123 protein-coding genes, 1 pseudogene and 1 riboswitch (2 of these 125 running past the window's edge) are annotated in these 110,805 nt (G+C 60.9%); of the genes and pseudogenes, 84 read left to right on the top strand and 40 right to left on the bottom strand.

Annotated features, from left to right (window positions below):
• Together rlmN and OEG84_RS14980 are read right to left on the bottom strand one after the other, a co-directional pair.
• Positions 1–504 carry the 5' portion of a dual-specificity RNA methyltransferase RlmN gene (gene rlmN, locus OEG84_RS14985; RefSeq protein ID WP_267656195.1) on the bottom strand. Its footprint begins 732 nt before the window's first position, so the window shows 504 of its 1,236 coding nt (coding positions 1–504); its start codon is at positions 502–504; its stop codon lies beyond the left edge, outside the window.
• A 40-nt stretch (positions 505–544) separates the two neighbouring features.
• Positions 545–805, bottom strand: coding sequence for a hypothetical protein (locus OEG84_RS14980; RefSeq protein ID WP_267654496.1), 261 nt, complete (start codon positions 803–805; stop codon positions 545–547).
• Positions 806–903: 98 nt separating this feature from the next.
• Between OEG84_RS14980 and OEG84_RS14975 the strand changes: the two genes are divergently transcribed.
• Positions 904–1,596, top strand: coding sequence for a helix-turn-helix transcriptional regulator (locus OEG84_RS14975; protein ID WP_267654495.1), 693 nt, complete (start codon positions 904–906; stop codon positions 1,594–1,596).
• A 25-nt stretch (positions 1,597–1,621) separates the two neighbouring features.
• On the opposite strand, the gene OEG84_RS14970 is transcribed toward OEG84_RS14975, so the two are convergent.
• From OEG84_RS14970 to OEG84_RS14960, 3 genes are all read right to left on the bottom strand, one after another.
• Positions 1,622–2,005 (bottom strand): hypothetical protein, encoded by a 384-nt coding sequence (locus OEG84_RS14970; RefSeq protein WP_267654494.1) that lies wholly within the window; start codon positions 2,003–2,005, stop codon positions 1,622–1,624.
• Between the two features lie 19 nt (positions 2,006–2,024).
• Positions 2,025–2,177 carry a hypothetical protein gene (locus tag OEG84_RS14965; RefSeq protein ID WP_267654493.1) on the bottom strand — a complete coding sequence of 51 codons (153 nt, stop codon included), beginning with the start codon at positions 2,175–2,177 and terminating at the stop codon, positions 2,025–2,027.
• A 168-nt stretch (positions 2,178–2,345) separates the two neighbouring features.
• The gene (locus tag OEG84_RS14960) at positions 2,346–2,918 is read right to left on the bottom strand and encodes a TetR/AcrR family transcriptional regulator (RefSeq protein ID WP_267654492.1); all 573 of its coding nucleotides are present in this window, start codon (positions 2,916–2,918) and stop codon (positions 2,346–2,348) included.
• 80 nt (positions 2,919–2,998) lie between these two features.
• Here OEG84_RS14960 and OEG84_RS14955 point away from each other — a divergent pair, with 80 nt between their 5' ends.
• The gene (locus tag OEG84_RS14955) at positions 2,999–3,403 is read left to right on the top strand and encodes a DUF8051 family protein (RefSeq protein WP_267654491.1); all 405 of its coding nucleotides are present in this window, start codon (positions 2,999–3,001) and stop codon (positions 3,401–3,403) included.
• Between the two features lie 85 nt (positions 3,404–3,488).
• On the opposite strand, the gene OEG84_RS14950 is transcribed toward OEG84_RS14955, so the two are convergent.
• The gene (locus tag OEG84_RS14950; protein WP_267654490.1) at positions 3,489–3,992 is read right to left on the bottom strand and encodes an invasion associated locus B family protein; all 504 of its coding nucleotides are present in this window, start codon (positions 3,990–3,992) and stop codon (positions 3,489–3,491) included.
• Positions 3,993–4,282: 290 nt separating this feature from the next.
• Here OEG84_RS14950 and OEG84_RS14945 point away from each other — a divergent pair, with 290 nt between their 5' ends.
• Entirely contained in the window at positions 4,283–4,858 is a 576-nt protein-coding gene (locus OEG84_RS14945) for a sigma-70 family RNA polymerase sigma factor (RefSeq protein ID WP_267654489.1), read from the top strand.
• Positions 4,859–4,919: 61 nt separating this feature from the next.
• Here the strand turns inward: OEG84_RS14945 and OEG84_RS14940 are convergent, their stop codons facing one another.
• Complete coding sequence (locus OEG84_RS14940; RefSeq protein WP_267654488.1) at positions 4,920–5,315, bottom strand: YkvA family protein; 396 nt, start codon at positions 5,313–5,315, stop codon at positions 4,920–4,922.
• Between the two features lie 59 nt (positions 5,316–5,374).
• A complete protein-coding gene (locus tag OEG84_RS14935) occupies positions 5,375–5,686 on the bottom strand; it encodes a 4a-hydroxytetrahydrobiopterin dehydratase (protein WP_267654487.1) in 312 nt (103 codons plus the stop codon).
• Positions 5,687–5,719: 33 nt separating this feature from the next.
• Here OEG84_RS14935 and OEG84_RS14930 point away from each other — a divergent pair, with 33 nt between their 5' ends.
• A complete protein-coding gene (locus tag OEG84_RS14930) occupies positions 5,720–6,241 on the top strand; it encodes a low molecular weight protein-tyrosine-phosphatase (protein WP_267654486.1) in 522 nt (173 codons plus the stop codon).
• Here OEG84_RS14930 and thpR read toward each other — a convergent pair.
• Together thpR and OEG84_RS14920 are read right to left on the bottom strand one after the other, a co-directional pair.
• On the bottom strand, positions 6,169–6,759 hold the full coding sequence (gene thpR, locus OEG84_RS14925) for an RNA 2',3'-cyclic phosphodiesterase (RefSeq protein ID WP_267654485.1): 591 nt from the start codon (positions 6,757–6,759) through the stop codon (positions 6,169–6,171). The genes OEG84_RS14930 and thpR overlap by 73 nt on opposite strands.
• A gap of 180 nt (positions 6,760–6,939) precedes the next feature.
• Positions 6,940–7,581 carry an arylesterase gene (locus tag OEG84_RS14920; RefSeq protein ID WP_267654484.1) on the bottom strand — a complete coding sequence of 214 codons (642 nt, stop codon included), beginning with the start codon at positions 7,579–7,581 and terminating at the stop codon, positions 6,940–6,942.
• Positions 7,582–7,652: 71 nt separating this feature from the next.
• On the opposite strand from OEG84_RS14920, the gene OEG84_RS14915 reads away from it, so the two are divergent.
• From OEG84_RS14915 to OEG84_RS14900, 4 genes are all read left to right on the top strand, one after another.
• The gene (locus OEG84_RS14915) at positions 7,653–8,363 is read left to right on the top strand and encodes an ABC transporter ATP-binding protein (protein ID WP_267654483.1); all 711 of its coding nucleotides are present in this window, start codon (positions 7,653–7,655) and stop codon (positions 8,361–8,363) included.
• Positions 8,363–10,918, top strand: a complete 2,556-nt coding sequence (locus OEG84_RS14910; protein ID WP_267654482.1) for an ABC transporter permease — start codon at positions 8,363–8,365, stop codon at positions 10,916–10,918. Before OEG84_RS14915 ends, OEG84_RS14910 begins: the two co-directional genes overlap by 1 nt.
• A gap of 182 nt (positions 10,919–11,100) precedes the next feature.
• On the top strand, positions 11,101–11,877 hold the full coding sequence (locus OEG84_RS14905; RefSeq protein ID WP_267654481.1) for a Bax inhibitor-1/YccA family protein: 777 nt from the start codon (positions 11,101–11,103) through the stop codon (positions 11,875–11,877).
• Between the two features lie 109 nt (positions 11,878–11,986).
• Positions 11,987–12,538, top strand: a complete 552-nt coding sequence (locus OEG84_RS14900; protein WP_267654480.1) for a GNAT family N-acetyltransferase — start codon at positions 11,987–11,989, stop codon at positions 12,536–12,538.
• Positions 12,539–12,630: 92 nt separating this feature from the next.
• On the opposite strand, the gene OEG84_RS14895 is transcribed toward OEG84_RS14900, so the two are convergent.
• The 3 genes from OEG84_RS14895 to acnA form a co-directional block, all read right to left on the bottom strand.
• Complete coding sequence (locus OEG84_RS14895; protein ID WP_267654479.1) at positions 12,631–13,029, bottom strand: DUF2794 domain-containing protein; 399 nt, start codon at positions 13,027–13,029, stop codon at positions 12,631–12,633.
• Positions 13,030–13,425: 396 nt separating this feature from the next.
• The gene (locus OEG84_RS14890) at positions 13,426–14,184 is read right to left on the bottom strand and encodes a DUF1223 domain-containing protein (RefSeq protein ID WP_267654478.1); all 759 of its coding nucleotides are present in this window, start codon (positions 14,182–14,184) and stop codon (positions 13,426–13,428) included.
• A gap of 159 nt (positions 14,185–14,343) precedes the next feature.
• A complete protein-coding gene (gene acnA, locus OEG84_RS14885; RefSeq protein WP_267654477.1) occupies positions 14,344–17,034 on the bottom strand; it encodes an aconitate hydratase AcnA in 2,691 nt (896 codons plus the stop codon).
• 269 nt (positions 17,035–17,303) lie between these two features.
• Between acnA and ccmA the strand changes: the two genes are divergently transcribed.
• The 10 genes from ccmA (at position 17,304) to OEG84_RS14835 (ending at position 24,351) form a co-directional block, all read left to right on the top strand.
• Positions 17,304–17,966, top strand: coding sequence for a heme ABC exporter ATP-binding protein CcmA (ccmA, locus tag OEG84_RS14880; RefSeq protein ID WP_425602918.1), 663 nt, complete (start codon positions 17,304–17,306; stop codon positions 17,964–17,966).
• The gene (gene ccmB / locus OEG84_RS14875; RefSeq protein ID WP_267654476.1) at positions 17,963–18,625 is read left to right on the top strand and encodes a heme exporter protein CcmB; all 663 of its coding nucleotides are present in this window, start codon (positions 17,963–17,965) and stop codon (positions 18,623–18,625) included. The genes ccmA and ccmB overlap by 4 nt, the downstream gene beginning before the upstream one ends.
• A 44-nt stretch (positions 18,626–18,669) precedes the next feature.
• The gene (locus OEG84_RS14870) at positions 18,670–19,425 is read left to right on the top strand and encodes a heme ABC transporter permease (protein WP_267654475.1); all 756 of its coding nucleotides are present in this window, start codon (positions 18,670–18,672) and stop codon (positions 19,423–19,425) included.
• Between the two features lie 16 nt (positions 19,426–19,441).
• Positions 19,442–19,615, top strand: a complete 174-nt coding sequence (ccmD, locus tag OEG84_RS14865; protein WP_267656193.1) for a heme exporter protein CcmD — start codon at positions 19,442–19,444, stop codon at positions 19,613–19,615.
• Positions 19,612–20,205 carry a DsbE family thiol:disulfide interchange protein gene (locus OEG84_RS14860; RefSeq protein ID WP_267654474.1) on the top strand — a complete coding sequence of 198 codons (594 nt, stop codon included), beginning with the start codon at positions 19,612–19,614 and terminating at the stop codon, positions 20,203–20,205. Before ccmD ends, OEG84_RS14860 begins: the two co-directional genes overlap by 4 nt.
• 71 nt (positions 20,206–20,276) lie before the next feature.
• Entirely contained in the window at positions 20,277–20,810 is a 534-nt protein-coding gene (locus tag OEG84_RS14855) for an NUDIX hydrolase (RefSeq protein WP_267654473.1), read from the top strand.
• Between the two features lie 364 nt (positions 20,811–21,174).
• Complete coding sequence (locus OEG84_RS14850; protein ID WP_267654472.1) at positions 21,175–22,485, top strand: bifunctional helix-turn-helix transcriptional regulator/alpha/beta hydrolase; 1,311 nt, start codon at positions 21,175–21,177, stop codon at positions 22,483–22,485.
• On the top strand, positions 22,458–22,955 hold the full coding sequence (locus OEG84_RS14845) for a hypothetical protein (RefSeq protein WP_267654471.1): 498 nt from the start codon (positions 22,458–22,460) through the stop codon (positions 22,953–22,955). Before OEG84_RS14850 ends, OEG84_RS14845 begins: the two co-directional genes overlap by 28 nt.
• A 66-nt stretch (positions 22,956–23,021) precedes the next feature.
• On the top strand, positions 23,022–23,381 hold the full coding sequence (locus OEG84_RS14840) for a BA14K family protein (protein WP_267654470.1): 360 nt from the start codon (positions 23,022–23,024) through the stop codon (positions 23,379–23,381).
• Positions 23,382–23,502: 121 nt separating this feature from the next.
• Positions 23,503–24,351 (top strand): hypothetical protein, encoded by an 849-nt coding sequence (locus OEG84_RS14835; protein ID WP_267654469.1) that lies wholly within the window; start codon positions 23,503–23,505, stop codon positions 24,349–24,351.
• Positions 24,352–24,438: 87 nt separating this feature from the next.
• Here the strand turns inward: OEG84_RS14835 and OEG84_RS14830 are convergent, their stop codons facing one another.
• The 7 genes from OEG84_RS14830 to blaOXA all read right to left on the bottom strand — a co-directional run bounded on the left by OEG84_RS14830 (position 24,439) and on the right by blaOXA (position 31,566).
• Positions 24,439–25,164, bottom strand: a complete 726-nt coding sequence (locus OEG84_RS14830; RefSeq protein ID WP_267654468.1) for a septation protein A — start codon at positions 25,162–25,164, stop codon at positions 24,439–24,441.
• The gene (ftsY, locus tag OEG84_RS14825; protein WP_267654467.1) at positions 25,161–26,717 is read right to left on the bottom strand and encodes a signal recognition particle-docking protein FtsY; all 1,557 of its coding nucleotides are present in this window, start codon (positions 26,715–26,717) and stop codon (positions 25,161–25,163) included. The genes OEG84_RS14830 and ftsY overlap by 4 nt, the downstream gene beginning before the upstream one ends.
• A gap of 42 nt (positions 26,718–26,759) precedes the next feature.
• Positions 26,760–28,070, bottom strand: a complete 1,311-nt coding sequence (gene mtaB / locus OEG84_RS14820) for a tRNA (N(6)-L-threonylcarbamoyladenosine(37)-C(2))-methylthiotransferase MtaB (protein WP_267654466.1) — start codon at positions 28,068–28,070, stop codon at positions 26,760–26,762.
• Positions 28,067–28,945: a diaminopimelate epimerase gene (gene dapF, locus OEG84_RS14815; protein ID WP_267654465.1), complete on the bottom strand. Its 879-nt coding sequence runs from the start codon at positions 28,943–28,945 to the stop codon at positions 28,067–28,069. Before dapF ends, mtaB begins: the two co-directional genes overlap by 4 nt.
• A 139-nt stretch (positions 28,946–29,084) precedes the next feature.
• Complete coding sequence (locus OEG84_RS14810; RefSeq protein WP_267654464.1) at positions 29,085–29,390, bottom strand: hypothetical protein; 306 nt, start codon at positions 29,388–29,390, stop codon at positions 29,085–29,087.
• A gap of 216 nt (positions 29,391–29,606) precedes the next feature.
• Positions 29,607–30,686, bottom strand: coding sequence for an MBL fold metallo-hydrolase (locus OEG84_RS14805; protein ID WP_267654463.1), 1,080 nt, complete (start codon positions 30,684–30,686; stop codon positions 29,607–29,609).
• 76 nt (positions 30,687–30,762) lie between these two features.
• Positions 30,763–31,566 (bottom strand): class D beta-lactamase, encoded by an 804-nt coding sequence (gene blaOXA, locus OEG84_RS14800; RefSeq protein ID WP_267654462.1) that lies wholly within the window; start codon positions 31,564–31,566, stop codon positions 30,763–30,765.
• Positions 31,567–31,776: 210 nt separating this feature from the next.
• Here blaOXA and OEG84_RS14795 point away from each other — a divergent pair, with 210 nt between their 5' ends.
• A complete protein-coding gene (locus OEG84_RS14795; protein ID WP_267654461.1) occupies positions 31,777–32,205 on the top strand; it encodes a hypothetical protein in 429 nt (142 codons plus the stop codon).
• Between the two features lie 163 nt (positions 32,206–32,368).
• Here OEG84_RS14795 and OEG84_RS14790 read toward each other — a convergent pair whose 3' ends face one another.
• Positions 32,369–32,809: a hypothetical protein gene (locus tag OEG84_RS14790; protein ID WP_267656317.1), complete on the bottom strand. Its 441-nt coding sequence runs from the start codon at positions 32,807–32,809 to the stop codon at positions 32,369–32,371.
• Between OEG84_RS14790 and OEG84_RS14785 the strand changes: the two genes are divergently transcribed.
• The 8 genes from OEG84_RS14785 to OEG84_RS14750 all read left to right on the top strand — a co-directional run bounded on the left by OEG84_RS14785 (position 32,706) and on the right by OEG84_RS14750 (position 41,118).
• On the top strand, positions 32,706–33,590 hold the full coding sequence (locus tag OEG84_RS14785; RefSeq protein ID WP_267656192.1) for a histidine kinase N-terminal 7TM domain-containing protein: 885 nt from the start codon (positions 32,706–32,708) through the stop codon (positions 33,588–33,590). The two genes, OEG84_RS14790 and OEG84_RS14785, sit on opposite strands and share 104 nt — an antisense overlap.
• A gap of 76 nt (positions 33,591–33,666) precedes the next feature.
• Positions 33,667–34,704, top strand: coding sequence for an IS110 family RNA-guided transposase (locus OEG84_RS14780; RefSeq protein WP_267656191.1), 1,038 nt, complete (start codon positions 33,667–33,669; stop codon positions 34,702–34,704).
• A gap of 266 nt (positions 34,705–34,970) precedes the next feature.
• Positions 34,971–35,666: a GGDEF domain-containing protein gene (locus OEG84_RS14775; RefSeq protein WP_267654460.1), complete on the top strand. Its 696-nt coding sequence runs from the start codon at positions 34,971–34,973 to the stop codon at positions 35,664–35,666.
• A gap of 257 nt (positions 35,667–35,923) precedes the next feature.
• Positions 35,924–36,037, top strand: a riboswitch (TPP riboswitch).
• The gene (locus OEG84_RS14770; protein ID WP_267654459.1) at positions 36,032–36,640 is read left to right on the top strand and encodes a YkoF family thiamine/hydroxymethylpyrimidine-binding protein; all 609 of its coding nucleotides are present in this window, start codon (positions 36,032–36,034) and stop codon (positions 36,638–36,640) included. Its footprint overlaps the riboswitch before it by 6 nt.
• Before the next feature lie 73 nt (positions 36,641–36,713).
• Positions 36,714–37,478, top strand: a complete 765-nt coding sequence (locus tag OEG84_RS14765; RefSeq protein ID WP_267656190.1) for an ABC transporter permease — start codon at positions 36,714–36,716, stop codon at positions 37,476–37,478.
• Positions 37,475–38,224, top strand: coding sequence for an ABC transporter ATP-binding protein (locus tag OEG84_RS14760; protein WP_267654458.1), 750 nt, complete (start codon positions 37,475–37,477; stop codon positions 38,222–38,224). Before OEG84_RS14765 ends, OEG84_RS14760 begins: the two co-directional genes overlap by 4 nt.
• A gap of 2 nt (positions 38,225–38,226) precedes the next feature.
• Positions 38,227–39,210: an ABC transporter substrate-binding protein gene (locus OEG84_RS14755; RefSeq protein WP_267654457.1), complete on the top strand. Its 984-nt coding sequence runs from the start codon at positions 38,227–38,229 to the stop codon at positions 39,208–39,210.
• Positions 39,211–39,351: 141 nt separating this feature from the next.
• On the top strand, positions 39,352–41,118 hold the full coding sequence (locus OEG84_RS14750; RefSeq protein ID WP_324288213.1) for an SLC13 family permease: 1,767 nt from the start codon (positions 39,352–39,354) through the stop codon (positions 41,116–41,118).
• Positions 41,119–41,279: 161 nt separating this feature from the next.
• On the opposite strand, the gene OEG84_RS14745 is transcribed toward OEG84_RS14750, so the two are convergent.
• Both OEG84_RS14745 and trhA read right to left on the bottom strand, forming a co-directional pair.
• On the bottom strand, positions 41,280–41,471 hold the full coding sequence (locus tag OEG84_RS14745) for a hypothetical protein (protein ID WP_267654455.1): 192 nt from the start codon (positions 41,469–41,471) through the stop codon (positions 41,280–41,282).
• A gap of 123 nt (positions 41,472–41,594) precedes the next feature.
• A complete protein-coding gene (gene trhA / locus OEG84_RS14740; RefSeq protein WP_267654454.1) occupies positions 41,595–42,230 on the bottom strand; it encodes a PAQR family membrane homeostasis protein TrhA in 636 nt (211 codons plus the stop codon).
• Positions 42,231–42,738: 508 nt separating this feature from the next.
• Between trhA and tnpC the strand changes: the two genes are divergently transcribed.
• Positions 42,739–44,016, top strand: coding sequence for an IS66 family transposase (tnpC, locus tag OEG84_RS14735; RefSeq protein WP_267651873.1), 1,278 nt, complete (start codon positions 42,739–42,741; stop codon positions 44,014–44,016).
• 68 nt (positions 44,017–44,084) lie between these two features.
• Here the strand turns inward: tnpC and OEG84_RS14730 are convergent.
• Positions 44,085–44,345 (bottom strand): annotated as a pseudogene (locus OEG84_RS14730) (IS66 family transposase); the annotation flags it as partial.
• A 12-nt stretch (positions 44,346–44,357) separates the two neighbouring features.
• A complete protein-coding gene (locus tag OEG84_RS14725; protein ID WP_267654453.1) occupies positions 44,358–45,122 on the bottom strand; it encodes a GYF domain-containing protein in 765 nt (254 codons plus the stop codon).
• 608 nt (positions 45,123–45,730) lie between these two features.
• On the opposite strand from OEG84_RS14725, the gene ffh reads away from it, so the two are divergent.
• The 5 genes from ffh to trmD all read left to right on the top strand — a co-directional run bounded on the left by ffh (position 45,731) and on the right by trmD (position 49,561).
• Positions 45,731–47,308 carry a signal recognition particle protein gene (gene ffh, locus OEG84_RS14720; RefSeq protein ID WP_267654452.1) on the top strand — a complete coding sequence of 526 codons (1,578 nt, stop codon included), beginning with the start codon at positions 45,731–45,733 and terminating at the stop codon, positions 47,306–47,308.
• Between the two features lie 9 nt (positions 47,309–47,317).
• Positions 47,318–47,614 carry a chorismate mutase gene (locus OEG84_RS14715; RefSeq protein WP_267654451.1) on the top strand — a complete coding sequence of 99 codons (297 nt, stop codon included), beginning with the start codon at positions 47,318–47,320 and terminating at the stop codon, positions 47,612–47,614.
• A 77-nt stretch (positions 47,615–47,691) separates the two neighbouring features.
• Positions 47,692–48,099 (top strand): 30S ribosomal protein S16, encoded by a 408-nt coding sequence (gene rpsP, locus OEG84_RS14710; RefSeq protein WP_267654450.1) that lies wholly within the window; start codon positions 47,692–47,694, stop codon positions 48,097–48,099.
• A 134-nt stretch (positions 48,100–48,233) separates the two neighbouring features.
• Positions 48,234–48,812: a ribosome maturation factor RimM gene (gene rimM, locus OEG84_RS14705; protein ID WP_267654449.1), complete on the top strand. Its 579-nt coding sequence runs from the start codon at positions 48,234–48,236 to the stop codon at positions 48,810–48,812.
• Positions 48,812–49,561 (top strand): tRNA (guanosine(37)-N1)-methyltransferase TrmD, encoded by a 750-nt coding sequence (gene trmD / locus OEG84_RS14700; protein WP_267654448.1) that lies wholly within the window; start codon positions 48,812–48,814, stop codon positions 49,559–49,561. The genes rimM and trmD overlap by 1 nt, the downstream gene beginning before the upstream one ends.
• Here the strand turns inward: trmD and OEG84_RS14695 are convergent.
• Positions 49,546–50,289: a sulfite exporter TauE/SafE family protein gene (locus OEG84_RS14695; protein WP_267654447.1), complete on the bottom strand. Its 744-nt coding sequence runs from the start codon at positions 50,287–50,289 to the stop codon at positions 49,546–49,548. The genes trmD and OEG84_RS14695 overlap by 16 nt on opposite strands.
• A 277-nt stretch (positions 50,290–50,566) precedes the next feature.
• Between OEG84_RS14695 and rplS the strand changes: the two genes are divergently transcribed.
• The 11 genes from rplS to OEG84_RS14640 all read left to right on the top strand — a co-directional run bounded on the left by rplS (position 50,567) and on the right by OEG84_RS14640 (position 59,573).
• Positions 50,567–51,133 carry a 50S ribosomal protein L19 gene (rplS, locus tag OEG84_RS14690; RefSeq protein WP_267654446.1) on the top strand — a complete coding sequence of 189 codons (567 nt, stop codon included), beginning with the start codon at positions 50,567–50,569 and terminating at the stop codon, positions 51,131–51,133.
• A gap of 298 nt (positions 51,134–51,431) precedes the next feature.
• Positions 51,432–51,680, top strand: coding sequence for a flagellar basal body rod protein (locus OEG84_RS14685; RefSeq protein ID WP_267654445.1), 249 nt, complete (start codon positions 51,432–51,434; stop codon positions 51,678–51,680).
• 82 nt (positions 51,681–51,762) lie between these two features.
• A complete protein-coding gene (locus OEG84_RS14680) occupies positions 51,763–51,903 on the top strand; it encodes a hypothetical protein (protein ID WP_267654444.1) in 141 nt (46 codons plus the stop codon).
• Positions 51,904–53,092: 1,189 nt separating this feature from the next.
• Positions 53,093–53,905 (top strand): transporter substrate-binding domain-containing protein, encoded by an 813-nt coding sequence (locus tag OEG84_RS14675; protein WP_267654443.1) that lies wholly within the window; start codon positions 53,093–53,095, stop codon positions 53,903–53,905.
• An 8-nt stretch (positions 53,906–53,913) separates the two neighbouring features.
• The gene (locus OEG84_RS14670) at positions 53,914–54,423 is read left to right on the top strand and encodes a GNAT family N-acetyltransferase (RefSeq protein WP_267654442.1); all 510 of its coding nucleotides are present in this window, start codon (positions 53,914–53,916) and stop codon (positions 54,421–54,423) included.
• Positions 54,423–55,262, top strand: coding sequence for an amino acid ABC transporter permease (locus tag OEG84_RS14665; RefSeq protein ID WP_267654441.1), 840 nt, complete (start codon positions 54,423–54,425; stop codon positions 55,260–55,262). The genes OEG84_RS14670 and OEG84_RS14665 overlap by 1 nt, the downstream gene beginning before the upstream one ends.
• Positions 55,263–55,439: 177 nt before the next feature.
• Positions 55,440–56,303, top strand: a complete 864-nt coding sequence (locus OEG84_RS14660; protein WP_267654440.1) for a hypothetical protein — start codon at positions 55,440–55,442, stop codon at positions 56,301–56,303.
• 135 nt (positions 56,304–56,438) lie between these two features.
• Positions 56,439–56,714 (top strand): hypothetical protein, encoded by a 276-nt coding sequence (locus OEG84_RS14655; protein WP_267654439.1) that lies wholly within the window; start codon positions 56,439–56,441, stop codon positions 56,712–56,714.
• A gap of 242 nt (positions 56,715–56,956) precedes the next feature.
• Positions 56,957–57,193 (top strand): hypothetical protein, encoded by a 237-nt coding sequence (locus tag OEG84_RS14650; RefSeq protein ID WP_267654438.1) that lies wholly within the window; start codon positions 56,957–56,959, stop codon positions 57,191–57,193.
• Positions 57,194–57,478: 285 nt separating this feature from the next.
• Positions 57,479–58,888: a 3-isopropylmalate dehydratase large subunit gene (leuC, locus tag OEG84_RS14645; protein WP_267654437.1), complete on the top strand. Its 1,410-nt coding sequence runs from the start codon at positions 57,479–57,481 to the stop codon at positions 58,886–58,888.
• A 298-nt stretch (positions 58,889–59,186) separates the two neighbouring features.
• Positions 59,187–59,573, top strand: a complete 387-nt coding sequence (locus tag OEG84_RS14640) for a hypothetical protein (protein WP_267654436.1) — start codon at positions 59,187–59,189, stop codon at positions 59,571–59,573.
• A gap of 85 nt (positions 59,574–59,658) precedes the next feature.
• Here the strand turns inward: OEG84_RS14640 and OEG84_RS14635 are convergent, their stop codons facing one another.
• Entirely contained in the window at positions 59,659–60,105 is a 447-nt protein-coding gene (locus tag OEG84_RS14635; RefSeq protein ID WP_267654435.1) for a hypothetical protein, read from the bottom strand.
• A gap of 230 nt (positions 60,106–60,335) precedes the next feature.
• Here OEG84_RS14635 and OEG84_RS14630 point away from each other — a divergent pair, with 230 nt between their 5' ends.
• The 7 genes from OEG84_RS14630 (at position 60,336) to creD (ending at position 66,621) form a co-directional block, all read left to right on the top strand.
• The gene (locus OEG84_RS14630) at positions 60,336–60,800 is read left to right on the top strand and encodes a GNAT family N-acetyltransferase (protein ID WP_267654434.1); all 465 of its coding nucleotides are present in this window, start codon (positions 60,336–60,338) and stop codon (positions 60,798–60,800) included.
• 236 nt (positions 60,801–61,036) lie between these two features.
• A complete protein-coding gene (gene sdhC / locus OEG84_RS14625; RefSeq protein WP_267654433.1) occupies positions 61,037–61,432 on the top strand; it encodes a succinate dehydrogenase, cytochrome b556 subunit in 396 nt (131 codons plus the stop codon).
• 11 nt (positions 61,433–61,443) lie between these two features.
• Positions 61,444–61,824: a succinate dehydrogenase, hydrophobic membrane anchor protein gene (sdhD, locus tag OEG84_RS14620; protein ID WP_267654432.1), complete on the top strand. Its 381-nt coding sequence runs from the start codon at positions 61,444–61,446 to the stop codon at positions 61,822–61,824.
• Positions 61,825–61,836: 12 nt separating this feature from the next.
• Positions 61,837–63,672, top strand: coding sequence for a succinate dehydrogenase flavoprotein subunit (gene sdhA / locus OEG84_RS14615; RefSeq protein ID WP_267654431.1), 1,836 nt, complete (start codon positions 61,837–61,839; stop codon positions 63,670–63,672).
• Entirely contained in the window at positions 63,672–64,190 is a 519-nt protein-coding gene (locus tag OEG84_RS14610; RefSeq protein WP_267654430.1) for a hypothetical protein, read from the top strand. The genes sdhA and OEG84_RS14610 overlap by 1 nt, the downstream gene beginning before the upstream one ends.
• Before the next feature lie 9 nt (positions 64,191–64,199).
• A complete protein-coding gene (locus OEG84_RS14605) occupies positions 64,200–64,979 on the top strand; it encodes a succinate dehydrogenase iron-sulfur subunit (RefSeq protein ID WP_267654429.1) in 780 nt (259 codons plus the stop codon).
• A 259-nt stretch (positions 64,980–65,238) separates the two neighbouring features.
• A complete protein-coding gene (creD, locus tag OEG84_RS14600) occupies positions 65,239–66,621 on the top strand; it encodes a cell envelope integrity protein CreD (protein WP_267654428.1) in 1,383 nt (460 codons plus the stop codon).
• 23 nt (positions 66,622–66,644) lie between these two features.
• On the opposite strand, the gene OEG84_RS14595 is transcribed toward creD, so the two are convergent.
• Both OEG84_RS14595 and OEG84_RS14590 read right to left on the bottom strand, forming a co-directional pair.
• Complete coding sequence (locus OEG84_RS14595; protein WP_267654427.1) at positions 66,645–67,790, bottom strand: trans-sulfuration enzyme family protein; 1,146 nt, start codon at positions 67,788–67,790, stop codon at positions 66,645–66,647.
• A 122-nt stretch (positions 67,791–67,912) separates the two neighbouring features.
• Complete coding sequence (locus OEG84_RS14590) at positions 67,913–68,893, bottom strand: NAD(P)-dependent alcohol dehydrogenase (RefSeq protein ID WP_267654426.1); 981 nt, start codon at positions 68,891–68,893, stop codon at positions 67,913–67,915.
• An 87-nt stretch (positions 68,894–68,980) separates the two neighbouring features.
• Between OEG84_RS14590 and OEG84_RS14585 the strand changes: the two genes are divergently transcribed.
• The 17 genes from OEG84_RS14585 to OEG84_RS14505 all read left to right on the top strand — a co-directional run bounded on the left by OEG84_RS14585 (position 68,981) and on the right by OEG84_RS14505 (position 86,754).
• Positions 68,981–69,898 (top strand): LysR family transcriptional regulator, encoded by a 918-nt coding sequence (locus OEG84_RS14585; protein WP_267654425.1) that lies wholly within the window; start codon positions 68,981–68,983, stop codon positions 69,896–69,898.
• Positions 69,899–70,043: 145 nt separating this feature from the next.
• Entirely contained in the window at positions 70,044–71,114 is a 1,071-nt protein-coding gene (locus OEG84_RS14580) for an NAD-dependent epimerase/dehydratase family protein (RefSeq protein ID WP_267654424.1), read from the top strand.
• A 119-nt stretch (positions 71,115–71,233) separates the two neighbouring features.
• Positions 71,234–72,571, top strand: coding sequence for an MFS transporter (locus OEG84_RS14575; RefSeq protein ID WP_267654423.1), 1,338 nt, complete (start codon positions 71,234–71,236; stop codon positions 72,569–72,571).
• Positions 72,572–72,663: 92 nt separating this feature from the next.
• Positions 72,664–73,005, top strand: coding sequence for a carboxymuconolactone decarboxylase family protein (locus tag OEG84_RS14570; protein WP_267654422.1), 342 nt, complete (start codon positions 72,664–72,666; stop codon positions 73,003–73,005).
• A gap of 81 nt (positions 73,006–73,086) precedes the next feature.
• Positions 73,087–73,689, top strand: a complete 603-nt coding sequence (gene msrA / locus OEG84_RS14565) for a peptide-methionine (S)-S-oxide reductase MsrA (RefSeq protein ID WP_267654421.1) — start codon at positions 73,087–73,089, stop codon at positions 73,687–73,689.
• A 96-nt stretch (positions 73,690–73,785) separates the two neighbouring features.
• Positions 73,786–74,229: a VOC family protein gene (locus OEG84_RS14560; protein ID WP_267654420.1), complete on the top strand. Its 444-nt coding sequence runs from the start codon at positions 73,786–73,788 to the stop codon at positions 74,227–74,229.
• Between the two features lie 165 nt (positions 74,230–74,394).
• Complete coding sequence (locus tag OEG84_RS14555; protein WP_267654419.1) at positions 74,395–74,916, top strand: protease inhibitor Inh/omp19 family protein; 522 nt, start codon at positions 74,395–74,397, stop codon at positions 74,914–74,916.
• 38 nt (positions 74,917–74,954) lie between these two features.
• Positions 74,955–76,130, top strand: coding sequence for a cell division protein ZapE (zapE, locus tag OEG84_RS14550; protein WP_267654418.1), 1,176 nt, complete (start codon positions 74,955–74,957; stop codon positions 76,128–76,130).
• A 160-nt stretch (positions 76,131–76,290) separates the two neighbouring features.
• Positions 76,291–77,253, top strand: a complete 963-nt coding sequence (gene mdh, locus OEG84_RS14545; protein ID WP_267654417.1) for a malate dehydrogenase — start codon at positions 76,291–76,293, stop codon at positions 77,251–77,253.
• 36 nt (positions 77,254–77,289) lie between these two features.
• The gene (gene sucC, locus OEG84_RS14540) at positions 77,290–78,486 is read left to right on the top strand and encodes an ADP-forming succinate--CoA ligase subunit beta (protein ID WP_267654416.1); all 1,197 of its coding nucleotides are present in this window, start codon (positions 77,290–77,292) and stop codon (positions 78,484–78,486) included.
• 3 nt (positions 78,487–78,489) lie between these two features.
• Positions 78,490–79,392, top strand: a complete 903-nt coding sequence (sucD, locus tag OEG84_RS14535) for a succinate--CoA ligase subunit alpha (protein ID WP_267654415.1) — start codon at positions 78,490–78,492, stop codon at positions 79,390–79,392.
• A 17-nt stretch (positions 79,393–79,409) separates the two neighbouring features.
• Positions 79,410–79,820 carry a nuclear transport factor 2 family protein gene (locus OEG84_RS14530; RefSeq protein WP_267654414.1) on the top strand — a complete coding sequence of 137 codons (411 nt, stop codon included), beginning with the start codon at positions 79,410–79,412 and terminating at the stop codon, positions 79,818–79,820.
• Positions 79,821–79,886: 66 nt separating this feature from the next.
• Positions 79,887–82,877 (top strand): 2-oxoglutarate dehydrogenase E1 component, encoded by a 2,991-nt coding sequence (locus OEG84_RS14525; RefSeq protein WP_267654413.1) that lies wholly within the window; start codon positions 79,887–79,889, stop codon positions 82,875–82,877.
• Between the two features lie 57 nt (positions 82,878–82,934).
• The gene (odhB, locus tag OEG84_RS14520) at positions 82,935–84,161 is read left to right on the top strand and encodes a 2-oxoglutarate dehydrogenase complex dihydrolipoyllysine-residue succinyltransferase (RefSeq protein WP_267654412.1); all 1,227 of its coding nucleotides are present in this window, start codon (positions 82,935–82,937) and stop codon (positions 84,159–84,161) included.
• 12 nt (positions 84,162–84,173) lie between these two features.
• Positions 84,174–84,698 (top strand): hypothetical protein, encoded by a 525-nt coding sequence (locus OEG84_RS14515; RefSeq protein WP_267654411.1) that lies wholly within the window; start codon positions 84,174–84,176, stop codon positions 84,696–84,698.
• A 106-nt stretch (positions 84,699–84,804) separates the two neighbouring features.
• Positions 84,805–86,247: a dihydrolipoyl dehydrogenase gene (lpdA, locus tag OEG84_RS14510; RefSeq protein ID WP_267654410.1), complete on the top strand. Its 1,443-nt coding sequence runs from the start codon at positions 84,805–84,807 to the stop codon at positions 86,245–86,247.
• Positions 86,248–86,277: 30 nt separating this feature from the next.
• Positions 86,278–86,754: a DUF2867 domain-containing protein gene (locus OEG84_RS14505; protein WP_267654409.1), complete on the top strand. Its 477-nt coding sequence runs from the start codon at positions 86,278–86,280 to the stop codon at positions 86,752–86,754.
• 99 nt (positions 86,755–86,853) lie between these two features.
• Here OEG84_RS14505 and OEG84_RS14500 read toward each other — a convergent pair whose 3' ends face one another.
• The 3 genes from OEG84_RS14500 to OEG84_RS14490 form a co-directional block, all read right to left on the bottom strand.
• Positions 86,854–87,201 carry a hypothetical protein gene (locus tag OEG84_RS14500; RefSeq protein WP_267654408.1) on the bottom strand — a complete coding sequence of 116 codons (348 nt, stop codon included), beginning with the start codon at positions 87,199–87,201 and terminating at the stop codon, positions 86,854–86,856.
• 204 nt (positions 87,202–87,405) lie between these two features.
• A complete protein-coding gene (locus OEG84_RS14495; RefSeq protein ID WP_425602917.1) occupies positions 87,406–88,461 on the bottom strand; it encodes a TraB/GumN family protein in 1,056 nt (351 codons plus the stop codon).
• Between the two features lie 251 nt (positions 88,462–88,712).
• Positions 88,713–89,648 carry a tyrosine recombinase XerC gene (locus OEG84_RS14490; protein WP_267654406.1) on the bottom strand — a complete coding sequence of 312 codons (936 nt, stop codon included), beginning with the start codon at positions 89,646–89,648 and terminating at the stop codon, positions 88,713–88,715.
• A gap of 165 nt (positions 89,649–89,813) precedes the next feature.
• Here OEG84_RS14490 and OEG84_RS14485 point away from each other — a divergent pair, with 165 nt between their 5' ends.
• A complete protein-coding gene (locus tag OEG84_RS14485) occupies positions 89,814–90,722 on the top strand; it encodes a 1-acyl-sn-glycerol-3-phosphate acyltransferase (protein ID WP_267654405.1) in 909 nt (302 codons plus the stop codon).
• A gap of 43 nt (positions 90,723–90,765) precedes the next feature.
• Here the strand turns inward: OEG84_RS14485 and fsa are convergent, their stop codons facing one another.
• On the bottom strand, positions 90,766–91,419 hold the full coding sequence (gene fsa / locus OEG84_RS14480) for a fructose-6-phosphate aldolase (protein ID WP_267654404.1): 654 nt from the start codon (positions 91,417–91,419) through the stop codon (positions 90,766–90,768).
• A gap of 96 nt (positions 91,420–91,515) precedes the next feature.
• Between fsa and OEG84_RS14475 the strand changes: the two genes are divergently transcribed.
• The 5 genes from OEG84_RS14475 (at position 91,516) to OEG84_RS14455 (ending at position 96,025) form a co-directional block, all read left to right on the top strand.
• Positions 91,516–93,720, top strand: a complete 2,205-nt coding sequence (locus OEG84_RS14475; protein ID WP_267654403.1) for a primosomal protein N' — start codon at positions 91,516–91,518, stop codon at positions 93,718–93,720.
• Between the two features lie 251 nt (positions 93,721–93,971).
• Positions 93,972–94,259, top strand: a complete 288-nt coding sequence (locus OEG84_RS14470; protein ID WP_267654402.1) for an ArsR/SmtB family transcription factor — start codon at positions 93,972–93,974, stop codon at positions 94,257–94,259.
• A complete protein-coding gene (locus OEG84_RS14465; RefSeq protein WP_267654401.1) occupies positions 94,256–95,314 on the top strand; it encodes a permease in 1,059 nt (352 codons plus the stop codon). Before OEG84_RS14470 ends, OEG84_RS14465 begins: the two co-directional genes overlap by 4 nt.
• Before the next feature lie 36 nt (positions 95,315–95,350).
• Positions 95,351–95,587: a thioredoxin family protein gene (locus OEG84_RS14460; RefSeq protein ID WP_267654400.1), complete on the top strand. Its 237-nt coding sequence runs from the start codon at positions 95,351–95,353 to the stop codon at positions 95,585–95,587.
• Between the two features lie 33 nt (positions 95,588–95,620).
• Complete coding sequence (locus tag OEG84_RS14455) at positions 95,621–96,025, top strand: OsmC family protein (protein ID WP_267654399.1); 405 nt, start codon at positions 95,621–95,623, stop codon at positions 96,023–96,025.
• 236 nt (positions 96,026–96,261) lie between these two features.
• Here the strand turns inward: OEG84_RS14455 and OEG84_RS14450 are convergent, their stop codons facing one another.
• On the bottom strand, positions 96,262–96,474 hold the full coding sequence (locus OEG84_RS14450) for a DUF2061 domain-containing protein (protein WP_267654398.1): 213 nt from the start codon (positions 96,472–96,474) through the stop codon (positions 96,262–96,264).
• Positions 96,475–96,622: 148 nt separating this feature from the next.
• On the opposite strand from OEG84_RS14450, the gene OEG84_RS14445 reads away from it, so the two are divergent.
• The 10 genes from OEG84_RS14445 to OEG84_RS14400 all read left to right on the top strand — a co-directional run bounded on the left by OEG84_RS14445 (position 96,623) and on the right by OEG84_RS14400 (position 104,869).
• Entirely contained in the window at positions 96,623–97,267 is a 645-nt protein-coding gene (locus tag OEG84_RS14445) for a helix-turn-helix transcriptional regulator (protein WP_267654397.1), read from the top strand.
• Complete coding sequence (locus OEG84_RS14440; RefSeq protein WP_267654396.1) at positions 97,264–97,476, top strand: hypothetical protein; 213 nt, start codon at positions 97,264–97,266, stop codon at positions 97,474–97,476. Before OEG84_RS14445 ends, OEG84_RS14440 begins: the two co-directional genes overlap by 4 nt.
• An 85-nt stretch (positions 97,477–97,561) precedes the next feature.
• On the top strand, positions 97,562–98,014 hold the full coding sequence (locus tag OEG84_RS14435; RefSeq protein WP_267654395.1) for a hypothetical protein: 453 nt from the start codon (positions 97,562–97,564) through the stop codon (positions 98,012–98,014).
• Between the two features lie 132 nt (positions 98,015–98,146).
• Positions 98,147–99,085: a DMT family transporter gene (locus OEG84_RS14430; RefSeq protein WP_267654394.1), complete on the top strand. Its 939-nt coding sequence runs from the start codon at positions 98,147–98,149 to the stop codon at positions 99,083–99,085.
• A 99-nt stretch (positions 99,086–99,184) separates the two neighbouring features.
• The gene (locus OEG84_RS14425) at positions 99,185–99,574 is read left to right on the top strand and encodes an AGROH133_08824 family phage infection protein (RefSeq protein WP_267654393.1); all 390 of its coding nucleotides are present in this window, start codon (positions 99,185–99,187) and stop codon (positions 99,572–99,574) included.
• A 250-nt stretch (positions 99,575–99,824) separates the two neighbouring features.
• Positions 99,825–100,385: a F0F1 ATP synthase subunit delta gene (locus OEG84_RS14420; RefSeq protein ID WP_324288209.1), complete on the top strand. Its 561-nt coding sequence runs from the start codon at positions 99,825–99,827 to the stop codon at positions 100,383–100,385.
• Entirely contained in the window at positions 100,385–101,914 is a 1,530-nt protein-coding gene (atpA, locus tag OEG84_RS14415; RefSeq protein WP_267654392.1) for a F0F1 ATP synthase subunit alpha, read from the top strand. Before OEG84_RS14420 ends, atpA begins: the two co-directional genes overlap by 1 nt.
• Before the next feature lie 27 nt (positions 101,915–101,941).
• Positions 101,942–102,820 (top strand): F0F1 ATP synthase subunit gamma, encoded by an 879-nt coding sequence (locus OEG84_RS14410; protein ID WP_267654391.1) that lies wholly within the window; start codon positions 101,942–101,944, stop codon positions 102,818–102,820.
• Between the two features lie 24 nt (positions 102,821–102,844).
• Positions 102,845–104,386, top strand: a complete 1,542-nt coding sequence (atpD, locus tag OEG84_RS14405) for a F0F1 ATP synthase subunit beta (RefSeq protein ID WP_267654390.1) — start codon at positions 102,845–102,847, stop codon at positions 104,384–104,386.
• A gap of 75 nt (positions 104,387–104,461) precedes the next feature.
• Positions 104,462–104,869, top strand: a complete 408-nt coding sequence (locus tag OEG84_RS14400) for a F0F1 ATP synthase subunit epsilon (protein ID WP_267654389.1) — start codon at positions 104,462–104,464, stop codon at positions 104,867–104,869.
• 191 nt (positions 104,870–105,060) lie between these two features.
• Here OEG84_RS14400 and OEG84_RS14395 read toward each other — a convergent pair whose 3' ends face one another.
• The 6 genes from OEG84_RS14395 to OEG84_RS14370 form a co-directional block, all read right to left on the bottom strand.
• Positions 105,061–105,597: a GNAT family N-acetyltransferase gene (locus OEG84_RS14395; RefSeq protein WP_267654388.1), complete on the bottom strand. Its 537-nt coding sequence runs from the start codon at positions 105,595–105,597 to the stop codon at positions 105,061–105,063.
• Positions 105,590–106,294: an aspartate/glutamate racemase family protein gene (locus tag OEG84_RS14390; RefSeq protein WP_267654387.1), complete on the bottom strand. Its 705-nt coding sequence runs from the start codon at positions 106,292–106,294 to the stop codon at positions 105,590–105,592. Before OEG84_RS14390 ends, OEG84_RS14395 begins: the two co-directional genes overlap by 8 nt.
• A complete protein-coding gene (locus tag OEG84_RS14385; RefSeq protein WP_267654386.1) occupies positions 106,291–106,827 on the bottom strand; it encodes an RNA pyrophosphohydrolase in 537 nt (178 codons plus the stop codon). Before OEG84_RS14385 ends, OEG84_RS14390 begins: the two co-directional genes overlap by 4 nt.
• A gap of 12 nt (positions 106,828–106,839) precedes the next feature.
• On the bottom strand, positions 106,840–108,087 hold the full coding sequence (locus tag OEG84_RS14380; protein ID WP_267654385.1) for a divergent polysaccharide deacetylase family protein: 1,248 nt from the start codon (positions 108,085–108,087) through the stop codon (positions 106,840–106,842).
• Positions 108,088–108,186: 99 nt separating this feature from the next.
• A complete protein-coding gene (locus OEG84_RS14375; protein WP_267654384.1) occupies positions 108,187–109,509 on the bottom strand; it encodes a S41 family peptidase in 1,323 nt (440 codons plus the stop codon).
• Positions 109,499–110,805, bottom strand: partial view of a murein hydrolase activator EnvC family protein gene (locus OEG84_RS14370; RefSeq protein ID WP_267654383.1) — the 3' portion only. Its footprint extends 103 nt past the window's final position; the window shows 1,307 of its 1,410 coding nt (coding positions 104–1,410); its start codon lies beyond the right edge, outside the window; it ends in the stop codon at positions 109,499–109,501. Before OEG84_RS14370 ends, OEG84_RS14375 begins: the two co-directional genes overlap by 11 nt.

Genomic DNA, 110,805 nt, shown 5'->3' with positions numbered 1-110,805 from the left:
CAGGATTTCCTCGGCAGTGAGATTGCGCACCAGCTTCTGGGTGCCGGTGTGGCAGAAGGTGCAGGTCAGCGTGCAACCGACCTGGCTGGAAATGCACAGCGTGCCGCGGCCTTCCTCGGGAATATAGACGGTTTCGACCTCGACCGGCCGGCCGGCGCCACGCGGCGGAAACCGCATCAGCCATTTGCGGGTGCCGTCGTTGGAAATCTGTTCCTCGACAATCTCGGGGCGAGCAATGGTGAAGCGGGCGTCAAGCTGCTCGCGCAATTCGCGCGAGATCGTGTGCATGTCGGCAAAATGGGATGAGCCGCGCACATAAAGCCAGTGCCAGATCTGGTTGACCCGCATCTTGCGCTGGCGCTCGGGCACGCCGGCATCGGCCATGGCGGCGACCATCTCGTCGCGGCTCATTCCGACAAGGGTCGGCTTGCCATCGAGGGCCTGTGCGGAAGACGGGCGGACGGGACGTGCGGAAGGGTCTGTCAGGTCAAGGGTAACTGGCATCGGGGGTTCGGCGCTCATGTTTCACGAAGGCCGGGTCCTATCAGGTTTTGCCGGGCGCGTCACCTCCACGCTCGCGCGTCCCTCCGGGCGCCGCCCTGGTGGCGGCTGATGCCATCAGGGAAAGTCCACCCAGCAGTTGCCGCACCAATCGGCCAAAGTGATTGGACGAGGCTGGCGATACGGTGCGGTCGGCGGTGGCCCCAGACCTGTGAGGATTGTGCCCATTGCGGGTAGCTGCGGCGGGATCGCGCCAGGGGCCAAGCTTCAGGGCCATCATCGTGGCATGGTCGTAATAGCTCATATCCGGTCTCCTTGTTTTCGGATCAGACCAGATCGCTGCTGACACCCTGTTGTCAGGGGGAGTGCTATAGTGTCAGGAGTGGTCAGGGAGCTTTTGCCATGCGCCGATCAAACCGCCTGTTTGAAATCATCCAGATCCTGCGCTCGGCCGAACGGCCGATGACGGCGGAGATGTTGGCGCGACAGAATGAGGTTTCGGCACGGACGATCTACCGCGACATTTCCGCCCTGCAGATCATGGGCACGCCGATCGAGGGCGAACCCGGCATCGGCTATGTGATGCGCAAGGGCTATGATCTGCCGCCGCTGAATTTCGATCTCGAGGAAATCGAGGCCTTGCGGGTCGGGCTGGCGCTGCTGTCGCGCACCGGCGACAGCGCCTTGCAATACGCGGCGCGGCGGATTCATGCCAAGGTTGACGCGCTGCATGGCCCGGCCGATTGGCTGCAGGTGGCGCCCTGGGGCGCGCCGCTGGATGACCCGGCCAAGGGCTGCATTTCGGTTTCGAGCCTGCGCAATGCCATTCGCAATGAACGCAAATTGCGGCTGACCTATCGCGATGACCAGGGTCAGGAGACGGTGCGCACGGTGCGGCCACTGGCGCTGGTCTATCATCTCGAATGCATGATGCTCGCCGGCTGGTGTGAACTCAGGGCCTCGTTCAGGCATTTCCGCACCGACCGGATTTATGGCTGCGATGTTCTCGATGACCGGTTTTCAGGTCAATCCGGGGCGCTGAGGGCGATCTGGCTGGAACAAAATCCGTGGAGCGAAGCCAGCGCCGGAGCCTGATTATCAAAGGCGCAATCAGGACCAATCAGTCGTGCGCGAGACAACGCCTGGCAAAGGCGGTGATGGCGTTGCCATTGGTGACCCCGCGCATGATCGTGCCCTGTTCAGAGAAATACACGGAAACGCGCTTGGAAGGCGCGGCCAAGTTTGCTGCGAGGAGATTTGCAATCTGCTCTGGCGCCAATGGAGGGGTCAGCAGGATATCGTCTCCCTGTCGGCGGCGCCAAACGGCGTCGCGGAAGAGAAATTGGGTATAGTTCTTGAGATTGTCCGCGGTTATGACGCTATCGGCCCGCATGTAAATGTTGGCACGCAGGGTCTCCGTCCAGCCGTCACGGACTCGGTCGAGGGTGTTCGGGAACCACATATTGAGGACAAACCTCAATTGCGGCGCCTCCGAGCAGATCATCCACAGGCCGGACCAATGCCTACCAACCGCGTGCGATCCGGATGCTGTCGGTAGCGACGATATCGTCGAGCGGCGGCAGCGTTTCGCCGCGGTCATGCCAGTAGGCAACGACCAGGACGAGGGTAAAGGCAAGAATGCCGAAAAGCGGTTTTCTGACTTTCTTCCACCGCATGCCCGGTATCCGGTTGACCTTTTTGATGTCGGGTTGATCGTTGCGCTTCACGGCAATTCTCTCATGGGGCGGGTGACGTCGTGTCGGCAAACTATATCACCATCACCCGACAGGCTGTGCGTGATCTGCGCGGTGGTTAACGCATGAGTGGCGATTGGCGGCGATCCGTCATTGCGGCGCCGGGGGCGTCAGCACGGCGTCGACAAAGCTGGAAATGTTTGTCGGAGTGAGCGCCGGTTCAGCGGCGAGTTGTTCCATGCCGATCAGCGCGGCATAGAGGAACGAGGCGCGCGAGCGGGCTTCGGGGCCTGTCAGTCCGGCGGCGCGCAGTTGCAGGGTCAGAAATGCCAGCCGCTCGGCATCGGCGTCACGGACAACTGCCTGAACCGCGGCATCGCCGCTGGCCCAGTGGCGGATCGCGGTTTCGGCCATGGCGCCACCATAATCGCGCGCCGGAACATCGAGAACGTCTTCGAATAGCCGGACAATCAGCGCACGCGGCGCCAGCTCGGCTGCTGTCAGCGAGGTGATCAGGTCATGGGTTGCGACCTGTTGCCAGTGGCTCACCATCGCCGCCTTCAGCGCAGCCAGATCCTTGAAATGCCAATAGAACGAGCCTTTGGTGACTTCGAGCTCGCGGCACAACAGATCGACCCGGATGGCCTTCGGGCCGTCAGCGGTCAGCAGCCGGAAGGCTGCCTTGATCCAGTCCTGTGGGGTGAGTCGCTGTTGTCGGGTCATGCCTAACCATACCCAAAGTATTGACAGGGGCAACAGGTTTATGTTGGATAGAATCCATACCCAAAGTATGGAGAAAGCCGATGTATCAGACGATCAATCCGGGCCGGGCGGCCAGGACGGCGGGCTGGCTGTTGTTGTTGCTGGTGGCAAGTTTCATCACCCTGGTTCCCGGCGGGCCGGTTGAAACCCGCGATTTCAGCGCGCTTGGCGGCCCGGTGTTCTGGGGCTTCAACGTGTTTCTGATTTCTCCGGGACTGATTGCCATCGGGGCGGCGATAGGCTTGCTCGGCGGCAGGCCAAAAGCTGCGTGGGCGGCGATTGCTGCGTGCTGGGGCTATGTGTTCGTGGTGTTGCTGGATCTTGGCGGCGTGTTTCCGCGCTCGCCGGATCCAATCCCGCTGATGCTGGGGCTGATCGAGATCTTCGATCTGATTCTTGCCTTCTATGTCGGGCTTCTGAGCCACAAGACGCTGGGGCATCTGTGAGCGGTCGGCGAAGGCTGTAGGCCAAATATAGAAAAGGCCGGGATCAACCGGCCTTCTCATTGATGCGGAGCGGATGGCTCGCGCTTTATTTGCAGCTGGCGATCTTGCTGAGCGCCGCGGTCACACCCTTGAGCGAATAGCTGTAGGAGGTGTTGGTGCCTCGCCGCGACACCGCCTTGACCGACATCGTCGATCCCGCCTTCATGGCCGCCACCAGTTTCGGCTCCTGGGCCGCGTTCTCGACCCAGCCGGAATTGCCACGGCTGAACATGGTGAAATTCTGGCCGTCGATGTTGACGGTGATCTTGGAGGATTCCTGCAGCGGGTAGCCCATCATCGCATTCGGCTCGTAGCTGACATTCTGCCCCGGACGTTGCGAAATCAGGAAAAAGATATCGCCGTGATCGACATTGGTGGGCGCCGAACTGATCGGCACTGACAAAACATAGCAAACCTTGCCGCCCGCCGAATTGTAAGAATAGGCGCCCCAGGCGTCGAATTGCTGGATTCTGGTGGGCGATTGCGCCCACGCGGCGGCGGTCAAAGCAAAAAGCGCCGTCACTGCGGTTGCGATTGTCTTCCCAAACATGATTTTCCTACCAGTTCGTGGTCTCGTTTTGCGGGCCTCTGGCCCAGATAATTCTCGCGGATGGCGAGTTGATTGGTTCATTTTGACTTAATCCTGGTTACCAAAGCGTCAATGAAATCCCCATCAGGGGTGTGAACTTGCCGCAGCCTGGATTGTCGGGTCCCTTGCTCACTGTTTGTAACAACCTGAATCCGGCAAGAGTTTGACCTTTGCCAATTCCCGTGTAGGTGTTTGTCAGATGACTTTGGATGGTACCGGTCGCAATCAGGTAACGGGGTTTTGCGGGGTGAATGTCGAATAATCTGAAACAGCGGTTTGCCCAGCTTGTCGAGGCGGTGGCCGTCAGGCGCGACCAGCAGGCGTTTGCCGAATTGTTCGATTATTTTGCGCCACGGCTCAAATCCTATCTGCAAAGGCTCGGCATGGAGCCATCGCAAGCCGAAGAAATGACCCAGGAAGTGATGATCGTGCTGTGGCACAAGGCGGCCATGTTCGATCCGTCAAAGGCCTCGCTCTCCACCTGGCTGTTTCGCGTGGCCCGCAATCGCCGCATCGACGCGCTCAGACGTGACCGCTCGGACCTGCTTGATCCGCATGATCCGGCCTTGCAGCCGCCACCAGCAGAAGCTGCCGATGACATTGTCGAGGCCGAGGAACGCGACCATCTGGTTCGCACGGCGATGCTTGAATTGCCCGAAGAACAGGTGATGCTGCTGCAACAGGCGTTTTTTCTCGGCCGCTCGCACAGCCAGATTGCCGACGAGACCGGACTGCCATTGGGCACGGTCAAATCCCGCATCCGGCTGGCGTTCTCGCGGTTGCGCCGCAGCCTGGAGCAGGGCGATGGCGATATGACGCTGCATTGAGCGAGCTGCTTCGACCCGGAACTGACTGATTGGCTGCGATTTTAAAGCCCGAATTCGGGTTTCAGCCGGTTTGGGCGTCTTCATCCATTTCGGCCAGTGCCTTGCGGGCGGCGGCGCGGTGGGCGTCGGTCATGTTGGAGCGAATGGTGGCGATCGCCAATGTCAACACGGCGATGTCGTCGGAAAAGCCTACCAGCGCCAGAAAGTCGGGAATCGCATCCATCGGCATGATGAAATAGGCCAGTGCGCCAAACAGCACAGCTCGGGATTTGCCCGGCGTCTGCGGGTCGAGCGCGCAATAATAGGCCGCCACCAGATCCTCGGCGAAGGGGATCTGCCGCGCCGCCTTCTTGAAGGTGCGCCAGAAGCCGGCGCGCACCGAGGCTTCGTTGGCACCCTTGTCGGACTCGCCGAATTGTGTTTCCGGCTCGAGAATTTCACCCTCAAGGGCATTCATGTGATGTCCTCCGGGACAAATGATTGATCCTTGCTATATGGGCGTTCGGTGGCCCGGCTTCAACGTTTGGTGCCGGTTCCGGCGGCTATTCGGTCCATGGCGGTGGCGAGATCGAAGTCCAACCCGGTCAGGCCGCCTGCGTCATGGGTGGTCAGCCGCACCTCAACGTTGCGGTAAACATTTTTCCATTCGGGATGATGATCGAGCTTCTCGGCAACCAGTGCTGCGCGGGTCATGAAGCCGAAGGCCTCGCTGAAATTGGCAAACTTGAAATGTCGCGTCAGCGCGGTTTCACCCGCATCCACCTCCCAGTCGGGGACGCTGGCGAGCTTTTCGGAAACGGCTGTGCTATCGAGTTTCGGGCGCGACATGGGCTACTCCGGGGTTAGAGGGACTGTACGACTATGAAACAGACTAGTGCAGCGGATGGCGGAAAAAAGGCTCAATTTTCGGTGTTGTTTGTCTGCATGGGTAATATCTGCCGGTCACCGCTGGCCGAAGGCATTTTCCGGCAAGGCCTGATGGATGCCGGCCTGAACGAAATGGTCGCGGTCGATTCGGCCGGCACCGGCAACTGGCATGCGGGCGATGGGCCCGATCCGCGTTCTGTGGAAACGGCCGCCGGCTACGGGATCGACATCTCGATGCAACGGGCGCGCCAGGTGACCTCTGCGGATTATGACCGGTTCGATCTGATTTTGGCAAGTGCACGGGCCAACGAGGCGACGCTGCTGGCCCGTGCACTTGCCGCCCGGCATGAGCGGATCCATTTGTTTCTCGAATATGCCACGGCCTCCCGCGCCGACATCCCCGACCCCTATTATGGCGGCGGCAACGGTTTCGAGGCTGTCTATCAGTTGCTGCGCGAGGGCTGCATCCAGCTGGTTTCCAGGCTTGGCACCGAGTTGCGCCAGCCGAGCGGATAGGCTTCTTCGACGATATAGGGCCCGCCGCCAACCGAATCGCGTGCCGACATCACCACGAAACGGCCAACATCGAAGGGCTGGGTGCGGAAATCGCCACGGCCACCGAGATAGTCGACCACATCGCCAAGCCGTGGATGCCTGAGCCGCGCCAGCGTGACATGCGGGGAAAACCGCCGTGGATCGGGCGCAAGACCCAACCGCTGGCAGATCCGCTCGATTTCGGCTTGCAGCGCCTTGAGTTCGACTGAGGGCGCGACGCCGGCCCAGATCGAATGCGGCCTCTTGGAGCCGAACAAGCCCATTCCCGCCAGTGTCAGCGAAAACGACGATCGGTCGATCCGGTCAAGCGCATTGATCACCTCGTCGGCGGTGGGGCCGTCAACATCGCCGATAAAACGCAAGGTTATGTGATAATTCTCGACATCCAGCCAGCGCGCGCCGGGCAATCCGCCGCGCAACAGGGAGAGCGATAACGCTGCCTCCCGCGGGATTTCGAGAGCGGTGAAGAGCCTTGGCATCGCTGTCTCCCCGAATTGTCGGATAACTTAAACGAATCATGACACGGGCCCAAGAGCAAGCGCCGAATGCGCGCCGTACCCGAATGGTGCTGCTTGCCCACTGCTATCGCCGGATCGGCGTGCCTTGCCGGTTGCTGGTTTGATGAGCTGTGGGCAGGCTGCGTGTTGGGCCGTGCCGGGTCACTCGCTCTTGATTCGCGTCAGGAACGCTTCGGCAACGGATGCGAAGCGCTCGACCATGGTGCTGATTCCTTGAGGGTTGGGGTGCATGCCGTCAGACAACTGCAACGAAGGATTGCCAGCCACGCCATCGAGGAAAAATGGATAGAACGTCAGATCGTACTTTGCAGCAAGATCAGGATAAATGGCGTTGAAGCTGGTTTCATAGTCAGCTCCCATATTTGGCGGCGCCAGCATTCCGGCCAGCAGCACCGGAATGCCACGTTCGGTGAGCCTGGCGATCATTGCCTCCAGGTTTTCGCGGGATTTTTCCGGTGGCAGGCCGCGCAGCGCGTCGTTGGCGCCAAGTTCGAGAATGACGCCATCGACACCATCGGGAATTGACCAGTCGAGCCGCGCCAGCCCGCCCGAGGTGGTGTCACCCGATACACCGGCATCGATGATCTCGACATCGTGGCCGCGGGCACGCAATTCGGCCTCGAGCCGGGCTGGAAAACCCTCGTCCGCGGCAAGATTATAGGCCGCCATCAGGCTGTCGCCGAAGCCAACCAGCTTCACTGCGCCCTCAGCCATGGCATGGCCGGACAGCGCGAAAACAGCGGCGATGGAAAACAACGCGGCGATCAAACCTTTAAAATGCATCAATGGGCTCCTAAGTGCTCGACAACAGTCCGTCCGTCGCCCGTTGCCTTTCCATATAGGATACCCTGCCTGTGTCTCAATCCATTGTTCAACTCCGGCAGGCGCATCTGACGCTTGGAAACGGCGCCTCGTCGGTGCATGTGCTCAAGGGCATCGATCTCGATATCGCCAAGGGCGAATCGGTCGGCATCGTCGGCCCGTCGGGCTCCGGCAAGTCCACGTTGCTGATGGTGGTGGCCGGGCTTGAAAGGCTCGACAGCGGCGAAGTCCGTGTCGCGGGTCATGCCCTGCACCAACTCGGCGAGGATGCGGTTGCCGCCGTGCGCGGTCGCTCGATCGGCATCGTGTTCCAGTCTTTCCATCTCATCCCAAACATGACGGCACTCGAAAATGTCGCGGTTCCATTGGAGCTTGCCGGCCGTGCCGATGCCTTCGAGCGTGCCCGGCAGGAGCTGGTAGCGGTTGGGCTTGGCGAGCGTCTGACCCATTATCCGGGCCAGCTTTCGGGTGGTGAACAGCAGCGTGTGGCGATTGCCCGGGCACTGGCGTCGGATCCGGTGCTGATCGTGGCTGACGAGCCGACCGGCAATCTCGACGGTGAAACTGGACGGCAAATCGCCGATCTGTTGTTTGCAAAACAGTCCGAGCGCGGCTCGACGCTGTTGCTGGTTACCCATGATGTTACCCTGGCCGAGCGTTGCGGCCGGCAGGTGTCGGTGCGGTCAGGGCGAATCGTCGACACCGATGAAGAGGCTGCGGCAGCAGCCAAGGCAATCGCCTGATGGCCGCGGCCAATCGCCTGCGGCTCGGTCTCGCGATGCGGCTGGCGCTGCGCGAATTGCGCGGCGGGCTGTCGGGATTTTACATTTTTCTCGCCTGCGTGGCGCTTGGCACCGGCGCCATCGCTGCGGTGAACTCGGTTTCCGAGATGATGACTGGATCGATCACGTCGGAAGGCCGGACAATTCTTGGCGGCGACGTTCGCTTCGAGGTCGAGAACCGTGATTTTACTGGTGCCGAGCGCACCTATCTCGAATCACTCGGCACGTCCTCGTCGGGCGCTGGGCTGCGTACCATGGCGCGGTTGCCTGACGGCTCCGACCAGTCGCTGGTCGAGTTGCGCGCCGTCGATGATGCCTACCCGCTCTATGGCGAGTTGGTGACCCAACCGGCACTCCCGGTGGATGAAGTGTTTGCCGAACAGGATGGCGTCTATGGCGCCATCGTGGCGCCGATCTTTCTCGACCGGCTGGCGTTGAAAATCGGTGATGAAGTGCTGGTTGGCCAGGCCCGGTTTGAAATTCGCGCCGCCATCGTCACCGAACCCGACGCTTTGTCTGAAGGTTTTGGCTTTGCACCGCGGCTGATGATCTCGCGCCAGGCGCTGGATGCCGCCGGGCTGGTCCGGCCCGGCAGCCTGGTTGAACAGAGCTACCGGATAAGGCTTGACGGTGGCACCGATGCGCGCGCACTGGCAGCGCTTCGCACCGAGGCGGGAGAGCGCTTTGCCGATGCCGGCTGGCAAATCCGCACCAGCCAGAACGCGGCGCCGGCGCTGACCCGCAACATCGAGCGGTTTTCTCAATTCCTGACGCTGGTCGGGCTCACCGCGCTGATCGTTGGCGGCGTCGGCATTGCCAATTCGGTGCGTGCCTGGCTTGAGGGCAAGCGCGGTGTGATCGCCACGCTCAAATGTGTCGGCGCGCCGGCCCGGCTGGTTGTGGCGATCTACCTGATCCAGGTGATGCTGATCGCCGGCTTTGGTGTGCTGCTCGGGTTGATTTTGGGTGCGGCGACACCGTTCTTCGCCGCTGGAGCGCTCTCTAGCGTGATTCCGATTTCGGTCGATGCCTCGTTTTATCCCGGTTCACTGGCCATTGCCGCCGGGTTCGGGTTGATGACGGCGTTTGCGTTTGCAGTGCTGCCGCTGGGCCGTGCCGGCGAAGTTCCGGCCACGGCGCTGTTTCGCCAGCAGGGGTTTGAGGCCAGCGGACTGCCGCGCTGGCCTTATTTGCTGACTGCCGGGCTGACGCTTGTGGCCTTGTGTGCTGCAGCAATCTGGTTTGCCGACGACCGCCGCATTGCCGGCATCTTCGTTGCCGCCGTGGCAGTGGCGTTTGCCGTGCTCAGGCTTGTCGGCCATGCGGTGCAGGCTGCCGCCCGTCGGTTTCCCACCGTCCGCTCGACGCCGCTCCGGCTTGCCATTGGCAATATCCACCGTCCCGGTGCGCTGACCCCTTCGGTGGTACTGTCGCTGGGGCTGGGGCTGGCGCTGCTGGTCACGCTGGCGCTGATCGACACAAATTTGCGGCGTGAACTCTCGGGCAATCTGCCCGACCGGGCGCCGAACTTCTTCTTTGTCGATATTCAGTCGAGTGAAATCGACGGATTCGAGAAGGTGGTGACGACGCTGGTGCCCGACGGCAAGGTCATCAAGGTGCCGATGCTCAGGGGCCGGATTACCGAACTCAAGGGCGAAGCCGTCAGCGTCGACAACGTGCCGCCGCAGGCGCGCTGGGTGCTGCGCGGCGACCGCGGCGTCACCTATGCCAAGAACCTGCCGGAAAATTCACGTCTGTCGGCGGGTCAATGGTGGCCGGCCGATTACCAGGGTGAACCGCTGGTGTCGTTCTCGTCCGAAGAGGCCGGTGAACTGGGGCTCAGCGTTGGCGATACCATCACGGTATCGGTTCTGGGGCGCTCGATCATCGCAAAAATCGCCAATCTGCGCGATGTTGAATGGGAATCGCTGTCGATCAATTTCGTCATGGTGTTTTCGCCCAATACATTTGCCGGCGCGCCGCATTCCTGGATGGCGACGCTGTCCGATCCGGGGGCCGATGCGGCGCTTGAGGGCGAGGTGCTGCGCGCCGTCACCCAAGCCTATCCGACTATTACCAGCGTTCGCGTCAAGGATGCGCTGGAACTGGCCAACCGGGTGGTCGGCCAGATCGGCATTGCCATCCGCGCTGCGGCTTTGGTGGCGCTGGTGGCGTCCGTGCTGGTGCTCGCCGGGGCGCTGGCTGCCGGCAACCGCTCGCGAATCCATGACGCGGTGGTGCTGAAGACGCTGGGGGCGACCCGGGCGACGCTGATTCGCGCCTATGTCTATGAATATGGCCTGCTCGGGCTGGCGACGGCGCTGTTTGCGCTGGCGTTTGGCGGCGTCGCAGCCTGGTTCGTGGTCAGCCGGATCATGACGCTGCCCTCGAGCTTCATGCCCGATATCGCACTCATGACGCTTGCTGGCGCGCTGCTGGTCACCGTCGGCATCGGCCTGATTGGCACCTGGCGGGTGCTTGGGCAAAAAGCCGCACCTGTTTTGCGCGAGCTTTAGGGCCAAACCGGCTTAATCATTAAGCATTTGGACCGGTTTTCGTACGTCATGAATGATCAAGGGTCTTGCCGTGGGCGTTGATCGTCCTCATATTGTAGTCAGGCATGCTGGAGCCCGGCAGCGGCGCCTGGGTTATGGAACCCGACACCGTAAACAACACCAGGGCTTATAAAGAGGAAAACATGGCTGACTTTCGCAATTCGAATGTCCGCGTAGCCAATGGCGCCCATGCAGGCGCTGCCATTGATGAAGGCCTTCGTGCCTACATGCTGCGCGTTTACAATCTGATGGCATTGGGACTGGGCATCACCGGTGTCGCAGCCTACGCTATCGCATTGTTCGCAACCACCAACGATCCGGCTGCTGCCGTGGCAACACTCGGCAACGGCAAGATGCTGACCGGTCTTGGCGCAGCACTTTATGGCTCGCCGCTGAAATGGGTGGTCATGCTGGCGCCGCTGGGGATGGTCTTCTTCCTGAGCGCCCGCATCGAAAAGATGAGCGTTTCTGCGGCGCAGACAACCTTCTGGGTCTTTGCCGGCCTGATGGGCGTCTCGCTGTCGTCGATCTTCCTGGTCTATACCGGGGCGTCGATCACGCAGACCTTCTTCGTCACCGCCGCTTCGTTCGGCGCACTGTCGCTGTATGGCTACACCACCAAGAAGAACCTGTCGGCAATGGGTTCGTTCCTGATGATGGGTCTGTTCGGCCTGATCATCGCGATGGTGGTCAACATCTTCCTGCAGTCGAGTGCGCTTCAGTTCGCGATCTCGGCGATCGGTGTGCTGATCTTCGCAGGCCTTACCGCCTACGATACGCAGCAGATCAAGGAAATGTATTACGAGGGTGATACCGACGCCACCGCCGGCCGCAAGGCAATCATGGGTGCGCTGCGTCTGTATCTCGACTTCATCAACCTGTTCATGTTCCTGCTGCACTTCCTGGGCAACCGCGAATAGCAGCAACACATTGGATCTGGAAAAAGGCGGCCCTCGGGTCGCCTTTTTTGTTGGCGGCATTTCGCGCTGGCGCTAAACCGAAAGTCTGCACTCACTGGACCGGTACCCGATGATCATCCGCGACGCTGCTTCCACTGATCTGCCCGCCATCACCCGGATCTACTCCGACAGCGTGCAAAACGGTGTCGCCAGTTATGAACTTGTCATACCCGACGAGGCCGAGATGGGGCGGCGAATGGCGGCGCTGCGGGATAGTTCCTACCCCTATCTGATCGCCGAGGACGATGATGGCGCGGTTCTGGGCTATGCTTACGCCTCGGCGTTTCGGACCAGGCCGGCCTACCGCTGGCTGGTCGAGGATTCGATCTATCTGGCGCCGGAGGCGCGCGGCCGTGGTGTCGGCCGGGCATTGCTCGAAGCCCTGATCAGTCGCTGTGAAACGCTGGGGTTTCGGCAGATGGTGGCGGTGATCGGCGGCGCCCATCCTGCCTCGATCGCCGTTCACCAGAAGGCCGGTTTTGCCAGCGCCGGGATGATTGCCGGCTCCGGCCACAAGCACGGTCGCTGGCTCGACACGGTGTTCATGCAAAGGCCGCTGGGCGAGGGCAAGGCGACAGACCCGGATCCGGAAACCTATCCGGGCACGCTGTTTACGGGCTGAACCTGTCGGAATGATGGGAGCAGAGTGCTTGCCAGCACAATATTCCCGTTGGCTTGCGACGGCAAAAGCAAGCTGCCGCCGATTTCCGGTGCCTACCGCACCAGCCGCGGTGTCTTGTCGAAATATTTCAACACGGTTTCGAGCTCCTGGCCGCGCTTGAGCACCAGCCCGGAGGCGGAAATGATCGAGAAGGCGCCCTGCTTGCGGGCGCGGGAGGGATCTTTCTCGATCCGGTACAGCGGCACTTCGCTGGTCCGGCGAAAGGCTGAGAAAATGGCACGGTCGTGCAAATGGTCGATGGCGTAGTCGCGCCAATGCCCCTCGGAGACCATGCGGCCATAGACCCGCAGAATAAGATCGAGTTCGCGACGCTGGAAGGTCACCGGTTCGGGGGTGTTGCGGCGGCGCATCTCCGCGAGATCCACGGTCGCCGCCTGGCTTGCTGTTCCCTTGGGTCCGCGGCGCGCGGAGTAATCCGCCCCGTCCGCCATCAGATCGCCTGCAAATCATTTCTCATCAGAGCAGTTTGCCTGACACGGGCGCGAATTCAAGCGGGGAAGTGGTTTTTTGGACGTCTGCGCAAGGTCCGTTCATGCCGCGGTGCAGCATCACGAATGACATCAACCGGTCGTCTTTGTTTACCCGATCGGGCCCAGAAACCGGCCAAAGGCATATTTGGGCCGCAATTCAGTCAAATCACCGCCTGATTTGGCATCAATTCTCTCAGCGTTGCCTCAGACGGTCTGAACCGGGGACTTCGGAATGACAGCCCCCAGCCCCCTCGGAGTTCCCGGGACGGATCACCCAGGCAGAAGTCGTTCCCGCGGCTTACTGCTTGGGGCAACTCCCAAAACCCTGATTTTGACCGGCCGCTGGCCGGTCTCTTTTTATCCGTATTCGCTAGCCTCGATTATCGCCGCGCCGAGAATTCGGCCCGGCGCGCCGTCCTTGCCGACCACCTGCAACAGGATCGCGCAGCCGACGCCGGGATGGGCTGACAGCAGCGAGGGTGGCAGTTTCAGGCTGATGGCGTCGCCGTCCCACATGCCCACGGTCTGGACCTCGCGCACACTGTGCTTGTAGGTGATCTTGTGGCCGGCGTTCTCGCCTTTCTTGATGTCGACGGTGGTGGCTTCATTGAAATAGACGATGACAATGCTGGCCTCGCCCTGGCCGTCGTCGATGGAAATGTTCAACCCATTGTCGTCGAGGCTTGCTTCGACACCGACCGTCAGCCCCTCGCCGGCGGCCGAGAGCTTGCTCAGAAGCGCGTCGACAGCGGCGCCGTCAGCGCCATTGGCGTGGTCTCGGCCGTTGACGACTGCTTGCGGCGTGTAGACATTCTTGCGCTTGAGGCTGTGTGCATAGCCATATTGCCGCTCGGTGCTGGCAGCATTGGACAACGTGTCGGCCCAGCCGAGATAGTTCCAGTAATCGACATGATAACTCAGGCCGAGGACCTCTCCGCTCTCGATCAGTCGGGCCAGTTCGGCGTCGGCCGGCGGGCAGGAGGAACAGCCCTGACTGGTAAACAGTTCGACCACGCCCCGCAAATTGCCGGCAATCGCTGCAATCGGCTGCGCCACGACGAACATCCCCGTGAATGCAGGGAGAGCGAGGGCGAGTATGAATGCGCGGGATGTCATCAATTTGGGGTCCGTTGTAGCTGGCGTCATGATCCGTACTTCTCAAGGGATGTTATCCCCGAGCGACGGACACGACCAAATCACGTTGCGGTGACAGGCTCAAACGAAAAACGCCGGGGCAGTGCCCCGGCGTCTGATGGTGGTCGAACCGGAGTTCGGTCAGGCGGCAAGATCGCGCAGAACTGTCTGCAGGATGCCGCCATTCTTGAGGTATCCGAGCTCATCGAGCGTATCGACGCGGCAGATCAGCGACACCTCCTTGACCGTGCCATCGGCAAAGGTGACCTTGGCGATCTTCTTCTCGCCCGGCTGGATGCTGGCCAGACCATCGATGGTGACGGTCTCGTCGCCCTTAAGACCGAGGCTCTCCCAGCTTGTGCCTTCCTCGAAGACAAACGGGATCACGCCCATGCCAACCAGGTTGGAGCGGTGAATGCGCTCGTAGGACGCGGCAATGACGGCGCGAACGCCGAGCAGGTTGGTGCCCTTGGCAGCCCAGTCACGCGACGAGCCATTACCGTATTCGGCACCGGCGAAAATCACCAGCGGAACGCCTTCGGCCTTGTACTGCATGGCTGCATCGTAGATCGAAACCTCCTCGCGGGACGGGTAATGGAAGGTGTACCCGCCTTCACGACCGTTTGGTCCGAGCATGTGATTGCGCAGCCGGATATTGGCAAAGGTGCCGCGCATCATGACTTCATGGTTGCCGCGACGGGTGCCGTACTGGTTGAAGTCCATCACGCCGACGCCATGGTCCATCAGATAGGCGCCTGCAGGTGACTGTGCCTTGATGGAGCCTGCCGGAGAGATGTGGTCGGTGGTGATCTTGTCACCAAACAGACCCAGCACGCGCGCACCCGTGATGTCGGATATGCCCGCACCGGTCTTGCCCATGCCTTCAAAGTAAGGCGGGTTCTGCACATAGGTCGAATTGTCGTCCCAGGCATAAGTCTGACTCGACGGTACTTCAACGGCCTGCCAGTTTTCATCGCCCTTGAACACGTCGGCATATTTGGCCGCGTAAAGCGCGCGGGTGACGTATTTCATGATGAATTCCTGGATTTCCTGGCTGGAGGGCCAGATGTCCTTGAGGAATACCGGGTTGCCGTCCTGGTCATCGCCGATCGGTTCGACGGTCAGGTCCTTCTGCACCGAGCCTGCCAGCGCATAGGCCACGACCAGCGGCGGTGAAGCCAGGTAGTTGGCCTGGACGTCAGGCGAAATGCGGCCTTCGAAGTTGCGGTTGCCCGACAACACGCCGGCGGCGATCAGCCCCTTGTCGTTGATGGTCTTTGAGACCGGTGCGGGCAGCGGGCCGGAGTTACCGATGCAGGTTGTGCAGCCGAAGCCGACAAGGTTGAAACCGAGTGCGTCGAGATCGGTCTGAAGACCGGATTTTTCGAGATACTCGGCCACCACCTGGCTGCCAGGGGCCAGTGAGGTCTTCACCCAAGGCTTGGTCTTGAGACCCTTGGCGCGGGCGTTGCGGGCCAGAAGGCCTGCGCCGATCAGCACGCTCGGGTTGGAGGTGTTGGTGCACGACGTGATGGCGGCAATGGCCACATCGCCATGGCCGAGATCGTAATCCTCGCCCTCGACCTGGTAGCGGTTGGTCAGTTGACCGGGCTTCTTGTATTCGTCCACGAGCGACTGGGCGAAGCCGGCAGCGATCCCTTCCAGCGGAATGCGACCTTCCGGACGCTTCGGGCCAGCCATCGACGGCACCACGGTGCCAAGATCAAGTTCGAGCGTATCGGTGAACACCGGCTCGGCAGCGCTGGTGTCGCGCCACATGCCTTGTGCCTTGGAATAGGCTTCAACCAGCTTGATGCGGTCTTGCTCGCGGCCTGACATGGTCAGGTACCGGATGGTTTCGTCATCGACGGGGAAGAAGCCGCAGGTAGCGCCGTATTCCGGGCCCATGTTGCCAATCGTGGCGCGGTCGGCCAGCGACATCGAATCAAGGCCGGGGCCGAAGAATTCGACGAATTTGGCGACAACGCCCTTCTTGCGCAGCATCTGCACCACGGTCAGCACCAGGTCGGTGGCGGTGACGCCTTCCTTGAGTGCGCCGGTGAGGCGGAAGCCGATGACTTCCGGCAGCAGCATGGAAATGGGCTGGCCGAGCATGGCCGCTTCTGCCTCGATGCCGCCAACGCCCCAACCGAGCACGCCAAGACCATTGATCATGGTGGTGTGGCTGTCAGTGCCGACGCAGGTATCGGGATAGGCGGTGATTTCGCCGTCTTCTTCCTTGGTCCACACGGTCTGGCCAAGATATTCAAGGTTGACTTGGTGGCAGATGCCGGTGCCGGGCGGCACGACGCGGAAATTCTTGAATGCCTGCTGGCCCCACTTCAAAAAGCGGTAGCGTTCGCCGTTGCGCTCATATTCACGCTCGACATTGTGGGCCAGCGCGGTTGGCGTGCCGAATTCATCGACAATCACAGAGTGGTCGATGACCAGGTCGACCGGTACCAGCGGGTTGATCTTCTGCGGGTCGCCGCCGAGCGCCACCATGGCGTCGCGCATCGCAGCCAGATCGACCACGGCGGGGACGCCGGTGAAATCCTGCATCAGCACGCGGGCCGGACGATAGGCTATTTCAGCGTCGGCCTTGCCCTTGTTGGTAAGCCAGGCGACGACGGCGAGAATGTCGTCCTTCTTGACCGTGCGGCCGTCCTCGTTACGCAGAAGGTTTTCGAGAATTACCTTCATCGAATAGGGAAGTGTAGAGATGCCGGTCAAACCGTTCTTTTCGGCTTCGACAAGACTGTAATAGACATAGTCGGTGTCACCGACCTTGAGGGTGGAGCGGCAGTTGAAGCTGTCGAGTGATTTGGCCACGAGCAACTCGCTTTCGTCAGTTCAGCCGAATTTTGAAGGCAAACACCTTGTTCACGCTGATCGCGTGGAGAAGGGTGCGGGTACGGTCATTTCCGCAGTCCGCCCGTGACGCCTGATCGGCTGTCATGTTCGGCACTAGGTGGAATTCACGCCGACCGCTGGCGTGGTTGCAGGTCTTATAGATTCTTTCGTATGAAGGTGCCAGATCAACCAATGGCCCATGCGAATGTTTTTTGGGCGGGTCCGGCGCGGTGAACGCGGCGGCCGAAATGCGGGGGCCGATGCAGGCAATAGCCACCAATCTCAAGGGACGCCGCGGCGACAGCGTGCTGTTCGACAATGTCGGATTTACGCTGGCGCGCGGTGAAGCGCTGATTGTCACAGGGCCTAATGGCGCAGGTAAATCGACCCTGCTGAGGATTCTGGCGGGTTTGTTGCGGGCTGATTCGGGTAGTTTCTCGCTGTGCGACGATGCGGGGGCTGATATGGCGGTTGCGGAACACGCCCATTATCTGGGGCACCGCAACGCCATGAAGCGCGAATTGCGGGTGTCGGAGAACCTCGATTTCTGGAAAAGCTTTCAGCGCGGTGACAGCAGCACCGGGCTGTCGGTCGATGCGGCGATCGAGGCCGTCGGGCTTACCGGCGTGGCGCATCTGCCGTTCGGCTACCTGTCTGCGGGTCAGCAGCGGCGTATCGCGCTGGCACGGCTCTTGGTGGTGTGGCGGCCCGTGTGGATCCTCGATGAGCCGACGGCGGCGCTCGACAAGCAGTCGGCGGGATTGTTTGCCGATCTGGTGAGAGAGCACCTGTCCGGCGGTGGAATAGCGATTGCGGCCACCCACCAGCCGCTGGGACTCGATCCGGTCAAGACGCTGGAATTGTCGGGCGATCACCGTGCCGCCTTCGATGCCGTGGAGGCCTGGTCATGAGGGCGCTGCTGAAGCGCGATCTGGCGATTGCCACCCGCTCGGGCGGGGCGGCGATGCTCGGCGTGCTGTTCTTTCTCGCCGTGGTGGCGGTCATTCCCTTCGGCATCGGCCCAGATCTCAACCTTCTGGCTCGGATCGGCCCGGCAATCCTGTGGATCGGCGCGCTGCTTGCCTCGCTTTTGGGTCTCGATCGGTTGTTTCAGGCCGACCGCGAAGACGGCTCGCTCGACATGCTGGCGATGCAGGACTGGTTCTCCCTGGTGCTTACCGTGTTCGTCAAGAGTCTGGCGCATTGGCTCGCCACCGGGTTGCCGCTGGTGCTGGCGGCACCGCTTTTGGGCCTGCTGATGAACATGAGCGCGATTTCCACCGGTGCGGTCATGCTGACACTTCTGGTCGGCACGCCGGCGATCTCGTTTATCGGCGCGGTTGGCGCTGCGGTAGCCGTCGCCCTGCCGCGCGGCGGGCTGCTGGTGTCGATCCTGATCCTTCCCCTGGCAATCCCGATCCTGATCTTCGGCGTCAGTGCCTCCTACGCCGCGGTCACCGACCCCGACCCGTTCTGGCCACCGTTCATGATCCTGTCGGCAATCGCGCTGTTTTTTGCAGCCCTCGGGCCCGTGGCCTCGGCGGCGGCGCTGAAGGGTGCGGCAGATTGATCTATTTCATTGAAACCAGCCCCGACAGGCATTAGAAAAAGTCTATGAGCGACACCACGATCTCCCAGGGCTGGTTTACCGGGCTGGCCAACCCGACCCGGTTCCTTGCCCTTTCGGGGCGGATTCTGCCCTATCTGGCCGTGGCCTCGGTGCTGGTACTGGCGGTCGGGCTCTATATGTCGTTTACCGCGCCTGCGGATTACCAGCAGGGCATCACCGTGCAGATCATGTATATTCATGTGCCCGCCGCCTGGCTTGCGATGATGTGCTATTCGGTGATGGCAATCGCCTCGGTCGGCACCCTGGTGTGGCGCCATCCGCTGGCAGATGTTGCCGCCAAGTCGGCGCTGCCGATCGGCGCGGCGTTCACCTTCCTGTCGCTCTTGACCGGCTCATTGTGGGGCCGGCCAATGTGGGGCACCTGGTGGGTTTGGGATGCGCGGCTGACATCGGTGTTCGTGCTGTTTTTGATGTATCTGGGGCTGATCGCGTTGCACAAGGCGATGGATGACCCGTCCCGCGCGGCGCGTCCCGCCGCGGTGCTGACGCTGGTCGGCTTCATCAATATCCCGATCATCAAGTTTTCGGTCGACTGGTGGAACACGCTGCATCAACCGGCGAGCGTGATGCGGCTCGATGGTCCGACCATCGACCCGTCGATGCTCTATCCGCTGCTGGTAATGGGGCTTGCCTATACACTGGTCTTTTTCACGCTGCATTTGATGGCTATGCGCAACGAGATCTGGCGCCGGCGGGTGCGGGCAATGCGCCGGCAAGCCGCCCAGTCGATCGGGCGCTGAGCGCGAAGGGACAAGTCTGATGAGCCACGAAAGCTTCGTGTTTCTTTCCTATGCGGCGACGGCGGTGACGCTGGTCGGGGTGCTGGTGTCGATCCTTCTTGATGGCCGCGCGCGCAAGCGCGAGTTGGCCGAACTGAAGGCGCAAGGCATACGCCGGCGTTCGCAAACGGCAACGGGTTCCAGTCAATGAGCGACGCGGCGCAGGCCCCCCACGGAAAACGCCGTCTGCTGGTGGCGTTCCTGCCATTCATTCTGTTCATCAGTCTGGCCGGCGTGTTTTACTATCAACTCGAATTCGGCCGTGATTCAAGCGAAATCCCCTCGGTGCTGATCGGCTCGAAGGCGCCGTCGCTGGACCTGCCGCCGCTCGACGGGCTGAGCGTGAACGGCGCGCAATTGCCGGCGCTCAATGATGCGGCGATCGCCGGCAAGCTGGCGCTGGTCAATGTCTTTGCCTCCTGGTGCGTTCCCTGCCGGCAGGAACATCCGTTCATGCTCGAACTGGCGCGCGATTCGCGGGTGGTGCTGGTGGGCATCAACTACAAGGACAAGAACGAGAACGCGCTGAAATTTCTCGGTGAACTGGGCAATCCCTATGCCGCCATCGGTGTCGACCCGGTCGGCAAGGCAGCGATCGACTGGGGTGTCTATGGCATCCCCGAAACCTTTCTGGTGGCGCCCGATGGTACCATCGTGTTCAAGCAGATCGGCCCGTTCACCGAAGAGAGCCTGCGCGACAAGCTGATGCCGGAAATCGAAAAAGCGCTCTTGGGCAGCTGAGCCACATACTCTGACGGTACCTCCGAACAGCTGATCTCGTCTTGGTGCGCATTTGGCCCTATGTTTGTGCCATGACTACGCCCCAGCAATTCGACCGCCTGACACCTGATGGCGACACCCATGAACGCGATGTCTGCCGCACCTGCGGCTTTGTCGATTACCAGAACCCGCGCATTGTCGTGGGCTCGGTGGTCCGGCACCAGGGCAAGGTGCTGATGTGCCGCCGCGCCATCGAGCCGCGGCGTGGCTTCTGGACCGTGCCGGCGGGCTATCTTGAACTTAACGAGACGCCCGAGGACGGTGCCAAGCGCGAGGCGCGCGAAGAGGCGCTGGCCAATCTCGAACTTGGTGAATTGCTGGCAATCTATTCGGTGCCGCGCCTGAGCCAGGTGCAGCTGATCTGGCGCGCCGAGTTGATCGACCCGGGCGCGGGCGCGGGCGCGGCGCTCTACGGCGTCGGCGAGGAAAGCCTGGAAGTGGAACTGTTCGACTGGGATAAATTGCCGGTGGATGAGATCGCGTTTCCAACCGTGCACTGGATGCTCGGCCACGAACGTGAGGTGATGGAAAAGGGCTATTCCGGGCCGTTCGGCAATGCGGGGTAGGGTGGGGCTGAATCAATGTATCGGCGGAGGATTGCTAAGGGGCCAAGCGGCCAGGACAGGGATGTTTTGGTCGTCGGCAATATGGTCGGTTTCAGGACCTTTCCGGCGAGCGCTCAAAAGTGGCCACTGGCACCGGAAGCATGATCGCCGCCGCATCCCGCGAGAACTCATTGTGTGAGATCGCAAATACCGTTCAGCTGCGCCCGGGGCGGGATCAAGGAATGCGGCCGCCGACCAAGTCATGTTTGATTGCCTGTAAAGGAAAGATCCTGACAAAATCTCGAAGCTAAAAACGGTCACCAGCAAAACCGTAGTAAGGTTCAGTGTAAAGCTCTATGGTCTTGCACTTAACGAGATTTTTGAAATGCCCGACCACTCCGAGCAACTTATCCATCTGGTTTATGAAGCGTCTCTGGACAATTCACTTTGGCCGGAATTGGTGCTCACGCTTGCCGAGCACCTCGAAAAGGCACGTGAAACGCTGCCAGCGTCGCAACAACAATCCTCAATCACCAATATGGCGAAGCATTTTCTGCGCGCGTTCAGTATTTCGGAGCGCATTGTGGACTTGCAGGAACGCGAAGGACAACACACTGCGGTCCTCAATACCTTTTCGTTCGGGCTTGCCCTGATCAACGAGCAAGGTGAGACGATCATGAAAAACAGCGCGATGATGGCCCAACCGAAGATTGCGCGGCTTTTTGACAAGACGACGACACCCTTGTTGCGCTGCCCGCTCACCGAAATCGAACAATCGCTTAAACAGTGGGTCAGCCAAATCAACCGTACCGACGAACCAAGCGCCTTGGCCTTGCCGACCAATGGGGCTGCCAACCTGCTGATGTTGCCCCGGCGAGAGGCCGTGCGCATGGGTTTCCCACCCAAAGCCGCGGCGGTTTTGCTGGTTACGGATGCAGGCGAAAACGATGGCATACGGGCCTTTGCCGCCAAATACGGCCTGACCAGACGCGAAACCGATCTGCTCGCCGCGATCACACAGACAGGCGACCTTAAACAGGCCGCCGCCGAGATTGAATTGTCGTACGAGAGTGCGCGGACGTATCTGAAGCGGATTTACAACAAGACTGGCAGTCGATCACAGGTCGACCTGATCCAGAATTTGCACAAAGGCCCGCTGAACGTGCTGCGCAAACGCCGCACCTCGGAAGAAGAACAGCACAGGGTGCGCAGGCTTATGCAGCTCAAAGACGGGCGCATCCTGGAGTATTTCACACTTGGTCCCAAAACCGGCAGGCCGGTGGTGCATTTTGATGCCCTGGCAGGGATCACTGTCGATATCGTCGGCAACCCTGCCGGCGTGCTGACCCATCTCGAAAAACACGACATCCGCCTGATCACCCCGTGCCGTCCTGGCGGGTTCAGGTCCAGCCCCAGGGCAATGACCAGCTTGCGCGATTTCAGCGGCGATGTGGTGGAATTGCTCGATCACCTCAAGGTGGACCGGTTTTCCATCTTTGCGGTGTCATTTGGTGCGGGCTCCGCCGTGGCCGTTGCCCATGAATTGCAGGATCGTATCGACCGCGTGGTTCTGTCGTCAGCGCCCTACCCTGCCTATTCCCCCCGAATTGGCGCGACCTGGACCTGTTTTACCAGATGTCGGGTGTGCTGGGCCGGAAATGGCCGGCGATGTTGCGGCAGATGCTGCCCTTCCTGATCCGGTCCATCATGCAGAATGTGGACAGCTATTTTGACCGCTACATCAGCAAGACCAAAAGCACCTACGATGTTGCCGCCTTGTCGAACCCGTTTATCAGGTCACGCATGGCCGAGATGCTTGCCGAACGCACCGCGGCGGGGATGTCCGGCATGGTCGAGGAAAATGTCCTCAATGCCCAGGGTTGGGATTTCGATGTGGCCGACATCACGGTGCCCGTGGACATCTATCATGGCGTGCTCGACAACGTGGCCCCGCTGGCCGGTGCCGCGCTGATGGTGGAACGGCTGCCCAACGGGTCACTGACTGAATTGCCCGAGCATGGTCATTACCATCATCTTACCGGATGGCCCTGGCTGCTGGCACGGACCGCAGGGTGTGATGTGAATGTCGGAGCGGAAACCTACGTCATTCCCGAAGTTGCTGACGGTCCCCAACTGGGGATATTGGAAAGTACAGCCACCTCATAGGACTAGTTCATACTGCCACGAAACCAGAATAGTTCAATTCGAAATTTTGAAATCAAGGAGTAAACCATGTCCAGCATTGTCATCAAATCCTTGCTGTCAGCGGCTTTTGTTCTTACCTCGCTGATGCCGGCCGCCGCCTTGCCGAGCATGCCGCTCGTCGCCGCAGTCGAGCAGCCCGCCGCCCAACGCGCGGGCGTCATTGAAGTACGGCAAAGACACCGCAAACGTTTCCGCCGTCACCATCAAAGACGGCATTATAACCGCCACAAGCCCCGCCACCACGAACGTCGTCATCACGAGCGTCGGGGTTATATGAGCCGCAGTCATGTTAACTACTGCTACAACCGGTATCGGTCCTACCGGGCCTATGACAACACTTACCAGCCTTACCACGGCAGAAGGCGGGCTTGCCGCTCGCCCTATTGAGCCAGCACTGACGCGCACGGGTGAGCGGAGCTCCAAGCTCCGCCGCCCTAGCCTCACATCCGATCATATCGCGACATTTCACACAGAGTCCTGACGAATTCGGCCAACTGCACCGCTCCAGATGGCCGTGCAAAATCCGGGTTGTCCGCGATTAACGGCGTGCGGATCGTTCCCTACTATCGATCATCGGGAAAATCGTATTCCTATCCCCATCCTGCTGCTCACCCTGAGGCAGATCAGCGTCATTCACCGGCACCTGCGAATTGAGAGGATTGATTTGATGTTGCGTAAAATCGCACTGGCCACCGTATTGGCGTTGTCGCTTGGAACCATGGCCACCGCTCAGGACACGGCGCAAGACTATGACTGGCGCGCAATTCTGGAACAGTCGGTCAAAGTGCAGATGAAGATCGATGCCGGGTACGAGGTTTCCAAAGAGCGCGTGGTGCCGCTGCATTTTACCATGGGCGTGCCGTTTTCGAAGGGCAGTTTGACGACCCGGACGCGATTCCCGAAACAGAGGGGGAATCTGGGCGAATTGCAGTTTCTGTCCCCCGACGGGACGTTGCTGGAATATGTCACGTTCTCGACGGGGACAATCAGCGGGGACACGACAGATGAGCGACTGAAAAGGCTGTTTGTGCTGATCGACGAGCAGGTCTACCCGTCGCTGACACCGCCGCCCGAGGCCAAAATCCTGGGCGGGCGCATTACAGAAGTTTCGGGCCATCCGGCCGTCGAGTTTATGTCGTTGTTTGCTGATCCGGCACGGGGACCCGTGGCCGCGCGCATCGTTGGCGTGATCGCGCCGAACCGAACCGACGTTGTCATTTTTGTGCAGCAGACGATGCGGGACAAAATGGCTCTTGCTGGTCCCGACGAGCTGGCCAGGACCTTCGGCGGCGCGATGCTGTCGTCCCTGACGTTTCAAGCCTATCGCGATGCGTCCGGCGCTTTGATCGATTTTTGAGGGCGCTGGGGCCGGGCGATCTGTCATCCACGACACGACACCGGGCCCGAACGCCACCAAACGAACTATCTGACGTCTCTGATTGGCTTATGACGTTTTGGGCTCTTCCGCGTCCTCGTCCGGCAGCGCATGCCGTTGCATCAGTGGCAGTTGCGCCAGCGTGAAGATGATCGACAGCGGCATGTTGCCCCAGAGCTTGAAGCCGACCCAGAAATCGGTCGAGAAATTGCGCCAGATGAACTCGTTGACCACCGCCATGATCAGAAAATACAGGCCCCAGCGCATGGTCAGGATGCGCCAGCCTTCCGCGTCGAGCTTGAAGGCGGAATCAAACACGTAACCCAGAAACGACTTGCCGAAGAAAAGACCGCCGAGCAGGATCAGGCCGAACATGGTGTTGATGATGGTCGGCTTGATCTTGAAGAAGGTTTCATCCTGGAGCCAGAAGCCGAGCGCGCCGAAAACGAAGACGATCCCGGCAGACAGGATCGGCATGATCGGCAGCGTGCGCAGCTTGATCCACGAGATGGTCAGGGCGATGGCGGTCGCGGCCATGAAGAAGGCGGTGGCGACGAAGATGGGCTTACCAAGGGAAGAAAGCAGCGGATATTGCTCCGTCAGCCACTCGGCCTTGGCGTTGGCGAAGAAAAATACCAGCAGCGGGCCCAGTTCCAGAGCCAGTTTGAACAGCGGATTGATGCGCTTGCGCTGGGGATCGCCCGGCTCGCGTTCGAAAATCTGGATCTCATCGACGTGGGCCGCGGCGCCGGTCGGCGCGTCGGCCTGGCTATCGGTGGGGTCGGGCGGGCTCATTTTGGTTCTCCGGCAATGGCTGAGGCGAAATCGGCCGCCTCAAAGGGTTCGAGGTCATCGACGCCTTCGCCGACCCCTACGAAGTAGACTGGCAATTTGTGCCTGGCGGCGATGGCCACCAGAATGCCGCCGCGGGCGGTGCCGTCGAGCTTGGTCATCACCAGCCCGTTGACGCCGGCGATATTCTTGAAGATTTCGACCTGGTTCAATGCGTTCTGGCCGGTGGTGGCATCGAGCGTCTGCAGCACGGTGTGCGGTGCGTCGGGATCAAGCTTGTTGATGACGCGGACCACCTTGGCCAGCTCGTCCATCAGCTCGGTGCGGTTCTGCAGCCGTCCTGCGGTGTCGATGATCAGCACGTCAGCGCCATCTGCGCGGGCGGTCTCGAAGGCCTCATAGGCAAGGCCCGCCGCATCGGCGCCGAGCTTGGTGGAAACCACTTTCGAGCCGGTGCGGTCGCCCCAGATCTTGAGCTGCTCGATGGCGGCTGCACGGAAGGTGTCACCGGCAGCAAGCATGACGTTGAGCCCGCCGGCGCTCAATTTGGCGGCGAGCTTGCCGATGGTGGTGGTCTTGCCGGTGCCGTTGACTCCGACCACCAGAATGACATGCGGCTTGTGGCTGAGATCAAGCTCCAGCGGTTTGGCCACCGGACCCAGCACCTTGGTGATCTCCTCGGCCATGACCTTCTGCACTTCAGCGGGCGAAATGTCCTTACCGTAGCGGGTGGAGGACAGCGCATCGGTGATCTTGAGCGCGGTCTCGACGCCGAGATCGGCCTGCAACAGCACGTCCTCGAGATCCTGCAGCGTTTCCTCGTCGAGCTTGCGCTTGGTAAAGATGCCGGTGATCTGGCCGGACAGCTGACCCGAGGTGCGCGACAGGCCCTTGCGCAGACGTTGCCACCAGTTGCCTGCTTCTTCTTCCACAGGTTCGGGCGTGACGACGGGTTCCGCCCTTGACACCGTGTCGCGAACAACAAGTTTTCGAGGCTCAGGCTCAGGCTCAGGCTCAGGCTCAGGCTCAGGCTCAGGCTCAGGCTCAGGCTCAGGCTCAGGCTCAGGCTCAGGCTCAGGCTCAGGCTCAGGCTCAGTGATTGGTTCTGGGTCGAGCACGGGATCTGCGGAAAGCTCCGCCGGGGTCAGGCCTTCGTCCACCACATCGACGTTATCGGTCGGGCTTTCATCATCCGCCGCAGCCACCGGTTGTTCATCGGTCGTGGCGGGAGCCGGGGGTTCGTCGACATGGTCCTCATCGGCCCGGGCGGGTGCCGATGGCGTCTGTCTATCCGCGGTTTCCGGAGTTTGGTCCGGGACCGGAGAGATTACCGGATCGGCCGCCAGTTCCTCGGGGGCCACCATCGCCTCCGTCGCGGCCTCCTGAGGCGGTACGGCTTCGGACGGCAGGGTCTCTGGAGACGCTGGGTCAGGTTGGGACTCGGGAACAGGCGTTGCCGGGGCTTCGGGGCTGCGTGCCTCATCCGCCGCGGGGTCCGCCGCCGCTTCCTTGTTTCGCCCGAAGGAGAAAACCTTTTTGATGAAGTTGAGCGCCATGCCTGCCTGTTGTCCTTCCTGAATTCAACCGATGGGTCGGGGTCAACCCGTGGCGACAACAGCGGAGCCCGTGTCTTCCGCCGCCGCATCGATCAGATCGCCGATCAGGTGATCCTTGTCACGTCCGGTCACCTTTATCAAAGCCATCTGGCCCCTTGGCGCATTTTGCGCAACCACCGGGGTGAAATTTTCGGTTCGCGCCACGCCCGAATATTCAACCAGCGCCGAATGGGTTGCTGCACTGGCCACCATGGCGTCGAGATGGGCGTCATGGGCCTGATCGCCCCTGGCCCGCAGCCGCGCGGCGCGGTTCTTGATCAGGCCGCGTTCGAGCTGCGGCATCCGCGCCGCAGGCGTCCCCTGGCGCGGCGAATAGGGAAACACATGCAAAAACGAGATCCCGCATTCGTCGATCATCTCGAGCGAGCGGGCGAACATCTCTTCGGTTTCGGTCGGAAAACCGGCGATCAGGTCAGCGCCAAAGGCAAAGCCGGGCCGGAGATCGCGCACCTGGCGGCAGAAATTGATCGCATCCGCGCGGCTGTGGCGGCGTTTCATGCGCTTGAGGATCAGATCGTCGCCATGCTGCAGCGACAGATGCAGATGCGGCATGAAGCGAGGTTCGCCGGCGATCAGATCCATCAGCGTGGCATCGACCTCGATCGAATCGATTGATGACAGCCTGAGCCTCTTGAGCTCCGGAACCTGTTTGAGAATGGTGGCGGCGAGCGTGCCCAAACGGGGGCTGCCAGGCAGGTCGGCGCCGTAGCTGGTGGCGTCGACACCGGTAATGACCACTTCCTGGTAGCCATTGTCCACCAGCTTTTCGATCTGGGTAACCACCGCGCCCATAGGCACCGAACGGGAATTACCGCGGCCATAGGGAATGACGCAGAAGGTGCAGCGGTGGTCGCAGCCATTTTGCACCTGAACGAAGGCGCGGGCCTGGCCGGCAATCGACTCGATCATCTGCGGCGCGGTCTCGCGCACCGACATGATGTCGTTGACGTGGATTTTTTCGCTCTCCGAGACGCCGAAATCGGGAAGGCTGCGGTAGCTCGCAGCACGCGCCTTGTCGCCATTGCCGATCACCAGATCGACCTCTTCCATGGCGGCAAAAGTTTCCGGCTCGGTCTGCGCTGCGCAGCCCGACACGACGATGCGGGCATGCGGGTTGTCGCGCCGCGCCCGGCGGATCGATTGCCGCGCCTGCCGTACTGCGTCGGCGGTCACCGCGCAGGTGTTGACCAGAATCGCGTTGTTGAGGCCTGCGCTCTCAGCGGCGTTGCGCATGGTTTCGGATTCATAAGTGTTGAGCCGGCATCCGAAGCTGAGAACCCGAACCCCGCTCACGCCGGTGCCTCGTCAGCCTGCCAGGCGCCGGTTTCGGGATTGACCCGGCCTGAAAATTCCCATTCGGCCGGGCCGGTCATCATGACCTGATTGTTGGCGCGCCAGTCGATCTCGAGCGGGCCGCCGGGCACGTTGACGGTGACCTGGCGGCCGGTTCTTTCGGTGCGCGCTGCGCAGACAGCCGCAGCGCAAGCGGCCGAGCCGCAGGCACGGGTCAGGCCGACGCCGCGTTCCCATGTGCGCAGATCGAGTGTTGCCGCATCGATCACCCGGGCAACCGAAATATTGGCCCGCTCGGGAAAGATAGGGTGGTTTTCCAGGAGCGGTCCGAAGCGTTCGAGATCATAGGACCAGACGTCCTCCTTGACCCAGAAGATGGCGTGCGGGTTGCCCATCGAGGCTACCGAGGGTGAATGCAGCACCGGCGCGTCGATCGGGCCGATCTGCAGCTCGATGCGGGTGGTATCGTAAAATTCTTCGGCCAGCGGGATCTTGTTCCAGCGGAATTCCGGCATGCCCATGTCGACCGAGATCAATCCGCTCTCGTGTTCTTCGGCGGTCAGAATGCCGGCAAGCGTCTTGAAGGTGAACCTCTTGCGCCCGGTTTCCGACGCCAGCGCCTGAACCACGCAGCGGGTGCCGTTGCCGCAGGCCTGGGCGCGAGAGCCATCGCGGTTCAAGATATCGATACGGTAATCGACACCGTCGAGATCGATGTCGTGGATCGCCATGATCTGGTCGAAGCCGGTTTTGTCGCCGGCAGCCAGGGCGATGGCAGCCTCGGCGGTCACGGCATCGCTGCGGCCACGCATGTCGATGACGACAATGTCGTTGCCCAGTCCGTTCATCTTGGCGAAAGGAACCGTCGATCCCATGATATGACCTGTGCTTGTTTCCGGCCTATATGGCCGAAATGCACCGCGATTACCAGTGCCGGGGCGACCAACCTACGTGTTCTGTGGACGCTGTTTGCTGCTGATCAGCCAACGTTCGATCTTCGCGCTGGCGGGCAATTCAGGACTTGTTTCCTAGGGTGGCGACCCGGCCTGCAACGCCACTAATCGCGCCCTCGATTCTGGCAAGGTGAGATTCAATCGATGTCTGGATGTTTGCCAGCGAGCCGCCAAGTTCCATTTTGACCGTCAACTCAACATCGTCGCGAAGTTCGCCCTGCCGCCGCTCGATCCTTCTGGTCAGTTCATAATTCGCGTTCACAAGGCGCATCATGTCGGCCAGCTCTTTGCGAACAAGACGGATCTCGTCCATATTGAGCTTTGCCTGTTGAGCCAGAAATTCGAGGCTGATCGCTTCGGCTGTCATGGGCAGAACCTCCCTTGTAACCGAAGGAATTTAGCCCTTATTCGCGCAATTCACAAACTTTGGTGTGAAGGGCTGCCGGGCAATACGCATCGCGACAAGTGAATTTAATCGAGTGGCAGCGTCCGGGGATCGTTGCAGCAATTTTTGGGCTTGTTGCAAATCCGGTCGTTTGGTCGACAGCTACGGAAAACAAAGCCGATTTGCCCATCGTACGCTTCAGGCGGTTAATGGTGCTTCCCAGGCCTCGCCGGGGCTGAGCGGGCGGAAACGCTCGCGCGCCACGCCCTTTTCGGCAAGCTTGGCATCGAGCACCTCCGCAGGCGCATCCCGGCCTTCGTCGGTGAGCTGGAACGTGCCCCAATGGTGGCCGAGCGCATAATCGGCGCCAGAGAGCAGAAATCCGTCAATCGCCTCATCCGGGTTCTGGTGCTGGTCCTTCATGAACCAGCGTGGCTCGTAGGCGCCCACCGGCAGGATCGCGGCGCGGAAATGGCCATGGCGGTCGCGGGCGTTCTGGTAGGGACGGCCGTTGTCGAAACCGGTGTCGCCGATGTGCAGGATCTTGCCGCCGGATGTCTCCAGCACGAAGGCCGCCCACAGCGCCATCGACCGGTCATTGACGCCACGCGCCGACCAGTGATGGCAGGGCTCGAAATGCACCTTGGCGGCGGCTTCGCCGATCACGTCACCCCAGTCGCCGGTCTTGATCCGCATATCCGGCGTGTGCGCCTTGATGATGGCGTCATTGCCGAGCGGCGTGATCACCAGTGGATCATGTGCCTGCTTGAGCCGGGCCAGCGTGACCAGATCTAGATGGTCGTAATGATTGTGCGAGAGCAGCACCAGATCGATCTTTGGCAGTTCCTCGAAGGCGATGCCCGGCGCGGTGACCCGCTTTGGTCCGGCAAAGGAAAACGGGCTGGCGCGGTCAGACCAGACCGGATCGGTGAGGATGTTGAGCCCGGCTGTCTGGATCAGCAGCGTGGCGTGGCCGACCATGGTAATGCGCAACCGGTCACCGTCGATGCGCGGATCGGGGCTGGTGGGTGCAAATGGGCTGCGGACGGCGGCGGGCCATCTTGGCTGCTTGCCGCCGAATTTCCATTTCAGCAGATCGGAAAAGCCCTTGGGCTCGGCGCCATCGGGATTGAAGAACCGGACACCGTCGAAATGGTCGGAGACCGGGCCGGAATGATAGCGGTTGCTGGAGCGGGCAAGAGCCATGGCGGTCCCCGATGCGCCGATGCCGAAGAAACCGGCGAGCGCTGTAAATTTGAGAAAGGAGCGGCGGTTCATCGGCAGGATATGGGCGCGCGCGGGGCCGGAACAAGTGCAGGCAGGGTTTGCCGGCACGGATTGCCCGGCCTGGTCTTCAGGGCGTGGTGGCGATCAGCTTTGTCCATTCTGTCAGAAAAGCCTTTTTCGCCCTGATCCCGGCCGATCCTTTTTCACGTTTCTCATCCTGGTTGAGCCGGACAAAGACCAGCGTGCGATCAGCCTTCTTGGCCCAACCAACAAACCAGCCCCAGCTCCTGGCCCGGTCGAATTTTCCGTTCGCCATGCGCGGATAGGCGGCCCCGGTCTTGCCGGATACCATCCAGCCATCGCCGGCTTGCGTTGTTTCGACAATGGCCAGGGTCTGCTGAATGGCCTGAGGCGCGACCGGCAGAGTGCGATTGACGAGCGCGCGCAGAAATGTGGCCTGTTCCGCCGGTGCGATCTTCAGCGAAGAGGCGATCCATGCGCGCTCCAGCGCGTTGTTTTTGCCCGGATCGCCGTTGAAATCGGCGTTGCCATAGTCAAAGGCTTCCAGGTAGCTTTGAATTTTTTCAGCGCCGAGCACGGCAGTGATCTGTTGCGAATACCAGACGACCGAGTATTTCATCCAGCGTTCGGGGTCGGTTGATTGGGTCCAGTTCGCCCCGCCCCAGTCCGGGTATCCCTGTTTGAACGGCAGGACCGGTGCGTTGGCGCCGGTGAGAAAACCCGCATCGTACCCCATCAGGCTGAGTGCAATCTTGAAGGTCGAGGCAGGCGTGACCCGGGAGCGGCAATCGCCCTGTTCGCGCAAGATCTCTCCCGAGTCTGCGTCGGCGATCAGTGTGCAGATCGTGCTGGCGCTGGTGGGCAAGACCGACAACAGCAGGAAAATAAGGGAAGCGACTGGATGTTTCATGGGTCAATCAACAATCATGCCATCGTGGTTCGGCGCTGCGTGTGTGCGGATTTATGCACCGCTTTGATGCTCCCGCAACTGCAAACACTGGCATGGCTATCAAACCCGTTCAACAACATGAACGGGTTGTGAATGGAGGCTTCAGAAACGGTTCAACGGACGTGGATCATGGTGAGGTCATTGAAACACACACCGCCACGGAGCCACACCATGTTGACCAAGTCCATTCTCACCCTCGCCGCCGCTACTCTGGCAACCGTCCTGATCCAGACCCCGGTACAGGCCAGCGAATCGGCGCGCACCGTTCGCGACCACCGCGCTACCGTCGAGGTCCAGGTTCGCGACCATCGCGCCGCCCCGCAGGCCAAGGTCCGCGATCACCGTGTGAGCAAGCAGGAAAAGGTTCGTGACCACCGCAGCCAGCGCAAGAATGAAGTCGTCAAGGTCTCCCGCAAGGACTGCCGGGTGGGTTACGAAAGCCTGCGTCGCTCCGGCTACAGAAACATCAAAATGCTCGATTGCAACGGCAAGGAATATTCCTACCTGGCGCAGAAGCACCGCGCTCTGTTCGGCGCCAAGATGAATGCCTATTCCGGCAGCTTGAAGGTTTCCTTCATCGGTCCGGTGAAGAAGCACTAGATCTGGCAATTTCCAAGATTAATGCAATGAACCAGTCACAAACATCTTCAGGGAGGCCGGTGTTCGGCTTCCCTGACATCCAATCACCGAACCAGTTGATGGATCACCGGGCCTGACGCGGTCAGGCGAAATGCTCTCGTGAGCTTTTGTCATGAAACGAATTTTACAAGTTACCGCCGGAAGTCCGGCGCTGGTGATCGCCAATACCGCAACACCAGCAACCGGCCAAGAAGGTCAGCAATGACAGGGCGGCGAGCGCGGAAAACCCGAGAAATGAGCGACGTTTCATGCGGTGAAAAACGGGGCAAGCGGCAAAGGGCTTAAAGAGGAAGGCGCGCGGGATAGCCGCCGGACGCCGGACGGATGGCAAAGCTTCGTTAGGAAAACTCGCGTATGACTGGAGCAGAAATATCTGGACAGTGCGGCGGGAAGCCCGCTCTGCCGGATTGCCTGAAGGATTGATGATGAACTTTTCCACCCCGATCCTGCTTGTGATCGCGATGCTCGTGATCCTTTTGGTCGGACGAATCATCACGTCGCCGGAAGCACCGGGGCGAACAGCCTTCGGGCTGGCTGCCGTGGCATCGATCTGGTGGATCGCCATGGTCGTGCTTCGACTCAACAGTGTGGAACTGTCGGACAAGATCCTCTTCAACCGACTCGCCTGGTTCGGCATCATTGCGACGCCGCTGTTCTGGTCAGCAGGTTTTCTTGATCATGCAGGCTTCAGTCAATTCACCAGGCGCCGGTCAATCACCATCATGCTCGTGATCACTGCGATTGCGGGTTTCGCTGCGTTGACGGATGGCTATCATCATTGGCTCTATGTGGAAATCATCAACATAGAACGGCCGAGTTTCGCCTACGGATGGCTGTTTTATGCGTTGTTGGGGGGAATGTATCTGTGCATGCTGATTGCCTGCCTGATGTCGATTTCCCAGTTGAAGCACGCTGCTCGTCTGCACAGGCGCCAAATGATCGCGCTCTTGGTCGCAACATGTGTGCCCTGGGCCTGCAATGCGGCTTTCGTTCTGTTCGAATTCCGGCTCTTCAACGATGATCCGACGCCCTTTGCCTTCAGCGCGACCGTGCTGGCGGTGCTTTTTGCACAGCATCGCGGAAAGCTGTTTATTGCACCGCCTATTGCCCGGGACATCATTTTCTCGGTTTTGCCGGACCCGATCGTGGTGCTGGAACCGAGCGGCCTGGTTCTCGAGACCAATCCCGCGGCAGAAAAGCTGACAGGGTTCAGTGCAGATACCGTGGGAACGAAACTCCCGCCTTCCCACCCGCTGATGGCCTTCATCGCAGAAGACATACAGACCGGACCCGCGAAGCCGATCATTCACTTCGACGCCATGGAAAAGACTTTCGAGCTGGGATAATGGAGAACCGGGAGGGGGCGCAGGCTACAGGTTGGCGTTAGTATTAGGCGATTTAGCAGCAACCAAAGCGAGGAGAATTGCCATGCATTATTCCGTCGGACTGGATGTTTCCCTGGAAAAGACCGCCGTCTGCGTGCTCGATGAAGATGGAGCTATCATGCTTGAGCGGACGGTCGTCAGCCATCCAGATGATATCGCTCTTCTACTGTCGCCCTTCACCGACAAGATCAAGCGCGTCGGCCTTGAAGCCGGGCCACTTGCGCCTTGGTTATATGGTGGGCTGACCGACAAAGGCTTGCCTGCGTTCTGCATTGAGGTGCGTCAGATGAAAGCCTTCGCCAAGGCATCGCCAGTCAAGACAGATCGCCGCGACGCCCGTTTGATCGCGCAGGCTATGCGCACCGGTCTGTTCAAGGCAACGCATGTCAAAACGGAGTACAGCCAGCGGATAAGATTGCTACTCCGGCACCGGCAATCGATGGTCCGTCGCAACAAGGACCTGATCAACACTGTTCGCGGCTCGCTGAAGGCATTTGGCATCCGCACCGGTGGCGGCAAGAACACCTTATACGCCAGGCGAGTGCGCGAGGCGATTGATGATCCAATGCTGCTAGCCATGACCGAGCCATTGCTGAAAGCCTTTGAAGATGGCCTGCACACATTGGCCAGGATCGACAAGATGCTCTTGGAAATCGTGAAGCAGGACGCGGTTTGCCGTTTGCTGATGACGGTCCCCGGTGTCGGTCCTGTGACCGCATTGACCTTCCGCACGGCGGTTGATGTCGTTCATCGGTTTGATAACTCAAGGCTCGTTGCGGCAGTTTTTGGTTTGACGCCAAGGATCCATTCGTCTGGAGAAATGGAGCAGATTGGCCGTATCACCAAGAGCGGAGACACCATGGTCAGGGCCATGCTCTACGAAGCTGCAAATGTCATGATGACGCGTTGCCGCGCCGATAATTGGCTCAAGACATGGGCCCTGGGCGTCGCCAGGCGACGTGGCGCACGGAAGGCAAAAGTCGCTTTGGCCCGCAAGCTTGCAGTCGTCCTGCACCGCATGTGGCGCGACGGAACCGAATTCTGCATGGAGAAGCCAATGCCAATCCTACGCTGACAACCTGATCACGCTCGTCGTGAGAAAGCGGAGAGCGTGTGGGCACGAATGACTGCGTTGGACACCTTGTGAGATCCCATCACGGTTTCGAGCTTGCAGCATTCAGACCCACCTTCGTATCGCCCAGAATGTGGCGCCCGGCGCGGCGACCACGAACAGAAGCGTGATACCCGCTAATGACGACGAACCAAAAGGAGAACGAGTTTGACCCATTACAGAAGGTGTCCGTCCAGCCGCTGGAGCAATGGGGCCGGCAAGGCAGTGTCATGATCGTGTTGCGCGACGTCACCGTCCGCGAAGCCGCGCAGAAAAGTCTCCTGGATGCCGGCGCAGCGCTGACGTTGCGCCTTGAGGAAAATCAGCGGCTGCAGCAAAAACTGGAACAGCAGGCTTTTCAGGACCACCTGACCGGCCTCTTCAATCGCCGTCACGCCAGCACCGTCATCCCGCCTGTGCTGTCGAGTGCGAGCGAGAACGCGCCGGTATCGTTGATCATCGTGGATCTCGATTACTTCAAGCAGGTCAACGACCGCTATGGGCACGATGTCGGCGACAACGTCCTGTCGTCCTTTGCCAAGATCCTCAGCGATAGCCTGAAAGGCGCAGAATTCGCGTTCCGCTATGGTGGCGAGGAATTCCTCATCGTGTTGCCCGCCACCGCCCGCGATTCCGCGCTCGAACGTTGTGCGCAGTGGCGGCACGAACTTGCCACCCTGGCCATTGCCGAGCTGGGGGACGTCGCCTTGTCGTTCTCGGCCGGTATCGCAATCGCTCCTCAGGCCGGAACGTCATTGCTGGAGTGCACAAAGACGGCGGACATCGCTCTTTACCGATCCAAGATTTCCGGGCGCAACAAGGACACCGTCTGGGGCGAGCATCTTGACGGCATGGACCGTGAAGGGCCTGCCGACGGCCACGGCGCCCGCACAGCCCCGTCAGGCCGTAAGGCAATGCTGCCTTGATCTGAACTTGGCAAAAGGTGCCCGGGCTGGGGCTCTTTCATGCGTTTGTCGACCGGGCGAAGTCGCTATCGACCGCCATGGCGGCGACCCACCTGGCGCGGTAGCCGGTCACTGGTGGGCGTGTGTGGTGGGGGTCGAAAGGTTGGCGATCATGCCATGGATTGGATAACCTGCCGTCGTTGCCATCTCCAAGACAACTGAAAAACCGCAGGGAGAGACAAAAGCCCTTGCATTTGCATGCAAATCCTGTTGAATGCGCCTCACCACAGGGGTGCCGCGTAGAGCCGCGGCTGAGACGCGGGCGCCATGCCCACGGACCCTCGAAGCTGATCTGGATAATGCCAGCGTAGCAAGGAGGAGCCAAGATGTTCGCAGGCGCGCAAGTATCCCTTTATCCCATGACCGACGGGTTCGTCGACGTGATCCTGTCGTCGCTCTCGGCGCTCGATCCGTATCGTGATCGGCTCAGAATCGAGACCGACGATATCTCGACGTTGATTGTCGGACCGCCCGAAGTGCTGTTTCCAGCGCTGCGCGATCTCTATGTCGCCGTCGCCGCATTCCGGCACCACGTCGTGCTGCGGGCCACGCTGTCGCGCGGATGTCCCGGCGAGCCGGATGACCCGATCTGCCAGACCGGCGCATTGGCAAACCCGTCCGAACCGCTCGAAAGCCGCCAGGCCGGAGCGCTGGCCGCCTTGGCTGAAGCGCCGGACACCGGCGAGATCGCCCGGGCGCAGTTCTCTCTCTATGTGATGGGTGCCGGTGACCACATGGCCGAAATCATGGGCTGTATCGATTTTCTGAAATCAAGCGGCTGTTTCGATCGTTCGAAGAATTTCTGCACAAGGCTGACCGGCGATTCAGGCGTGGTGTTTGCCACCCTGCAGCAAGCCTTCTGCCAGTTTGGTCCCCCGCAGGGCCATGTCACCATAGATCTGACGGTTTCAGCCAACAGCCCTTCGATCAGCTGATCCGATGGCTCATTCCCCGTCCGGTGCGCCGGCGGCCCGGCTTCGCCGTGAGCTGCCGGTCGCCCCAAGTGTTATGGCGGCAAGGCTTGTTCAAGGCCTGCCAGCCATTCTCAGTGTGCTCGCGGCTCTCGCCGTGTGGGAGCTCTATGTCCGGCTGTCGGGTATTTCGGCGCTGGTGCTGCCGGCGCCATCGCGGGTGGCGGGGCAGATCGTCGCCAACCGCGAGCTGCTGTGGGCCAACACCGTGCCCACCCTGCAGGCGACGCTGACCGGCTTCGCCTTCTCGGTCTCGGTGGCGTTTCTGCTGTCGCTGCTGATTGATTTCACCCCGAAGCTCAGGCGTGCGCTGTTTCCGGTGTTTGTCATCAGCCAGACCCTGCCGCTGGTGGCGATCGCGCCGCTGGTGGTGCTGTGGTTCGGCTTCGGGTTGACGCCCAAGATCCTGCTGGTGGCGCTGGTCACCTTTTTCCCGATACTGGTGGGGCTGGTCGATGGCTATGACTCCACCGAGCCTGACATCGAGGCGCTGCTCGGCTCCATGGGCGCCTCGCGGTGGAGCATCTTTCGCCGCGCCCGGTTCCCCTCGGCGATGCCCTATTTCTTTTCCGGTCTGCGGATCTCGATCACCTATGCGGTGGTGGCGGCGATATTCGCTGAATATGTCGGTGCCCGCGCCGGCCTCGGCATCGTCATTCTCAACGCCAAGAACAGTTTTCGCCCCGACCTGATGCTCGCCGCCGTGGTGATCAGTTCATTGCTGACGCTGGTGCTGTTTGGCGCCACCGCGCTGCTGCAACGCCTCGTGTTGAGTTGGCGGCATGCGGGGGCTGCGCCATGACTATGCTCGAAATCACCAGTGTCTCCCTCGCACTTGGCGGCACGCCGGTGCTCGACGATATCTCGCTGCATGTCGCCAAAGGCGAGTTCGTGTCGATCCTTGGACCATCCGGGTGCGGCAAATCCAGCCTGTTCCGACTGCTCACCGGTGCGTTGTCCGCGGATCGCGGAACCATCAACGTCAATGGCGCGCCGCTGTCGGCAAAGCCTCAAGCCTTCGCCTTCATGCCGCAGCGCGATGCGCTGATGCCGTGGCGGCGGATCATCGACAACGTCATCCTCGGGCTGGAAGTGCAGGGGATGGATCGCACTGAGGCGCGAGCGAAAGTGCTGCCGCTGTTTGCCACTTTCGGCCTCGAAGGTTTCGAGCAGCATTACCCGGCGCAACTCTCGGGCGGCATGCGCCAGCGCGCAGCACTTCTGCGCACCATCGTGCAGGACCGGCCGATCCAACTGCTCGACGAGCCGTTCGGCGCACTTGATGCGCTGACCCGGGCGGAGATGCAGGGCTGGCTGGAAAGCCGCTGGCAGCAAGCGCACTGGACCACGCTGCTGGTTACCCATGATGTGCGCGAAGCGGTGGCGTTGTCTGACCGTATCTACGTGTTCTCACGTCGTCCGGCCCGGGTCATCGCCGAGTTTGCCGTGCCCGGCCCGCGCCCGCGCCTCGGCCGTGCGCCCTCGGCCGAGGCCATCCAGCTCGAAGCTCAACTTCTCGACACCCTTCTCACCCAAACCGGAGACTGATCATGAAACATCTTCTCACAGCGCTTGCCTTGCTCATCGCCGTGCCCGCGATGGCTGCCGAAAAGCTCACCGTGGCGCTCGACTGGACGCCAAACACCAATCATGTCGGGCTCTACGTCGCCCAGGCGAAAGGCTGGTTCAAAGAGGCCGGGCTCGACGTCGAGATCCTGCCCTATACCGACACCTCGTCGGGCACGCTTGTTTCGACCGGCGTGGCGCAGTTCGGCATCTTGAGCGCTGTCAGCTTCCACAGCCAGCGCTCGATGGGTGCCGACATGACGGCAGTGATGGCGGTGGTGCAGCACGAGACCGGGCGGCTGGTGTTCAACGGCGAGCGCGAGGATATCCAGCGTCCCGCCGATCTCGATGGAAAGATTTATGCCGGTTTCGGCAGTGCTTGGGAAAACGCGCTGATCGCCTCGATTATCAAGCACGATGGCGGCAAGGGTACCTTCGACACGGTGACGCTCGGCACCTCGGCTTATGAGGCGCTGGCCAATGGCTCGGTCGATTTCACCCTGGAAGTCAGCACCTGGGAAGGTGTGAACTCGGTGCTTCTGGGCCGGCCGCAACGCGCATTCAGCTATGCCGATTACGGCGTGCCGGATCAGCACACCACCTTTCTGGGCGGCAACGCCACCTGGCTCGCCGCCAATGCGGAAACGGCAAGTGCCTTCGTGCAAGCTGCGCAGCGTGGCTACGCCTTTGCCGCCGACAATCCCGATGAAGCAGCCGAGATGCTGATTGCGGAAACGGGCGGCATGCTGTCGAATCCGGATCTGGTCCATGCTTCGATGCAGGCGTTGGTTGACGGCGGGTTTCTTCGTGATGCGGGCGAACCGGTAGGCCTGATCGACGCTGATCTGATCACCGGCATCACCGGGTTCCTGTTTGAAGCCGGGATCCTGCGTGACGCCAATGGCGACACACTCACCGAAATGCCGGACGTGTCGGAGTGGACCACCAACGCTTATCTCGCCAAGTAAAAATCGAGACAAAACCGGAGCTGCCCCGGTGGCTCCGGTTGATCTGCATGCGCGTTGCGGAAACCGGTTGACCGAAAATTGCCGCCATGTAACCCAAGTCGTGACTGTGCACATCGCACGCCGCGCAACGGGATGGGTTCCATGACCACCGACCAGATCATGCTCTTTGGCATCCTCATTGTCCTGTTCGGGATGCTGGTCTGGGGCCGTTTCCGCTACGATTTCGTTGCCTTTGTGGCGCTGCTGGTCACGGTGCTTGTCGGGCTGATCGAGCCGGATCAGGCGTTTCACGGCTTTGGCCATCCGGCTGTCGTCATCATCGCGCTGGTACTGATCGTCTCGCGCGGGTTGATGAATTCCGGCGCGGTCGAATTCATCGCCCGCTTCGTCACCAGCCCCGACCGGGCCCTGCCGGTGCATATCGGCATCATGGCGGTGGTCGGCGCAATTCTGTCGGCGATCATCAACAATGTTGCGGCGCTTGCGCTGCTGATGACGCTCGACATGGACGCGGCGCGCAAGGCCAAGCGTGCGGTGTCGCTGTCGCTGATGCCCCTGTCCTTCGGCACCATCCTTGGCGGCATGATCACCCTGATCGGCACGCCGCCCAACATCGTCATTGCTCAGTACCGCCAGGATGTGCTCGGCGAACCGTTCTCGATGTTCGATTTCGCCCCGGTCGGCATCGCGGTAGCGGCCGTCGGGATCATCTACGTCGCCTTCATCGGTTGGCGGCTGATTCCGACCCGGCCCGACGCGATGTCGCTGGAGGGAGACGCGGGGCTCTATGTTGCCGAGGCCCGGGTCAAGGAAGGGTCCAAATCGATCGGCCAGTCGGTGGGCGAACTCTATCCCGTTGCCGACGAGAACGATGTGACCATTCTCGGTCTGGCGCGGCAGGGCAAGCGTCTGCCCGGCTTCTCGCAGGCCCGCGAGATCCGCGAAGGCGATTTCCTGGTGTTGGAGGGCGACCCGAAACAGATCGAGGCCTTCATGGGCGCCGCCGAGCTGGACACCATCGGCACTGAGGAACATGGCGGCCTGATGGGCAAGTCGCTCTCGCTGGTCGAGGCTATCGTGCCGGAAGACGCCAAGGTCGTCGGCCGCACCATGCTCGGGCTCAGGCTGATCCAGCGTCACGGGGTGACGCTGCTCGGCGTCTCGCGCCAGGGAAAGCGCTTCCGCGAGCGGGTGAGCAGCCTGACGATCAAGGCCGGTGACCTGCTGCTCCTGATCGGGCCCGACAAGAACATCGCCGCCGCCAGCAACTGGCTGGGTGTGCTGCCCTTGGAAAACCGCCGGCTCGAAGTGCTGCAGCGGACCAAGGCGCTGCTGGCCATCTCTATCTTCGCCGCCGCGATCGCTCTGTCTGTTCTGGGCATCACCTCGCTGGCGATTGCGTTGGGGATGTGCGTGGTGGCTTATCTGCTGCTCGGCATCATCAGCGGCCGCGATTTTTACGCGCTGATCCAGTGGAAGGTGATCGTGCTCCTGGCCTGCCTGATCCCTGTCGCTGCGGCGCTGGAAGATACTGGCGGTAGTCAGCTGATTGCCAATCTGATCGTCACACAGACCGCCAATCTGCCGGCCTGGGGCGTGCTGGCGGTGCTGATGATCATCACCATGACGCTGTCGGATTTTCTCAACAATGTCGCCACCGCGCTGATCGCGGCCCCCATCGGTGTCAGCGTCGCGGGTTCCATTGGCGCCAATCCCGATCCGTTCCTGATGGGCGTGGCCGTCGCCGCCTCCTGCGCCTTCCTCACCCCGATCGGCCACAAGAACAACACCATCATCATGGGCCCCGGCAACTACCGCTTCGGCGACTACTGGCGCATGGGGCTGATGCTGGAAGTGCTGGTGATTCTGGTGGGCGTGCCGATGATTGCCTGGGTGTGGCCGTTCTGAGATTGGCTGCTCATCCCCTATCGGGGAAACGGGCGGGTCGACCTGAATTCATAGGCCGCGCGGCGGAACCCTCGGGTAATGGACCTGCGTTCGATCCCGGTTAAGGCCGGCAACCGTGAGCCGTGCGGCAGCCTTTCTCACCGCCAAATTTTTTCAGGTGTCTATCGTGTTACGGCGGGAAAGCGCGGCAACCGATCCACCTTGGCCCAGTCCGGCCAGCCGATAGTGTGCTCGATAATGACGATTACAGCTGAGATGGCGATCGCTGTTCCCACCGCCACAAGCCAGCTTTTCGACGGGGGGCGACGGACCCAGTAGGCCATGCGAAGCATCAGGCGGAAAAATATGTCCATGGCTCGATCATAATACGCGGGCCCGGCTTGTTTCCAGCCGAAGGTTGAAACGGCGTGGGCAACCATTCTTGGCGTCGCTCCGCCTTTACCGTTTGCAGCTTCCGCAATGCCTCGGGGATTGCGTTACAGCGAGCCGGGTTGTGTCACCAGAAAGGTGATGGCCGCAAAGAAGCAGGCAGAGGCGGCGATGACAAACCCATGCCAGATCGCGTTTGCGAACTTCATCGTCTTGGACGCATGGAAAACCACGCCAACGGTGTAGAGCAACCCGCCGGCGACGATAAAGCCAAGCGGCAGCTCCGCCCATGAAGACCAGATCAGGACGATGCTCATCCAGCCCATGACCAGATAAAGCGCCGGGCCAAAACGGCCGGGCGTGCTCCAGAACACCAGCTTGAGCGTCATGCCGACGATTGCCAGCGCCCAGACAACGCCAAGCACAACATAGGCCAGGCCGCTGCCGATCATTACGACCAGCGGCGTATAGGTGCCTGCAATTTTGAGATAGATCGCCGCATGGTCGATCCGGCGCAGAACCGGCCGGATGCTCTCCCACGGGGTCATGTGATAAAAGGCCGAGGCTGTAAAAGTGGCAATCAGGGTGATCGCATAAACCGATGTTGCGGCGATTTCCCAGGCCGAGGCGACCGGGGCGGACCACATCAGCAACAGGCTGGCCCCAAGCACCGAACCGATGACGCCGATGGCATGCATGCTGCCGTCCACAACCCGTTCTGACCTTGTATAGGTGGGATACATTCTGCGCCTTCAATCTCCGCATCGACACCAGATGATGGCCGTGCAAGCAGGCAAATTCAAGGAAGACATTGTTGAAATTCTTGCTGACTGTCGAGATTGGCATTTTGCGGCGGTGCGCAATTAAGCCTGTCCGCTTTGGGTTTGAAGAAATGAGCGCAGCCTCAACACGCGCCTAACGGGAAGTCAGCTCGCGGCTCTATCGGCGCCAGCCCCTACCCGTTCCTGATGGGCGTGGTGGAACGTCTTTCACTTCAAAGAAGACCCATTAGGACGGCTGCTTTCCTTCGGCGAGAGGGAGAGACAGTAAAAGGTGGCAGCCGAAGGTGTGAAAACTTGCCGAATGTCCGTTTTATGGTTGGTTTCTGGTTGCTAATCTGTCTATCGTATCGACATGTAAGAATTGCATTGGAACAAAATTAATTGCTGGTTAGATGCTGGGTGTAAGGGGGTATCAATGGTAATTACCCACCCCCTTGCCATGCACCACAATGTCTGAATCCATGATGATATGGATCGGACTGATTTGCAGCAGCTGAGCAAGGACGAATTGATCGAGATGGTGCTTCGGCTCCAACGGCCTTCCAAGGATTCTCGGACGTCTTCCAAGCCGCCCTCGACGGACAAGAAAGAGAAACGCGTCAACTCACGACCGGGTGGAGCCAAGCCCGGGCATGAACCCCACAATAGGGTGCTGGCGGATTTTGCCGACATGTTTCGCGATCATGAACCGACCGCCTGCAAGAGATGCGGCCATGCGTTTTCCGGTGATGATACGATGGTGCTGGCCGGGGCCTATGACGAGATCGATATTCCTGCGATCCGTCCTCATGTCACCCGGCATCGGCGTTTTTCCTGTCATTGCCCGCAATGCGGCACGACAACAAAAGCCACCGCACCTGCCGTGGCAACCGCAACGCCGTTCGGGCCAGGCATTCACGCGCTGGCGATCTACCTCAAGAGTTTCCATGCATTGTCTTACGAACGCCTGAGCGGTGTGTTCATGGATATCTTCGGCCTTAATGTGAGCGAGGGCGCGATCATGAACATGTTTTCCCGCTCCCGTCCGAGCTTCCAGGCCACAGCACAGGCCGCCAAGGCCAGCCTTCGAGCCGCCCGCGTTGTCGCCAGCGACGAAACCGGTGTGCGTATCGAGGGCACAAATGCCCAACACTGGGTTTTTCATTGCAAGGATGCTGTTGTCCACCAGCCCGATTACTCCCGTGCAGCACGGGTCGTTCACGAGACCATGGGCGGCCATGTCCCCGAGGTATGGATATCTGATCGGTATTCAGCCCAGCAATCTCACGGCCATCGACATCAAACCTGCCTTGCACATTTGGCGCGTGATACAGCCTTTGCGCTGGAACATGGCGAGGATGATCTCCCTCTTCGCTTCCAGCTTTGGTTTGGCCGTGTGTTTGATTTCGCCAGAGCCATAAGCACATTCGCTGCGTCTACCGTCGCAAGCAAGAAGCGCAAATTCGATAAACAGCTTGCCGGGCTTCTATGCGCCCCGACTTCGTGCGACCTGGCCCAAAAGCTCCAGGCCAAGATCGGGCGGGCCCGCGATCAGCTGCTGACGTTTTGCGACTATCCCGGAGAAGTCGATGTCACCAACAACACATCTGAGCGAAAGCTCCGTCCATGGGTCATTCAGCGAAAGGTGACAAACGGATATCGCGCCATGTGGGCCGCCCAAGCAGAGGCGGATGTACGCACGACCATCGACACCGCCCGCCTCAAAGGCGCAAACCCCTTCCAGGTCATCGCATCCGTCCTGGCATAGGCCGGTAGAAGAACCGGAAATCACGAATTCGGGGGTGGGTAATTACCCCCGGCCAGCACCATCGTATCATCACCGGAAAACGCATGGCCGCATCTCTTGCAGGCGGTCGGTTCATGATCGCGAAACATGTCGGCAAAATCCGCCAGCACCCTATTGTGGGGTTCATGCCCGGGCTTGGCTCCACCCGGTCGTGAGTTGACGCGTTTCTCTTTCTTGTCCGTCGAGGGCGGCTTGGAAGACGTCCGAGAATCCTTGGAAGGCCGTTGGAGCCGAAGCACCATCTCGATCAATTCGTCCTTGCTCAGCTGCTGCAAATCAGTCCGATCCATATCATCATGGATTCAGACATTGTGGTGCATGGCAAGGGGGTGGGTAATTACTCGGTGACTGCCAATGTCGTATCCATCGAGAAGATTCCTCATGGCTTGGTAAGGTTTCCAAAACCAGGCGATTGGCACGAAGTACCAATAAACCGCCCCCGCCGCCGTGACCGACTGTCCACCGCGTAGGCGGATAAGATTTGCTGTTGATCTATATTTCCACATCATGAAAAGTACGACGCCAATCAAAATTGGTGTAAATATAACAGACAGCCATTCTGAGCTTTCAAAATATAAAACTTTCCGATAACTCTGATTTATGTCATTCTTTACCTTATAAATCCCGTAGAATTCTCCAGACGCTATAATTATATTAATCCAAACAAAAAAACGTAGAGCACTGCTCAATGTATTGTTTCGATAAAAATGATTGTGATCATATGTTTTTTGATGGTTAGGGGGCGGCGAGACCGTGGGCTTGGATTGATGCGGAGAGGTCTCTCGCGGGGCGTCGAATAGCTTCGAGAGAGCTGCTTCGTCAGACTCTGCCTGTTCTTTCGAGATTGCGGTGTTCGCCGGAATATTTGGTGAGCTGGTCTTGTCGCTGACTAGGCCCTGCAATTCCGTCTGGTTCAGGGGCTTCCATTCCCCCGAGACTTCCGACCACACACTCGTATGGCCATCGATGACGCCGGCCTGAATTAGTGTTTTGATCTGGTCCGGAGCAAACGGACCTTTCTTCTCGCCGCTCTGAACATAATACCAATGCGCAACCAAATCGCCCATTTGCTGTTCCCCCTTAACATCTGGACCAAACCGCATATACACTGCAATTGGTAATTGCGAAATGGTTAGAGAAATTCGTCCTGATCCGGATATCTGCCGGTCGCAATTGCAACAGAATACGCGACGGCGAAGGCGCCGGCATGCCCGATGTCCGGCTTCAGTTTCGGTCGCCAAGTAGCGCCCGGAAAGCGCTGCGTAGTGCGCGTGAATCGTTTGAGTGTCAGGGGTCGCTGGTGCCGGTGATCCGGCCGCACCACCAAGGCCAACATCGCCATGGATGCGGGGCTGTTGGCGGTAGTGGACGCAACGGCACGTGAGCGCGGTCTGACCCGATCGGCATTTCTCGCCGATCTCGCGCGCCGTGAAATCGCCGGCTGAGCCATGCCAGACACCCCCCAACCTTGACTCAGCCGTCCTTTTCCTGTTTATCCCGCTCAAATCTGCTACGAGCATGACTCCGAGCCGCCGACCGGGACCCGTAATGGTATAAATCGATCCCGGAGGCCAACACCCGACAGCGCGATGCGCCCTCGGGTGCTGTTTGGCTTTGCTTGATGTTCGCCCCATATCTGTTGAAGTGTTTTCTTCAGCAAAAACAGGACGACCCTATGTTTGATACTCTCCAGGACCGGCTTGGCTCCATCCTCAACAATCTGACCGGGCGCGGCGCCCTGTCGGAGAAGGATGTGTCTGAAGCCATGCGGGAGGTTCGCCGCGCGCTGCTGGAGGCCGACGTGGCGCTGGAAGTGGTGCGCGGGTTCACCGACCGGGTGCGCGAGAAAGCCGTTGGCGCCGAGATCGTCAAGTCGATCAAGCCGGGCCAGATGGTGGTCAAGCTGGTTCATGACGAGCTGGTGGCGCTCTTGGGCGAAGAAGGCGTGCCGATCGATCTCAATGCGGCCGCCCCCGTCGTCATCATGATGGTCGGCCTGCAGGGCTCGGGTAAAACCACGACATCGGCGAAGATTGCCGCGCGGATGGAAAAGCGCGACCGCAAGAAAGTGCTGATGGCCTCGCTCGACACCCGTCGTCCGGCGGCGCAGGAGCAGCTCAGGCAATTGGGCGAGCAGACAGGTGTCGCCACCCTGCCGGTGATCGACGGCCAGCAGCCCGCCGATATTGCCGCGCGCGCGGTGCAGGCGGCCAAGCTTGGTGGCCACGATGTGGTCATTCTTGACACCGCCGGCCGCACCCATATCGACGAGCCGCTGATGGCCGAAATGGCCGAAATCAAGAAGCGCGCCAACCCGCATGAAATCCTGCTGGTGGCCGATGCGCTGACCGGCCAGGACGCCGTCAATCTGGCGCGCAGCTTCGATGAACGCGTCGGCATTTCCGGGCTGGTGCTGACCCGCATGGACGGTGATGGCCGCGGCGGCGCGGCGCTGTCGATGCGGGCTGTCACCGGCAAGCCGATCAAGCTGATTGGTACCGGCGAAAAGATGGACGCGCTGGAGGAATTCCATCCCCGCCGCGTCGCCGACCGGATCCTGGGCATGGGCGATATCGTCAGCCTGGTCGAGAAGGCGGCGGAAAGCTTCGACGCCGACAAGGCGCAGGTGATGGCCGCGCGGATGAAGGCCGGCAAGTTCGATCTCAACGATCTTGCCGATCAGCTCGGGCAGATGCAGAAGCTTGGCGGCATGGGCGGCATCATGGGGATGATGCCCGGCATGGGCAAGATGAAGGACCAGATGTCGGCGGCCGGCATGGACGACAAGACATTCGCCCGCCAGCTCGCCATCATCGGCTCGATGACCAAGGCCGAGCGCGCCAATCCCGAGGTGCTCAAGCATTCGCGCAAGAAGCGCATCGCCAAGGGCTCGGGCACTGACGCGGCAGCGATCAACAAGCTTCTGAAGATGCACCGGCAGATGGCCGACATGATGAAAGCCATGGGCGGCAAGGGCAAGGGCGGCGGCATGATGCGCGCAGCCATGGGCGGCCTCGCCTCGAAGATGGGCCTTCCCGGCGGAATGGGTGGAATGCCAGGGGGCATGCCGGATCTGTCGAAGATGGATCCCAAGCAGCTCGAAGCACTGCAGAAGCAGGCCGAGGCCGCGGGTCTCGGCAAGGGCGGCATGCCGGGACTTGGCGGCGGCATGCCTGGTGGTTTGCCAGGTTTGGGCGGACCGAAGCTACCCGGTCTTGGCGGCGGTCTTCCCGGCCTGCCGAAAAAGAAGTGAGGGGACTGCATGACCGAGAACAATGACGCCATTGCGCAGCTCACTGAATTCCGTCGTTCGATCGATAATTTCGATGCGGCACTGATTCACATATTGGCCGAGCGCTTCCGGGTGACCAAGGCTGTCGGCGCGCTGAAGGCATCGGCCGATCTGCCGCCGTCAGACCCTAACCGTGAGGCCGAGCAGGTCGCCCGTCTGCGCGAGCTGGCAAAATCCGCCGATCTCGATCCGGATTTTGCCGAGAAATTCCTCGAATTCGTCATTCGCGAAGTGATCCAGCATCACAAGCAGGCGGCTTCGAAATAACCACCCGATCTGGCGCTGTCCGGCGTCCGAAGACATTCAACCAAGTCAACAAAGTTGCTCAATCGAAGGAAAAGAAAATGGGATTGAAAATTCGTCTGGCCCGTGGCGGCTCCAAGAAGCGTCCTTACTACCACGTTGTCATCGCCGACGTGCGCAGCCCGCGTGATGGCCGTTTCATCGAGCGTCTGGGTTACTGGAACCCGATGCTGCCCAAGGACGATGCTGCCCGTGTCAGCCTCAACCAGGAACGCATCCAGCATTGGCTCGATCACGGCGCGCTGCCGACCGACCGCGTCGCCCGCTTCATGGCTGAAGCCGGCATGATGACCCGCGATGCCCGTTCCAACCCGAACAAGGCCCAGCCCGGCAAGAAGGCGCAGGAACGCGCTGCCGAGAAGAAGCAGAAGGAAGAGGATGCCGCAGCCGCCGCAGCCGAAGCCGCTTCTGCACCGGCTGAAGCCCCTGCCGAAGCGACTGCTGAATAAGCAGCGTTCGCGCATTTTGTGCATCCAGCGGGATGTACGCCGCTATGATGCGGGCGGCTTGATGCCGCCCGTTTCGCGTTGGAACCAGTGCGTTGTCCTGCTAATTGAACGATGCTCTATCTCCGGAGATGTCCATGACCAAGCTTGACCACCCCGTCCTCGTCGGCATCGTCGGCGCCGCGCAGGGCCTTCGCGGCGAAGTCCGGGTCAAGCCGTTCACCGACGATCCGTTGGCGCTGGGCGAGTATGGCACGCTGTTCACGCTCGACGGACGGCGTTTCGAGGTGCTCGACCTGCGCTTTGCAAAGACCGTCGTGGTGGTGCGGTTCCGCGGTGTCAACGACCGCAACGCCGCTGAGGCGCTGAAGGGTTTGGAGCTCTATATCGACCGCACAAGCCTGCCCGACGAGACGCTGGAAGAGGGCGAGTTCTTCCATGCCGATCTGGAGGGGCTGGAAGCCTGGGATGCGGAAGGCCTGTTCTGGGGCACGGTCGGCGGTGTGTTCGATTTTGGCGGCGGCGATCTGCTGGAATTGCGCCAGGACGGCAAGAAGCCGGTGGTGATCCCGTTCACGCTGGCCGCGGTGCCGCAGGTCGATATCGCCAATGGCAGGCTCCTGGTCGACCCGCTGGCTGCCGGGCTGATCGATACCGGCGAGGATGACGAGGACGACGGAAATGATGGCGGGGACGGCAACGGGAGCGGTTCGTAATGACCAGCGCCTCGGTTCCTGCCGCACCTCAAGCCACATCCAAAGACGCACGCGGTTTTCATGCCACGGTACTGACGCTCTATCCGGAGATGTTTCCCGGTCATCTCGGTCTGTCGCTGGCCGGCCGGGCGCTGGAACGTGGCGACGCAGTGATCGACCCGGTCAATATTCGCGATTTTGCCACCGGCAAGCACCGCAATGTCGATGACACGCCGGCCGGCGGCGGCGCCGGCATGGTGCTCAGGGCCGATGTGCTGGCACGCGCCATCGATGCCGTCAGCCCCGAGGATGATACGCGACCACGGCTGCTGATGAGCCCGCGGGGTGCGCCGCTGACGCAATCGCGGGTGCGCGAACTGGCTTCTGGCCCAGGTGCGGTCATTGTCTGCGGCCGGTTCGAAGGCGTCGACCAGCGGGTGATCGAAACCCGCAATCTCGAGGAAGTCTCGATTGGCGATTATGTGCTGTCGGGCGGGGAGCCTGCGGCGTTGACACTGCTCGATGCGGTGATCCGCGTATTGCCGGGGGTGATGGGCAACGCCCAGTCAGGCACCCATGAAAGTTTCGAGACCGGGCTGCTCGAGCATCCGCATTACACACGACCGCAAAGCTTCGAGGGCCGGGAGATCCCCCAGGTGCTGACCTCGGGCAATCACCAGGCGATCGAGGCCTGGCGGCAGGCGCAATCGCGGGCGCTGACGCGGGAACGGCGGCCCGAGCTGCTTGAAGATGATCAGCTCGAGAAATAATACCAGGTCAAGAGCAGGCCAACGCCGACGACGATGGCGCGAATGACAGTCTGCGGCACCCGCCTTGCCGCCCAGACCCCGGCATAGCCGCCAAGCGCGCCGGCCGGGATCATGATTATCGCCGGCAGCCAGGCCACCACGCCGCCGGTGGAAAAGACGACAATGGCGATCAGCGCGATGATGACGGCGACAAAATTCTTCAGCGCGTTGAGCTTGTGATAGTCGCCGCCCTTGGCGATGCCGAGCACCGCCAGCATCATGATGCCCATGCCGGCGCCGAAAAACCCGCCATAGATCGAGGTGAGAAACTGTCCCACCAGCCCGAGCCGCGAAATTGGTTGTTCGGCATGCAGCTTCTTGGGCCTGAGATAGGGTCCGGCGGCAAAAATCAGGGTCGCCGCCAAGAGCAGCCACGGCACCAGCGAGCGGAACGAGGGGTTGGACATCGACACCAGGATCAGCGCGCCGCCGAGACTGCCCACCAGCGACAGGCCAGCGAGTATCCAGGCCTCGCGCCCGGCCTCGCGTATTTCGGTGCGGTAGGCGAGCGCCGAGGTCACGTAGCCTGGAAACTGGGTCACCGAGGAAGTCGCGTTGGCCATGATCGGCGGAACGCCTGCCAGCGTCATGGCGCCGAAGGTGAGAAAAGTGCCACCGCCGGCAATGGCGTTGACGACGCTGGAGAGGAAACCAGCGCTGAACAGAAGAACAATATCGAAGAGGGACATGGCGGGCCGGGAACAACGGAAGGGGCTTGAGTTAAAGCACCGCATCGGCAGCCCGGCAAGGTCTTCGATTAAATCGCGTGACGGGCGTGACAAAAGGCCCCTGATGGTGTATCTGCCCCGGCGATCGGCAAAAGTCCGACAGCCGTGTCATGCGGCGCCTGCCAAACAATGAATGGTGAACCCGCTCCTGCCTTCACCGGCATAGCCCCGAGGAAACATCCGAGGCGGCAAGCTGAGAGCGCTCTGACCGTTTGAGAAAAACGAAAGGTCATGGACCATGAACATCATCCAGCAGCTGGAGGCCGAGCAGGCCGCCAAGATCGAAGCTTCCCGCAAGTTTCCCGAATTTTCCGCCGGTGACACGCTGCGCGTGCAGGTGCGCGTGACAGAAGGCAAGCGGACCCGTCTGCAGGCCTTCGAAGGCGTCTGCATCGCCCGCGCCGGCGCCGGCCTGAACGAAAGCTTCACGGTCCGCAAGATTTCCTATGGTGAAGGCGTCGAGCGCGTATTCCCGATCTATTCGCCGCTGGTCGAGGCAGTCGAAGTCGTCCGCCGCGGCAAGGTCCGTCGCGCCAAGCTCTATTACATGCGCGATCGTCGCGGCAAGTCGGCCCGTATCGTCGAGAACACCGGTACCCGTGCCCGCAAGCTCAACGATACCGAGCGTCAGGCACTGGCAGCCGAGAAGGCTCGCGTCGAGGCCGAGAAGATCGCGGCAGCACAGGCGCTGGCCGCCGAGAAGGCCGCAGCAGAAGCCGCTGAAGCCGCAGCCGCAAAGGCCGCTGCCGACGAAGCAGCAGCAGCCGCAGCCGCCGCACCGGCTGAAGAAGCCAAGAGCGAATAGTCCGCTCAATCCGAATTTGATGATCCTTCGGGGTCGTCCATCAAAGCGCCGGGCAACCGGCACTTTTTTGGTTTTGGGCAGACCTGCTCCCGTGGGGCGCTGCAGCGCCTTGAAATGATGCATGTCTGTTGTCGTTCAAACGGATTCACGTGAACCCGACATGCATTGCAGCCGGTCAGCCGACGCGATGGCAGCAAACCGTTCAAAACCGAATGACCGGCTTAATCTTCTGCTAATCCGGGTGCGCGACACTGTGCCTTCACGGGTAAAGTGCCTTCAGGGGTGCAGGGCAGGTCTGATGACGATTTCCTCGATTATGACAACCGCACTTTCGGGCATGCAGACCGAGCAGAACCGCATGGTCTCTGCAGCCAGTAACATTGCAAGTTCCGGTCCCGGTGCTGCAGCACAGACCGACGCGGAAATCGACCTTGCCTCCGAGATGCTTGATGTCATGTCTGCCGAAACCAACTACAAGGCCAACGCCCTGGTGCTCGAAGCCGGCGCCGACCTCTGGGACGTGCTGATGACCATCAAGCGCGATTGAGGGACGGCACGGCACCGAGGAGCAAAGCTCCGGGAACCATCGCACTGCCTGCGGCGTTTCACTGGTCCCAAAGGAGAGTGCCATGACCAAGAAACCCGACCAGCAGACAGACAAGAACAAGACCGGACCGGCGCCAGCCGAGCGCGAGGTCTCCGATCCCCATCCCGGCAGCGTATCGGATGGAACCCACCCGGAAGCAAACGAAGACAAGTCCGAGGACTGATGCCGCGTAATGGCAGCGGGTATGTTCTCAGTGCCGCAAATGTTGCGGCGCTCTAGTTTACCCTTGTGGAAGAGAACGAGAAATCATGGTCTTGTTGCGCAGCGTCAGGTCATAGATTTTTCAGGTGAGGGGAACGTTTCGCGTATGCAAATCGACACCCTCGCTTTGAATTTCTAATCCTTGGCTGAAGCCAAGACACTGAAATTCCCTTCTCTCCCCGCCGATGGGGAGAATCTGGCATTCTCCACCCTTTCAATTCGTCATCCCAGGGCACCGACCCTGGGATCCATTCCGCGATCTTTCCAACACTGTGGATATGGATGGATCACGGAGTGGATCCTCGGCTCGGTGGCCGAGGATGACGAAAATCATGAAACCGCCCAAATAGACCCCCGAATTTCATCCACTCCCTCCACCCCCATGCCATACTCCTCGCGCTCCCGCTGCCGGATGGATCGCGAACGTGTTGGACCAGGCGGGAGGAAGGCCTCTCGGGTTTTGTCGTAACGTGCGGCGGGCGATGAGGGGAGGTGGAGACCAGCGTGGCTCCGCTGGCGGACGTGATCAACGATCCTGTTCAGCCAGCCACCGGACCGTCCTCGGATGTTCGTCCGCCCTGTTGGCGGTGCGGGATCTGACCGCGGGCCGGGCCTGTGGCGGATCTTGACCCCGTCATGCATGGCGCGTTCGGGTGGTTTCACTCGAACGATAAGGTTCATGCATAACGTGATGGGGACAAGGTTCGTGCCGGAACCCACGCCAACAGCTTCCGTCGCGGCCCCGTGTCCGGGGCAGGCGGCATGGCGAAAGCCATGAAATCCCGCGTCGGGTGAAAACCCTCAAGCGGGCCAAGCGAAGCGGTTTCTGCCTGTCGGATGCGGACATCATCCGGCGATGATCGGGCCGCGCGCGAGTTGTGCCACCCATTTTTCAATTTCCGTAAGGCAAAGCCCGCGTGCGGCCCTCCGGGCATACTTATTCCCAACTCCGGCGTGGACGCGTGCGGAGCCGAACTTGCAGCCGGCGCAGACCCGCTACATATCGGGTGATGGAGCGGCATCCAGTGTTGATTCACCTCGGTGCTCTTGCGGCCTGCGGTCGCGCATTGCAAAGTGGCCGCTTCGCGCGACAACCATGATTGCGGGCCGCGCCAAAAATACTGTCCAGAGACTTCATAGGGGAGACTGTCATGTCATTGTTGAAATCCGCCACCATTGCGGCCGCGACGGCTATTGGCCTTGGCGCCGCCGCGCTTGCCACCAGCGTCCAGGCGCAGGACCTGCCTGACCTGGGTGGCCAGAGCGTTGTCGTCGTCACCGAAAACGCCTATCCGCCGCTGCAGTTCATCGATCCCAAGACCGGCGACCAGATCGGCTGGGAATATGACGCGATGAACGAGATCGCCAAGCGGCTCAATTTCAAGGTCGAATACCAGAACACTTCCTGGGACGCGATGATCCAGGCCGTTTCCGACGGGCAATACGAGATCGGCATGACCGGTATCTCGATCAAGGAAGACCGCAAGGAAAAGGTGGATTTCTCCGATCCCTATCTGCGCTCGGAAATGTTCATGCTGGTGCGCAGCGACGAGGAACGCTTCAACGATGCCAAGAGCTTCGCGGCATTCGAGACCGGCCTGGTCGGCGCCCAGCCCGGCACCACACCGTTCTATGTCGCCGTCTATGATGTGCTCGATGGCGATGAGCAGAACACGCGTATCAAGCTGATGGAAACCTTTGGCGCCACCGTGCAGGCGCTCAAGACCGGCGATGTCGACATGGTGCTGACCGATGGTGTCGCCGGCAAGGGCTATGTCGATGCTTCCGATGGCGCCCTCAAGCTGGTCGGCGGTCCGCTGGGGGCCGATGATTTCGGCTTCATCTTCCCCAAGGGCTCGGAGCTGGTCAGCCCGGTCAACGCGGCGATCGCCGCCATGAAGGCCGACGGCAGCATCGACGCGCTCAACAAGAAGTGGTTTCTTGATTACAAGCTTGGTGGTTGAGCGACATCGTGCCGATAGCATTTGACGGATACAGGCCGGGGGCGCTCGCGGGCGTGCTCGGCCTGCACATGAATTATTATGCGCAACACTGGGGATTTGGCCTCGCCTTCGAGCTCAAGGTGGCCTCTGAACTGTCTGCATTTCTCGACCGCTTCGACCGGCACCGCGATCTGTTTCTGACTGCCTGGCGCGGCAATCGGCTGGCCGGATCGGTCAGCCTTGATGTCAGCGGCGGTGGCGCTGGTGGCGCCCATCTGCGCTGGTTCGTGGTCTCCAGCGAGGAACGCGGCAGCGGGCTTGGCAAGCAGTTGCTGGCGCGCGCCGTCAGCCACTCCGACAGCATTGCTGCAGGTCCGATCTGGCTCACCACCTTTGCCGGGCTCGATGCGGCGCAAACGCTGTACGAGCGGATCGGTTTCGTGCGCGAAAGCGAGCACGAAGGTGACCAGTGGCAAGGCGGCGTGACCGAGCAGAAATTCATCCGCCCGGCGCCGTCCTTGTTTGACGGGGAGTTCTAGTGGCGCCGCCGCCCTCTTCGGCTGCGGGCAAGCCCGACTTTCCCTGGTGGCTGGCCGTGGCCGCGGCGATCGCGGCATTTCTGGCCGTGCAGATTGCCATCAACGACCTCTACAGCCAGATCTTCACGGTCGTCTCTCGTGGTGTCTGGATCACCATCTTCGTCACCCTGGTGGGGTTCGTGCTGGCGACCCTGTTCGGGTTGCTGCTGGCGGTGATGGGATTGTCGAACTCGCTGGCGCTGAGACAAACGGCGCGTTTCTATGTCGAGATCATACGCGGCATCCCGATCCTGGTGCTGCTGTTCTACATCGCCTTTGTCGGCGCGCCGGGCTTCGTCATCGCCTGGAACGCGCTGATGTCGCCGCTGATTGAGGCCGGGGTGATCGGCGAATTGCTGGTGCGCGATGTCTCGCTGTTGTGGCGGGCAATCATGGCACTGACGATCGGCTATTCCGCCTTCATATCGGAAGTGTTCCGTGCCGGCATCCTGGCCGTCGATCAGGGCCAGATCGAAGCCGCCAAGGCGCTCGGGCTGACCCGGCTGCAGCGCTTTCGGCTGATCGTGCTGCCGCAGGCAATCCGCACTATCCTGCCGCCGCTGGGCAATGATTTCATCGCCATGATCAAGGATTCCTCGCTGGTCTCGGTGCTTGGCGTGGCCGATCTGACGCAGATGGGCAAGGTCTATGCCTCCGGCTCGTTTAGGTTCTTCGAAACCTATTCGATCGTCGCCTATGTCTATTTGCTGCTCACTGTCGGGCTGTCGCTCGGGCTCAGGGCGCTGGAACGGCGGTTGCGCAATGCCGAGGCCGAACGTGGCGCCGGCGAGCGTCACTGAATTCCGTGATGCGCTCGCATTTGGCGGCGGCCGCGTGATTCCGAAACCTGTCAGATTAGCGTATGATTCTCGATAATTGATCGGAAAATAGCGGGTTATCCGGAGAAGTTCTTCACGACTTAGGGTTTTGTTAGGTGGGCCGGGGCAGGTTGCCCCTGACCCAAACCCAAGAGTGTAATGATGGCCATCAAACTCACCGCCCGGGAATTCGTCGGGTGGTTTCTTGCCTTCGCCGGGCTGCTGGCCATGGGCACAATCCTGTTTGCACAGGTGCTGTGGTTCACGGTTCCATTGATCGCCGGCAGAGGCTGCGTCAGCGGTGGGCCCTGCGGAGCGATGGCGATGGTGCTTGGCACCTGGCTCAAACCGTCCTTGCTGCTTGCCGCAATCTGTGTCGGGATCGCCGGCTTCTATCGTCGCGGTCTGGCGGTCGGGTCCCGGCTCTGGGCGTTGTTTCCGCTGGCACTGCTGTTGCCAAACCTGCCGTCGCTGTTCCTGCTCGGCAATATCTGGGGCGCAGATTTGGCGCCTGGATTGCTGTTTTTTCCGCGCTGGAGCATCTATGAGCTTGCCCCGTTGCTGGCGCTTGGCGGGTTGTTCTGTTTCCAGATCGAGTATCTGCCTGGATTTGCCGGATCGATCGCCCGCACCCGGCTTTATGGCAGCATCCCGATCGGGGTCATCTACATCATCAGCTGTCTCTGGGTCGGCTCGGATCTGGCGTTGTCGCTGTCGCCGCATTCGGGCATTCCGGTCGCAGCACTCGAGGCCGTTCGAACACTGATGCATTTTCCGGTCTCACTGGTTGATGGCACTATCTTTGTGGGGCTTCCCGCCTATGGCGAGAGGCCGGATGTTGTCGTTTCCCTTGGCACTGTGTTCAACCTGATCGCCTTCGCGGTTCTGGTGTTTGCCCTTGTGGTTGACGGATCTGGCCGCCTGCGCCGGGCCGGATCGCTGATTTATCTCGACAGTGGCGATGACGTGGACGGAGCTCGGGACAAACCGTTGTTTGGCCCCGATCGCAAGCTCAACGACTGAGCCATAATCTGCGTATTGATTGCGGTGATATGAAAGTCGGCTCGAAAGTTTGACCGCAACACCCTTGGCGTCACAGGTGACCGATCCCACATAAAGGTTTAACGGAACTCACAAAGTCTGCCGAAAGGAAGCCCGATGAAACGCACGATCCTGATTGCTCTCGCCGGATTGCTGGTGCTGCCGACGCTCGCTTCGGCGGATTCCTACCGCAGCGGCCGCCGGCTCGACGCGATCCAGAGCGGCCGACTGTATGATCCAATCCTGACTCCGCAGATGAATCCGAGTTACGAGTTCCAGCCCAATGCCGAGGCGATGTTCCTGCGCGATTTGCGGCAGGGCCGCGTCAATATCGAGCGCATCCCCGAACAGCAGCGGCAATATTTCCAGATGCAGCTCGACTCCGACCGCTAGAATTTGCGAGCGCCGGGCCAGAACCAGTGGGCGTCTGAGCAGGCAGCGTGCTGTGCGGCAATTTGTGGCCTGCTGAATCATGGGTCGGCAATTCACAGCAAGGTGTTTTGAAGTTTACGGCAGCGTTGTCCACATGCAGTCCATCGCGCCGGCGCTCGCCGGGCACAAATCTGGGCAGCGCCACCGCGGCGTCTGGAAAGGACATCGACATGGTTAGAATGATTGCATTGGCTCTGGCTGTCATGGCGGCGATCACGGCTGCGGTTCCGGCGCAGGCCGGGAGCCGATCGGGCGGGCGTCTGGACGCCATCACCACCGGCCGAATCTACGACCGCCTGCTGACGCCACAACTTAATCCCGATTATGCGTTCGCGGACCCGCAGGCACAGCGGCGCTTTGGTGCCGATGTCCGTGAAGGCCGCATCAAAATGCCGGAGCGGCCGCAGCACCGCAGTCTGTTTGATTTTCTGCGCAACTGACAGGCCTGCCCGGGAGGTGTTTTGCGCGCGCGACAGGTAGCCGGGTGCGCAAAACAATTGCCCGGGTTTGGCAAAACTGGTAAGAGCCCGGCCATGGGATCGAAATTCGGATGTCTGGCGCCTCAAATCTACGTGCTGCAGGACCACAAGCGTCTGCCGGCCAGGTTTTTTGCGTGCATCACCGGTGCGCTTAACAGCCACCGCGCCTGATTTTCCGCGCCAGCGGCCGCGCGATGCGGCCATTTCTCGATTTTTGCCTTTCTCACCTTCAAACGGACCACGACCATGACCGCACCACGCACGATTTATGACAAGATCTGGGATGACCACGTTGCCGACGAACGCGATGACGGCACCTGCCTGCTCTATATCGATCGCCATCTCGTGCACGAAGTCACCAGCCCGCAGGCCTTCGAGGGACTGCGCACCACCGGCCGCACCGTGCGTGCGCCACAAAAGACGCTGGCCGTGGTCGATCACAACGTGCCGACCTCGCCCGACCGGGCGCTGGGCATCAAGAACGAGGAAAGCCGCATCCAGGTCGAAGCGTTGGCCGACAATGCCGCCGAATTCGGCGTGGAATATTTCAACGAGAACGACAAGCGCCAGGGCATCGTCCATATCGTTGGCCCCGAGCAGGGCTTCACGCTGCCCGGCACGACCATCGTCTGCGGTGACAGCCACACCTCGACCCACGGCGCGTTTGGCGCGCTGGCGCACGGCATCGGCACCTCGGAAGTCGAGCATGTGCTCGCCACCCAGACGCTGATCCAGAAAAAAGCCAAGAACATGCTGGTCGAAGTCAACGGCGAATTGCCCGACGGCGTCACCGCCAAGGACATCATCCTCGCCATCATCGGTGAAATCGGCACTGCCGGCGGCACCGGCCATGTTATCGAATTTGCCGGCGAAGCGATTCGCGCGCTGTCGATGGAAGGCCGCATGACGGTCTGCAACATGACCATTGAAGGTGGCGCCCGCGCCGGCCTGATCGCGCCCGATGAGAAGACTTTTGAATATATCAAGGGCCGGCCCCGCGCCCCCAAGGGCAAGGCCTGGGACATGGCGGTCGACTACTGGAAATCGCTGGTTACCGATGAAGGCGCGCATTTCGACAAGATCGTCCGGCTCGATGCCGCGGCGCTGCCGCCGATCGTATCCTGGGGCTCCTCGCCCGAGGACGTGATCTCGGTTACCGGTGAAGTCCCCAATCCCGACGACATCAAGGACGAAGCCAAGCGCACCTCCAAATGGCGGGCGCTGGATTACATGGGCCTCAAGCCCGGCACCAAGATCACCGATATTTCGATTGACCGGGTGTTCATCGGCTCGTGCACCAATGGCCGGATCGAGGACCTTCGTGCCGCAGCCAAGGTGGTTGAAGGAAAGACCGTCAATCCGAATGTCGATGCGATGATCGTGCCGGGGTCCGGTCTGGTCAAGGCGCAGGCCGAGGAAGAGGGTCTCGACGTGATCTTCAAGGCGGCGGGCTTTGACTGGCGCGAGCCGGGCTGCTCGATGTGTCTGGCGATGAACGACGACCGGCTGAAGCCGGAGGAGCGCTGCGCCTCGACCTCGAACCGCAATTTCGAGGGTCGTCAGGGCTTCAAGGGCCGCACCCATCTGGTCTCGCCAACGATGGCGGCAGCGGCGGCGATTGCCGGCCATTTTGTCGATATTCGCGACTGGAAATAAGACTGCGGGGTGCTGCAAGGCGGGTGATCCGATCGCCCGCCAGCAGCACCCCCACCAGGGTCATCTTCACCCCTCGTATCGCTCAGACCTCGCGTCGCTGCCCTCTCCTCTCAAGGGGGGCGGCGACCGTTTTTGCACAGCAAGACAGAGCCGGTTGGGCTGGGATAGGTCTTATCCGGTTCGAACTTTGCCGAATATTCTGCACCGGGAATGTTTCGGTGTTACGGTGAACGTCGCGATGGCACTGCCCCGTCCGGGACTTTGCCGTTCAACCGATCATCCCGTAAGGAGCTTCCCCATGTTCAGCCCCGCCAGAATGATTTCGACACTGGCCCTGACCTGGGGGCTGTCGATCTGTGCCTCCGCGGTCTCGGCCCAATCTGTTGACATGCAGACAACTTACGCCACGAAAAAAGGCGGCTGCGCCATGACCGAAAAGCTGGTGACGATTTCACAAGGAAACATCGCCGGCCCGGGGTTTGAGTGCACGCTGTCCAACCCGAGCCCGGCCGGCACCGGCATGGAGGCCTATGATTCGGTCTGCAGCGTCGACGGTGCCGAAGTGACCGAGGTGATGGCCTTCGACCTGGGCAACAACAGGGACCATTTTGCCGTGGCCATTCCCGGCCGTGACGGCTGGATGGACCTCTATCCCTGCACCAAGGTACCGGGGCTCGAGCAATAGCTTGAGGCGCTCAGGGGCAGTTCATGCGTTTTCCGGCAGGTGATCGACAAAAACCAAGGCGCCCCTGGTGGGTCGCCCGCAAGGCTTAAGGCCTGATCACGCAGACGCCGCCGTTGCAATCGGACTTGCTGCCGCTATCGCGGTCGACGACGATCACCTTGGGACCGGTTTTGTGATGGGTCTTGCCGGCGCCTGAGGTGTTGCGGTTTTGGCGGATGATGATCCTGGTGTCGTCATCATCGCGTTCGATCCGGCCGCTGGTGGCGGTGATGGTCCGGCTTTTCCTGGCATCGCGTTGCGGCACCGGCACCGATGACCGGCTGCGTTTGTGCTTGTCCTTATCGATGATGATGACGGTAACGTCGCCGCGGCGGTGATGTTTGTGGCTCTTGAACGGGCGCACCTTGGCCGATGCCGGCATTGGTTCGGCCACGACAGGCATCGGCGTCAACAGGCCCAGTCCGACCGTCAGGGCAATCGCCAGCTGTGCGGCCTGGCGGCCGAGTGAACGCGAGATCAGCGTGTTGGTCATGGCCTTGTCCTTGATGGTTGGGTCCTTGATGTCTGGCGTTCGCGGCGATGGCTGTCGCCCGCCGCAAATGCTTGCCCATTGTGCCGCAGCCGGGCTCTGGAGTCACGGCGCTGCAGTGACCATTGCTTGTTAGGGTTAAGGCGGAGACGGTTTCAGCCCCGGAACCAATTGTCGGTGTTTGACCTTCGATAGGCTTGACCGGGGCCGGGCTTTGGCCGAAACATGGGGGCATGAACACGCCAGACAAGATCGATATTTCGCTTTTGCATCTCAGCGATGCGCATCATTTCGCACCGCTGCTTGCGGCCTATGTGCAGTCGCTCAAGCGCGGCGCGCCGCGGCGGCCGGATGATTATTACGCCGAGACGCTGCTGCAAGATCGGGTCGCCCAGGTTTTTGGCGCGCGGCTGGACGGTGAACTGGTCGGATTTGCGATCTTTTACGATCTGCCCGACCCGGTCACCGGCATGCGCGCCGGCCAGGTCGACCATCTTTATGTCAGCCATCTGCACCGCAATCAGGGCATCGCCCAGGCGATGATCGACATGCTGGCCGAAGAAAGCGACGCCCGTGGCTGGTCGCGAATCGTGCTCAATGCGCCAAGACAGCCCGAGGATGGCCGCAAGCTGTATGAAAAAATCGCCACCACGGCGGATTTTTCCAGTTGGGAACTGCGTTTCGACCCGTCGGGCTGACGCCTGCCTGCGACAGTTTGCCGGCCAATGCGGCGATCATGCCGATTTGAACCGATTGAAGCGCAACTGGCGGTGACGTCGACGTTGCCGGTTTCGACCAAAGGCTTGTCGTGAAAGACAAACCGGGCTTTGACGCGGTGGCGATTAGGCACTAAAAGCGAAAAATGGCCACCGCTTCCGCTTCGCGGACCCTCCCCGGTGGCGCGCTCCCGAAGCGAAAGAAGGACCAGGTCAACATGACCAACGCGACGCAGAACCGGCCGATATCGCCGCACCTGACAATCTATAAGCCAATCCCGACCATGGTAATGTCCATCGTTCACCGGATCACCGGCATGGCGCTGTATGCCGGCACCATCCTTGTTGCCTGGTGGTTGATCGCCGCGGCGTCTGGCGAGAGCTATTTCGACTGGGTCAACGGCCTGTTCGGTTCCATCATCGGACGGCTGGTGCTGTTTGGCTATACCTGGGCACTGGTGCATCACATGCTCGGTGGCATCCGCCACTTCGTCTGGGACACAGGGCGCGGGTTTGATCCAAAGACCTCCACCAAACTTGCCTGGGCAACACTCGCCGGTTCCATCGTCCTGACGGTCCTGATCTGGATCGCCGGCTATGCAACCCGGTTTTGAGGGAGACTGATATGACAATGCGCACACCTCTCTCCAAGGTTCGCGGTCTGGGTTCGGCCAAGGACGGCACCGAGCATTTCTGGCGGCAACGGCTGACGGCGATCGCCAATGTGCCGCTGCTTTGCTTCTTCATCCTGTTCCTCATCCTCTATAATGGTGAGCCGCATGCCGTGGTTGTCGGCGCGCTCGGCAATCCGTTCGTGGCGGTGCTGATGGGGCTGGTCGTGATTTCCGGCCTGGCCCACATGCGGCTTGGCATGCAGGTGATCATCGAGGATTACGTTCATGGCGAGGGCACGAAGGTCGTGCTTTTGATCCTCAATACGTTTTTTACGATCGCTGTTGGCGCCGTGTCGCTTTTCGCAGTGCTCAAACTCGGCTTCGGAGGCTGATAGACCATGGTAATGACGTCCAGCGTCAATATTGGCGGACGCGACTATTCGATTGTTGATCATTCCTACGACGTGGTCGTGGTCGGCGCCGGCGGTGCCGGTCTGCGCGCAACGCTCGGCATGGCCGAACAGGGCTTCCGCACCGCATGCATCACCAAGGTGTTCCCGACCCGCTCGCACACGGTCGCGGCCCAGGGCGGCATTGCCGCCTCGCTGACCAACATGACGCCAGACAGCTGGCAGTGGCACATGTACGACACAGTCAAGGGCTCGGACTGGCTCGGCGATGTCGATGCCATGCAGTATCTGACCATGGAAGCGCCCAAGGCGGTCTATGAGCTCGAGCATTACGGCGTGCCGTTCTCGCGCACCGAAGATGGCCGCATCTACCAGCGCCCGTTTGGTGGCCACATGCAGAATTACGGCGAAGGCCCTCCGGTGCAGCGCACCTGTGCTGCGGCCGACCGCACCGGTCATGCCATCCTGCACACGCTCTATGGCCAGGCGGTCAAGCACAACGCCGAATTCTTCATCGAGTATTTCGCGCTCGATCTGTTGATGGACGAGGATGGCCGCTGCACCGGCGTGGTGGCCTGGAACCTCGACGACGGCACCATTCACCGGTTTTCCGCCAAGATGGTGGTGCTGGCCACCGGCGGTTACGGCCGCGCCTTCTTCTCGGCCACGAGCGCCCATACCTGCACCGGCGACGGCAATGGCATGATCGCCCGGGCAGGGTTGCCGCTGCAGGACATGGAGTTCGTACAGTTCCACCCGACCGGGATCTATGGTGCTGGTTGCCTGATTACCGAGGGCGCACGCGGCGAAGGTGGCTACCTGGTCAATTCCGAGGGCGAGCGTTTCATGGAACGCTACGCGCCATCGGCCAAGGATCTGGCTTCGCGCGACGTCGTCTCGCGCTGCATGACCATCGAGATCCGGGAAGGCCGCGGCGTCGGCAAGGCCAAGGATCACATCTTCCTGCATCTCGATCATCTCGATCCGGCGGTGCTCAACGAGCGGCTTCCGGGGATTTCGGAAAGCGCCAAGATCTTTGCCGGCGTCGATGTGACCCGCGAGCCGATCCCGGTGCTGCCGACGGTGCACTACAATATGGGCGGCATTCCCACCAATTACTGGGGTGAAGTGCTCAACCCGACCAAGGACGATCCGGACGCGGTGGCGCCTGGGCTGATGGCAGTCGGCGAGGCGGCCTGCGCCTCGGTGCACGGCGCCAACCGGCTCGGCTCCAACTCGCTGATCGACCTGGTGGTGTTCGGCCGCGCCGCGGCAATCCGCGCCGGTGAGGTGATCGATCGCAAGTCGGCGATTCCGGCGATCAACGAAGCCTCGTTCGAAAAGATCATGACCCGCTTCGACCGGCTCAGGCATGCCAACGGCTCTGCGCCAACAGCGGTGCTGCGCGAAAAGATGCAGCGCGCCATGCAGGAAGACGCCGCGGTGTTTCGCACCCAGGTCACCCTGGAACAGGGCTGTGAGCGGATTACCGCGATCTGGGGCGAACTGGCCGACGTTCATGTCACCGACCGTTCGATGATCTGGAATTCCGATCTGATGGAAACATTGGAACTGGAAAACCTGATGGCCTGCGCGATCACCACCGTGCACGGCGCCGAGGCCCGCAAGGAAAGCCGCGGCAGCCATGCCCGCGAGGACTATGTCGACGGGCCCTACGGCGGCCGTGACGACGAGAACTGGCGCAAGCACACGCTGGCCTGGCTGGATGAAAAGGGCAAGGTCACGCTCGACTACCGGCCGGTGCATACCGAGCTGATCGCCGAGGGCATCGACATCGCCAAGATCGCGCCCAAAGCGCGTGTATATTGATGTCTGTTATGACCCTTGAATGGGACACTATCGATTTGTCTTTAAATCGGGAAAAAGGCGGTTTTGATAACATAGGTGAAGTGGGAAAACTCAAAGAACGGTATGTGTATTATATAAAAACGCCTAACAGCTGCATCATAGGTTACCCAAACGGCAATTCAAATGTCTGTTATATTGGGCAATCAGGGCGCTCAGAAAACAAAAGATCCAGGGTCGCATCTCACGCCTTGGGGTGGATACTTAGATACCAAGCACTAACTCATGGCGCGAACATATTTACTGTATCGTGGGCGTATCCAAGGCGACAGGGAATGAAAAATTCTTACAAGGATGTGGAAGCGTACATGATCCGCGAGTTTCACGAAAAATTTGGCTCCACCCCATTGTTCAATAAGCGGATGGAAGTTGAAACAGGTGGTTATGATATTGATCTCAATTGCGACATCCTAAAGAGGCGCCGAAAGAAAGCCCAGTTTCAAGCATTTTCGATGGACGATTTGGCGGCAATGAAAGAATAGGAATTCGAAATGGTTGAACTTACACTCCCGAAAAACGCGCAGGTCAAAAAGGGCAAGGTCTGGCCGAAGCCTGAGGGCGCCAAGAACACCCGCGAGTTCCGCGTCTACCGCTGGTCGCCCGATGATGCCGAAAATCCGCATATCGACACCTTCCACATCGATATGGATGATTGTGGACCGATGGTGCTTGACGGTCTGTTGTGGATCAAGAACAAGATCGACGCGACGCTGACGCTGAGGCGTTCCTGCCGCGAGGGTATCTGCGGCTCCTGCGCCATGAACATTGACGGGACCAACACGCTGGCCTGCACCAAGGGGCTCGACGAGATCGACGGCCCGGTCAAGATCTACCCGCTGCCGCATCTGCCGGTGGTCAAGGATCTGGTGCCGGACCTGACCAATTTCTACGCCCAGCACCGGGCGATCGAACCATGGTTGAAGACCGTGTCGCCGACGCCGGCCAAGGAGTGGAAGCAAAGCCACGAGGACCGGGCCAAGCTCGATGGTCTCTACGAGTGCATCCTGTGCGCCTGCTGCTCGACTTCGTGTCCGAGTTACTGGTGGAACGGCGATCGCTATCTCGGCCCGGCAGCATTGCTGCAGGCCTATCGCTGGCTGATCGATTCACGCGATGAAGCCACCGGCGAGCGGCTCGATGCGCTCGAGGATCCGTTCCGGCTCTATCGCTGCCATACCATCATGAACTGCGCGCAAACTTGCCCCAAGGGTCTCAACCCTGCCAAGGCGATTGCCGAGATCAAGAAGATGATGGTCGAGCGCCGGATCTAGTCCGGGCACTCACTTTCCTTGCTGCTTGCGGCAAGCGGAATGCAAATCGAGAGGCCACCCAACGGGTGGCCTTTCATGTTTCGATGTCAGATGTGCAGGCTGTGGTCGGGACCGGAACTCTCGTCGTTTCGGTTGCCTGGGCCGCGTTTCCGCCCTGATATGAACCCCAGTCTGCCCCGAAATTTCCGCTTTCGCACCGCCTGACGGTCATGATTGCGGTGAAAGTTGCGCCTCTCGAATTATTTCAAGGGGCAATATCATGTCAACTCAATCTCCTCCCGCATTGCTGGGCGCGCTACGCAGTCCGGGTGTGAAGTTCTTTGTCATCGGATTGATCGGGTTGTTTCTCTTAATCCCTGCTTCGATGGTCTGGGTGCTGGTCACCGAGCGGCAGGACCGCGCAAAAGGAGCGGAAGCGGAGGTGGCGCAAAGCTGGGGCGCGGCGCAGACATTGGGCGGGGTGTTCATCTCGGTGCCCTACGAAACGCAGCAGGAGATGCAGACCGGCAAGGGTATCGTGGTCCAGCGGGTCCGCAGGACCGCGCTCTTCATGCCCGAAGAGATTACCTACAATGTCGGGTCGAAATCCGATGAACGCAAACGCGGTATTTTCACCGTGCCTGTCTACGATGCGGAAGTTCTGGTCACTGGCCGTTTCAAGCGGCCCGATCCACGCGAAATCGGGATAGCCGCTGATGCCGATGTGAAGTGGGAGGAAGCAGCACTTGCCATCCCTCTCTCCGGTCCGCGCTCCATTCGTGCCGGAGCCAAGGTTGAAATCGACGGCCGGTCGCAAAGCATCGAACCTGGAGCCGCGTTGCCTGACGGTACCGTGCAAAAAGGTATTCACATTGGCAAGCTGTTTGAAAACACACCGGCTGGCTTCAGCTTCCGGCTGGAATTTGGCCTGAAAGGCTCGACGTCATTTTCTGTTGTGCCGGGTGCGCGCACCACGCATGTCGAGATGACGTCAGACTGGGCGCATCCCAGTTTCAGTGGTATCTATCTGCCTGACGGCTCCACCATTTCCGAGGAAGGGTTTAGCGCCGAGTGGACGGTGCCGCATCTTGCGCTGTCGATGCCGCTGGCATTTACCGCCGGCAAGAACAGCGGTTTTGGCCTCGGTTCCGGTCAAAGCCTGGGCGTACGGTTCTACCAGCCGGTCGATCACTACGCGCTGGTGGACAGGGCGATCAAATATGCGGTGCTGTTCATCGGTTCGGTTTTCGTCGCCGTATTTGTGCTGGAGACGCGCTCCGGGCGTGCGGTGCACGGGGCGCAGTACGCGCTGATGGGGCTGGCGCTGGTGCTGTTTTATGTTCTGCTTCTGGCGCTGGCCGAGCATACTGGATTCATGATCGCCTATGGTGTGGCAGGGCTGGCGACCACGCTTCTTGTCTCGACCTACTGCGCACGTTTGCTTGCCAGCCGGCTGCTCGGCGCTGTCATTGCCGGTCTGCTCACGACAGTGTTTGGTCTGCTCTACCTGTTTCTGCAGATGGAAGATTTCGCCCTGTTGGCAGGCGCTGTCTTTGCCTTTGTGGTGCTGGCCGTGGCGATGTTCTCGACCGCATCGCTCGACTGGTCGGGTCGGGGCAACGGCACCACTGTGGCGCCGTTGTCAGATGATGGTGCGGCGTAGAATTCGAGCGAGCAGTCCGCCTCTCACCCCAGCGCCTTGTCGAGATCGGTGATCAGGTCGTCGGTGTCCTCGATGCCGACGGAGGCGCGGATCAGGCTTTCGGGGATGCCGGTGTGGGGCTCGATGGTGTGGCGGTGCTCGACCAGGCTTTCCACCCCGCCCAATGAGGTGGCGCGGTGAAACAGCTTGAGCCGGCCCACCACGGCCAGCGCCTCAGGTCCGCCACCCTTGACCAGAAACGAAAACAGCGAGCCATAGCCGCCCTGCATCTGGGTTGCGGCAATGGCGTGGCCGGGATGGCTGGCGAGGCCGGGATAATAGACATCCGTGACCTTGGGGTGGGCGCTGAGATACTCGGCGATGGCCTGGGTCGAGCGGCACATTTGTTTGACCCGGAGCGGCAAGGTGCGGATGCCGCGCAACAGCAGCCAGGCTTCGAACGGTCCGATCACGGCGCCGGCGTCGTGACGGTCGGCCTTGATCTCGGTCCAGACCTTGGCGGCCGGCGCCGAGGTTGCAAGCACCCCGGCGAGCACATCGGAATGGCCATTGATGGCCTTGGTGGCCGAATGCATGACGATGTCGGCGCCGAGTTCCAGCGGCTTTTGCAGCACCGGCGTGGCGGCGGTGGAATCAACTGCGAGCAGCGCGCCGACGCGGTGGGCGCAGGTCGCCGCATGGGCAAAGTCGGTGGTCTTGAGCCAGGGATTGGACGGCGTCTCGATGAACACCAGGTAGGGGGCGTGGACGGCGCAGGCCTCATCCAGCGCCTTCGGGTCGGCGGCGTCGACCTCGTGCAGGGCGATCTGGCGGCGGCTGCAGAAATCCCTCAGCCACTTGGTCGTGCCCCAGTAGATGCCCGACTGGACGACGACGCTGGCGCCGGTCGGTGTGGTCCGGAAAAGTGCTGCGATCGCCGCCATGCCGGAGGGAAACAGCAGCGTCTCCTCGGCACTTTCCAGCCGCGCCAGCACATTTTCCGCGATGCGAACGATGTCGGAATTGTCGCGCAGATAGATGTTGTCGGGATTGACCAGCCGGTAGTCCTCGTCGCGCAGAAAAGTGGTCGAGGGCTGCAGCGGCGGCACCACGCCACCGCTCTGCCGGTCAATGGCGCCGCCGGCCTGGGCAGCAATGGTGGAAGGCTTGAGGTCGTTGGGGAGGGTCATGTGCCGCTGCCTTTGCCTGGCCTCGGCGCCAGTTGCCGTGGACGCATAGGGCGTCCGTTGAAATCTCTCTAGCAGTCCGGACGGCAAATTCAACCGGGCTGAGCGCGACCCCGCCGTCGTTGTCAGGCGGGGTCGAGCGTCACGACGATGTTTCCGCGTTTTGCCGGATCGTGGAAATAGGCATGGGCTTCGGCGATCCGGTCGAAGGCAAAGCGTCGGCCAATATGCGGCAGGTATTTTCCGGCCCTGGCGAGCTCTGCCAGAAATCGCAGATCCTCACCGCGCTCGGGGGCGTAACCTCCGATCACCTTGCGGCCGCCGGATTTGCAGGCAAACAGGCTTGCCAGCAATTGCCAGAGGTCGGCCGAGACCAGTAGCAGCCGGCCACCCGGCTTCAGCGCCGTTCCATACTTTGCGTATGTAGCGGTGCCGCTGGTGTCGAGAATGATGTCGTAGGTATTTTGCGCAACCGCATAATCTTCTCTTGTGTAATCGATCACCCGGTCGGCACCGAGGGTTTTCACCATCTCCAGATGCGGGGTGGATGAGACCCCGGTCACGTGAGCCCCGAAGGCCTTGGCGAGTTGCACGGCGGCACTGCCAACGCCGCCCGAAGCGCCGATGACGAGCACGCTATCGCCGGGCTTGATGGCTGCCTTGTCACGCAGAAAATTGAGCGCGGTGGCACCGCCGAACGACAGTGCCGCAGCCTGATTGAGGTCGAGATTGGTGGGGACATGGGCGATGGCGGAGGCCTCGTCGATCACCGCATATTCGGCGTAGCCGCCAAAGGCTGCTCCGGGATAGGCGAAGACTCGATCGCCGGGCTTGAAGCGGCTGACGTTTACGCCGGCGGCCTCGACAATGCCGGCAAACTCGGTGCCCAGAACCTTGCGGCGCGGGCCGAAGAGCCCGAACACCAGCCGGCCGATGAGCCCGAAACCGGGCGGCATGTCGAGGCTGCGGGCCCGGTAATCGCCGGCGGTGACGGTGGTGGCGTGAATGCGCACCAGAACTTCTGTCGGTTTCGGGCTTGGCGTCGGCAACTCGCCCGGTACGAGGACATCGGGCGGGCCGTACCTGTGGTATGTGATGGCTCTCATGGCGTATCTCCAGTGTGTGACCGAATATACGCATGCAGAATGGCAGATGGAATTGCCGTAATCTGTCGATATGATATGCGTATTTGCATGGATTGGCGAACAACGAAATTCGACTGGAACCGGGCACGGGCTTTCCTTGTTACTGTCGAGGAAGGCTCCTTGTCGGCAGCGGCACGGCAACTGGGTATGGCGCAACCGACGCTCGGCCGGCAGGTGGCGGCGCTTGAAGAAGAACTGGGTGTAGCTCTGTTCGAACGGGTCGGGCGCGGTCTGACATTGACGCCGAGCGGGCTGGAACTGGTCGACCATGTGCGCGCCATGGGCGAAGCCGCAAGCCGGATGTCGCTGGCCGCATCGGGCAAAGTGCAGTCGATCGAGGGCACGGTGTCGATCAGTGCCAGCGAGGTTGACGCCGCGTTCCGGCTGCCAAAAATCCTCGGCCAATTGAGGGAAATCGCTCCGGGGGTGGATGTCGAGATCGTCGCCACCAACACCGAGAGCGATCTCAGGCGGCGCGAGGCCGACATCGCCATCCGCAACTACCGGCCGACCCAGCCCAACCTGGTGGCCCGCAAGATCCGCGATATCGACGGCCGGATCTATGCGACGCCGTGTTATCTTGAAAGCATCGGCAATCCAGTGACGCCGGAAGAATTTGGCGCCGCTGATTTCATCGGCTTCAACCGTACCGGTGAGTTCATTGCGGCGATGACCCGCTTTGGTCTGGCGCTGACTCAGCGCAATTTTCCGATCGTCTCGGAAAGCCATCTGGTGCAATGGAGCCACGTCAGGCAGGGGCTCGGTATCGGCATCATAACCGCCGATATCGGCGATGCCGAACCGGCGGTGGTGCAGGTGCTGCCCGAGCTTGATCCGATTCTGGTGCCGGTCTGGCTGGTGGCGCACCGCGAAGTTCACACCAGCCGGCGGGTGTGGCTGGTATTCGATCTGCTGGCGCGCGAACTGGCACGGCCTTACACCCCACGGTCATCCGGCCCGGCCTGAGCCACGGCACGCCGGAGGCCGGCCTTGTCTTTGGCCGCACGCACCACACATGGGTGGGAGAGATCTCGCTCGCGCCATCCTGCTGCAGCGGCCAACCGGTCATATTGTGCCGGATTCCAGAATTCATTTGTGAAAGCGATTGCCCATGCCCACCCCGAATTACTCCACCGACCGCCCCGTGCTTGTTACCGGCGCCACCGGCTTTGTTGCCGGCTGGCTGGTCAAGCGGCTTCTCGAAGAGGGCTTTGTCGTGCATGCGGCGGTGCGTGATCCATCCAGAACCGAAAAGATCGCGCATCTGACACAACTTGCCGACGAGTTGCCGGGCTCGATCCGCTATTTTGCCGCCGATCTGCTTGATGACGGCAGTTACGCGGAGGCGATGGAAGGCTGCCAGGTGGTATTTCACACGGCCTCACCGTTCACCAGCAAGTTCGAGGATCCGCAGCGCGATCTGGTCGATCCTGCGGTCAAGGGCACCCGCAACGTGCTTGAGACCGCCAACCGGACGCCGAGTGTTGACCGCGTGGTGGTGACCAGTTCCTGCGCGGCAATTTATGGCGACAATGTTGATCTCGCCCGTTCGCCCGGCGGCGTGCTGACCGAAGCCGACTGGAACACGTCCTCCTCGCTTGATCACCAGTCCTATTCCTACTCCAAGGTGGAAGCCGAAAAGGTCGCCTGGGAAATTGCCCGGGCGCAGGATCGCTGGCGGCTGGTGACCATCAACCCGTCGCTGGTGATTGGCCCGTCGCTGTCGGGCAATTCGACCTCGGAAACCCACAATCTGATGCGCCAGTACGGCGACGGCACGCTGAAGGCCGGTGCGCCGCCCTTGGAAATCGGCATGGTCGATGTCCGCGATGTTGCCGAGGCGCATATGCGCGCGGGCTTTGTCGACCAGGCCGAAGGCCGGTTCATCACTTCGGCGGAAACCGTGTCGTTCCTCGGATTTGGCGAGATGCTGCGTGCTCATTTCGGCCCGCAATGGCCGTTTCCGAAACGTGAATTGCCGAAATGGTTGCTCTGGCTGGTTGGTCCATTCATCAGCAAATCGTTGAGCCGCGGCATGATCGCCAGGAACATGGGCTATCCTTGGAAGGCCGACAATTCCAAATCCCGGAGCGAGCTCGGGCTTGAGTATGGCGCGGTCAGCCAGGCAGGCATCGACATGTTCCAGCAGATGATCGACACCGGCGCGGTCAAGAAGAGCTAGAAGCGCTGGCCACCAGCGTCGCAATCCCTGCATGCCGAGGGGTGGGACTTGTGAGCGAAAATCGTGCGAGCCATCAAATCATCTGGTGGCCTCGCAGGGGGATGCTGTAGGCTTGCTGAATGATCGAGGTTCTCAGGCATCCCGTCTATGCAAGGCTGTTTTCGGCTCAGGTGATCGCGCTGGTTGGTACCGGGCTGCTGACCGTGGCGCTGGGGTTGCTGGCCTTCGATCTTGCCGGCGATCGCGCCGGGGCTGTGCTCGGCACCGTGTTTGCGATCAAGATGATTGCCTATGTCGGCCTCGCGCCGATCGCCAGCGCCCTTGTGGAGCGCTGGCCCCGCAAGCGGGTGCTGATCGGCGCCGACCTGTTGCGCGCCGGGGTGGCGCTGATGTTGCCGTTCGTTGATCAGACCTGGCAGATCTATGTGTTGATCTTCGTGCTGCAGGCGGCCTCGGCCACCTTCACGCCGGCGTTCCAGGCCACCATTCCCGATATTCTCGAGGACGAGCGCGATTATACGCGCGCACTGTCGTTGTCGCGGCTGGCCTATGATCTGGAAAACCTGCTGAGCCCGGCGCTGGCCGGTCTGCTGCTTCTGGTCATGGGCTATCACTGGCTGTTTTCCGGCACGGTTCTTGGTTTTGTCGGTTCGGCGCTGCTGGTTTATTCGGCGGTCATTCCGCAGGCTGGCGCACAGCAAATTTCCCGGCCATTTGTCGACCGGCTGACGCGGGGTGTGCGGATCTATCTGGCGACGCCACGGCTGAGGGGCTTGCTGGCGCTCAATCTCACCGCCGCCAGCGCCGGGGCCTTCGTGCTGGTCAACACGGTGGTGATGGTGCGCTCCGGCTATGGTGCGGGCGATACCGAAGTTGCCATTGCACTCGCAGCCTTCGGGGCCGGATCGATGCTTTCGGCACTGGTGTTGCCACGCCTGCTCGAATCGGTTGCCGACCGCAGCGTGATGATGGCCGCGGGCGTGCTGCTGGCACTGCTGACCCTGTCGCACGCAGCCTATCTGCTCAGCGATGGTCTGCTTGGGTGGGTCGGGTTCCTGTTGGCCTGGGGGCTCAGCGGGGTGTTCTATTCGGCCATTTTGACGCCGTCGGGAAGGCTGTTGCGGATTTCCGCCCATGCCGAGGACCGGCCGGCACTGTTTACCGCGCAATTCACCCTGTCACATGCCTGCTGGCTGCTTGCTTATCCGGTGGCCGGCTGGGTCGGGCTGCGCTTCGGCTTGCCGGTGGCGATGGCGCTCTTGGGATTGATGGCGCTTGCAGGGGTGTTGATGGCCAGGGCCGTCTGGCCTGCCGATGATCACGCGGTGCTTGAGCATGAGCATGCCGACCTGGCACCCGATCATCCGCATTTGCGCGCCCATCCGGCAGCCGGCGCGCGGCATCGCCACGCCTTTGTCATTGATGATGAGCACCGGGTCTGGCCAACCCACGGCTGAACCGCCCGCAGCGCGTAGCTTGACGCCGATCAAGTCGCGGGTGCCAGCATGCTGGTATCTGTGGCATTGAGAACAGCCGAAGGAGCGTCACCATGGCGGAAGCTGACTGGAATGCCTTAATCGACCAGACCAATCATCGCATGGCCGAATTGCGCAAGGCCATGCCCGAACAGGCCAAGGGCTTTGGCCATCTGGCGCAGGCGGCGATTGCGCCCGGCGTGCTCGATTCCAAGACCAAGGAACTGATCGCGCTGGCCATCGGCATCACCGCGCGCTGCGATGGCTGCCTCGCCTTCCATGCCAAGGCAGCGCGCAATTACGGCGCCAGCCGCGAGGAGATCGTCGAAACCATCGGTGTTGCCGTCTATATGGGCGGCGGGCCGTCGATGATTTATGGCGCCGAAGCGCTCGACGTCTATGACGCGCTTGGCTGACATCTCACGGCAAAGTGCGGAAGCGTGAGTTGTCAAGGGTCATTGGTGGACTATGTTTCCGGAATGATACGGGAGATCACCATGCGCAAAATTCTGCTTTCCGCCGCCCTGTTCGCTGCCAGCCTGTCCGCCTCGCCGGCACTTGGCGAGGTGACCGGCGTGGCAATCTTTGCCGGCGGTTGTTTCTGGTGCGTTGAATCGGACTTCGATCACGTCAAGGGCGTGAAAGAAACCATATCGGGCTATATCGGCGGCACCCAGGACAATCCCACCTACAAGAGCCATGTCGCCAGCGGCGACCGAGAGGCCGTGCAGATCACATATGATCCGGCGGTGGTCAGCTACGCGGCGCTGCTCAAGACCTTCTTCCGCACCGTTAACCCCACCGATGACGGTGGTCAGTTCTGCGATCGCGGCCACAGCTACACCACGGCAGTTTACACGCTCAATGACGAGCAGGCAGCGCTGGCCGAGGCCGCCAAAGCGGAAGCCGAGCAGGCGCTGGGAAAAAAGGTGGTGACCGAAATCGCGCCGCCCGCCACATTCTGGCCGGCGGAGGAATACCACCAGGATTTCTATACCAAGAGTTCTGTGCGCTACAATTACTACCGCCGCGCCTGTGGCCGCGATGAACAGGTCAAATCGCTGTGGGGTGACGAGGCGATGATGGGCCTCGACAAATAGCCGAGCGAACCGGGCGCGCGTGAACGTGCCTGATTGACTTATACTGACCGGTTGCGCACAGCTGCTTCGAACGTTTGAATGGGAACGGAGACCGATATGGCGATGAAACGCAGCAAGCAGCCGTGGATGCCGGCCGAGGAATTCGGCCGCAACCTGCCGCGTGGGGTTGGCGTCAATCTGCTGGTCAGCGACATGGCCGCGGAACTGGCTTTCTGCCGCGATTGTCTGGGCGCGATGATTCTCGACAGCGACGAGGATTTTGCTGCGATCGAATTGTGCGGCTCGGTGTTCATGCTGCATGCCGATCATGCCTATTCGGATCATCCGATGTCGGGTATCGTCGCCGGTGCGCAGAGCCGCGGCGCCGGCGTGGAAATTCGTGTTTACGGGCTTGACCCCGACAAGACCGAAGCACGGGCGCGGGGTCGTGACGACACGGTTCTGGCCGGCAGTATCGACAAGCCGCACGGTCTGCGCGAGTGCCATATTGTCGACCCCGAGGGCTATGTCTGGGTGCCGGGAACACCGGTGAGGAGCTGAGCCGACCCGTCTGGCGCGGTGTGTTCAGCCCATAAATGTGGTAAATTCCTTGGGCGAAAATGGCCTGTGGCGCGGTTTACCTTGCAATTTCCTTGCTATCGACATTTTATGCTGGTTGATGGGACGAATGGCGAAGCGCTTGTTTCGCGCAACTGGAGCTTACCTATGAAGATGCACATTTTGCTGGTCACGGTCGCTGTTGCCGCCGTTCTGAGCGGGTGCCAACGAACATCGTTCGGCAATCTCAGCACCCAGCCACGGCCCGCTCCGCTGACGCCGGCGCCGGTGGGCGGCGTGCAGTCGGGACAGTTGCTGCCGCCAACGATGCCGGCGCAAAACGAATTTCCTGCCGCTCCGACGACGCCGGAAACGGCCGCTGCACCGCAAGTGGCGGCTGCCAATGCGCCGGAACTCACGCGCGAATCGCTGATCGGCCGTTGGTCGGCAGGCACCGGCGGCACCAGCTGCGATGTGTTCTTGTCGCTGACAAAGTGGACCGGGGGATATCGCGCCGCCTCGCGCGGTTGTGTCGGCGATGCCGCGGCGATTACCGCCTGGGACGTTCAAGGCAAACAGGTGATCCTGTCGGATTCGGGCGGCAACCAGGTTGCGCGTCTGTATCAGTCGGCCAATGAGCGGTATGACGGGTCGACATCGTCAGGCCAGTCGATCTCGCTGTCGCGCTAAGCAAGATAGTCACGGCGCCAGCAGACAGGTTCTGATCAATGCCCTGGAAAGAAAATGAAACTGTCGCCGCGGCCTATGCCGCGCGCGTGGCCAGTGGTGAGATTTCCACCGATCCGGCGCAGATCCAGCTCGCCGGCCGGCTGGACCGGCTGTTGCTGGATGTTTCCAACCGGCGGCTGGCCAAAAAATCCAGCGCGCTGGGCTGGATGTTCGCGCGCAAATCCGCTGCCGTCAACGCGCCGCGCGGGCTCTATGTCCACGGCGCGGTCGGGCGCGGCAAGACCATGCTGATGGACATGTTCTTTGAACTGGTCCCGGCACAGCGTAAGCGCCGGGCACATTTTCACGATTTCATGGCCGATGCCCATGCCCGGATTCACGCCCACCGGCAAAAACTCAAGAACGGCGAAACCAAGGAAGCCGATCCGGTGGTGCCGGTGGCCAACCAGCTGGTCGCCGAGGCCTGGGTTTTGTGTTTTGACGAGTTCTCGGTCACCGACATTGCCGATGCGATGCTGTTGTCGCGGCTGTTCGAGCAATTGTTCAAGCGCGGCTGCGTGCTGGTGGCGACCTCGAATGTCGAGCCGATGCAACTCTATCGCGACGGCCTCAACCGGCAATTGTTCCTGCCGTTCATCGATTTGCTCAAGCAGAATGTCGAGGTCGTCAATCTCGATGCCCGCACCGATTACCGCATGGAAACCACCACCCGGTTGCCGGTCTACCATCAGTTGGCTGACGGCGAGGGGGATGGCGCGATGGATCTGGCCTGGACCCGGGTGACGGCGGGAAAGCAGACGGTCGTGGAATCGGTTGCCGTCAGGGGCCGCGAGGTGGAGGTGCCTGACGCCGGCGCCGGTGCCGCGCGGTTTACTTTCCGGGATCTGTGCGAGGCCCCGCTTGGGGCTGCGGACTATGCGGCGATCGCGGCGCGCTATCACACCGTGTTCGTTGACCGGGTGCCGATCATGCAAAAGGCCAATCGCAACGCCGCCAAGCGTTTCATTACCCTGATAGACACGCTCTATGATCGCAAGTCACGGCTGTTCATCTCGGCGGCAGCCGAGCCTGAGGCGCTGTATGTGGCCGCGAGCGGCACCGAGACCTTCGAATTCGACCGCACCGCTTCACGGCTCAATGAAATGCAAAGCGCCGCCTATCTTGAAGCGAGCCGCGCCGCGGATGCAATGAAAATGCCTGACGGGGCCGGATAATTTTGACGTTTACGTAAGACAATCAAAACCTAACCGATTGAAAACGCTGATGTCAAAAGTTTGAGTTGCCAGTTTCGGGTAGACCGTCTATTCGAAACTCGAAATCGGGGCCAGGTGAATGCCGGGTTCTGCATGACATTCACTCGCGGAGGCTTTCGAAATGGCGCGCAACAAGATTGCATTGATTGGTTCGGGAATGATTGGCGGCACGCTCGCCCATCTAGCCGGTTTGAAGGAACTGGGCGACATCGTCCTGTTCGACATTGCCGAAGGCACGCCGCAAGGCAAGGCGCTCGACATCGCCCAGTCGGCACCGGTTGAAGGTTTTGACGCCCGCATGTCCGGCGCCAATGATTACTCTGCAATTGAAGGCGCCGATGTCTGCATCGTCACCGCCGGTGTCGCCCGCAAGCCGGGCATGAGCCGCGACGATCTGCTGGGCATCAACCTGAAAGTGATGGAACAGGTTGGCGCAGGCATCAAGAAATACGCGCCCAACGCTTTCGTGATCTGCATCACCAACCCGCTCGACGCGATGGTATGGGCGCTGCAAAAGTTCTCGGGTCTTCCCAAGAACAAGGTCGTCGGCATGGCCGGCGTGCTCGATTCGGGCCGCTTCCAGCATTTCCTGGCCGAAGAATTCAACGTCTCGGTTGAAGACGTCACCGCCTTCGTGCTTGGCGGTCATGGCGACAGCATGGTTCCGCTGGCGCGCTACTCCACTGTTGCAGGCATTCCGCTGCCGGATCTGATCAAGATGGGCTGGACCACCAAGGAGAAGCTCGAAGCCATCATCCAGCGCACCCGCGATGGCGGCGCCGAGATCGTCAAGCTCTTGAAGACCGGTTCTGCCTATTACGCACCGGCCTCTTCGGCGATCCTGATGGCCGAATCCTATCTCAAGGACAAGAAGCGGGTGCTGCCTTGCGCCGCCCATCTGTCGGGTCAGTACGGCGTCAAGGACATGTATGTCGGCGTGCCCTGCGTGATCGGTGAAGGCGGCATCGAACGCGTCATCGAGATCGAACTCAACAAGACCGAACAGAAGGCCTTCGACAGTTCCGTGGCCGCAGTTGCCGGGCTTTGCGAAGCCTGCATCGCCATTGCCCCGAACCTGAAGTAAAGGCGGTTTCGCCGCCCACTCAATCCAGGAGTTCCCATGAACATCCATGAATACCAGGCCAAAGCCCTCTTGAAGGGTTTTGGCGCGCCGGTGGCCGAAGGGGTCGCCATCTTCAAGGCAGACGAAGCGGAAGCGGCGGCGAAATCGTTGCCGGGTCCGCTTTACGTCGTCAAGAGCCAGATCCACGCCGGTGGCCGCGGCAAGGGCAAGTTCAAGGAACTCGGACCGGACGCCAAGGGCGGCGTGCGGTTGGCGTTTTCGATCGATGAAGCCAAGGCGCATGCGGCTGAAATGCTCGGCAATACGCTGGTGACCAAGCAGACCGGCCCCGCCGGCAAGCAGGTCAATCGTCTCTATATCGAAGACGGCGCCGACATCGAGCGCGAACTTTACCTCTCGATCCTGGTTGATCGTACTGTCGGTCAGGTGGCCTTCGTGGTGTCCACCGAGGGCGGCATGGACATCGAGGCGGTTGCCGAGGAAACGCCGGAGAAGATCATCACGGTTGCCATCGATCCGCAGGCCGGCGTCACGGCGGCCGATCTGGCCAAGCTCAACGGCGCGCTGGAGCTTTCCGGCGAGGCTGCCAAGGACGGCGAAAAGCTGTTTCCGATCCTCTACAAGGCGTTTGTCGAAAAGGACATGGCGCTTCTGGAAATCAACCCGCTGATCGTCATGAAGAGCGGACGGCTGCGGGTGCTCGATTCCAAGGTGTCGTTCGACAACAACGCGCTGTTCCGTCACCCGGACATTCTCGAGCTGCGTGACTTGTCCGAAGAGGACGAGAAGGAGATCGAAGCCTCGAAATATGACCTCGCCTATGTCGCGCTCGACGGCAATATCGGCTGCATGGTCAACGGCGCAGGCCTTGCCATGGCAACGATGGATATCATCAAGCTCTACGGCCAGGAGCCAGCCAACTTCCTCGACGTTGGCGGCGGCGCCACTACCGAAAAGGTTACGGCAGCGTTCAAGATCATCACCGCTGACCCGGCTGTCAAAGGCATCCTGGTCAACATCTTCGGCGGCATCATGAAATGTGATGTCATCGCCGAGGGCGTTGTTGCCGCGGTCAAGGAAGTCGGGCTGAAGGTTCCGCTGGTGGTTCGCCTCGAAGGCACCAACGTGGCACTCGGCAAGAAGATCATCAATGAAAGCGGCCTCGACGTGATCGCGGCTGACGATCTCGATGATGCGGCGCAGAAAATCGTCAACGCCGTGAAGGGGGCCTGATCCATGTCCATTTTGATCGACAAGAACACCAAGGTTCTGGTTCAGGGCCTGACCGGCAAGACCGGCACCTTCCACACCGAACAGGCGCTGGCCTATCACGGCACGCAGATGGTCGGCGGCATTCACCCGAAAAAGGGTGGCTCGACCTGGGAAGGTTCGGGCGGCCAGAAACTGCCGATCTTCGCATCCGTTGCCGAAGGCAAGGCCGAGACCGGCGCCAATGCTTCCGTGATCTATGTGCCACCGGCCGGTGCCGCGGACGCGATCATCGAAGCCATCAATGCCGAGATCGAACTGATCGTCTGCATCACCGAAGGTATTCCGGTGGCCGACATGATCCGCGCCAAGGCGATCCTCGACAAGTCGAAATCACGGTTGATCGGCCCCAACTGCCCCGGCGTGATGACGCCGGACGAGTGCAAGATCGGCATCATGCCGGGCAATATCTTCAAGAAGGGCTCGGTGGGCATCCTGTCGCGCTCGGGCACGCTGACCTATGAGGCTGTGTTCCAGACCACCAATGAAGGTCTTGGCCAGTCGAGTGCTGTCGGCATCGGCGGCGACCCCGTCAAGGGCACCGAGTTCATCGACATTCTTGATCTGTATCTCGACGATCCGGAAACCGAATCGATCATCATGATCGGTGAAATCGGTGGTTCGGCTGAAGAAGATGCGGCCGCATGGCTGATCGAGCAGGCCAAGAAGGGCAGAAGCAAGCCGATGGCAGGCTTCATCGCTGGTCGCACCGCACCTCCCGGACGTACCATGGGCCATGCCGGCGCCGTGATTTCGGGCGGCAAGGGCGGCGCCGACGACAAGATCAAGGCCATGGAAGCCGCGGGCATCCGCGTCTCTCCTTCACCTGCACGTCTTGGCAAGACACTGGTCGAAGTCCTCAAGGGCTGAAATCAAGGACGGTAACGATGAGCGACGCCGTGCGCGAAACGCTGGACCGCTACTACGCTGCGCTGAAAGCGGGCGACAGTCAGGCCCTGCGCGGCGTCGTTTCCGACGACATCGAAGTCCATTATCCGGCGCCTGACGGGCTTTTGCCCTGGGCCGGAGACTGGATCGGCTTCGAGCGGTTCGAAAACTTCCTTGCGACCGTGGGCGATCATTTGGTGATCGACGCGGTCGAACCGCTTGCAATCCATGTGGCTGGTGACACCGTGATCACGGTGCTCAAGGGCGAGTGGACGGTCAAGGCGAACGGACGCGAGGTGCACACAGAAACTGTCAACATGTTCACGCTACGCGACGGCAAGATCGCACGGTACCAGGTCTACAGCGACACAGCAGCGCTGGGTCTCGGGTTGGGCAGGCTGGTGGCGTAAAGCCGCCATAATCCTGCGAAAAAGTCTAGGGAAGGGCCGAAACGGCCCGCGGAAAAGGTGAGATCCATGGCACGCAACGACGAAGCCAATGACATCATGGCGCAGACTTCGTTTCTTTACGGTGGCAACGCCCACTACATCGAGGAAATGTACGCCCGCTACCAGGATGACCCGGGCAGCCTGTCGGCGGAATGGCAGAGCTTCTTTGCCGAACTGAAGGACGATCCCGATCAGGTCCGCAAGGCCGCCGCCGGCGCTTCGTGGAAGCAGCCGGGTTGGCCAATTCAGGCCAATGGCGATCTGGTTTCAGCGCTGGACGGCAATTGGGGCGCGATCGAAAAGGTTGTCAGCGACAAGCTTAGCGGTAAGGCGAAAGCCGCCGGCCAGGCTGTCGATACCGGCGATGTGCTGCAGGCAACGCGGGATTCGGTCCGCGCCATCATGATGATCCGTGCCTATCGCATGCGCGGGCATCTGCACGCCCAGCTTGATCCGCTCGGAATCGCCCAGCAACCCGACAATGATTACAACGAGCTTTCACCGGAGGCCTATGGCTTCACGGAGGCTGATTACGACCGCAAGATCTTCATCGATCATGTGCTCGGGCTTGAATACGCCACGATCCCCGAGATGCTCGACATCCTCAAGCGCACCTATTGCTCGACGCTCGGTGTCGAGTTCATGCACATTTCCAATCCGGAAGAAAAATCCTGGATCCAGGAGCGCATCGAGGGCCCGGACAAGGGCGTCGAATTCACCGAAATGGGCAAGAAGGCGATCCTGCAGAAGCTGATCGAGTCGGAAGGCTTCGAGCAGTTCATCGACGTCAAGTACAAGGGCACCAAGCGGTTCGGCCTTGATGGTGGCGAATCGCTGATCCCGGCGCTGGAGCAGATCATCAAGCGCGGCGGCAATATGGGGCTCAAGGAGATCGTCTTCGGCATGGCCCACCGCGGCCGGCTCAACGTGCTCACCCAGGTGATGGGCAAGCCGCACCGGGCAGTGTTTCACGAATTCAAGGGCGGTTCGTTCAAGCCCGACGAGGTCGAAGGTTCGGGCGACGTCAAATACCATTTGGGCGCATCGTCGGACCGCGAGTTCGATAACAACAAGGTTCACCTGTCGCTGACAGCCAACCCTTCGCACCTGGAAATCGTCAACCCGGTGGTGATGGGCAAGGCCCGCGCCAAGCAGGACCTGCTGGCAACCGTGTTTGACGGAGACATCATTCCGCTGAGCGAACGGGTCAAGGTGATGCCGCTATTGCTGCATGGCGATGCGGCGTTTGCCGGCCAAGGCGTGGTTGCCGAAGTGCTGGGCCTGTCGGGCCTGCGCGGCCACCGTGTTGGCGGCACCGTGCATTTCATCATCAACAACCAGATCGGCTTCACCACCAATCCGGCATTCTCGCGATCATCGCCCTATCCGTCGGATGTGGCCAAGATGATCGAGGCGCCGATCTTCCACGTCAATGGCGACGATCCGGAAGCTGTTGTCTACGCCGCCAAGGTGGCCACCGAATTCCGCATGACCTTCCACAAGCCGGTGGTCATCGACATGTTCTGCTATCGCCGCTTCGGCCACAATGAGGGCGACGAGCCGGCGTTCACCCAGCCGACCATGTACAAGAAGATCCGCAGCCACGAGACGGTGGTGACACTGTATGGGCGCCGGTTGATCGAGGAAGGCGTGATTACCGAAGGCGAATTCGAAAAGATGAAGGCCGACTGGCGCGCCAATCTGGAAACCGAATTCGACATCGGCCAGAGCTACAAGCCCAACAAGGCCGACTGGCTTGACGGTCAATGGACCGGCTTGCGTGCTGCCGACAATCAGGATGAGCAGCGCCGCGGCAAGACGGCGATGCCGCTCAAGCAATTGCGCGAGATAGGCAAGAAGCTGTCGGAAGTGCCGGAGGGCTTCAAGGCTCACCGCACCATCCAGCGGTTCATGGATCACCGCGCCAAGATGGTCGAGACCGGTGAGGGTATCGACTGGGCGTTTGCCGAGGCGCTGGCATTCGGGTCGCTGGTCGCGGAGGGCACCAAGATCCGCTTTTCCGGCCAGGACGTGGAGCGCGGCACCTTCAGCCAGCGGCATTCGGTGCTCTATGATCAGGAAACCGAGGAACGCTACATTCCGCTCGCCAACATCGCCCCGAACCAGGCGCGCTACGAGGTGATCAACTCGATGCTGTCGGAAGAGGCGGTGCTCGGATTTGAGTATGGCTATTCGCTGGCACGGCCAAACGCGCTGACGCTTTGGGAAGCTCAGTTCGGCGATTTCGCCAACGGCGCCCAGGTGCTGTTTGACCAGTTCATCTCGTCCGGCGAACGCAAATGGTTGCGCATGTGCGGCCTCGTCTGCCTGTTGCCGCACGGCTATGAAGGCCAGGGGCCGGAGCATTCCTCGGCCCGTCTCGAGCGGTTCCTGCAGATGTGCGCGGAAGACAACATGCAGGTCGCCAATTGCACCACGCCATCGAACTATTTCCACATCCTGCGTCGTCAGATGAAGCGTGATTTCCGCAAGCCGCTGATCATGATGACGCCGAAATCGCTGCTTCGTCACAAGCGGGCGGTGTCGACACTGGCGGAAATGTCCGGCGACAGTTCTTTCCACAGGCTGCTGTGGGATGATGCCGAGGTGCTCAAGAACCAACCGATCAAGCTGGTCAAGGACAACAAGATCCGCCGTGTGGTGATGTGTTCGGGCAAGGTCTATTTCGACCTCTACGAAGAACGCGAAAAGCGCGGCGTCAACGATGTCTACCTGCTCCGGCTGGAACAGCTTTATCCGTTCCCGGCCAAGGCGTTGATCAACGAGTTGTCACGCTTCCGCAATGCCGAAATGGTGTGGTGCCAGGAGGAACCCAAGAACATGGGCGCCTGGTCATTCATCGATCCCTATCTGGAATGGGTGCTGGCGCATATCGACGCTAAGTTCCAGCGGGTGCGCTACACCGGCCGTCCGGCTTCCGCGTCAACCGCGACAGGTTTGATGTCGCGCCACCTTGCACAGCTTGAAGCCTTCCTTGAGGATGCGCTTGGCGATTAACCCGCCAGCGCCGCCCGCTTGCGATCTGTCTGATTGAGAAAGAACGGAATAATCATCATGGCTACTGAAGTCCGCGTCCCGACCCTTGGCGAATCCGTCAGCGAAGCCACCATCGGCACCTGGTTGAAGAAGGTGGGCGACACCGTCAAGGTCGACGAGTCGCTGGTGGAACTGGAAACCGACAAGGTTTCCATCGAAGTTCCCTCGCCGGTTTCCGGCACTCTGACCGAAATTCTCGCCAAGGATGGTGAAACGGTCGAGGTCAATGGTCTGCTCGCCAACATCACCGAGGGCTATGTTGCCGCGGCGCCGGCCAAGGCTGAAGCGAAAGCTGAAACAAAAACCGAAGCCCCGGCCGCGAAGACTGCGGCCCCGGCTGCTGCCAGCAAGTCTGATACCGACATGCCGGCGGCACCGTCAGCGCAGAAACTGATGGCCGAGAACAAGATCGATGCCGGCGATGTTGCCGGTTCGGGCAAGCGCGGCCAGGTGCTCAAGGGCGATGTGCTCGATGCCATCGGCAAGGGCTCGGCCGCCGCTCCGGTCGCCGCCGCACCGCGCTCGACTTCCTCGGCAGACGATGCGCCACGCGAAGAACGGGTGAAGATGACGCGTCTGCGCCAGACCATCGCGCGCCGCCTCAAGGAAGCCCAGAACACCGCTGCGATGCTGACCACCTACAACGAGGTGGACATGAGCGCGGTGATGGAGATGCGCAAGAAGTACAAGGAACTGTTTGAGAAGAAGCACGGCGTCAAGCTCGGCTTCATGGGCTTCTTCACCAAGGCGGTGACCCATGCGCTGAAGGAAATCCCGGCGGTCAATGCAGAGATCGACGGTACAGACCTGATCTATAAGAATTACTGCCATGTCGGCGTTGCCGTCGGCACGGAGAAGGGTCTTGTGGTGCCGGTGGTGCGTGATGCCGACCAGATGAGCATTGCCGAGGTCGAAAAGGAAATCGGCCGTCTGGGCCGCGCCGCGCGCGATGGCGAATTGTCGATGGCTGACATGCAGGGCGGTACCTTCACCATTTCCAATGGTGGCGTCTACGGCTCGCTGATGTCCTCGCCGATCCTCAACTCGCCGCAGTCGGGCATTCTCGGCATGCACAAGATTCAAGAACGGCCGATGGCTGTCGGCGGCCAGGTGGTGATCCGGCCGATGATGTATCTGGCGCTTTCCTATGACCACCGGATTGTCGACGGCAAGGACGCCGTGACCTTCCTGGTGCGGGTCAAGGACAGCCTGGAAGATCCCGAGCGGCTGGTGCTCGACCTGTAGGAGGCCGATCTGATGGCGTCGAGGCACGCCTGCCGACCGGGTTTCTTGCTGATGGTCGCCGCCCTTGCGGGTGCGGCGACCACGGCGGCGCAAGCGGCGTGCCCTCAGGCGCTGGCGGTCTATAGCGAAGCCGGCTCCAATGCCGAGATTGCCTTCTCCGGGCCTCTGGGAGAGGCCGATAGCATGAGCCACCGCTTCGGCCTGAGTTTCGCCGGCAGTGGCGTTATGATGGAAGGCGTGGTGATGATGGCGGGCGAGCCGGACCGGCCTTGGGGCGTCGTTCTGCATGAATGTCCGCAAGGCGACGCCACCGGCGCCGAGATCGACGCTTGCACGGTGTGGCAAGGGCCGATCTACGCCCTAGACGAGAGCGGTGGGGCTGGGTGGCTGACACTTGCCGCTGGCCCGCAGCCAGCGTCGGCAAGCTTGCTGCTGCCGGATTTTTCCGCCGCCGTGATGCAGTCGAAGGCCTGGCGGGAAAAACGGATTGAACACCTGCCGGGCGATGTGTTTCGTCTCTCGGGCTGTCAGGAATAAGGTGATGCATGCCGGGCGGGGGTGGATTGAACACACACTCGCTTGCATGTTCCGGCCAAGGTTTTGCGGCGCGGCGTGAGCGCGTCAAGTTGAACACGAGGGCTCTTTGCGCGAGCCCGGTTTCGATCAAAAGGAAAAGACCATGAGTTACGACGTCATCATCATCGGATCCGGGCCAGGCGGTTATGTTTGCGCCATCAAGGCAGCACAGCTCGGTCTCAAGGTTGCGGTGATTGAAAAGCGCGCGACGTTTGGTGGTACCTGCCTGAATATAGGCTGTATTCCGTCTAAGGCGCTGCTGCATGCCTCGGAAATGTTCCAGCACGCGGGCCACGGCATGGATTCGCTCGGGGTCGAGGTCGGCGCACCGAAGCTCAATCTTGAAAAGATGATGGCGCACAAGGATGCGACGGTCAAATCCAACGTCGACGGCGTCGCCTATCTGTTCAAGAAGAACAAGATCGACAGCTTCATCGGCACCGGCAAGCTGCTGGGCGCAGGCAAGATCTCGGTGACCGGCGAAGACGGCAAGCCGCAGGAGCTCGAAGCCAAGAATATCGTCATTGCTACCGGCTCGGATGTCGCCGGCATTCCCGGCGTCAAGGTCGATATCGACGAGAAGACCATCGTTTCATCCACCGGTGCGATTGCGCTGGACAAGGTGCCTGACCATCTCATCGTCGTTGGCGGCGGTGTCATCGGGCTGGAAATGGGCTCGGTGTGGGCGCGGCTCGGGGCCAAGGTGACGGTGATCGAATATCTCGACACGCTGCTCGGCGGCATGGATCGCGACGTCGCCAAGCAGTTCCAGCGGATTCTGGCCAAGCAGGGCATGAGCTTCAAGCTCGGCGCCAAGGTTACCGGCGTGGAAAAATCCGGCAAGGGCGCCAAGGTTTCGTTCGAGCCGGTCAAGGGCGGCGACGCCGAGACGGTGGATGCCGATGTGGTGCTGATCGCTACCGGTCGCAAACCCTATACCGAAGGGCTTGGACTGGAAGACGCCGGCGTCGTGCTCGATGAGCGCGGACGGGTGCGCACCGATAATCATTACCAGACCAATGTGCCCGGCGTGTACGCTATCGGTGATGTAATTGTCGGGCCGATGCTCGCCCACAAGGCCGAGGATGAAGGGGTGGCATTGGCAGAGATCATGGCCGGCCAGGCCGGTCATGTGAATTACGGCGTCATCCCGGGCGTGGTCTATACGAGCCCCGAAGTGGCTGCGGTGGGCAAGACCGAGGAAGAACTCAAGGCCGACGGTGTCAAATACAAGACCGGCAAGTTTCCGTTCTCGGCCAATGGCCGGGCCCGGGCGATGCAGGCCACTGACGGTTTCGTCAAGGTGCTGGCCGATGCCGAGACCGACCGGGTGCTGGGCGTTCACATCGTCGGCTTCGGCGCCGGCGAGATGATCCACGAAGCTGCGGTACTGATGGAATTTGGCGGCTCGTCCGAGGATCTCGGTCGCACCTGTCATGCCCATCCGACCATGTCGGAAGCGGTCAAGGAAGCCGCACTCGCCACTTTCTTCAAGCCGCTGCATATGTAGAAGCCAGGTGTCTGGCCACGAGAAACACCTATGGCGATGAAAGCCCGTGAAATCCGGGTTTGTCTGCCGCATCCAGCGCTGCCGGATGCGGATTGGGCCGATTGCTTTGAAATGCTGTCCGCAAGACCCGGGTTGTCGGCGGAAGCTGTCGCTCGTCAGGCGTTCGAACGCATGCCCAAATGGGTTGGCGTGCTGATGGTGCTGCGCAATCTCGTTGTCAGGCCATTCGGCCTGAAGGGCAATCCGGCAGGTGCTGCGACTACGGTGGCGCGTGTCGGGTTCTTTCCGGTCATCAGCAAGAACGACGCGGAGATGGTTCTCGGTTTTGATGACCGGCATCTCGATTTCCGGATTGTGGTGCTTACCGAGCCATCCGGTGACGGTGAAACCCGCATCCGGATGATGACCCTGATCAGGCGGCACAATTTCCTTGGCCGCGCCTATCTGTCGGTGATCATGCCGTTCCACAAATTGATTGTGGCAAGTTCGCTGTCCCGCGTCGGCTGACCAACAGGGATGGCCTATTCCGCACAACAAAAAGCCGCCCGGTTTGTGCCGGGCGGCTTTTGTCTGGGAGGAGCCGGGCCGAAACCCGACTTTAGGTTATCAGTTGCTCTGCGGGGCCGGTTCGACGGGTGCAGCGGCCGGGTCAGCCGGTGCGGTCTCGGCCGGTGCTGCAGGGGCTGCCGGTGCCGGCTGGACTGCTTCGGTACCCGGAGCGCCAGCCTCGGGAGCGACCTGCAGATTGATTTCAGCGTCGGTGTTGGCCGGTGCAGTTGCCGGGCCGCCGTCGGCGCTCCAGTAGACAAAGCCGCCGATGGCAAGCAGGACGATCAGCACGACGGCGGCGATCCAGCCGCCGGACCGACCGGAGTCGACCACGGTTGTTTCGCGGATATGCTCATTCGGGCGGGTGTGTTCGCCGGGACGGTTATGGGGGGTGTATTCAACCATTTCAACATCTCCTTCGTCGGTTATATGGCGCTAACGCCATGACCGGGAGATTGGTTCCGAAGTATTGAAGAAAAAATGGAATCGAATTTTGGAGTTATGTTGAAAGCATTGGATCGCTTGCTTGTGCGCCAGCGCACGTAAACTTACATTATGTAACATTCCGTGTATATTCTGAGATAATACATTCAGTACATACGACAGAGGCTATTGTTGCTGGGTCAGTGTATATCCTGCTTCTTCCAGAAGCGAGACCAGGCCTTGTTCACCCGGCAGATGCAGGGCGCCAACGGCGATAAGCGCGTTGCCCTTGTCGAGGATCGGTGCGGCGCGTTCGGCCATCAGGCGGTTGCGAACCAGCACGATGCGTTCTTCGAACTCGGCATAGCCGCTCACGTCCTCATCGGTGTCGGCGGGACCGGCAGCCAGAATCGCCGGCATGATCAGCGCGATCTCGCCTTCAAGATACAACTCGGTCATGGTGGCCATGATGTCGGGCATCAAATCGGCCAACCGGATAGTCTCGACCAGACCGCGGACGTGAAACTCCATCGGCAGGTCAGCCATCGCCTTGATCTGTTCGCCGATGCTCTCCAGCCCGAGCAGTTGCTTGCCGGCCTTCTTGGCGTCGTTGGCGATCTTCATGTCGAGGAATTCAGCGCCGTCTGCCTTGCGGGCGATCTCGCAGGCGGGCTGAGCGACCAGTCCGGCGATCATCCATGGCTTCATGCGGGAGACCAGCGCCAGAGGAATGCCGCGGCGCGCCAGTTCGGCCTCGACGATGTGGGCGTCTTCGGCGCTCAGCAACGAGGTCAGCGTGGTGCCGTCGGTAAACATCGTCAGTTCCGGCTTCATCATCATTGCGGCCTGGGCCTTGGCCGGGTCGAGAATGTCGATTGTCTCGATGACGACGGTATCGACTGTGTCGAAAGCGGTGCGGGCTGCATCGGGCATGCGGGTGACGCGGGGGTCGGTGACATGCATGGTGCCGAGCAGATAGGACGGCTCAAGACCCGGTTTTTCGATCTTCCACAACAGGCCGCGGCCATTGGGGATCGCCTCTGCCTCGGCCCGGGCCTTAGCCAGTGCTTCCGGGTTGGTGGTTGCCAGACGGGTCACCAGATTCTCGCCACCACAGGATTCGGCGGTTTCGGCGCGAGCCTTGCCGCCACCGAGCAGCAGACCGGTTACCAGCAACAAGAGCAAGACCAGCGGTAGCGACGCGGCAATTGCAAAGACCAGCCGGGGAACCCGCACACACATCGTGTGCAGCTTGGAAATGACGGGCTGGTGTCGCATGTGCAGGCCATTCCTGTTGAATCGTTCCTGCCATTCTAGCGCCGTGGTGGCGACAATTGGGTTAATCGGTCAGTCCGCCTGCAGACGTGGTGAATGCCAGGTTAACGACCGTCTCGGGCAAGACTGCGCGGGCCTGAGCCTGCGAAATAGCGAGGCCGACCAAGGTCCTGCCGCTGCGTCGGCGGTCGACACAAAGCGGGGCCGGGTTTGCGGGATCAGGCGCGGGGATGGGCGCGGTCGTAAATCTCGATTAGCCGGCTGGTATCAACGCCGGTATAGACCTGGGTGGTCGAGAGGCTGGCATGGCCGAGCAGTTCCTGGATGGTACGCAAATCGCCGCCACCGGCGAGCAGGTGGGTGGCAAATGAATGCCTGAGTGCATGCGGCGTGGCGCTGTCGGGCAGGTCGAGCGCACCGCGCAGCCGCCGCATTTCCTTTTGCACGATGGCCGGCTGCAAGGGGCCGCCGCGGGCGCCGCGGAACATCGGTGCATCGGGCGCCGGCGCATAGGGGCACAGCTTGAGATAGGCATCGACCGCCTGACGGGCGATCGGCAACAGCGGCACAAGCCGGGTCTTGTCGCCCTTGCCGGTGATTCGCAGGCTTTCACCACCCTGCGGCAGATCGGCAATCGTCAGCGACAGGGCTTCGGAGATGCGCAGGCCGCAACCGTAGAGCAGTGTCAGCACGGCGGCGTTGCGGGCAGCAATCCAGGGCTCGTCGGCAAGCTGAAGGTCGGTGTCGACCACCCGGCAGGCATCGCGGGCATTGAGCGGCCTGGGCAGAGATTTCGGTTGTTTGGGCGCGCGGGTGGCGGCGGCACCGGCGGCGTTGGCCAGCCCCTTGCGCTCGAGGTGCCTGAGAAACGAACGGATGCCGGCAAGGCCGCGGCCCAGCGTTCTGGCGCCGGCGCCTTGTCGGCGGCGCACGGCCATGAAGGCGCGCAGGTCGAGTGGCTTGAGATCGGCGAGGTCGGCAATCCTCGGCGGCCCACCCAGATGCCCGGTCAGGAAACTCAAGAACTGCCGCAGGTCGCGCTCGTAAGCTTCGGCGGTCTTGGCGGACAGCCGTCGCTCCTGGATCAGTTGCGCGAGCCAGTGCTGCTGTTCCAGAATCACGTCCGGGGCGGCGATAACCAGCGGTTGTTGCATGATGCACCCATGAGTATTCGCCTCCGCGATGTTGCGGAACTTGCAGCCGACTATTGCATTGAGGCCTTAGCGGGGGGTAAACGAGAGCGTTAGCGTGGTGTCATCGTGACATCACAATCGCTTGCCATAGGTTCTGCGACAGCGGAGTCCAGAGGGGTCGGTTCCATGGCGTATGTGGCGGATATATCTGACCGCTTACAGATTTTGGCCCACGGCCGCCCGGGGCATATCATCGATCAGCTGATCGGCGAGCGGGGTGGCCGTCTCGTGGCGCATCCGGCATGGCCGTTGATGCGCCCACTGGTTTACGCAACCCTGAAATATGGCGCCGCTGTGCGAATGGCTGACGCGATTTCAGCGATGTCAGGCCACGAAGCCTTCAAATATCTCAGCGATCTGCTGCAGCTCGATATCCAGTCGCAAAACGCGCACCGGATTCCGCGCGAGGGCGGCTTTCTTCTGGTCGCCAATCACCCAACCGGTATCGCCGATGGCGTGGCAATGTTCGATTTTCTCACCCGGCACCGGCCCGACATGATGATCTTTGCCAATCGCGACGCGGTGCGGGTCAGCCCGCGATTTGATGAAATCATCATCCCGGTGGAATGGCGCGATGATTTCAAGAGCCGTGACAAAACCCGCGAGACCTTGCAACTGACCAACCGCGCGGTTCAGGACGGCAAGGCCACGGTGCTATTTCCATCGGGCCGAATTGCGTTCTGGAACGAAGGGAAACTCACCGAACGTCCGTGGAAGGTATCGGCGGTGACGCTGGCGCGACGGCATTCGCTGCCGGTGGTTCCTGTGCACGTCTCGGCGCGCAATTCCGGGCTGTTCTACTGGCTGTCAAAGCACTCGACAGAGCTGCGCGACATGACTGTGTTTCACGAGCTTCTGAACAAGAAGAACCATACATTCCGGTTTACCGTCGGCGAGCCGATCATGCCGGAAGCGCTTGACGGCGACCCCAATGAAGCGGTGCGGGCGCTCGAATATCACACCGTGCACGGGCTTGCCAAAGACCCGAACCGGGCGTTTGAGGCGGCTCCGAGCGACTGGAGCCAGGCCGCCTGAAAAGCGGCCCGGCATGGCTCATGCGGGTGTCGGTGTCGTCTGCTCAGACAATCTTCTGGCCGGTCTTTTTCCAATCAGCGAGAAAATTCTCAAGACCCTTGTCGGTGAGCGGGTGCTTGACCAGAGCCTTGATGGTGGAGGCAGGAATAGTGGCCACATCGGCGCCGATCAGGGCTGCTTCGCGCACATGGTTGACGGTGCGGATCGAGGCGGCGAGAATTTCGGTGTCGAAGCCATAATTGTCGTAGATCTGGCGGATTTCGCGGATCAGATCCATGCCGTCCATGGCCATGTCGTCAAGCCGGCCGATAAAGGGCGAAATGAAGCTGGCCCCGGCCTTGGCGGCGAGCAGTGCCTGGTTGGCGGAGAAGCACAGCGTCACATTGGTCTGGTGTCCATCGGAAACCAGCGCCCGGCAAGCCTTGAGGCCATCGAGCGTCAGCGGCAGCTTGATGCAGATGTTGTCGGCGATCTTGGCCAGCACCGCCGCCTCTTTCATCATCGCGTCATACTCGGTGGCGGTGACCTCGGCTGAGACCGGGCCGTCGACAATCGCACAGATTTCCTTGGTAACTTCCTGGATGTCGCGGCCGGACTTCATGATCAGCGACGGATTGGTGGTCACCCCATCGATCAGGCCCAGATCATTGAGTTCCTGAATCTCGTTGACGTCGGCGGTATCGACAAAGAATTTCATTTTCTTACTCCAAAGCTTCAGCGGCGGGTTCGTGCCGGCGCTTCAATGATATATCTGGGTTTCCTTTAGCCCAATGTGGGGGCAAGGTCACGCTACATGGACAAAGATTCGCGACAAATTGATGGTGGGCTGTTTCCGCGTAAAGTGGTTCCGGTGCTGCTGCCGATGCCTGCCGAGCGGGCCTATTCCTATGCGCTGCCTGAAGGCGTTGACGCTGTGCCAGGTCAGATCGTGCAGGTGCCGCTGGGCCCGCGGCTGGTTGCCGGGCTGGTATGGGACGGCCCCGCCGACGTGATCAATCCCGACAAGCTGCGCGAAATCGTCCAGGTGTTCGACTGTCCGCCGATCGTCGAGCCAATGCGGCGGTTCATCGACTGGGTTTCGGCCTATACGCTGTCGCCGCCCGGGCTGGTGGCGCGGATGGCGCTGAGGGCGCCGGCGGCGTTTGATCCCGAGCCGATGATCAATGCGCTGCGGCTGACCGGTGAACAGCCGGAGCGGCTGACGGCGGCCCGCGAGCGGGTGCTGGCACAGGCCGGTGACGGGCTGGCCTGGAGCAAGAGCGGCTTGGCACACGCCGCCGGGGTGTCGCCCGGGGTGATCGACGGGCTTGCCGCGCAGGGCGTGTTCGAGGCGGTCAAGCTGCCGCCGCCACCCGTGGTGGCAGCGCCCGATCCGGATTTCAGCCCGGCCGAACTGGAAATCGACCAAATTGCAGCGGCCGATGCGCTGCGCGCCACGGTGGCCAAGGGCGGATTTGCGGTGACGCTTCTTGATGGCGTTACCGGGTCGGGCAAGACCGAAGTCTATTTCGAGGCAATCGCCGAAGCGATAAGGCAGGGCCGGCAGGTGTTGATCCTGCTGCCGGAGATCGCGTTGACCAGCGCATTCCTCGACCGGTTTCACGACCGGTTCGGGGCGCGGCCGGCGGAATGGCATTCGGAACTGGCGCCCAGAACACGCGAAAAGGTCTGGCGGCAGACCGCCGAGGGTCGGGTCAATGTGGTGGCCGGCGCACGCTCGGCGCTGTTCCTGCCGTTTTCCGATCTCGGCCTGATCATTGTCGATGAGGAGCACGACCCGGCCTACAAGCAGGAGGATAGGGTGTTCTACAATGCCCGTGACATGGCGGTGGTCAGGGCGCGGCTCGCCGATATTCCGGTAGTGCTGGCCTCGGCGACGCCGTCAATCGAATCCCGCGTCAACGCCGCCCAGGGGCGCTACCATCACCTGGTGCTGTCGGGCCGCTACGCCGATGCCGGGCTGCCTGATCTCAAGCTGGTGGATCTAAGGCGGCATGCGCCGGCGCGCGGCGGCTTCCTGTCGCCGGTGCTGCTCAAGGCGATGGCCGAGACGTTGGAGCGTGGCGAGCAATCGCTGCTGTTTCTCAATCGGCGCGGCTATGCACCGCTGACCTTGTGCCGAGTGTGCGGGCACCGGTTCGAGTGTCCGCAATGCTCGTCCTGGCTGGTCGAGCACCGGTTCCGGGCGCAACTGCAATGCCACCATTGCGGCCACAACGAGCCGACGCCGCAGGCCTGTCCGTCATGTGGAACGCTGGACCATCTGGTTGCCTGCGGCCCGGGAATCGAACGGATCGCCGAGGAAGCCGACAAGCATTTTCCCAAGGCGCGCACCATCGTGCTGTCATCCGACATGACGGGTGGTACACGGCGGCTCAGGATCGAGCTCGAAGCAATTGCCAAGGGTGAGGCCGATATCGTCATCGGCACACAGCTGGTGGCCAAGGGCCACAATTTTCCGCTGATGACGCTGGTTGGCGTGGTCGACGCCGATCTGGGGCTATCAAACGGCGACCCGCGGGCGGCTGAACGCACCTATCAGCTGCTCTCCCAGGTGACCGGCCGGGCGGGGCGGTCGGGGCGCAAGAGCCACGGCCTGATTCAGACGTTTCAACCGCAGCATCCGGTTATGCAGGCCCTGGCGTCGGGCGATCCGGAGGCGTTCTACGAACGCGAGACCGAGGAACGGCGGCTGGCGGTGCTGCCGCCATTCGGGCGGCTCGCCTCGGTGATCATTTCGGCGGCGACACGGCCTGAGGCAGAGAGCCATGCGCGGGCCTTGCGCGGCTGTGCGCCATCATCCTCGGGAATCATGGTGCTCGGCCCGGCGGAAGCGCCGTTGGCGCTGATTCGCGGCCGCTACCGGTTCAGGCTGCTGGTGCATGGTGCGCGCGGCAACGACATGCAGGCATTCCTGAAACAGATGCTGGCCAAGGGCCCGAAGCCGCGCGGCTCGGTGCAGGTTCAGGTCGATATCGATCCGCAGAGCTTTCTGTAAAGTAGAGCCACGTGGAGCGAGAAGGATGGACTATTTGTTACGGGGGCTTTCAGATGTTCTCTACAGATCTTCTTCTGGTGAAATAGGCGGGCTGCGAGCTTTCACAGCGCACGGCACCAACGGCGCGTAAGCGGACAAAGTATCAATTCGCTGCGCCAGCGCCATTGGCTGCTGTTATCGAAGGGCCGAGCCTGCAGAGCAGATTGATATGGATCAACGCGCATATGCGGAAAAGCGCATATTAACGCGTCATGCAGGAGATACTCAACGCCCTTTGCGATTCAACCCGCCGCGCCGCACTCGCCATCGTTTGGGATGGCGGTGAGCATTGCGTTTGCGAATTGATGGACCGGCTTGATGCAAGCCAGAGCCGCATGTCGCGACACATGAAGGTGTTGCGTGAAGTTGGTCTCGTCGTCGATCGGCGTGATGCGCAATGGGTCCGTTTTCGGCGAAGCCCGGATATTGCGCCAGAAATCACGACGATGATCTCCGCCGTTTTGAACGCCGAAAAACTCTTCGAACAGGAAATCGCATGACGACGGCAATCCATGAAATTGGTCCGAAACGCGAAACGTCAGACTGGGTCTGGTATGCGGGTATTTTTGGTGCTGCTGTCATTGGCTGGCTGGCATACGGTCAGTTGATCCCCTTCTCCGAATGGGTCACCGCCCTGTTCCCCGTTGCCCGCGACAGCCACAGCGGCGAGGCGATCGCATTCTTCGCCTATGATGTGCCAAAGGTGCTTTTGCTACTGACGGGTATCGTCTTTGTGACGGGCGTGCTGCGCAGCTGGTTCAGCCCCGAGAAGACCCGTGCAATGCTTGCGGGCAAACGAGAGATACTGGGCTATCCGCTGGCGGCTTTACTGGGGGTGCTGACGCCGTTTTGTTCGTGCTCGTCTGTGCCGCTTTTCATCGGCTTTGTTTCGGCTGGCGTCCCTCTGGGCGTGACGTTTTCGTTCCTGATCGCAGGTCCGATGGTCGGCCCTGTCGGACTTGGGCTGCTTTATGGCCTGGTCGGGTGGCAAATTGCCACGATCTATCTTGTGTTCGGCTTCTCGATTGCCACGGTCGCAGGCTACGTGATGGGGAAGATGAGGCTGGAACGCTACCTGCAGGATTGGGTGCGCGAACTGAACGCTGGCCCGGTTGGCGACCTGCCCGAGGTAAAGTTCATATTTATCGACAGGTTGAAAATCGGCGTCGAGCAAGTCCGCGAGATTGTCGGCAAGGTCTGGATCTGGGTGTTGGTCGGTATCGGTATCGGCGCATTGATCCACGGCTATGTGCCCGAAGCGATGATGCTGAAGATCATGGGGGGTGAGGCGTGGTGGTCGGTGCCCGCAGCGGTGGTTGTCGGCGTGCCGATGTACACCAATGCTGCAGGCGTCATTCCCATCGTGGAGGCATTGCTGGGCAAGGGCGCGGCTCTTGGTACGACGCTCGCCTTCATGATGTCGGTGATCGCGCTGTCGCTGCCGGAAATGATCATTCTCAAACAGGTGCTGACGTTGCGGTTGATCGCGATCTTTATCGCTGTTGTTTCGGCGGGCATCCTCGCCACCGGCTACCTCTTCAACTTGCTATTGTAACCGGGTTCATGATTTCGCACCCTGAAAGGACATCCCATGAAATCTGTCAAAGTTTACGGCCCTGGCTGCAAGCGCTGCGAGACCACCGAAAAGATGGTGCGCGACGCGGCTGCGAAACTGGGTATTGATGTCACCATCGAAAAGGTAGCTGACGCCAAATCCATTGCAATGGCGGGTGTCATGTCGACACCGGCGCTTGCGGTTGATGGCAAGCTCGTCCATGCGGGTGGGCTTCCCGACGCGGCCAAGCTGGAGCAATGGCTGGCGGCCTGAGTTTCCTGACGTCGCCTTTGTGGAGCGAAAGACATGCTTGAATACAACGTAACTGCCCGCCGAATCGACGACCACGGATCAGAAGCCTATGCCAAGGACGCACGGATCGTTCTGGACACAGATGTGGCGGGCCGCGATGACGCGTTCAATCCGGCAGAAATGCTGCTGGCGAGCCTCGCGGCTTGCATGCTGAAGGGGGCCGAACGGGTGGCGCCCCTGCTTGAGTTCGATCTGCGCGCCATCGACATCAAACTGCATGGTGTCCGGCAGGACAGCCCGCCCAAAATGGTCCGTATCGACTATGAAATCGTGGTCGACACGGACGAGACCGACGAGAGGTTGGACCTGTTGCATCGGAATCTCCGCAAATACGGCACCATTTCCAACACGCTGAGCGAAGCAATCGAGCTTGTCGGGACCATTCGGCGAACGGCCTGACACAAGCCTCTAGGACGTCAAAGCCTGTTATTCGGTACCGAAAGATGTCCTGCTTCGATACTCGGAAATGTCGTTCGAGTAACCGGCAGCAAAGCTGAAGGCGGGCTCCAGGCAGACGAGTGCTAGGTTCGGCCCTGGGTCGGGAGCGTCGGCCCAGGGGTCTGCGCTGCTCCTCTCAACGGTCATCTGACCACCTCGGTTAGCTTGTAAAACCGGAGCCAGCTTACCTTGCGCCCTCATGCGTGTCGCTCCCGGATGCCCCATCTCACCCGTGCCCAGATCCGTTCGTGGACGATGAAGAAGGCCAGTCCGCTTGTCGCTGTCGAGAAGGCGAAAGACAGGGCGGTGATCACCGAGCCGGTGTAAAACCAGGCCAACGCGCCGCTGACAGCAAGGCCGAGGATCTGCCAGGTGATGGCTTTGACGATGGTTCTGATTTTTGAGTCCATGGTGGGCCTCCGATTTCTGGGTTCGGATTGGTTTCGGGTTCTGGCGAGTCCGATACTAGGCCAAGCAGCGTACTGCCGGAATTTGGTGTTTTCGCTCCGTAAAATCTCATTTGTTGATTAATATCACCAATGATGCAAAAAATAGGCGATGCACAAGAATGAGCGCGCAGAACTGTTTCGTAACCGGCTGGCTGCCCGCCTGGCCCTGACTGCAATGAGCCGCAGCGCGTTGGCGCGGGAGGCCGGGGTCGATCGCTCGACCATTGCGCAATTGCTGGCCAACGACGAGGTGCGGCTGCCAAATGCGCATCTGGCGGCCGAATGCGCGCAGGCGCTGGGCGTCAGCGCGGACTGGCTGTTGGGATTGTCAGACCGGCCCGAGACGGCGGCGGAAGTGCTGTCGGCCAATTTCCGCATGGAAACCGCGCAGCGGACACCGGCGGATGAACAGATCATCGCCTGGCACCAGGAAGCCGCCGGCCACAAGATCCGGCATGTGCCGGCGATGCTTCCCGATATATTGAAAACCGAAGCGGTGCTGGAATGGGAATATGCCGCGTTTCTCGACAAGACTCCGGAACAGGCGCGCGGCGCCATGCACGAAACCACCGAGTGGCTGCGCGCGCCGGGATCGGACTATGAAATCTGCGTCTCGATCGACAAGGTGAGATCGCTGGCGCGGGGGCATGGCTACTGGGAAGGGCTCGACCGCGATATCCGGGCCGAGCAGATCGAATTCATGGCAGACCGGCTGCGCCCGGCTGTATCCGTCGCTGAGGCTGTATCTTTATGATCTCGAAGAAGGTGTTTTCGGCGCCGGTTTCCATTTTCGGACGTTTGCTGGCGGCAGTCTATGTCGGGCAGTTCTACCTGGTGTACCGCGACAGCAAGCAGGTCAGTGCGCTGACGCAGCATTTCGACACGCTGGTGCGCGAATCGGAAGTCGAGGCGCGCAATGCCGGTAAGATCATCCGGGATATGTTCGAACAGGCGCAGGGCTGAAAGGTGACTGGTATCTCGCCTTGTTGCATTGATGAAGCAAATTGTTAGCTTCAACGCGGAGGAAATCGGAATTGGGAGAGACAGCATGAAAGCATTGACGCTTGCAGCACTGGCAGCACTGATGACCGGCGCTGCGTTTGCCCAGGAAGGCGGGCCTCGGATCGGCGAGATCGTCTGGCCGGATATTGACAGTTATTGCTCGTTCATGCGCGCCGACCACAATTTTGTCTATGACGATCCATCATCCTGGCGATGGGTGCTATTCACCAATTTCCCGGTCGATGAGACCGATACGATCGAAGCGCCGTTCATGCGGATCGACGATCAATTGCGGCAGCTGGCGCAAACTGAGGTGCAGGAAATTGACGGCGGTGTGGTTCGTATCTACCGCAGCCATGATGTTGATCCCTACCGCGTTGAACTGACCATGATGGATGGGGAGCAGGGCAGCGAATCGGCTGGCTATTCCGGCACCATCAAGGTGAGCAGATCGGGCAACAGCAGCGAGATTGCCTATCAGGGCGATTGCGGCGTCTGAGGCGCTTGCAGGAGCGAAAGCGATACGGCCTAACCGAAATGCGGGACAGTCCACCGTTTGGGTGGGCCCCGCATTTTGACAGTCCTCGCCCAGAGGTGCATGTCTTGCTCTTTCTGCAACGAGAACACCATCTTGGATCACATACTTCCCGACCGGCCCGCGCGGCACGACGTTGACCGTGAGGCGATGCCGCCTGTGGCGATGATTCTGGCGCTTGGCACCTTCATGGGCTTTGCGCTGCTCGACACCACGGCGAAATATCTTGTCACAATCGGCTATGCGGCGGTGTTCGTGGTCTGGTGCCGGTTTGCCGGGCACACGTTGCTCTCCCTTATCGTCTTTCAGGGCTGGCGGCGGAAGGATCTTTACCGGATGCACAATCCCGGCTTGCAGATCCTGCGCGGGGTGCTGTTGCCGGCCACCACCCTGTTCAACTTCCTGGCGCTGCGCGATCTGCAACTGGCGCAGACGGTGACCATCTTTCTCTCCGGGCCGATGCTGGTCACGGCACTGGCCGGGCCGATGCTCGGCGAATGGGCCGGACCGCGCCGCTGGGCGGCGATTGTCGTCGGTTTTGTCGGGGTGCTGATCGTGGTGCGTCCGGGGTCGGGCGTGTTCCAGTTGCCAATTCTCTGGTCTGTTGCGGCGGTGCTGACCTACGCAGTCTATTCGATCCTGACGCGCAAGCTGGTGGCGCGCGAGAGCCTGTCAAGCATGGTGTTCTATTCGGGCATCATCGGAACCGTGTTGCTGGCGCCGTCGGCGTTTTATGCCACAACCATGCCGCAGGGCTGGCTGGAGATCGTGTTGCTCGCCAGCCTTGGCCTGTTCGGCGCCGGCGGCCATCTGCTGCTGGTGCGGGCCAGCCGACTGGCCAGCGCCTCGAAGGTGGCGCCCTTCGTCTACAGCCAGTTGTTGTGGATGACGCTGTTTGGATTTGTCGTGTTCGGCGATCTTCCTGATGGCTGGACGCTTACCGGCGCGGTGATCATCTGCCTGAGCGGGCTTTACATCATGAATCGGGAACGCAATATCGCGCGGCGCGAGCGGCTGGCTGCAGCCGTGCGCTGATGTTGGCATGGCTATGGCGCGCTGTCGGGGCGTGCTAAAGCGTCGCACAGGAAAACCGCCCGGTGGCATCGCCGGGCCTGGCAAATTGGAGACGCGCGCATGATCGAATTCTACTGGCCGACAACGCAGGGCGAATGGCTGGCCTGGTCGTCGGCGCTGGTGACGCTCGGCTTTGGCCTGTTGCTGATGTTCGGGCCACGGTTGTCGCTCAGGATCCTGCGGTTGCAGACTTCGCCCGATCACCCCGAAGCGGTATCGGAAGCGCGCGCCACCATGGCCGGGTTTTACCTCGGGGTGGCGATATGCGCGATGCTTTTCGCTCAACCATTAATCTATCTGGCGCTGGGTGCGGGGTGGGCGTTTACCGCATTCGGGCGAATCATTTCGATGCTGTCGGATCGGGGAATGACGCCCTACAATTTCATTTCGGTGGCAATCGAGGCGCTGCTTGCCGCAATGCCGCTGCTCTACGGACTTGGCTTTATCTGACGCAAAACCGCCGGTTATTGGCCACACGAGAGCGTCAATAAGGGGCAACTCATCCCAAAGCAGGAGCGTTAAGCCGCCCCCGGCGTGTTGCGAGTCCCGACACACTATGCTAGACGGACCGCGCATTTCGGGAAAAACATACCTTACGGTGTGGGAGGCCCGAAAATTACCGAAACAAAATCAAAGGTTTGCCTTTCCCGATTCCGGTCGAGTGCAAGCACTTGGATGCCAACGAGAGACAATCCCGCCCGTGGCCGACAACTCCCAGTATATTTCCGGTGTCGCCGAACGGTATGCCTCCTCGCTTTACGAGCTGGCCGCCCAAGCCAAATCGGTTGACGCCGTGGCGAAGGACCTTGACCGTTTTCAGGCTTTGATTGACGGCAGCGCCGATTTGCAGCGCCTCGTCAAAAGCCCAGTCTTTTCTGCCGAGGATCAGAGCCGTGCGATTACGGCGCTGATCGGCAAAGCCGGAATTTCCGGTTTGGCAGGCAATTTCCTGCAGGTGGTCGCTCGCAACCGCCGGCTCTTCGCCGTACCCGCAATCGTTCGTTCCTATCACGAGACGGTTGCCCGGGAACGCGGCGAGGTGACCGCCGATGTGACCACGGCGCACGCCCTGTCGGCGGCGCAGGAAAAAGAACTCAAGGTCGCGCTTTCGGGCGTGACCGGGAAAACCGTGACGCTCGATGTCACTGTTGATCTGTCGTTGCTGGGCGGCCTGATCGTCAAGATTGGCTCACGCCAGGTCGACACATCGCTTCGCACAAAACTTTCCACCCTTAAGCATGCACTGAAAGAGGTTGGCTGATGGATATCCGCGCCGCGGAAATTTCCGCAATTCTCAAAGACCAGATCACAAATTTCGGCAAGGAAGCCGAAGTCTCGGAAGTCGGCCAAGTGCTTTCCGTCGGTGACGGTATTGCCCGTGTCTACGGTCTCGACAATGTCCAGGCCGGTGAAATGGTCGAATTCCCAGGCGGCATTCGCGGCATGGCGCTCAACCTTGAAGCCGACAATGTCGGCATCGTGATTTTCGGTTCCGACCGGGACATCAAGGAAGGCGACATCGTCAAGCGGACCGGCGCCATCGTTGACGTACCGGTTGGCCCCGAGCTGCTCGGCCGCGTTGTTGACGCGCTCGGCAACCCGATCGACGGCAAGGGTCCGATCAAGTCCAAGCTCCGCTCGCGGGTGGACGTCAAGGCGCCGGGCATCATGCCGCGCAAGTCGGTGCATGAGCCGATGTCGACCGGCCTGAAAGCCATCGATGCGCTGATCCCGATCGGCCGTGGCCAGCGCGAGCTGGTGATTGGTGACCGCCAGACCGGCAAGACCGCGATCATTCTCGATACCTTCCTCAACCAGCGGCCGATCCACGAGAACGGCCCCGAGGCGGAAAAGCTCTACTGCGTCTATGTCGCGGTCGGCCAGAAGCGTTCGACGGTTGCCCAGTTCGTCAAGGTTCTCGAAGACCGCGGCGCGCTGAAATATTCGATCATCATCGCTGCCACCGCATCCGATGCGGCGCCGATGCAGTTCCTGGCGCCGTTCGCCGGCTGTGCGATGGGCGAATATTTCCGCGACAATGGCATGCATGCGCTGATCGCCTATGACGATCTGTCCAAGCAGGCTGTGGCCTATCGTCAGATTTCGCTGCTGCTGCGCCGCCCGCCAGGCCGCGAAGCCTATCCCGGCGACGTTTTCTACCTGCACTCGCGCCTGCTCGAGCGCTCGGCCAAGCTCAATGAAGCCAATGGCGCTGGCTCGCTGACCGCGCTGCCGGTGATTGAGACCCAGGCCAACGACGTGTCGGCCTACATCCCGACCAACGTGATTTCGATCACCGACGGTCAGATCTTCCTTGAAACCGATCTGTTCTTCCAGGGCATCCGCCCGGCCGTGAACGTCGGTCTGTCGGTGTCCCGCGTGGGATCGGCGGCTCAGGTCAAGGCGATGAAGCAGGTTGCCGGATCGATCAAGGGCGAGCTTGCGCAGTACCGCGAAATGGCGGCCTTTGCGCAGTTCGGTTCCGACCTCGACGCCGCCACCCAGCGCTTGCTGAACCGCGGTGCGCGCCTGACCGAGTTGCTCAAGCAGCCGCAGTTCTCGCCGCTCAAGACCGAAGAACAGGTCGCGGTGATCTACGCTGGTGTTAACGGCTATCTCGACAAGATCGCTGTCGGCGATGTCAATCGGTTCGAACACGGCCTGCTGGCGCATATGCGCAGCGAAGGCAAGGACGTGCTTGAGGCGATCCGCAAGGAGAAGGCTCTCAGCGACGATCTCAAGTCGCAGCTGAAGGCCGCCATCGACACTTACGCCAAAAACTTTGCCTAACGGCAAGAGACCGAGGACGGATAACGGATGCCTTCACTCAAGGATCTGAAAAACCGGATCGCCTCCGTCAAGGCGACGCAGAAGATCACCAAGGCGATGCAGATGGTCGCCGCGGCGAAGCTTCGGCGTGCGCAGGAGGCGGCCGAGGCTGCCCGGCCCTATTCGCAGCGCATGGCAGCGGTGATGTCCAACATCGCCGAAGCTGTCGGCGGTGGCGATGAAGCGCCGCGGTTGATGACAGGCACCGGCAAGGATGACACGCATCTGCTTGTGGTCTGCACTGCCGAACGTGGCATGTGCGGTGGCTTCAATTCGCAGATCGCCCGGTTTGCCCGCGAACATGTTCGCCGGCTGCTGGCCGATGGCAAGGACGTCAAGATCATCTGCGTCGGCAAGAAGGGCTATGATATTCTGCGCCGTGAATATGCGTCGCTGATCATCGAGCGGGTGGATTTCCGCGAGGTCAAGCAGATGAGTTTCGCTCAGGCCGAACTGGTCGCGACGAAAGTCATGGATCTGTTTGCTGAAGGTGGCTTTGACGTTTGCACTCTGTTCTATTCGGAGTTCAAGTCGGTCATCAGCCAGGTTCCGACCGCGCAGCAGATCATCCCGGCCTCAGCGTCGGCCGCGGATGCGGACACGTCAGCCTCTGCGGTTTACGATTACGAGCCCGGCGCCGAGGAAATCCTCGAGGATTTGCTGCCGCGCTCGATCAAGGTGCAGATCTTCAGGGCACTGCTGGAAAATGTTGCCGGTGAAATGGGCGCGAAAATGTCCGCGATGGACAACGCAACGCGCAATGCTGGCGACATGATCGACAAACTGTCGATGAGCTACAACCGACAGCGGCAGGCCCAGATCACCAAGGAACTCATTGAAATCATTTCGGGTGCGGAAGCGCTCTAAGGGACACGGAAGAGGGTAAGATACATGGCTAAGGCAGCTACCCCGGCAACCAAGCCCGCAGCGGCGAAGAAGCCCGCGGCGACAAAGAAACCCGCAGCGGCGAAAACCGCATCTGCGGCTGCAACGACCAAAGTTGCGGCCAGATCGGGCGCAGTCGGCCGCGTTACGCAGGTCATCGGCGCTGTTGTCGACGTCCGGTTCGACGACGGCAAATTGCCGACCATCCTGAACGCGCTTGAGACCACCAATGTGGGCAATCGCCTGGTGCTCGAAGTTGCGCAGCATCTGGGTGAAAACTCGGTTCGCACCATCGCCATGGACTCGACCGAAGGTCTGGTTCGCGGCCAGGAAGTGTTTGACACCGGTGAGCCAATCTCGGTGCCTGTGGGCGAAGAAACCCTCGGACGCATCCTGAACGTGATCGGCGAGCCGGTTGACGATGCAGGTCCGGTGAAGACAAAGACACGACGTGCCATCCACCAGGAAGCGCCGGCATTCAGCGAACAGTCGACGGAAGCCGAAATTCTGGTTACCGGCATCAAGGTGGTCGATTTGCTCGCCCCTTATGCCCGTGGCGGCAAGATCGGCCTGTTCGGCGGCGCCGGCGTTGGCAAGACGGTTCTCATTCAGGAACTGATCAACAACATCGCCAAGGCGCATGGTGGTTATTCGGTGTTTGCCGGTGTTGGCGAGCGGACGCGTGAAGGTAACGATCTCTATCATGAGATGATCGAATCCGGCGTGAACAAGGAAGGCGGCGGCGAGGGCTCGAAGTGCGCACTCGTGTTCGGTCAGATGAACGAGCCTCCGGGTGCGCGTGCACGTGTGGCCTTGACCGGTCTGACGATTGCGGAGCAGTTCCGTAACGACGGCCAGGACGTGCTGTTCTTCGTGGACAACATTTTCCGCTTCACACAGGCCGGTTCCGAAATGTCGGCACTTTTGGGCCGTATTCCTTCCGCTGTGGGCTATCAGCCGACGCTGGCTACCGATATGGGCCAGATGCAGGAGCGAATCACGACCACCAACAAGGGCTCGATCACGTCCGTGCAGGCCGTTTACGTGCCGGCCGATGACTTGACCGACCCGGCGCCTGCTTCGACCTTTGCCCACTTGGATGCGACCACGGTGTTGAACCGTTCGATTGCTGAAAAGGGCATCTATCCTGCGGTTGATCCGCTCGATTCGAACTCGCGTATGCTTGATCCGTTGATCATCGGTGATGAGCACTACGAAGTTGCCCGTCGCGTCCAGGAAATTCTGCAGCGCTACAAGTCGCTTCAGGACATCATCGCGATTCTCGGCATGGATGAGCTTTCGGAAGAAGACAAGGTGACCGTGGCGCGCGCTCGTAAGGTTGAGCGCTTCCTGTCACAGCCGTTCTTCGTGGCTGAAGTGTTCACCGGTGCGCCTGGCAAGCTGGTCGATCTGGCCGACACCATCAAGGGCTTCAAGGGCCTGGTGAATGGCGATTACGATCACCTTCCGGAGCCGGCTTTCTACATGGTCGGCACCATCGAGGAAGCCGTTGAGAAGGCTCAGCGCCTCGCCGCAGAAGTCGCTTAAACAAAACCAAACGGACCGTGCCGGGTTTGTTGCCCGGCACGGGCTACCGTCTGACAAGATGATAAAGTGAACGTCATGGCTGACAGCTTCAATTTTGAACTCGTATCTCCGGAGCGGCTGCTGCTTTCAGCAACCGCTACCGAAGTCGTGCTTCCGGGTACGGATGGCGAAATGACGGTCATGGCGCATCATGCGCCAACCATGACCACCATCAAGCCTGGTGTTGTCACGGTCCAGACTGCCGAAGGCAAGACTGAGCGTTATGTGGTGTTCGGCGGTTTTGCCGACATCCTGCCGAGCGGTTGCACGCTGCTGGCTGAATCGGCTGTCGCTGTCGGCGACATAGACCGCGAAGATCTCGACCGCCGGCTGCAAAACGCGCGTGAAGATCACGCCGATGCGAAAAATAACAACGACAAGCAGAAGGCGCTGGAATATCTCGACCAGCTGACCACGCTGCAGGGCGCCATCCTGCCGGCCTGAACATATTCGAATCATGAATGAAAAGAGGGCGGTCTTCGGGCCGTCCTTTTTGTTTGTCGATAGAGCGGCTATGGGTGATTGGAAGGCGACGGAGGCGCGTAGAAGCTCATTCGCGCGAATTTGCCCGACCTATGCGGTGTTTTCATCTGGAAGGTTCCCGGGAGCCCACCAATTGGGCGCTGATGCCGCTTCTATCGCTGCAGGGCGTGAGCTACGGCCTGATAGGCTTCGGGATAGCGTAGCGGACCGGTCCAGCCCTTGAGCGCGCCACTGACCAGCTCCAGCGCCAGAAAGCGTGGTCCCTGCCAGCCGATCTCGGCGGGGTCCGCGAGATGCGACTTGAAGCCGAAGCGGCCGTAATAGTCGGGCTGCCCATAGACAAACACAGAGCGCCAACCATCTTTGCGGGCGCGCCGCAGGGCATGCCTCACCAATTCTGTGCCGATCTGCATGTCGCGCCAGTCTGGTAGGATCGCAAGTGGCGCCAATGCCAGGGCCCGCTCGGGCCCGTCAATCCGGGTCAGCAGGATATGACCTACAAGTTGACCGTCGATTTCAGCGATATGGGAGAGCGTGTCGACGGATGCCGTAACAAGGGCCTCCGAAAGCCCGGCATCAGGTTCGACACCGGCATAGCTGAGCGCCTCGACAGCGCGGATTGCCGGCAGGTCGGATGCTTCGCCGGGGCGGTAGCGGGTTTTTGCGGCTATGCCACGCAACTCAGTCATGGCCGATCTCCAGTGCGCGTTTGACCGCCGCGCGGGCGTGCAGTCGGGTGGTGTCATAGACCGGAATGACATCGCATTCCGGCGGGATGATCGTAGTGATGTGAGAGCATCCGAGGATAACCGCTTCGGCCCCGCGGGCGTGAAGTTTCTTGACCAGTTCGCCGACGAAATATTCAGACCCCGCGCGGATGATGCCGTGGTTGAGTTCGTCGCTGATAATCCGCTGCACCTCGGCGCGCTCATCCGGTTCGGGCGTGATGACGGAAAGCCCGTAGCGTGTCTCCAGGACAACCGGATAGAAATCGCTTTCCATGGTGTGCCGGGTGCCAAGCAGAGCCACCTTGGTAAAACCATCGGTGCGCAGTTTGGCTCCGACAGGGTCGGCGATGTGAAGCAGTTCGAGATCGGAAGCGGCGCTGATGCGGTCGGCAATGCGGTGCATGGTGTTGGTCGCCAGCACGATGAATTCGGCGCCGCCGGCCTTCAGCGTGCCGGCCGCCTCGCACAGGATACGGCCGATCTCATCCCAGTTGCCAGCGCGTCGATGGCCTTCTATGTCGCCAAAATCCAGTGAATGGATGAGAATGCGGGCCGAATGATAACCGCCCAGTTCGCGCTGCGTATATTCATTGAGCAGACGGTAGTAGATGGCCGTGGTTTCCCAGCCGACGCCGCCGAGCAGCCCGATCAATTTCATTGCTGGGCGCCTGCGAGGTGGGCAAATGTCGCGACCACTTGTTCATAGGCCTTGCGTTTGAAAGGAACGATCAGCTGCGGCAGATCCTGCATGGGTTTCCAGTCCCAGACATCAAATTCTGGCTGGTGACCGCCCGGCGGGGGATTGATCTGAATCTCGCTCTCATCGCCGACAAAGCGCAAGGCGAACCAGCGCTGCCGCTGGCCGCGATATTTGCCCTTGAGGCCGATGCCGAGAAGATGATCGGGAAGATCATAATCGATCCAGTCGGGCGCTTCGCCAAGCAGCTCGACCGACTTCATGCCGGTTTCCTCATAGAGTTCGCGCAGCGCTGCCTGATACGGGTCTTCGTTCTTATCAAGGCCGCCCTGTGGCATCTGCCAGAGCTGCGGGGACCCGTCATATTCGGTGTTGCCCGCGGCGATACGCCGACCGACCCAAACCAGCCCGCGGTGGTCGAGCACCATGATTCCCGCGCACAACCGGTAAGGCAGATCAGCGGCGGATCTGGTGCTGCGTTGTTTGTTGCCCATCAAGCATCCCGTTCATTGTTCCGGATCGTCGGCGACCGCGGAGGCCGAGACGATCTCGATTCCGCGGGCCTTGGCTTCATTGCTCCAGGTGGCGATGGCGTCGACGCTGACGTCGAATGCCGAGGCAACGCCAACAGCCTGACCATTGCGCCGGGCCACCCGTTCCAGATCATCCAGCTTGGAGAGAATGTAGCCGCGCTCTTGCGTGGCGTCGAGCACCATATCGGAGGCAGCGAAAGGAATCCCGAGTGTCTTGGCAAAGCGGTCGGCCAGTGAGCGCGCCGAGGTGCCGTCATCGACAAACATGAGACCACGGTCGGCAAGGTCGCGCATGATCGGTTCCAGCGCGTCGGGATCAGCCAGAAACCGGCCACCCATGAAATTGGTGATACCGGTGTAATTGGTGATCTGGCTCATCGCCGCGTGAAGCTCTTCGAGATTGGCCGCCGCGCCGGCTGCGACGGTCAGCGTACCCGGGCCGGGATCGTTGGCGGGATAATCGAAGGGTTCGAGCGGCACCTGCAGCAGGATCTCGTGGCCACCGCGCCGGGCTTCCTGCATCCAGCGCTGCAGGCTGTTGCCATTGGCGGCGAAGGCCAGGGTGATTTCCTCGGGAAGGGCCTTGATGGCGTATTGGGTGCCGGTCTGGCTCAGGCCCAACCCGCCGACGATGATGGCGATACGGGCGCCGCGTGCGCCCGACCAGGGGCGGGCATAGACATCGAAAGGACGTTCGCCATTGGCGCCGCGAACCGGCAACCGGCCGTTTTCGGTCTGTTCGATCACCGCAGGGTCCGGCAAATGGGCAAGGCGGGGGTTCTGCCCGATCCGGCCGGGTATCTTGAGCAGCACTGGCCGTTTGTTGTCACGGTCGACCGGTGTGATGTTTTCCAGCTTCTCACCATCGTCGCCGAGGGTGGTAACAATCTTGGCGCCGGATTTGCCGTCCTGTACCGGCAGCGTGTCATCAGTGCCAGCCTGGTCGGTGACCAGTTCGGCTTCTTCATCGGCGGGTGATACGTCGGTCGCTTCGTTTGCCGCTTGTGATGCGGCATCGGTTCGGGATGTCTGCATCACCACCGCGGTTTCGGTGGTCTCGACGCGCGCGCCTGACAACGCCATCCAACCGGCGCCGCCGACAACAGCCAGCAGCACGGCGGCGATGACGAGCCGGCGACCCCAATGCGAATCCGCCGTTTTGCCCTCGCGAGCTTTCGGCTTGCGGTCCTGACCCAGCGGTTGATGGAGATTGTTGCCCACGTTCTTCTGTCCGAATCCCGATGCGGCGGTCATTGAATCAGCCCGCCGCCCCGCTTGCAAGCCGTAGCGTTGCAGGCGGGGCGGCGGAAAATCGGTCCATCAGTTCTTGACGGCAGCCTGTTCGGGGCTGGGCGGGAAGGCCGGATCGGTCTTGGTGCCACGCAGCAGGTCGTAAGCATAGTTGAGCTGCACGTCGTCCTTCGGGTCCGGCGGTACGTAGGCGATCGAGCCCGAACCTTCGTCGTCCTCGTTCTCACCCTGGATGTGGCCGCGCAGTTCGCTTTCGCCGGAAGGCTTCACACGCCCGCGCAATTCTTCAGGCACCGGCTCCTCGACGCGAATGTCAGGCTTGATGCCTGTGCCCTGGATCGAGGTGCCTGACGGCGTGTAATAGAGTGCCGTGGTCAGCCGCAGCGCCGTCGACGAATCCAACGGGATGATGGTCTGCACCGATCCCTTGCCGAACGAACGGGTGCCCAGAATGGTGGCGCGGCGGTGATCCTGAAGCGCGCCGGCGACGATTTCCGAGGCCGAAGCCGAGCCGCCATTGATCAGCACGATCACTGGCTTGCCGCCGATCAGATCGCCGGGCCGCGAATTGAAGCGCCGGGTTTCCTCGGGATTACGGCCGCGGGTCGAGACGATTTCGCCGCGATCGAGGAAGGCGTCGGAAACGCTGATTGCCTGATCGAGCAGTCCGCCCGGATTGAGTCGGAGATCAAGCACGAAGCCCTTGAGTTTGTCTTCGCCGATTTCCTTGGTGATGGTCTCGATGGCATCGGAAAGATCGTCATAGGTCTTTTCGGTAAACGAGATCACCCGCAGGTAACCGACATCGCCCTCGGCGCGGAACCGAACTGCCTTGACCGCGATGATGTCGCGCACAACCTTGATCTTGATCGGCTGGTCGGCGCCTTCGCGCAGCACGGTGAGTTCGATCGCGGTGTTGACCGGGCCGCGCATCTTGTCGACGGCCTGAGCGAGCGACAGGCCGCGCACAGCTTCACCGTCGATTTCGGAGATGAAGTCGCCGGAGAGAACCCCGGCACGGGAGGCGGGGGTGTCGTCGATCGGTGTGATCACCTTGACCAGTTCGTCTTCCATGGTGACTTCGATGCCGAGCCCGCCGAATTCACCGCGGGTCTGGGTTCGCATGTCATCGGCGGCTTCCTGGTTGAGGTAGCTCGAGTGCGGGTCGAGCGACGTCAGCATGCCGTCGATGGCGCTTTCGATCAGCTTGTCTTCCTCGGGCGGCGTTACGTATTGGGCGCGGACGCGTTCGAAGACATTGCCGAAAATGGCGAGTTGCCGGTAGGTCGCTGTTCCCGCCGCGTTGGCAGAGCCGCCAAATGAATTGACCGCGCTCACAGCAGTCGCTCCCATCAGGGCGCCGACAGCCAGAAGTGTCACCTTACGTATCATTGCTTACCTTTCCTGAAGACATCTCGTCTTTCCACCATGCGCGCGGATCAACGGGTTGACCGTCTTTTCTGAACTCAATGTAGAGCGTTGGCCGCTCCGATGCCAGCGTCAATGCCGACGCGCCTGCGAATCTTGTCTGCCCCATGGTGGCCACCGGCTCGCCTGAAAGAACGAAGCGGCCGGTTGAGACCTTGAGCTTTTCCATTCCGGCAAGAACCACATGATGCTTTTCACCGGTATCGAGAATGACCACCTGACCGTAGCTTCTGAAGGGTCCCGCATAGACGACCCAGCCGTCGACAGGGGCCAGCACCGTGGCGCCCTTGCCGGTGGCAACGATCTCGCCAGCCAGCGGATGCCCAGCGCCGTCATCGGCGCCAAAATAGCGAATGGTGTCGCCGGCCACCGGCCGGTCCAATGCTCCCAGCAATTTCGAGAAAGCATATGCCGGTGCAATGCGGTTTTTGTCGGGCAGCGCCACGGCGGCGTAGGCGCGGGCGCGTTCCAATTGCTCGGCGAGCCGGCGCTGGCGGTCCTCTTCGGCCTTGCGGGCGGCTTCGGCTGCCTGCCTGATGGTTTCGATCTCGCCGGCGAGCGAAGCGATCACCGATTCGAGCTCGGCAGAGCGCTCGGTTAGAGCTTCGGCGCGCTGTTGTTCACGTTCGAGGCGGCGTTCGCTTTCGGCGTGCAGAGCCTCCTTTTCGGCGGCGAGGTTGGACAGTCGCTGCTCCTCTGCGTCATTGTCGGAGAGCGCCTTGGCCAGTGCGCTGCGCTCTTCCGTGATCGCCTGTCTGAGCGATGCCAATTCCTTCAGGTCGCTGGCCAGCGCCTCGGTTTCAGCGCGGATCTCGGGCACCACGGCGCCCAGCAGGATGGCGCTGCGGACGGATGAAAGCGCGTCTTCGGGGCTGACCAACAGCGCCGGCGGCGGATCGCGGCCGATTCGCTGCAGCGCGGCAAGCACCTCGGCCAGCACGGCGCGGCGCGATACCAGCGACAGGCGAACCGCGTCGTGGCGCTCGGACAGATCGGCCATTGCCTGCTCGCCGGCGGCAATGCGCTGATCCAGATCGGCGCGCCGGGCGGCGGTGGCCGCGATCTTCTGGTCAAGTGCCTGCTGGTCGCTGCGCAGCGCAGCGATGTCTTGTTGCAGGGCGGTGAGCGCGCGGGTGGCGGCAGCGGCCTGCTCAGCAACCGTCATCAGTTCGAGATTACTGGCCTGTTTTTGCTGTTCGAGGTCGCCGGTCACGGCGCTGATTTCGTCGTCATCGAGCTCAGTCGCGCCAGCGGGTAAGG

This window comes from Hoeflea algicola (assembly GCF_026619415.1).
Lineage (GTDB): Bacteria > Pseudomonadota > Alphaproteobacteria > Rhizobiales > Rhizobiaceae > Hoeflea > Hoeflea algicola.
The sequence above is the reverse complement of the archived record's forward strand: the minus strand, read 5'-3'. Positions and strand labels throughout refer to the sequence as shown.

Coding starts and splice junctions, on each gene's coding strand:
- OEG84_RS14840 (WP_267654470.1), top strand. CDS start 23,022: ATGTCCAGCATTGTCATCAAATCCTTGCTGTCAGCGGCTTTTGTTCTT.
- OEG84_RS14810 (WP_267654464.1), bottom strand. CDS start 29,390: ATGACAGCCGAAGCGATCAGCCTCGAATTTCTGGCTCAACAGGCAAAG.
- OEG84_RS14575 (WP_267654423.1), top strand. CDS start 71,234: ATGATCGAGGTTCTCAGGCATCCCGTCTATGCAAGGCTGTTTTCGGCT.
- OEG84_RS14375 (WP_267654384.1), bottom strand. CDS start 109,509: ATGATACGTAAGGTGACACTTCTGGCTGTCGGCGCCCTGATGGGAGCG.
- OEG84_RS14850 (WP_267654472.1), top strand. CDS start 21,175: ATGCCCGACCACTCCGAGCAACTTATCCATCTGGTTTATGAAGCGTCT.
- atpD (WP_267654390.1), top strand. CDS start 102,845: ATGGCTAAGGCAGCTACCCCGGCAACCAAGCCCGCAGCGGCGAAGAAG.
- ccmB (WP_267654476.1), top strand. CDS start 17,963: ATGAGGGCGCTGCTGAAGCGCGATCTGGCGATTGCCACCCGCTCGGGC.
- OEG84_RS14470 (WP_267654402.1), top strand. CDS start 93,972: ATGCAGGAGATACTCAACGCCCTTTGCGATTCAACCCGCCGCGCCGCA.
- zapE (WP_267654418.1), top strand. CDS start 74,955: ATGCCCTGGAAAGAAAATGAAACTGTCGCCGCGGCCTATGCCGCGCGC.
- trhA (WP_267654454.1), bottom strand. CDS start 42,230: ATGTATCCCACCTATACAAGGTCAGAACGGGTTGTGGACGGCAGCATG.
- OEG84_RS14395 (WP_267654388.1), bottom strand. CDS start 105,597: ATGACTGAGTTGCGTGGCATAGCCGCAAAAACCCGCTACCGCCCCGGC.
- OEG84_RS14805 (WP_267654463.1), bottom strand. CDS start 30,686: ATGAACCGCCGCTCCTTTCTCAAATTTACAGCGCTCGCCGGTTTCTTC.
- leuC (WP_267654437.1), top strand. CDS start 57,479: ATGACCGCACCACGCACGATTTATGACAAGATCTGGGATGACCACGTT.
- OEG84_RS14500 (WP_267654408.1), bottom strand. CDS start 87,201: ATGGTTGAATACACCCCCCATAACCGTCCCGGCGAACACACCCGCCCG.
- OEG84_RS14905 (WP_267654481.1), top strand. CDS start 11,101: ATGGCTGACTTTCGCAATTCGAATGTCCGCGTAGCCAATGGCGCCCAT.
- OEG84_RS14870 (WP_267654475.1), top strand. CDS start 18,670: ATGAGCGACACCACGATCTCCCAGGGCTGGTTTACCGGGCTGGCCAAC.
- OEG84_RS14610 (WP_267654430.1), top strand. CDS start 63,672: ATGTCTGTTATGACCCTTGAATGGGACACTATCGATTTGTCTTTAAAT.
- OEG84_RS14940 (WP_267654488.1), bottom strand. CDS start 5,315: ATGAATGCCCTTGAGGGTGAAATTCTCGAGCCGGAAACACAATTCGGC.
- OEG84_RS14605 (WP_267654429.1), top strand. CDS start 64,200: ATGGTTGAACTTACACTCCCGAAAAACGCGCAGGTCAAAAAGGGCAAG.
- OEG84_RS14640 (WP_267654436.1), top strand. CDS start 59,187: ATGTTCAGCCCCGCCAGAATGATTTCGACACTGGCCCTGACCTGGGGG.
- OEG84_RS14845 (WP_267654471.1), top strand. CDS start 22,458: ATGTTGCGGCAGATGCTGCCCTTCCTGATCCGGTCCATCATGCAGAAT.
- OEG84_RS14465 (WP_267654401.1), top strand. CDS start 94,256: ATGACGACGGCAATCCATGAAATTGGTCCGAAACGCGAAACGTCAGAC.
- OEG84_RS14785 (WP_267656192.1), top strand. CDS start 32,706: ATGCTCGTGATCCTTTTGGTCGGACGAATCATCACGTCGCCGGAAGCA.
- OEG84_RS14555 (WP_267654419.1), top strand. CDS start 74,395: ATGAAGATGCACATTTTGCTGGTCACGGTCGCTGTTGCCGCCGTTCTG.
- OEG84_RS14890 (WP_267654478.1), bottom strand. CDS start 14,184: ATGACATCCCGCGCATTCATACTCGCCCTCGCTCTCCCTGCATTCACG.
- OEG84_RS14910 (WP_267654482.1), top strand. CDS start 8,363: ATGGCCGCGGCCAATCGCCTGCGGCTCGGTCTCGCGATGCGGCTGGCG.
- OEG84_RS14930 (WP_267654486.1), top strand. CDS start 5,720: ATGAAACAGACTAGTGCAGCGGATGGCGGAAAAAAGGCTCAATTTTCG.
- ccmA (WP_425602918.1), top strand. CDS start 17,304: ATGCGGGGGCCGATGCAGGCAATAGCCACCAATCTCAAGGGACGCCGC.
- rimM (WP_267654449.1), top strand. CDS start 48,234: ATGACCAAGCTTGACCACCCCGTCCTCGTCGGCATCGTCGGCGCCGCG.
- OEG84_RS14485 (WP_267654405.1), top strand. CDS start 89,814: ATGGCGTATGTGGCGGATATATCTGACCGCTTACAGATTTTGGCCCAC.
- OEG84_RS14860 (WP_267654474.1), top strand. CDS start 19,612: ATGAGCGACGCGGCGCAGGCCCCCCACGGAAAACGCCGTCTGCTGGTG.
- OEG84_RS14455 (WP_267654399.1), top strand. CDS start 95,621: ATGCTTGAATACAACGTAACTGCCCGCCGAATCGACGACCACGGATCA.
- OEG84_RS14400 (WP_267654389.1), top strand. CDS start 104,462: ATGGCTGACAGCTTCAATTTTGAACTCGTATCTCCGGAGCGGCTGCTG.
- OEG84_RS14655 (WP_267654439.1), top strand. CDS start 56,439: ATGAAACGCACGATCCTGATTGCTCTCGCCGGATTGCTGGTGCTGCCG.
- OEG84_RS14675 (WP_267654443.1), top strand. CDS start 53,093: ATGTCATTGTTGAAATCCGCCACCATTGCGGCCGCGACGGCTATTGGC.
- OEG84_RS14680 (WP_267654444.1), top strand. CDS start 51,763: ATGACCAAGAAACCCGACCAGCAGACAGACAAGAACAAGACCGGACCG.
- OEG84_RS14695 (WP_267654447.1), bottom strand. CDS start 50,289: ATGTCCCTCTTCGATATTGTTCTTCTGTTCAGCGCTGGTTTCCTCTCC.
- OEG84_RS14590 (WP_267654426.1), bottom strand. CDS start 68,893: ATGAGAGCCATCACATACCACAGGTACGGCCCGCCCGATGTCCTCGTA.
- OEG84_RS14490 (WP_267654406.1), bottom strand. CDS start 89,648: ATGCAACAACCGCTGGTTATCGCCGCCCCGGACGTGATTCTGGAACAG.
- OEG84_RS14775 (WP_267654460.1), top strand. CDS start 34,971: ATGATCGTGTTGCGCGACGTCACCGTCCGCGAAGCCGCGCAGAAAAGT.
- OEG84_RS14770 (WP_267654459.1), top strand. CDS start 36,032: ATGTTCGCAGGCGCGCAAGTATCCCTTTATCCCATGACCGACGGGTTC.
- OEG84_RS14765 (WP_267656190.1), top strand. CDS start 36,714: ATGGCGGCAAGGCTTGTTCAAGGCCTGCCAGCCATTCTCAGTGTGCTC.
- OEG84_RS14630 (WP_267654434.1), top strand. CDS start 60,336: ATGAACACGCCAGACAAGATCGATATTTCGCTTTTGCATCTCAGCGAT.
- OEG84_RS14980 (WP_267654496.1), bottom strand. CDS start 805: ATGAGCTATTACGACCATGCCACGATGATGGCCCTGAAGCTTGGCCCC.
- OEG84_RS14935 (WP_267654487.1), bottom strand. CDS start 5,686: ATGTCGCGCCCGAAACTCGATAGCACAGCCGTTTCCGAAAAGCTCGCC.
- rpsP (WP_267654450.1), top strand. CDS start 47,692: ATGGGATTGAAAATTCGTCTGGCCCGTGGCGGCTCCAAGAAGCGTCCT.
- mdh (WP_267654417.1), top strand. CDS start 76,291: ATGGCGCGCAACAAGATTGCATTGATTGGTTCGGGAATGATTGGCGGC.
- OEG84_RS14570 (WP_267654422.1), top strand. CDS start 72,664: ATGGCGGAAGCTGACTGGAATGCCTTAATCGACCAGACCAATCATCGC.
- sucD (WP_267654415.1), top strand. CDS start 78,490: ATGTCCATTTTGATCGACAAGAACACCAAGGTTCTGGTTCAGGGCCTG.
- dapF (WP_267654465.1), bottom strand. CDS start 28,945: ATGGGATCGACGGTTCCTTTCGCCAAGATGAACGGACTGGGCAACGAC.
- OEG84_RS14390 (WP_267654387.1), bottom strand. CDS start 106,294: ATGAAATTGATCGGGCTGCTCGGCGGCGTCGGCTGGGAAACCACGGCC.
- OEG84_RS14900 (WP_267654480.1), top strand. CDS start 11,987: ATGATCATCCGCGACGCTGCTTCCACTGATCTGCCCGCCATCACCCGG.
- OEG84_RS14585 (WP_267654425.1), top strand. CDS start 68,981: ATGGATTGGCGAACAACGAAATTCGACTGGAACCGGGCACGGGCTTTC.
- OEG84_RS14895 (WP_267654479.1), bottom strand. CDS start 13,029: ATGGCGGACGGGGCGGATTACTCCGCGCGCCGCGGACCCAAGGGAACA.
- OEG84_RS14530 (WP_267654414.1), top strand. CDS start 79,410: ATGAGCGACGCCGTGCGCGAAACGCTGGACCGCTACTACGCTGCGCTG.
- sdhD (WP_267654432.1), top strand. CDS start 61,444: ATGACAATGCGCACACCTCTCTCCAAGGTTCGCGGTCTGGGTTCGGCC.
- OEG84_RS14745 (WP_267654455.1), bottom strand. CDS start 41,471: ATGGACATATTTTTCCGCCTGATGCTTCGCATGGCCTACTGGGTCCGT.
- OEG84_RS14440 (WP_267654396.1), top strand. CDS start 97,264: ATGATCTCGAAGAAGGTGTTTTCGGCGCCGGTTTCCATTTTCGGACGT.
- OEG84_RS14435 (WP_267654395.1), top strand. CDS start 97,562: ATGAAAGCATTGACGCTTGCAGCACTGGCAGCACTGATGACCGGCGCT.
- ffh (WP_267654452.1), top strand. CDS start 45,731: ATGTTTGATACTCTCCAGGACCGGCTTGGCTCCATCCTCAACAATCTG.
- odhB (WP_267654412.1), top strand. CDS start 82,935: ATGGCTACTGAAGTCCGCGTCCCGACCCTTGGCGAATCCGTCAGCGAA.
- OEG84_RS14830 (WP_267654468.1), bottom strand. CDS start 25,164: ATGAGCCCGCCCGACCCCACCGATAGCCAGGCCGACGCGCCGACCGGC.
- OEG84_RS14835 (WP_267654469.1), top strand. CDS start 23,503: ATGGCCGTGCAAAATCCGGGTTGTCCGCGATTAACGGCGTGCGGATCG.
- OEG84_RS14475 (WP_267654403.1), top strand. CDS start 91,516: ATGGACAAAGATTCGCGACAAATTGATGGTGGGCTGTTTCCGCGTAAA.
- fsa (WP_267654404.1), bottom strand. CDS start 91,419: ATGAAATTCTTTGTCGATACCGCCGACGTCAACGAGATTCAGGAACTC.
- OEG84_RS14660 (WP_267654440.1), top strand. CDS start 55,440: ATGATGGCCATCAAACTCACCGCCCGGGAATTCGTCGGGTGGTTTCTT.
- OEG84_RS14425 (WP_267654393.1), top strand. CDS start 99,185: ATGATCGAATTCTACTGGCCGACAACGCAGGGCGAATGGCTGGCCTGG.
- OEG84_RS14975 (WP_267654495.1), top strand. CDS start 904: ATGCGCCGATCAAACCGCCTGTTTGAAATCATCCAGATCCTGCGCTCG.
- thpR (WP_267654485.1), bottom strand. CDS start 6,759: ATGCCAAGGCTCTTCACCGCTCTCGAAATCCCGCGGGAGGCAGCGTTA.
- OEG84_RS14505 (WP_267654409.1), top strand. CDS start 86,278: ATGGCGATGAAAGCCCGTGAAATCCGGGTTTGTCTGCCGCATCCAGCG.
- OEG84_RS14580 (WP_267654424.1), top strand. CDS start 70,044: ATGCCCACCCCGAATTACTCCACCGACCGCCCCGTGCTTGTTACCGGC.
- OEG84_RS14960 (WP_267654492.1), bottom strand. CDS start 2,918: ATGACCCGACAACAGCGACTCACCCCACAGGACTGGATCAAGGCAGCC.
- OEG84_RS14515 (WP_267654411.1), top strand. CDS start 84,174: ATGGCGTCGAGGCACGCCTGCCGACCGGGTTTCTTGCTGATGGTCGCC.
- OEG84_RS14410 (WP_267654391.1), top strand. CDS start 101,942: ATGCCTTCACTCAAGGATCTGAAAAACCGGATCGCCTCCGTCAAGGCG.
- trmD (WP_267654448.1), top strand. CDS start 48,812: ATGACCAGCGCCTCGGTTCCTGCCGCACCTCAAGCCACATCCAAAGAC.
- ftsY (WP_267654467.1), bottom strand. CDS start 26,717: ATGGCGCTCAACTTCATCAAAAAGGTTTTCTCCTTCGGGCGAAACAAG.
- OEG84_RS14795 (WP_267654461.1), top strand. CDS start 31,777: ATGTTGACCAAGTCCATTCTCACCCTCGCCGCCGCTACTCTGGCAACC.
- OEG84_RS14560 (WP_267654420.1), top strand. CDS start 73,786: ATGGCGATGAAACGCAGCAAGCAGCCGTGGATGCCGGCCGAGGAATTC.
- tnpC (WP_267651873.1), top strand. CDS start 42,739: ATGGATCGGACTGATTTGCAGCAGCTGAGCAAGGACGAATTGATCGAG.
- rplS (WP_267654446.1), top strand. CDS start 50,567: ATGAACATCATCCAGCAGCTGGAGGCCGAGCAGGCCGCCAAGATCGAA.
- OEG84_RS14525 (WP_267654413.1), top strand. CDS start 79,887: ATGGCACGCAACGACGAAGCCAATGACATCATGGCGCAGACTTCGTTT.
- OEG84_RS14650 (WP_267654438.1), top strand. CDS start 56,957: ATGGCGGCGATCACGGCTGCGGTTCCGGCGCAGGCCGGGAGCCGATCG.
- OEG84_RS14950 (WP_267654490.1), bottom strand. CDS start 3,992: ATGTTTGGGAAGACAATCGCAACCGCAGTGACGGCGCTTTTTGCTTTG.
- creD (WP_267654428.1), top strand. CDS start 65,239: ATGTCAACTCAATCTCCTCCCGCATTGCTGGGCGCGCTACGCAGTCCG.
- blaOXA (WP_267654462.1), bottom strand. CDS start 31,566: ATGAAACATCCAGTCGCTTCCCTTATTTTCCTGCTGTTGTCGGTCTTG.
- OEG84_RS14750 (WP_324288213.1), top strand. CDS start 39,352: ATGACCACCGACCAGATCATGCTCTTTGGCATCCTCATTGTCCTGTTC.
- sucC (WP_267654416.1), top strand. CDS start 77,290: ATGAACATCCATGAATACCAGGCCAAAGCCCTCTTGAAGGGTTTTGGC.
- OEG84_RS14755 (WP_267654457.1), top strand. CDS start 38,227: ATGAAACATCTTCTCACAGCGCTTGCCTTGCTCATCGCCGTGCCCGCG.
- OEG84_RS14450 (WP_267654398.1), bottom strand. CDS start 96,474: ATGGACTCAAAAATCAGAACCATCGTCAAAGCCATCACCTGGCAGATC.
- OEG84_RS14965 (WP_267654493.1), bottom strand. CDS start 2,177: ATGCGGTGGAAGAAAGTCAGAAAACCGCTTTTCGGCATTCTTGCCTTT.
- OEG84_RS14445 (WP_267654397.1), top strand. CDS start 96,623: ATGCACAAGAATGAGCGCGCAGAACTGTTTCGTAACCGGCTGGCTGCC.
- OEG84_RS14495 (WP_425602917.1), bottom strand. CDS start 88,461: ATGTGTGTGCGGGTTCCCCGGCTGGTCTTTGCAATTGCCGCGTCGCTA.
- OEG84_RS14460 (WP_267654400.1), top strand. CDS start 95,351: ATGAAATCTGTCAAAGTTTACGGCCCTGGCTGCAAGCGCTGCGAGACC.
- OEG84_RS14635 (WP_267654435.1), bottom strand. CDS start 60,105: ATGACCAACACGCTGATCTCGCGTTCACTCGGCCGCCAGGCCGCACAG.
- OEG84_RS14715 (WP_267654451.1), top strand. CDS start 47,318: ATGACCGAGAACAATGACGCCATTGCGCAGCTCACTGAATTCCGTCGT.
- atpA (WP_267654392.1), top strand. CDS start 100,385: ATGGATATCCGCGCCGCGGAAATTTCCGCAATTCTCAAAGACCAGATC.
- OEG84_RS14790 (WP_267656317.1), bottom strand. CDS start 32,809: ATGGCGATCCACCAGATCGATGCCACGGCAGCCAGCCCGAAGGCTGTT.
- OEG84_RS14855 (WP_267654473.1), top strand. CDS start 20,277: ATGACTACGCCCCAGCAATTCGACCGCCTGACACCTGATGGCGACACC.
- OEG84_RS14970 (WP_267654494.1), bottom strand. CDS start 2,005: ATGATCTGCTCGGAGGCGCCGCAATTGAGGTTTGTCCTCAATATGTGG.
- OEG84_RS14595 (WP_267654427.1), bottom strand. CDS start 67,790: ATGACCCTCCCCAACGACCTCAAGCCTTCCACCATTGCTGCCCAGGCC.
- OEG84_RS14685 (WP_267654445.1), top strand. CDS start 51,432: ATGACGATTTCCTCGATTATGACAACCGCACTTTCGGGCATGCAGACC.
- OEG84_RS14955 (WP_267654491.1), top strand. CDS start 2,999: ATGTATCAGACGATCAATCCGGGCCGGGCGGCCAGGACGGCGGGCTGG.
- sdhC (WP_267654433.1), top strand. CDS start 61,037: ATGACCAACGCGACGCAGAACCGGCCGATATCGCCGCACCTGACAATC.
- OEG84_RS14385 (WP_267654386.1), bottom strand. CDS start 106,827: ATGGGCAACAAACAACGCAGCACCAGATCCGCCGCTGATCTGCCTTAC.
- sdhA (WP_267654431.1), top strand. CDS start 61,837: ATGACGTCCAGCGTCAATATTGGCGGACGCGACTATTCGATTGTTGAT.
- OEG84_RS14920 (WP_267654484.1), bottom strand. CDS start 7,581: ATGCATTTTAAAGGTTTGATCGCCGCGTTGTTTTCCATCGCCGCTGTT.
- OEG84_RS14945 (WP_267654489.1), top strand. CDS start 4,283: ATGTCGAATAATCTGAAACAGCGGTTTGCCCAGCTTGTCGAGGCGGTG.
- OEG84_RS14725 (WP_267654453.1), bottom strand. CDS start 45,122: ATGGGCGATTTGGTTGCGCATTGGTATTATGTTCAGAGCGGCGAGAAG.
- OEG84_RS14760 (WP_267654458.1), top strand. CDS start 37,475: ATGACTATGCTCGAAATCACCAGTGTCTCCCTCGCACTTGGCGGCACG.
- msrA (WP_267654421.1), top strand. CDS start 73,087: ATGCGCAAAATTCTGCTTTCCGCCGCCCTGTTCGCTGCCAGCCTGTCC.